Origin of the sequence: Skermanella rosea, assembly GCF_016806835.2 — a bacterium.
In the GTDB taxonomy this organism is placed as follows: domain Bacteria; phylum Pseudomonadota; class Alphaproteobacteria; order Azospirillales; family Azospirillaceae; genus Skermanella; species Skermanella rosea.
Genome location: NZ_CP086112.1, coordinates 478,473 through 592,661 on the forward strand (window position 1 = coordinate 478,473; position 114,189 = coordinate 592,661).

General features: G+C 69.4%; 97 protein-coding genes and 3 pseudogenes (2 of these 100 running past the window's edge). 46 read left to right on the forward strand and 54 right to left on the reverse strand.

What is annotated here, in order from left to right; translation table 11 throughout:
* The 9 genes in view from JL101_RS36645 to JL101_RS30775 are tightly spaced (at most 43 nt apart) and all read right to left on the reverse strand, a layout consistent with a single transcriptional unit that may run on beyond the window.
* Nucleotides 1-306: the beginning of a type II secretion system F family protein gene (locus tag JL101_RS36645; protein WP_267133572.1), read on the reverse strand. 672 nt of this gene lie to the left of the window's left edge; the window shows 306 of its 978 coding nt (coding positions 1-306); its start codon is at nt 304-306; the stop codon falls past the left edge of the window.
* Nucleotides 303-1,289 (reverse strand): type II secretion system F family protein, encoded by a 987-nt coding sequence (locus tag JL101_RS30740; protein WP_203102100.1) that lies wholly within the window; start codon nt 1,287-1,289, stop codon nt 303-305. The genes JL101_RS36645 and JL101_RS30740 overlap by 4 nt, the downstream gene beginning before the upstream one ends.
* Nucleotides 1,290-1,302: 13 nt before the next feature.
* On the reverse strand, nt 1,303-2,697 hold the full coding sequence (locus tag JL101_RS30745; protein WP_203102102.1) for a CpaF family protein: 1,395 nt from the start codon (nt 2,695-2,697) through the stop codon (nt 1,303-1,305).
* On the reverse strand, nt 2,694-3,932 hold the full coding sequence (locus JL101_RS30750; RefSeq protein ID WP_203102104.1) for an AAA family ATPase: 1,239 nt from the start codon (nt 3,930-3,932) through the stop codon (nt 2,694-2,696). Before JL101_RS30750 ends, JL101_RS30745 begins: the two co-directional genes overlap by 4 nt.
* Nucleotides 3,933-3,937: 5 nt before the next feature.
* Nucleotides 3,938-4,594 carry a CpaD family pilus assembly lipoprotein gene (locus JL101_RS30755; RefSeq protein ID WP_203102106.1) on the reverse strand — a complete coding sequence of 219 codons (657 nt, stop codon included), beginning with the start codon at nt 4,592-4,594 and terminating at the stop codon, nt 3,938-3,940.
* A gap of 43 nt (nt 4,595-4,637) precedes the next feature.
* On the reverse strand, nt 4,638-6,092 hold the full coding sequence (locus tag JL101_RS30760) for a type II and III secretion system protein family protein (RefSeq protein ID WP_203102108.1): 1,455 nt from the start codon (nt 6,090-6,092) through the stop codon (nt 4,638-4,640).
* Between the two features lie 38 nt (nt 6,093-6,130).
* Entirely contained in the window at nt 6,131-7,000 is an 870-nt protein-coding gene (gene cpaB, locus JL101_RS30765; RefSeq protein WP_228435560.1) for a Flp pilus assembly protein CpaB, read from the reverse strand.
* A gap of 13 nt (nt 7,001-7,013) precedes the next feature.
* Nucleotides 7,014-7,550, reverse strand: a complete 537-nt coding sequence (locus tag JL101_RS30770) for a prepilin peptidase (RefSeq protein ID WP_203102110.1) — start codon at nt 7,548-7,550, stop codon at nt 7,014-7,016.
* 40 nt (nt 7,551-7,590) lie between these two features.
* Complete coding sequence (locus tag JL101_RS30775) at nt 7,591-7,815, reverse strand: Flp family type IVb pilin (RefSeq protein WP_203102112.1); 225 nt, start codon at nt 7,813-7,815, stop codon at nt 7,591-7,593.
* Nucleotides 7,816-8,366: 551 nt separating this feature from the next.
* Here JL101_RS30775 and JL101_RS30780 point away from each other — a divergent pair.
* From JL101_RS30780 to JL101_RS30805, 6 genes are all read left to right on the forward strand, one after another.
* Entirely contained in the window at nt 8,367-9,080 is a 714-nt protein-coding gene (locus JL101_RS30780) for a J domain-containing protein (RefSeq protein WP_203102114.1), read from the forward strand.
* Nucleotides 9,081-9,186: 106 nt separating this feature from the next.
* Nucleotides 9,187-9,663 carry a hypothetical protein gene (locus tag JL101_RS30785; protein WP_203102116.1) on the forward strand — a complete coding sequence of 159 codons (477 nt, stop codon included), beginning with the start codon at nt 9,187-9,189 and terminating at the stop codon, nt 9,661-9,663.
* 164 nt (nt 9,664-9,827) lie between these two features.
* Nucleotides 9,828-10,607: a (Fe-S)-binding protein gene (locus JL101_RS30790; RefSeq protein ID WP_203102118.1), complete on the forward strand. Its 780-nt coding sequence runs from the start codon at nt 9,828-9,830 to the stop codon at nt 10,605-10,607.
* On the forward strand, nt 10,597-12,054 hold the full coding sequence (locus JL101_RS30795) for a LutB/LldF family L-lactate oxidation iron-sulfur protein (protein WP_203102120.1): 1,458 nt from the start codon (nt 10,597-10,599) through the stop codon (nt 12,052-12,054). The genes JL101_RS30790 and JL101_RS30795 overlap by 11 nt, the downstream gene beginning before the upstream one ends.
* On the forward strand, nt 12,047-12,736 hold the full coding sequence (locus JL101_RS30800) for a LutC/YkgG family protein (RefSeq protein ID WP_203102123.1): 690 nt from the start codon (nt 12,047-12,049) through the stop codon (nt 12,734-12,736). Before JL101_RS30795 ends, JL101_RS30800 begins: the two co-directional genes overlap by 8 nt.
* A gap of 96 nt (nt 12,737-12,832) precedes the next feature.
* On the forward strand, nt 12,833-13,612 hold the full coding sequence (locus tag JL101_RS30805; RefSeq protein WP_203102125.1) for an FCD domain-containing protein: 780 nt from the start codon (nt 12,833-12,835) through the stop codon (nt 13,610-13,612).
* A gap of 132 nt (nt 13,613-13,744) precedes the next feature.
* On the opposite strand, the gene JL101_RS30810 is transcribed toward JL101_RS30805, so the two are convergent.
* Together JL101_RS30810 and JL101_RS30815 are read right to left on the reverse strand one after the other, a co-directional pair.
* The gene (locus tag JL101_RS30810) at nt 13,745-14,638 is read right to left on the reverse strand and encodes an NAD(P)H-hydrate dehydratase (RefSeq protein WP_228435590.1); all 894 of its coding nucleotides are present in this window, start codon (nt 14,636-14,638) and stop codon (nt 13,745-13,747) included.
* Nucleotides 14,639-14,654: 16 nt separating this feature from the next.
* A complete protein-coding gene (locus tag JL101_RS30815) occupies nt 14,655-15,419 on the reverse strand; it encodes a histidine phosphatase family protein (RefSeq protein ID WP_203102129.1) in 765 nt (254 codons plus the stop codon).
* A 157-nt stretch (nt 15,420-15,576) separates the two neighbouring features.
* On the opposite strand from JL101_RS30815, the gene JL101_RS30820 reads away from it, so the two are divergent.
* On the forward strand, nt 15,577-16,026 hold the full coding sequence (locus JL101_RS30820) for a hemerythrin domain-containing protein (protein WP_203102139.1): 450 nt from the start codon (nt 15,577-15,579) through the stop codon (nt 16,024-16,026).
* A gap of 18 nt (nt 16,027-16,044) precedes the next feature.
* On the opposite strand, the gene JL101_RS30825 is transcribed toward JL101_RS30820, so the two are convergent.
* Nucleotides 16,045-16,419, reverse strand: a complete 375-nt coding sequence (locus tag JL101_RS30825; protein WP_203102141.1) for a response regulator — start codon at nt 16,417-16,419, stop codon at nt 16,045-16,047.
* The gene (locus JL101_RS30830; RefSeq protein WP_203102144.1) at nt 16,413-17,642 is read right to left on the reverse strand and encodes a GAF domain-containing protein; all 1,230 of its coding nucleotides are present in this window, start codon (nt 17,640-17,642) and stop codon (nt 16,413-16,415) included. Before JL101_RS30830 ends, JL101_RS30825 begins: the two co-directional genes overlap by 7 nt.
* 757 nt (nt 17,643-18,399) lie before the next feature.
* Between JL101_RS30830 and JL101_RS30835 the strand changes: the two genes are divergently transcribed.
* The 3 genes from JL101_RS30835 to JL101_RS30845 are packed head-to-tail and all read left to right on the forward strand — an operon-like array spanning nt 18,400 to nt 20,928.
* Complete coding sequence (locus tag JL101_RS30835; RefSeq protein ID WP_203102149.1) at nt 18,400-19,980, forward strand: PAS domain-containing sensor histidine kinase; 1,581 nt, start codon at nt 18,400-18,402, stop codon at nt 19,978-19,980.
* On the forward strand, nt 19,973-20,395 hold the full coding sequence (locus JL101_RS30840) for a septal ring lytic transglycosylase RlpA family protein (protein WP_203102151.1): 423 nt from the start codon (nt 19,973-19,975) through the stop codon (nt 20,393-20,395). Before JL101_RS30835 ends, JL101_RS30840 begins: the two co-directional genes overlap by 8 nt.
* A 26-nt stretch (nt 20,396-20,421) precedes the next feature.
* On the forward strand, nt 20,422-20,928 hold the full coding sequence (locus JL101_RS30845) for a hypothetical protein (RefSeq protein ID WP_203102152.1): 507 nt from the start codon (nt 20,422-20,424) through the stop codon (nt 20,926-20,928).
* A gap of 9 nt (nt 20,929-20,937) precedes the next feature.
* Here the strand turns inward: JL101_RS30845 and pncB are convergent, their stop codons facing one another.
* Nucleotides 20,938-22,266, reverse strand: a complete 1,329-nt coding sequence (gene pncB, locus JL101_RS30850) for a nicotinate phosphoribosyltransferase (RefSeq protein ID WP_203102153.1) — start codon at nt 22,264-22,266, stop codon at nt 20,938-20,940.
* Nucleotides 22,263-23,591: an MFS transporter gene (locus JL101_RS30855; RefSeq protein ID WP_203102154.1), complete on the reverse strand. Its 1,329-nt coding sequence runs from the start codon at nt 23,589-23,591 to the stop codon at nt 22,263-22,265. The genes pncB and JL101_RS30855 overlap by 4 nt, the downstream gene beginning before the upstream one ends.
* A 214-nt stretch (nt 23,592-23,805) precedes the next feature.
* On the opposite strand from JL101_RS30855, the gene JL101_RS30860 reads away from it, so the two are divergent.
* Entirely contained in the window at nt 23,806-24,855 is a 1,050-nt protein-coding gene (locus JL101_RS30860; RefSeq protein ID WP_203102155.1) for a DUF808 domain-containing protein, read from the forward strand.
* 4 nt (nt 24,856-24,859) lie between these two features.
* Here the strand turns inward: JL101_RS30860 and JL101_RS30865 are convergent, their stop codons facing one another.
* On the reverse strand, nt 24,860-25,825 hold the full coding sequence (locus tag JL101_RS30865; protein WP_203102156.1) for a TIGR03885 family FMN-dependent LLM class oxidoreductase: 966 nt from the start codon (nt 25,823-25,825) through the stop codon (nt 24,860-24,862).
* A gap of 155 nt (nt 25,826-25,980) precedes the next feature.
* Complete coding sequence (gene lldP, locus JL101_RS30870; RefSeq protein WP_203102157.1) at nt 25,981-27,681, reverse strand: L-lactate permease; 1,701 nt, start codon at nt 27,679-27,681, stop codon at nt 25,981-25,983.
* A 227-nt stretch (nt 27,682-27,908) separates the two neighbouring features.
* Between lldP and JL101_RS30875 the strand changes: the two genes are divergently transcribed.
* From JL101_RS30875 to JL101_RS30900, 6 genes are all read left to right on the forward strand, one after another.
* On the forward strand, nt 27,909-28,493 hold the full coding sequence (locus JL101_RS30875) for an FCD domain-containing protein (RefSeq protein ID WP_203102159.1): 585 nt from the start codon (nt 27,909-27,911) through the stop codon (nt 28,491-28,493).
* A 255-nt stretch (nt 28,494-28,748) separates the two neighbouring features.
* Entirely contained in the window at nt 28,749-31,658 is a 2,910-nt protein-coding gene (locus tag JL101_RS30880) for an FAD-binding and (Fe-S)-binding domain-containing protein (RefSeq protein WP_203102160.1), read from the forward strand.
* Nucleotides 31,659-31,711: 53 nt separating this feature from the next.
* Nucleotides 31,712-32,065 carry a DUF1428 domain-containing protein gene (locus JL101_RS30885; RefSeq protein WP_203102161.1) on the forward strand — a complete coding sequence of 118 codons (354 nt, stop codon included), beginning with the start codon at nt 31,712-31,714 and terminating at the stop codon, nt 32,063-32,065.
* Nucleotides 32,066-32,184: 119 nt separating this feature from the next.
* Nucleotides 32,185-33,078, forward strand: coding sequence for a YihY/virulence factor BrkB family protein (locus JL101_RS30890; RefSeq protein ID WP_203102162.1), 894 nt, complete (start codon nt 32,185-32,187; stop codon nt 33,076-33,078).
* Between the two features lie 127 nt (nt 33,079-33,205).
* The gene (locus JL101_RS30895) at nt 33,206-34,519 is read left to right on the forward strand and encodes an ATP-binding protein (protein WP_203102163.1); all 1,314 of its coding nucleotides are present in this window, start codon (nt 33,206-33,208) and stop codon (nt 34,517-34,519) included.
* A gap of 433 nt (nt 34,520-34,952) precedes the next feature.
* The gene (locus JL101_RS30900) at nt 34,953-35,135 is read left to right on the forward strand and encodes a hypothetical protein (RefSeq protein WP_203102164.1); all 183 of its coding nucleotides are present in this window, start codon (nt 34,953-34,955) and stop codon (nt 35,133-35,135) included.
* A 273-nt stretch (nt 35,136-35,408) separates the two neighbouring features.
* Here the strand turns inward: JL101_RS30900 and JL101_RS30905 are convergent, their stop codons facing one another.
* Entirely contained in the window at nt 35,409-35,858 is a 450-nt protein-coding gene (locus tag JL101_RS30905) for a hypothetical protein (RefSeq protein ID WP_203102165.1), read from the reverse strand.
* A 372-nt stretch (nt 35,859-36,230) separates the two neighbouring features.
* On the reverse strand, nt 36,231-37,229 hold the full coding sequence (locus JL101_RS30910) for an IS481 family transposase (RefSeq protein WP_203102166.1): 999 nt from the start codon (nt 37,227-37,229) through the stop codon (nt 36,231-36,233).
* A 347-nt stretch (nt 37,230-37,576) separates the two neighbouring features.
* Here JL101_RS30910 and JL101_RS30915 point away from each other — a divergent pair.
* A pseudogene (locus tag JL101_RS30915) lies at nt 37,577-38,539 on the forward strand (IS701 family transposase); the annotation flags it as partial.
* A gap of 26 nt (nt 38,540-38,565) precedes the next feature.
* Here the strand turns inward: JL101_RS30915 and JL101_RS30920 are convergent.
* Complete coding sequence (locus JL101_RS30920; protein ID WP_228435389.1) at nt 38,566-40,695, reverse strand: recombinase family protein; 2,130 nt, start codon at nt 40,693-40,695, stop codon at nt 38,566-38,568.
* A gap of 232 nt (nt 40,696-40,927) precedes the next feature.
* On the opposite strand from JL101_RS30920, the pseudogene JL101_RS30925 reads away from it, so the two are divergent.
* Nucleotides 40,928-41,269 (forward strand): annotated as a pseudogene (locus JL101_RS30925) (IS701 family transposase); the annotation flags it as partial.
* A gap of 33 nt (nt 41,270-41,302) precedes the next feature.
* On the opposite strand, the gene JL101_RS30930 reads toward JL101_RS30925, so the two are convergent.
* The 4 genes from JL101_RS30930 to JL101_RS30945 all read right to left on the reverse strand — a co-directional run bounded on the left by JL101_RS30930 (nt 41,303) and on the right by JL101_RS30945 (nt 44,468).
* Nucleotides 41,303-42,727 carry an ISNCY family transposase gene (locus tag JL101_RS30930; protein ID WP_203104400.1) on the reverse strand — a complete coding sequence of 475 codons (1,425 nt, stop codon included), beginning with the start codon at nt 42,725-42,727 and terminating at the stop codon, nt 41,303-41,305.
* Between the two features lie 358 nt (nt 42,728-43,085).
* The gene (locus JL101_RS30935) at nt 43,086-43,379 is read right to left on the reverse strand and encodes a type II toxin-antitoxin system RelE/ParE family toxin (RefSeq protein ID WP_203104403.1); all 294 of its coding nucleotides are present in this window, start codon (nt 43,377-43,379) and stop codon (nt 43,086-43,088) included.
* Entirely contained in the window at nt 43,360-43,665 is a 306-nt protein-coding gene (locus tag JL101_RS30940) for a type II toxin-antitoxin system ParD family antitoxin (protein ID WP_407697457.1), read from the reverse strand. The genes JL101_RS30935 and JL101_RS30940 overlap by 20 nt, the downstream gene beginning before the upstream one ends.
* Before the next feature lie 131 nt (nt 43,666-43,796).
* Nucleotides 43,797-44,468 carry a haloacid dehalogenase type II gene (locus JL101_RS30945; protein ID WP_203104410.1) on the reverse strand — a complete coding sequence of 224 codons (672 nt, stop codon included), beginning with the start codon at nt 44,466-44,468 and terminating at the stop codon, nt 43,797-43,799.
* Nucleotides 44,469-44,920: 452 nt separating this feature from the next.
* Between JL101_RS30945 and JL101_RS30950 the strand changes: the two genes are divergently transcribed.
* From JL101_RS30950 to JL101_RS30980, 7 genes are all read left to right on the forward strand, one after another.
* Nucleotides 44,921-45,475, forward strand: coding sequence for a cysteine hydrolase family protein (locus tag JL101_RS30950; protein ID WP_203104413.1), 555 nt, complete (start codon nt 44,921-44,923; stop codon nt 45,473-45,475).
* A gap of 194 nt (nt 45,476-45,669) precedes the next feature.
* Nucleotides 45,670-46,722 (forward strand): sugar ABC transporter substrate-binding protein, encoded by a 1,053-nt coding sequence (locus tag JL101_RS30955; RefSeq protein ID WP_203104416.1) that lies wholly within the window; start codon nt 45,670-45,672, stop codon nt 46,720-46,722.
* 100 nt (nt 46,723-46,822) lie between these two features.
* Nucleotides 46,823-48,337, forward strand: a complete 1,515-nt coding sequence (locus JL101_RS30960; RefSeq protein ID WP_203104419.1) for a sugar ABC transporter ATP-binding protein — start codon at nt 46,823-46,825, stop codon at nt 48,335-48,337.
* An 82-nt stretch (nt 48,338-48,419) separates the two neighbouring features.
* Nucleotides 48,420-49,406: an ABC transporter permease gene (locus tag JL101_RS30965; protein WP_228435591.1), complete on the forward strand. Its 987-nt coding sequence runs from the start codon at nt 48,420-48,422 to the stop codon at nt 49,404-49,406.
* Between the two features lie 107 nt (nt 49,407-49,513).
* On the forward strand, nt 49,514-50,098 hold the full coding sequence (locus tag JL101_RS30970) for a hypothetical protein (protein ID WP_201082952.1): 585 nt from the start codon (nt 49,514-49,516) through the stop codon (nt 50,096-50,098).
* A 117-nt stretch (nt 50,099-50,215) separates the two neighbouring features.
* Nucleotides 50,216-51,487 carry a CynX/NimT family MFS transporter gene (locus JL101_RS30975; protein ID WP_203104424.1) on the forward strand — a complete coding sequence of 424 codons (1,272 nt, stop codon included), beginning with the start codon at nt 50,216-50,218 and terminating at the stop codon, nt 51,485-51,487.
* A 10-nt stretch (nt 51,488-51,497) separates the two neighbouring features.
* Nucleotides 51,498-52,640, forward strand: coding sequence for an MFS transporter (locus tag JL101_RS30980; RefSeq protein WP_203104427.1), 1,143 nt, complete (start codon nt 51,498-51,500; stop codon nt 52,638-52,640).
* Here JL101_RS30980 and JL101_RS30985 read toward each other — a convergent pair.
* The 6 genes and pseudogenes from JL101_RS30985 to JL101_RS31010 form a co-directional block, all read right to left on the reverse strand.
* Entirely contained in the window at nt 52,637-53,212 is a 576-nt protein-coding gene (locus JL101_RS30985; protein WP_203104430.1) for a hemerythrin domain-containing protein, read from the reverse strand. The genes JL101_RS30980 and JL101_RS30985 overlap by 4 nt on opposite strands.
* Before the next feature lie 173 nt (nt 53,213-53,385).
* Nucleotides 53,386-55,224 carry a DEAD/DEAH box helicase family protein gene (locus tag JL101_RS30990; RefSeq protein WP_203104433.1) on the reverse strand — a complete coding sequence of 613 codons (1,839 nt, stop codon included), beginning with the start codon at nt 55,222-55,224 and terminating at the stop codon, nt 53,386-53,388.
* A 375-nt stretch (nt 55,225-55,599) separates the two neighbouring features.
* Complete coding sequence (locus tag JL101_RS30995; RefSeq protein WP_203104435.1) at nt 55,600-56,550, reverse strand: sensor histidine kinase; 951 nt, start codon at nt 56,548-56,550, stop codon at nt 55,600-55,602.
* Nucleotides 56,550-58,784, reverse strand: coding sequence for an HWE histidine kinase domain-containing protein (locus tag JL101_RS31000; RefSeq protein WP_228435561.1), 2,235 nt, complete (start codon nt 58,782-58,784; stop codon nt 56,550-56,552). The genes JL101_RS30995 and JL101_RS31000 overlap by 1 nt, the downstream gene beginning before the upstream one ends.
* A gap of 84 nt (nt 58,785-58,868) precedes the next feature.
* Nucleotides 58,869-59,982, reverse strand: a pseudogene (locus JL101_RS37025) (ISAs1 family transposase).
* Between the two features lie 385 nt (nt 59,983-60,367).
* Nucleotides 60,368-61,312, reverse strand: coding sequence for an AEC family transporter (locus JL101_RS31010; protein ID WP_203101780.1), 945 nt, complete (start codon nt 61,310-61,312; stop codon nt 60,368-60,370).
* Between the two features lie 124 nt (nt 61,313-61,436).
* On the opposite strand from JL101_RS31010, the gene JL101_RS31015 reads away from it, so the two are divergent.
* Nucleotides 61,437-63,386 (forward strand): alpha/beta hydrolase family protein, encoded by a 1,950-nt coding sequence (locus tag JL101_RS31015; RefSeq protein ID WP_203101781.1) that lies wholly within the window; start codon nt 61,437-61,439, stop codon nt 63,384-63,386.
* Nucleotides 63,387-63,493: 107 nt separating this feature from the next.
* Here JL101_RS31015 and oxlT (JL101_RS31020) read toward each other — a convergent pair whose 3' ends face one another.
* Nucleotides 63,494-64,810 (reverse strand): oxalate/formate MFS antiporter, encoded by a 1,317-nt coding sequence (gene oxlT / locus JL101_RS31020; RefSeq protein WP_203101782.1) that lies wholly within the window; start codon nt 64,808-64,810, stop codon nt 63,494-63,496.
* 408 nt (nt 64,811-65,218) lie between these two features.
* Here oxlT (JL101_RS31020) and JL101_RS31025 point away from each other — a divergent pair, with 408 nt between their 5' ends.
* On the forward strand, nt 65,219-65,932 hold the full coding sequence (locus tag JL101_RS31025) for a CBS domain-containing protein (RefSeq protein WP_203101783.1): 714 nt from the start codon (nt 65,219-65,221) through the stop codon (nt 65,930-65,932).
* A gap of 85 nt (nt 65,933-66,017) precedes the next feature.
* Here the strand turns inward: JL101_RS31025 and JL101_RS31030 are convergent, their stop codons facing one another.
* A complete protein-coding gene (locus JL101_RS31030) occupies nt 66,018-66,224 on the reverse strand; it encodes a DUF6494 family protein (RefSeq protein WP_203101784.1) in 207 nt (68 codons plus the stop codon).
* 118 nt (nt 66,225-66,342) lie between these two features.
* Between JL101_RS31030 and JL101_RS31035 the strand changes: the two genes are divergently transcribed.
* Both JL101_RS31035 and JL101_RS31040 read left to right on the forward strand, forming a co-directional pair.
* The gene (locus tag JL101_RS31035) at nt 66,343-67,149 is read left to right on the forward strand and encodes an NUDIX hydrolase (protein WP_203101785.1); all 807 of its coding nucleotides are present in this window, start codon (nt 66,343-66,345) and stop codon (nt 67,147-67,149) included.
* A gap of 159 nt (nt 67,150-67,308) precedes the next feature.
* The gene (locus tag JL101_RS31040) at nt 67,309-67,476 is read left to right on the forward strand and encodes a hypothetical protein (protein WP_203101786.1); all 168 of its coding nucleotides are present in this window, start codon (nt 67,309-67,311) and stop codon (nt 67,474-67,476) included.
* A gap of 4 nt (nt 67,477-67,480) precedes the next feature.
* Here the strand turns inward: JL101_RS31040 and JL101_RS31045 are convergent, their stop codons facing one another.
* The gene (locus tag JL101_RS31045; protein ID WP_203101788.1) at nt 67,481-67,672 is read right to left on the reverse strand and encodes a hypothetical protein; all 192 of its coding nucleotides are present in this window, start codon (nt 67,670-67,672) and stop codon (nt 67,481-67,483) included.
* Nucleotides 67,673-68,207: 535 nt separating this feature from the next.
* On the opposite strand from JL101_RS31045, the gene oxlT (JL101_RS31050) reads away from it, so the two are divergent.
* Nucleotides 68,208-69,539: an oxalate/formate MFS antiporter gene (oxlT, locus tag JL101_RS31050; protein ID WP_203101790.1), complete on the forward strand. Its 1,332-nt coding sequence runs from the start codon at nt 68,208-68,210 to the stop codon at nt 69,537-69,539.
* A gap of 118 nt (nt 69,540-69,657) precedes the next feature.
* Here the strand turns inward: oxlT (JL101_RS31050) and JL101_RS31055 are convergent, their stop codons facing one another.
* The 4 genes from JL101_RS31055 to JL101_RS31070 form a co-directional block, all read right to left on the reverse strand.
* Nucleotides 69,658-70,074, reverse strand: coding sequence for a hypothetical protein (locus JL101_RS31055; RefSeq protein ID WP_203101792.1), 417 nt, complete (start codon nt 70,072-70,074; stop codon nt 69,658-69,660).
* 209 nt (nt 70,075-70,283) lie between these two features.
* Entirely contained in the window at nt 70,284-72,545 is a 2,262-nt protein-coding gene (locus JL101_RS31060) for a xanthine dehydrogenase family protein molybdopterin-binding subunit (RefSeq protein ID WP_203101794.1), read from the reverse strand.
* A complete protein-coding gene (locus JL101_RS31065; RefSeq protein ID WP_203101795.1) occupies nt 72,542-73,039 on the reverse strand; it encodes a (2Fe-2S)-binding protein in 498 nt (165 codons plus the stop codon). Before JL101_RS31065 ends, JL101_RS31060 begins: the two co-directional genes overlap by 4 nt.
* Nucleotides 73,040-73,049: 10 nt before the next feature.
* Nucleotides 73,050-74,333, reverse strand: coding sequence for a c-type cytochrome (locus JL101_RS31070; protein WP_203101796.1), 1,284 nt, complete (start codon nt 74,331-74,333; stop codon nt 73,050-73,052).
* A 191-nt stretch (nt 74,334-74,524) separates the two neighbouring features.
* Between JL101_RS31070 and JL101_RS31075 the strand changes: the two genes are divergently transcribed.
* Complete coding sequence (locus JL101_RS31075; RefSeq protein ID WP_228435562.1) at nt 74,525-77,623, forward strand: hybrid sensor histidine kinase/response regulator; 3,099 nt, start codon at nt 74,525-74,527, stop codon at nt 77,621-77,623.
* A gap of 52 nt (nt 77,624-77,675) precedes the next feature.
* Here JL101_RS31075 and JL101_RS31080 read toward each other — a convergent pair whose 3' ends face one another.
* From JL101_RS31080 to JL101_RS31100, 5 genes are all read right to left on the reverse strand, one after another.
* On the reverse strand, nt 77,676-79,280 hold the full coding sequence (locus JL101_RS31080) for an ATP-binding protein (protein ID WP_323374747.1): 1,605 nt from the start codon (nt 79,278-79,280) through the stop codon (nt 77,676-77,678).
* Between the two features lie 59 nt (nt 79,281-79,339).
* Complete coding sequence (locus JL101_RS31085) at nt 79,340-80,833, reverse strand: ATPase domain-containing protein (RefSeq protein ID WP_203101797.1); 1,494 nt, start codon at nt 80,831-80,833, stop codon at nt 79,340-79,342.
* 505 nt (nt 80,834-81,338) lie between these two features.
* Nucleotides 81,339-82,349: an SDR family oxidoreductase gene (locus tag JL101_RS31090; RefSeq protein WP_203101799.1), complete on the reverse strand. Its 1,011-nt coding sequence runs from the start codon at nt 82,347-82,349 to the stop codon at nt 81,339-81,341.
* 85 nt (nt 82,350-82,434) lie between these two features.
* On the reverse strand, nt 82,435-84,945 hold the full coding sequence (locus JL101_RS31095) for an HWE histidine kinase domain-containing protein (protein WP_203101801.1): 2,511 nt from the start codon (nt 84,943-84,945) through the stop codon (nt 82,435-82,437).
* Between the two features lie 181 nt (nt 84,946-85,126).
* The gene (locus JL101_RS31100; RefSeq protein ID WP_203101803.1) at nt 85,127-87,127 is read right to left on the reverse strand and encodes a PhoX family protein; all 2,001 of its coding nucleotides are present in this window, start codon (nt 87,125-87,127) and stop codon (nt 85,127-85,129) included.
* A 198-nt stretch (nt 87,128-87,325) separates the two neighbouring features.
* On the opposite strand from JL101_RS31100, the gene JL101_RS31105 reads away from it, so the two are divergent.
* Nucleotides 87,326-88,378, forward strand: a complete 1,053-nt coding sequence (locus JL101_RS31105) for a cobalamin B12-binding domain-containing protein (RefSeq protein ID WP_203101805.1) — start codon at nt 87,326-87,328, stop codon at nt 88,376-88,378.
* A gap of 13 nt (nt 88,379-88,391) precedes the next feature.
* Here JL101_RS31105 and JL101_RS31110 read toward each other — a convergent pair whose 3' ends face one another.
* A complete protein-coding gene (locus tag JL101_RS31110) occupies nt 88,392-89,057 on the reverse strand; it encodes an SCO family protein (protein WP_203101807.1) in 666 nt (221 codons plus the stop codon).
* A 15-nt stretch (nt 89,058-89,072) separates the two neighbouring features.
* The gene (mtoX, locus tag JL101_RS31115; protein ID WP_203101809.1) at nt 89,073-90,389 is read right to left on the reverse strand and encodes a methanethiol oxidase; all 1,317 of its coding nucleotides are present in this window, start codon (nt 90,387-90,389) and stop codon (nt 89,073-89,075) included.
* Nucleotides 90,390-90,961: 572 nt separating this feature from the next.
* Here mtoX and JL101_RS31120 point away from each other — a divergent pair.
* Nucleotides 90,962-91,552, forward strand: a complete 591-nt coding sequence (locus JL101_RS31120; protein ID WP_203101811.1) for an NUDIX hydrolase — start codon at nt 90,962-90,964, stop codon at nt 91,550-91,552.
* A gap of 13 nt (nt 91,553-91,565) precedes the next feature.
* Here JL101_RS31120 and JL101_RS31125 read toward each other — a convergent pair whose 3' ends face one another.
* Complete coding sequence (locus tag JL101_RS31125) at nt 91,566-92,147, reverse strand: GNAT family N-acetyltransferase (protein WP_407697458.1); 582 nt, start codon at nt 92,145-92,147, stop codon at nt 91,566-91,568.
* Nucleotides 92,116-92,748: a tyrosine-type recombinase/integrase gene (locus JL101_RS31130; RefSeq protein ID WP_203101822.1), complete on the reverse strand. Its 633-nt coding sequence runs from the start codon at nt 92,746-92,748 to the stop codon at nt 92,116-92,118. Before JL101_RS31130 ends, JL101_RS31125 begins: the two co-directional genes overlap by 32 nt.
* A gap of 274 nt (nt 92,749-93,022) precedes the next feature.
* Between JL101_RS31130 and JL101_RS31135 the strand changes: the two genes are divergently transcribed.
* Nucleotides 93,023-95,407, forward strand: a complete 2,385-nt coding sequence (locus JL101_RS31135; protein ID WP_228435564.1) for a methyl-accepting chemotaxis protein — start codon at nt 93,023-93,025, stop codon at nt 95,405-95,407.
* Here the strand turns inward: JL101_RS31135 and JL101_RS31140 are convergent.
* Together JL101_RS31140 and JL101_RS31145 are read right to left on the reverse strand one after the other, a co-directional pair.
* Nucleotides 95,376-97,079, reverse strand: a complete 1,704-nt coding sequence (locus tag JL101_RS31140; protein ID WP_203101889.1) for a cation:proton antiporter — start codon at nt 97,077-97,079, stop codon at nt 95,376-95,378. The genes JL101_RS31135 and JL101_RS31140 overlap by 32 nt on opposite strands.
* A gap of 87 nt (nt 97,080-97,166) precedes the next feature.
* On the reverse strand, nt 97,167-97,343 hold the full coding sequence (locus JL101_RS31145; protein ID WP_323374748.1) for a helix-turn-helix domain-containing protein: 177 nt from the start codon (nt 97,341-97,343) through the stop codon (nt 97,167-97,169).
* 169 nt (nt 97,344-97,512) lie between these two features.
* Between JL101_RS31145 and JL101_RS31150 the strand changes: the two genes are divergently transcribed.
* The 3 genes from JL101_RS31150 (at nt 97,513) to JL101_RS31160 (ending at nt 100,211) form a co-directional block, all read left to right on the forward strand.
* Nucleotides 97,513-98,403, forward strand: coding sequence for a universal stress protein (locus JL101_RS31150; protein ID WP_203101828.1), 891 nt, complete (start codon nt 97,513-97,515; stop codon nt 98,401-98,403).
* Between the two features lie 49 nt (nt 98,404-98,452).
* Nucleotides 98,453-99,277, forward strand: coding sequence for a universal stress protein (locus JL101_RS31155; RefSeq protein WP_203101830.1), 825 nt, complete (start codon nt 98,453-98,455; stop codon nt 99,275-99,277).
* A 64-nt stretch (nt 99,278-99,341) separates the two neighbouring features.
* On the forward strand, nt 99,342-100,211 hold the full coding sequence (locus JL101_RS31160) for a formate/nitrite transporter family protein (protein ID WP_203101832.1): 870 nt from the start codon (nt 99,342-99,344) through the stop codon (nt 100,209-100,211).
* Nucleotides 100,212-100,236: 25 nt separating this feature from the next.
* On the opposite strand, the gene JL101_RS31165 is transcribed toward JL101_RS31160, so the two are convergent.
* Complete coding sequence (locus tag JL101_RS31165) at nt 100,237-100,983, reverse strand: DUF2270 domain-containing protein (protein WP_407697452.1); 747 nt, start codon at nt 100,981-100,983, stop codon at nt 100,237-100,239.
* A gap of 140 nt (nt 100,984-101,123) precedes the next feature.
* Here JL101_RS31165 and vapB point away from each other — a divergent pair, with 140 nt between their 5' ends.
* Both vapB and vapC read left to right on the forward strand, forming a co-directional pair.
* Nucleotides 101,124-101,348 (forward strand): type II toxin-antitoxin system VapB family antitoxin, encoded by a 225-nt coding sequence (gene vapB, locus JL101_RS31170; RefSeq protein WP_211111273.1) that lies wholly within the window; start codon nt 101,124-101,126, stop codon nt 101,346-101,348.
* Nucleotides 101,348-101,752 (forward strand): type II toxin-antitoxin system tRNA(fMet)-specific endonuclease VapC, encoded by a 405-nt coding sequence (vapC, locus tag JL101_RS31175; protein WP_203101834.1) that lies wholly within the window; start codon nt 101,348-101,350, stop codon nt 101,750-101,752. Before vapB ends, vapC begins: the two co-directional genes overlap by 1 nt.
* Before the next feature lie 61 nt (nt 101,753-101,813).
* Here the strand turns inward: vapC and JL101_RS31180 are convergent, their stop codons facing one another.
* The 5 genes from JL101_RS31180 to JL101_RS31200 are packed head-to-tail and all read right to left on the reverse strand — an operon-like array spanning nt 101,814 to nt 107,258.
* A complete protein-coding gene (locus tag JL101_RS31180; RefSeq protein WP_201082897.1) occupies nt 101,814-102,662 on the reverse strand; it encodes a sugar phosphate isomerase/epimerase family protein in 849 nt (282 codons plus the stop codon).
* A gap of 35 nt (nt 102,663-102,697) precedes the next feature.
* Nucleotides 102,698-103,723, reverse strand: coding sequence for an ABC transporter permease (locus tag JL101_RS31185; RefSeq protein WP_203101835.1), 1,026 nt, complete (start codon nt 103,721-103,723; stop codon nt 102,698-102,700).
* A complete protein-coding gene (locus tag JL101_RS31190; protein ID WP_203101836.1) occupies nt 103,720-104,745 on the reverse strand; it encodes an ABC transporter permease in 1,026 nt (341 codons plus the stop codon). Before JL101_RS31190 ends, JL101_RS31185 begins: the two co-directional genes overlap by 4 nt.
* Nucleotides 104,738-106,219: a sugar ABC transporter ATP-binding protein gene (locus JL101_RS31195; RefSeq protein WP_203101837.1), complete on the reverse strand. Its 1,482-nt coding sequence runs from the start codon at nt 106,217-106,219 to the stop codon at nt 104,738-104,740. Before JL101_RS31195 ends, JL101_RS31190 begins: the two co-directional genes overlap by 8 nt.
* 16 nt (nt 106,220-106,235) lie before the next feature.
* A complete protein-coding gene (locus tag JL101_RS31200; protein ID WP_203101838.1) occupies nt 106,236-107,258 on the reverse strand; it encodes an autoinducer 2 ABC transporter substrate-binding protein in 1,023 nt (340 codons plus the stop codon).
* A 539-nt stretch (nt 107,259-107,797) separates the two neighbouring features.
* Between JL101_RS31200 and JL101_RS31205 the strand changes: the two genes are divergently transcribed.
* The 6 genes from JL101_RS31205 to JL101_RS31230 all read left to right on the forward strand — a co-directional run.
* Nucleotides 107,798-108,595 (forward strand): carbonic anhydrase, encoded by a 798-nt coding sequence (locus tag JL101_RS31205; protein WP_203101839.1) that lies wholly within the window; start codon nt 107,798-107,800, stop codon nt 108,593-108,595.
* A gap of 27 nt (nt 108,596-108,622) precedes the next feature.
* Nucleotides 108,623-110,659 (forward strand): methyl-accepting chemotaxis protein, encoded by a 2,037-nt coding sequence (locus JL101_RS37120; RefSeq protein ID WP_228435565.1) that lies wholly within the window; start codon nt 108,623-108,625, stop codon nt 110,657-110,659.
* Between the two features lie 206 nt (nt 110,660-110,865).
* Complete coding sequence (locus tag JL101_RS31215) at nt 110,866-111,042, forward strand: hypothetical protein (RefSeq protein ID WP_203101840.1); 177 nt, start codon at nt 110,866-110,868, stop codon at nt 111,040-111,042.
* A gap of 270 nt (nt 111,043-111,312) precedes the next feature.
* On the forward strand, nt 111,313-112,365 hold the full coding sequence (locus JL101_RS31220) for a LacI family DNA-binding transcriptional regulator (protein WP_203101841.1): 1,053 nt from the start codon (nt 111,313-111,315) through the stop codon (nt 112,363-112,365).
* Nucleotides 112,358-113,845 (forward strand): xylulokinase, encoded by a 1,488-nt coding sequence (gene xylB, locus JL101_RS31225; RefSeq protein ID WP_203101842.1) that lies wholly within the window; start codon nt 112,358-112,360, stop codon nt 113,843-113,845. The genes JL101_RS31220 and xylB overlap by 8 nt, the downstream gene beginning before the upstream one ends.
* A protein-coding gene (locus JL101_RS31230; RefSeq protein WP_203101844.1) for an FGGY-family carbohydrate kinase crosses the window boundary here: on the forward strand, nt 113,842-114,189 show its beginning. It continues 1,122 nt past the right edge of the window; 348 of the gene's 1,470 nt are visible here — the first part of the coding sequence; it begins with the start codon at nt 113,842-113,844; the stop codon falls past the right edge of the window. The genes xylB and JL101_RS31230 overlap by 4 nt, the downstream gene beginning before the upstream one ends.

Below are 114,189 nucleotides of genomic sequence, written 5' to 3' on the forward strand. Positions count from 1 at the left end.
CGCCGCCAGGTGGCCGCGGATCAGCGCCATCTCGGCCTGCCCGACCAGCGGGCCCTTGGCCAGTGCGGCGCCGATCCGGTGGAGCAGTCCGGGCTGTCCGGCCGCCGGGGCGCCGGAGGCGGCCAGGGCCGACTGGCGCACCCGGTCCAGCCTGTCGTTGAGGCGTTTCCTCGCGAACCCGACCTGGAGGGCCGCGGCGGCGACCACCATCACCAGGAATGCTGATCCCAGCAGCACGATGTCGAGCGGCTGCAGGGCCAGCGGCCCCAGCGTCAGCGCCGCGGGGGAGTCGGTGACGGCGTTCACGACAGGGCCCTCCGGATCAGCATCTTCATGGTGACCAGGCCCAGGGTCAGGCTGGTGGCGGCGGCGGCCAGCAGCAGCTTGCCCTGGGGGTCGGTGAACAGGCGCGTCAGGTAATCGGGATTGATGACGTAGAGGCCGGCGCCCGAGACGAAGGGCAGGGCCGCCAGCACGTAGGTGGAGGTCCGGGCTTCCGCCGACAGCGCGTGGGCGCGCTGCCGGACGGCGCGGCGCTTGCGGATAACGTCGGCGAGGTTGTCCAGGGTCTCGGTCAGGTTGCCGCCGGTCTCGCGCTGGAGCACGACGGTGACCACGAAGAACCGGTATTCCGGCAGCCCGGTGCGGGCCGCCAGCGCCCACAGCGCGGTTTCCAGGTCGACGCCGACCGCCAGCTCGTCCACCACCCGCCTGAACTCCGGCCCGACCGGGGCCGGCAGTTCGGCGCTGACGATGCGGATGCCCTCGGTCACCGGGACGCCGGCCCGGACCGCGCGAACGATCAGCCCGATCGCGTCGGGAAACTGGTCGAGCAGGCGGTCGTTCGCCGCGCGCCGGGCGCGGATGAAGACGAGGCGCGCGCCGATGACGCCGCCGCCGGCCGCGGTGCCCAGCACGGCCGCGGCCGGAAGCCCGCCGAAGGGTCCCGCCGCCCAGGCGCCGAACGCGGCGGCCGCGATGCCGGCCCCCGCGGCGCGCACCAGCAGCGGCCCACGGGCGCCCGGCATCCGGGGGTCGTAGCCGAAGGTGCGGAACAGGGCCTGGCGGACCTGCGGCAGCCGGCCGTCCTGCTGGCCCAAGGTGATGCGGACCGGCTGGCCGGCGGCGGGACGGGCCGGCAGGCCGCGGCTCCCCGCGTCGTGCAGGTCGGCGATCCGGCGGTTCAGCCGCCGCCGGCGGGTCTGCGCCGCGACGAGCAGCGGCACCGTCGCGAGCAGGGCGGCGACGGTCCCCAGCAGAAGGTAATCGAGCAGTTCGAGATTGCCCATCGCGGTCGCCCCCTTACCCGCGGTCCTGGTCGATGGCGGCCATGTACGCGGTATCCAGTCCAAAGTATTCCAGACGATCCATGAAGGACGGCCTAACGCCGGCCGACCGGAAGGTTCCGCGGATGGTGCCGTCGCGGTTGTCGCCCTGGAATTCGAAGGTGAAGAGGTCCTGGGTCACCATGACGTCGCCCTCCAGTCCCGACAGCTCCGACACCTGGGTCACCCGGCGGACGCCGTCGCGCATGCGCTGGACCTGCACGATCAGGTGGACCGCGCTGGCGATCTGGTGGCGGACCGCGCGCGGCGGCAGGTTGACGCTGCCCATCATCACCATGTTCTCGATGCGGGCGAGCGCGTCGCGGGTGTTGTTGGCGTGGACGGTGGACATGGAGCCGTCATGGCCGGTGTTCATGGCCTGGAGCATGTCGAACGCCTCGGCGCCGCGGACCTCGCCGATGATGATGCGGTCCGGCCGCATCCGCAGCGCGTTCCGCACCAGGTCGCGCTGGGTGATCTGGCCGTGGCCCTCCAGGTTGGGCGGCCGGGTCTCCAGCCGGACCACGTGGGGCTGCTGGAGCTGGAGCTCGGCGGCGTCCTCGATCGTCACGACCCGCTCGCCGACGTCGATCATGCGCGACATGGCGTTGAGCAGCGTCGTCTTGCCCGAGCCGGTGCCGCCGGAGATGATCACGTTCAGCCGGGCGCGCGCGCAGATCTCCAGCACCCGGGCCATCGGCTCCGACAGGCTGCGGTATCCGACCAGCGTCGCGAAATCGATGCGCCGGCGGGCGAACTTGCGGATCGAGATGCAGGTGCCGTCCAGCGCCAGCGGCGGCACCACGATGTTGACCCGGCTGCCGTCGGGCAGGCGGGCGTCGACCATGGGGCTGGACTCGTCGATCCGGCGGCCGATGCCGCCGGCGATCCGCTGGGCGATGTTGAGCACGTGCTGCTGGTCGCGGAACCGCACGTTGGACAGCACCAGCTTGCCCTGCTGCTCGACGAACACCCGGTTCGGCCCGTTCACCATGATGTCGGTGATCCGGTCGTCCTCCAGCAGCGGCTCCAGCGGGCCGAAGCCCAGCATGTCGTGGACCAGCTCGGTGGCGAGCTGGACCTGTTCCCGGCTGTTGAGCTGGAAGCGATTCTCGGTCGCGATCTCGTCGATCAGGGATTCCAGCAGCGGGCGGAGGGCCGCCGGCTCCAGCCGCGACACGGCGGCCGGATCGATCCGGTTCATCGCCTCGGTCCGGATGCCGTCGAGCGAGCGGGCGCGCGGCGACGCCGGGTCCGGCGCGACCGGCCCCTCGACCGGCGCCAATGCTGGGACCGGGACGGAGGCCGGCGCCGGCACCGGCTGGGGAGCCGCGGAAAGCGCCCCCGGCTTGCGGCCGAACAGGGCGTTCATCGCGCGGCCTTCCCGGAGCGGAACAGCCGGGCCAGCAGGCCCGCGCCGCCGTTCGCGGACTGGCCGGACACCGCCCCGGCCAGCCGGGAGATGTCGGACTTGAACGGCGCGCAGCGGCGGATCGCCGGCTCGCCCAGGGTCGCCGCCTCGACCAGCGGCTTGGGCCGGCATTCGATCGCGCAGTCGGCGGTCGAGCCCAGCGCGCGGCCGAAGTCGGCCGGCGACAGCGCGCCGGGCGCGCCGCGGCGGTTGTGCACGGTCAGGGTCTGGCGGGCGGCGCCCGACGCCTCGAAGGCGCCGCGCAGCCGGAGCGCGTCGCGGGCGCCCGCCAGGTTGCCGTCGGCGACGATGATCCGCAGGGCCGCGTGGTCGAGCACGGCGCGGGCCGTCTCCGACAATCCGTGCGGCACGTCGACCACCACGTAGTGGTACTGCCCCCTCAGGCAGTCCAGCAGGTCCAGGACGGCACGCGGGTTCTGGGCGACCGGCGGCACGATCGGCTCCTCGGTCGCCAGCACGTCCAGCCGGTCGGAGGCCGGCTGCATGGCGCGCTCCAGGAACAGGCCGTCGACCCGTTCCGGCGCCTCGATCGCCTCGCGCAGGCCGCGGCCCGGCTTCAGGTTCAGGTGCAGGGCGACCGTGCCGGTGTGGAGGTCGAGATCGACCAGCGCGATCCGGCGGCGGTCGATGTCGGCCAGGTAGGCCGCCAGGTTGACCGCGACCGTGGTGGTCCCGGCGCCGCCGCGGGCCCCCGTCACCGCGACCAGCTTGCCCTGTCTCCCGGTGTCCTCGCCGCGCCCGGCGGTCCCGGCCGCGCGGCCCAGCAGGGCCTCGACCTGGTCGGCGGGAAGCGGCTTGAACAGGTATTCGGCGACTCCCAGGCCGCGCAGGTTGCGGTAGAGCGCCACGTCGTTGCGGTCGCCGACCGCGACGACCGTGACGCTGGGCTCGCACACCTGGGACAGCGCCTCCATGGCGCCGATCGGCAGCTCGATCCCGCTGAGATCGACGATCAGCAGGTCGGGCGAGCGCTGGCGGGCCAGGTCGCGGGCCGCGGTGCGGACGTCGCCGCGCCGGACCTCGAACTCGCTGACCAGGAGCTGGCCCGCCGCCTGCCGCAGCGCCGTCTCCGTCGCGGCGTCGGTGACGTAGGCCACGACCCTGCCGCCGCGCTCGGCGGCGGCGGAAGAGGCGGCGGGCAGGGACGACTGGATCGGTTGGGCCAGGGCGGTCATGGCGATCACTGCTTCGAAAGGGTTGCGCCGCGCCCACCGGTCGCGGTGGTCGAGGTGAAGGGCTTGACCTTGTCGGCCTGGTACCGGGCGACGGCGCCCGCCTCGCGGGCGGCGTCCGCCGGGCCGAGGGTGCGGCCGATCACCAGGTCGCGCGGGTCCTCCACCATGAGCTGGAGATTGCGGTTGGTGACGCAGCCGAGCGGCAGCAGCGGCCCGTTCTCCACGTAGTTCTTCTGGATGTCGGGCCATCCGGCGCAGGTCGGCGGCGTCACCTCGAACCGCTGGAGCAGGATGCGGACGCTGCCGGAGGCCGGGGCCGAAGACGCGGGATCGTCGCCGAAGCTGACATGGCCCGGGGGCACGCCGGCGTCGGCGAGCAGCCGGACCAGCTCCGCCCGGGCCGCCGGGGGCGCCCCGGCGACGCGGGCCCGGGTCGTGGCCGGCGAGCCGAAGTCGGCCAGGGTCCGGAGGGCGGCGGCTCGGTCGGCGCCGTTGATCCGGCCCTGGGCGTCGACCGGCAGGAGGAAGTTCCCGTCGATCGCGTCGACCACGCCGACATTGCCGATCCGGGCCTGTTCGAGGGGTTCGTCCGGGGTGGCGGCGCAGGCCGAGGCCAGCAGCAGGCCGGCGAGGACGGTGGCGAAGCGGGGAATGGGATGCATGGGATGTCTCCTGTGACGCGCCGGGCCGCTGGGATGGGATCGATCAGTCGAGGATGAAGCCGACATCGCCGCGCAGCCGCACGCCGCCGGGGCCGAAGAGCAGGTTGCCGCCGTCGGACCGGCCGGGCTTGTTGATCCTGCCGGCGAAGATCCGCTCCACGTCGGAGGCCGGGACGTAGTTGTCGGTCGGCGCCTGGATCGCTCCCGGCTGGGACACCGGGGTGACCATGTAGGGGGTCACGACGATCACCAGCTCGGTCTCGTTCCGCTGGAAGCGGGTCGAGCTGAACAGGCCGCCCAGCACCGGCACGTCGCCCAGGCCGGGCACCCGCTGGGCCACGGTGCGGCTGTTGTTCTGGAGCAGCCCGGCGACGGCGAAGCTCTGGCCGCTGCCCAGCTCGACCGTCGTCTCGGCGCGGCGCACGTTCAGCGCCGGGATCTTCAGGTCCTCGATGACGACGGCGCCCTCCTCGGTCAGCTCGCTGACCTCCGGCCGGACCTTCATGCTGATCCGCTCGCCCGACAGCACGGTCGGGGTGAAGTCGAGGCTGACGCCGAACTGCTTGAACTCGATGGTGATCTGGCCGTCGCGCTGGTTGACCGGGATCGGGAACTCGCCGCCGGCCAGGAAGCTCGCCGTCTCGCCCGACAGGGCCGTCAGGTTCGGCTCGGCCAGGATGGAGACCAGGCCGTCCTCCGCCAGGGCGTCGATCACCGTGTTGACGTCCACCCGGCCGTTGCTCGACCGGTAGCCGACCGGCAGGGTGGCGGCGCCGGTGACGGACCGCAGGATGGTGCCGCCGGCCGTCAGGGCGTCGCGGCCGGTGGCGATTCCGAAGGTGAAGGCGCCGACGTTGAACAGGCTCTCCCAGTTGAAGCCCAGCTCCTTGGTGACCGACCGCGAGACCTCGGCGATCCGGACCCGCAGGTTCACCTGGGAGCCGGCGGTGACCCGCAGCCGGTTGACCACCTGCTGGTCCTTGCCGAGATACTGGCGGACCAGGTCTGCGGCCTGGGACGCCGCCGCCGGGCTGGGCGCCGTGCCGGACAGGATGATGCCGCCGGGGGTCGATTCCAGGTCCGCCTGCACGTCCGGCACCTGGGTCGCAAGTCGGCGCTTCAGGTCGCCCAGCGGCTGGGTGACCGCGACCGTGTAGGAGACCAGCGGCTTGCCGTCGTCGCCCAGCGCGAAGATGCTGGTCCGGCCGGCCGCCTTGCCGAAGACGAAGAAGGAGGCCCCGTTGGGCGGCGCCTGGACGTCGGCGATCTCCGGGTTGGCGACGAAGATGGTGGAGGCCGGGCGGGCCAGGGTGACCGTCTTGCCGGCGTTGACCTCGATCGTCACTTCCGTGTCGGCCCGGGCGGGGCCGGGGATCGTCAGGCAGGAAACGGCGAGCAGGGAAGCGAGCGGCAAGGAAACCGGCAGTGGAGAAACGGTGGTGACGGCGATGCCGGCCAGCGCGACCCGGCCCAGTCGGCGGGCGATGGTCTGGAACATGACCTGTGGCTCCTTTCGGGCGGCGTTGGGGGCGGGGTTCATTGGCCGTTGCGGGACGAGCCGCGCAGGATCTGGACGCCGGCCGGGGCGGACGCGGCGGGCGCCGCGGCGGGGGCCGGGGGTTTCTGCAAGGCGAGCGCCGGGGAAACGTCGGCCGCCCAGGTCGGAGTGACCTTGCCGGCGTCGGCCGTCCCGGGCTCGCCCTCGGTGGCGACGCTGCGCAGCGCCAGGGCCAGCCGGCCGAGCCCGGAAGCCACCGCGATCATCTCCGCCTGGCGGGAGGTCGCCTCCAGCGTCACGGTGCGCGGCACCCGCAGCTCGGAGGCGGCGGAAGCGTCGCTGGACGCCTCGTTCAGGTGCTGGTCGATCGCCAGGACCCGCAGGTCGCTCAGCACGGTCTCGCCGACCGCCTTGCGGGTTGGCTTGGTGTCCTCCTGCTCGAAGGTCTGGGTCAGGATCAGGTCCACCCGGTCGCCCGGCCAGATCAGCCCACTGGCGGCGCTGACCGCGTCGACCGCGACCGCCACGGCGCGGTTGCCGGGCGTCATCACGGCGGCCAGGAAGCCGCGGTCGCCGGGGCTGACCAGCTGGCCGCGGACCAGCGGCTCGTCGGCCACCAGGTTGCGCCGGGCGACCGAGCCGAAGACGGTCTCGGCGGAGGTCTCCATCCGGTTGATGTAGCCGGCCGGGACGTCGCCGGAGGTCCAGTCCTGCCAGCGCACGTCGTCAGCCCGCAGCATGGAGCCCGCGGCGACCGGGCGGGCGGCGACCAGGATGGCGCGCCCCAGCACCGGGGCGGGGGCCGCGACGGCGGTGCCGGCATCCTTGGGCAGGGACCGCATCACGACCAGTCCGACGATGCCGACGGACAGGCTGACGAGAACGACGAGCAGAATTCGCATGAGCATGACGGCACCCTGTTCAGAGGAGGCCGCCGAGCGTCATCAGGGCGCCGGCGGCGATGGCTACGCCGTAGGGAATGGATTGCTTCCGGGCGATCCGCCGGTGTTCGGCCGCCAGCACCAGGCCGAAGCGGTGGCGCGCCGCCCGCCGGCCGGGGCCGGAAGGGGCGGGGACCGCATGGGGCAGGCCGGACAGCAGCAGGTGGCCGACCAGGTAGGCCAGGGCCAGGATGCCGCCGGCCAGGGCGGTGGCGGTCAGGAAGTCCGCCAGCCGGTCGAAACCGAGGAAGAAGGTGCTGGAGCCGATCAGCTTCGCGTCGCCGCCGCCGAGAAGGCCGGCCGCGCACAGCATGACCAGGGCCGTGAACACTCCGAAAGAGACGGCGGCGTCGATGAGGGCCGAGGCGCCGCCGTCAGTCAGCGTCAGTCGGAGGAGCGCGAGGAACAGAAGCGCTACGGAACAGGTGTTCGGGATCGTCCTCGCCGCGATGTCGTGCGCCGCGGCAAGAGCGTAGATCAGGCAGGCCGCCAGGAGGATCGGTTCGACGGTGGTCATGGCGTTTCCTCCGGCGGCGGGCTGATGGCGGGCTGGCGGATTACTTCGTCGCGACGCCGCCGATCGTCGTCGAAAGATCGGTGAACATCTTGTCGAGGCTGGTGCCGAGGGCTCCGACGCCGCCCATGATGACGACGGCGATCAGGCAGGCGATCAGGCCGTATTCCAGGGCGGTGACGCCACGGCGGCTGGACAGGGCCGGCGCGATGCGGCTGACGACGGGCAGGTTGGAGACGAAAGCGAGAGCGAGTTTGACGTTGTCCATGGTACTGGCTCCTGTGGCAAAGCAAGGTTCGATGGGGAGGGGGAGGCGACAGTCCGAGGGGTTCCTCGCCGCGAACCGGGAGAGCCGGTTGCCGGCGGAAACTTCCTTTGATTGAAACTGTCTAAATAATAGAAGGTTTGAAATGCGGGCTTGATTTTTAAAAATCGGTAGTCTAGTTGAAGATTTGGCTGCTTTAGTCTTTTTGTTGGTCGTCTATCTATGATCTCGTTTGCGGTTCGTTTGTGGTCCGGGTCGCTCCGTGCTTGATGAACTCAATGTGCTTAAAGTTCGAAGCAATCTCAAACTATCGATAGGCATAGTTTTCCTACTACGAACGATTTAGCATCTTGTTAACCAACGTGGTAACCGACTGAAAACGAAAGGATTTTAGATAAAATGCTGGATTGTTCCGCGATTTTGGGGTGCCGAAGGTTTAACAAAATCTTAAGTATTATACATTTGGATGAGCATCCATCTCCTTCGCATATGCGGAAACGCTGCCCTTCCGCCGCTCTGCCGCACCCTCCCTGCGCCTGCCGGGAGTCCCGCGCGTGACGCGGGCCTCCCGGCGGCGGCGCTGGTCCGGACGCGTCCGCGGCGGCGCCCTCGGCGAGTTCGGGACGCTGCTGCGCCTTGTCTTCGGATCGGCGGCGGCGACCGTCGCGGCGTATCTCGACAGGCGGGATCCGGGGACGGGGGCAGGCGCCCTCGCCGCCCGGTGCCGCCGCGAGCTGGCGGGGAAGAAGGCCGAGTGCGCCCGCCTGGCCGACGAGATCCGGCGCTACGACAAGGCGCGCGACATCCTGACGGGGCAGGTGGCGGCGGAGACCGATCCGGACCGGCTAGCCGCTCTGCGCCAGTCGCTCGATGCGCTGGAGGACCGTCTGACCGGCTGGCTGGACGAGCACGACGCCCTGCTGGAAACGATCGCCAGGCTGGAAGCCGACCTGGCGTTCTACGACGCCGCCGGCGCCGCCCGGGAGGAGGCCGACCAGGATGAAGTCGGCCAGGATGAAGTCGGCCAGGATGAAGTCGGGGGGACGGGACCCAACCCGGCGGACCCGCCGCCGGCCCACGACGCGGCGACCGCGCGCCACCTCGCGGCCCTCGGCCTGGCCGCCATGCCGGCGACCCTGGACGACCTGAAGTCCGCCTACCGCGCCCGGCTGAAGGCGGTCCACCCCGATGTCAGCGGGCGACCGTCCTCCGACGACGCGGCGCGGGCGACCGTCGCCTTCGCCGAACTGCGGCGGCGGTTCGGGTAGGGCGGGGCGCTTCACCCGGCCTTAACCACTCGGCGGCTATACCGCGCAGCGATCCCGCACCGCTGCCGCGAACCGTCGGCAGGGTCATTCCTGAGGGTTGGGCATTATGATCCTTTTCCGTTTGGTATTGGCCGCCCTGATGCTGGTGGCCACGGCGCTTGTCTCCCCCTCCATCGGCAATTCGGCCCAGCAGGCGGACGGCAAGAATGCGCCGCCCGCCTGCGGCGCCGTCTCGTTCCGCCCCCTGCCGCCCGGCATGGCCGACGGGGAACAGCAGTCCGGCCTGTACCGCTCGCGCTTCGGCTCGGTCGTCGTGATGGCCAAGGTCCAGGGCGGCCAGCCGACCGACTATTACATGCAGCTGAACGGCAAGACGCCCGAGCCCTTCACCGCCGCCGTCCCGAAGTCGGCCGACGGCTGCCTGAAGTCCAAGAGCGTCAAGCTGCCGGTCGCCAAGGCCGAGGGCGCCTGCGTCGGCTCCCGGTTCCGCGTCGTCCTGGACCGCAGCACCCAGCAGCCGCTCGCCATGCTGTTCGCCCTCCAGGGCGGCGACTGGAAGCTGTGCAGCGCCGCCAAGGCATAAAAACCTTCGCTCCTTCCTGCGGCCCTTCCGTCCCGCCCGGGCGGAAGGGCTTTTTCGCTCCTCTCCTGGTCAAGACAGATTGGCTCATTGACACCAATGGTCAAATAACTTACCCATCATTCCAAAGAAGGTAAATTGATGATGGGGGAACGCACTTGAGCGCCATGTCCACACCGTCGGCCGCCGTTCCCCCGGAACGGCCGGAAACGGTCTATTTCTTCGGCACCTGCCTGGTCGATCTGTTCTATCCGCAGGCCGGGCTCGCCGGCATGGAGCTGCTCAAGCGCCAGGGCCTCCGGGTGGTGTTTCCCCAGGACCAGACCTGCTGCGGCCAGCCGGCCCGCAACTGCGGCTTCTTCGAGGAGGCGCGCGCCGTCGCCCGCGCCCAGTTCGACGCCTTCCCCGAACCCTGGCCAATCGTCGTCCCGTCGGGGAGCTGCGCCGGGATGATGCGCGTCCACTATCCCCAGCTGTTCGCCGACCAGCCCGACCGGGAGCGGGCCGAGGCGTTCGCCGCGCGGATCTACGAGCTGAGCTGGTTCCTCGTCCATGTGCTGGACTGCAAGCTGGCGGACCACGGCGAGCCGGTGACGGTGACCTGGCACGCCTCCTGCCACTCCATGCGCGAGATGGGCGTGACCGACGAGCCGAAGCGGCTGCTCCGCTCGCTGGAGAACGTGACCCTGGTCGAGAACCCGCGCGAACGGGAATGCTGCGGCTTCGGCGGCACCTTCTCGGTCCGCCAGCCGGAGGTTTCCGCCGCCATGGTCGCGGACAAGATCGACGCCCTGCGCTCCACCGGCGCCACCGAGATGGTCACCGGCGACTGCGGCTGCCTGATGAACATCACGGGCGCCTTGGACAGGATGGGCGGCAAGGCCGGCCCTCCGCTGCGCGGCCGGCATCTCGCCGAATTCCTGCTGGAGCGCAGCGATGACCGCTGACGTTCAGACCGGCGCCGGGGCGCCGAAGGCCGGCAGCTTCGCGGAGCGCGCGCACCTGGCCCTGGACGACAAGCCGCTGCGGGCCAATTTCCGCCGCGCCATGGACGGCCTGATGGCCAAGCGGGCGGCGCAGTTCCCCGACGCCGCCGACCTGGCCGCGCTGCGCGCACGGGGTGCCGCGATCAAGGAGCGGGCGCTGGCCCGGCTGCCCGACCTGCTGGAGCAGCTGGAGGCGCGCTGCACCGGGAACGGCATCAAGGTCCACTGGGCCGAGACCACCGACGAGGCCAACCGCATCGTTCTCGGCATCTTCCGGGAGCACGGCGTGAAGACCGTGGTCAAGGGCAAGTCGATGGTGTCGGAGGAGATGCACCTGAACGCCTTCCTGGGCGAGCACGGCATCCAGGCGATCGAGTCCGACCTGGGCGAATACATCATCCAGCTCGCCGGCGAGATGCCCAGCCACATCGTCATGCCTTGCATCCACAAGAACAAGGGCCAGATCGGCGCCCTGTTCGCGGAGCATATCGAGGGCCAGCGTTATACCGAGGACGTGGACGAGCTGACCGCCGCGGCCCGGCGCGTGCTGCGCGACCGCTTCGCGGAGGCGGACGCCGGCATCTCCGGCGTCAATTTCGCGGTCGCGGAGACCGGCACCCTGGTGCTGGTCGAGAACGAGGGGAACGGCCGCCTCTCGACGACCCTGCCGCCGCTCCACGTCGCGGTGATGGGAATCGAGAAGCTGGTCGAGACCCTGGACGACATCCCGCCGCTGCTGGCGCTGCTGCCGCGCTCGGCGACCGGCCAGCCGATCACCACCTATGTCAACATGATCACCTCGCCCCGCCGGGAGGGCGAGAAGGACGGCCCGCGCGAGGTCCATCTCGTGCTGCTCGACAACGGCCGGACCCGCGTCTACGCCGACCCGGAGCTGCGCGAGACGCTGCGCTGCATCCGCTGCGGCGCCTGCATGAACCACTGTCCGGTCTATGCCCGCGTCGGCGGGCACACCTACGACGCGGTGTATCCCGGCCCCATCGGCAAGATCCTGACGCCGCAGATCGCCGGGCTCGACGCGGCGGGCGACCTGCCCCACGCGTCCAGCCTGTGCAACGCCTGCGTCGAGGTCTGCCCGGTCAAGATCCCGATCGCCGATATCCTGGTCCGGCTGCGCCGGGAGGCCGTGAGGCCATCCGCTTCCAACGCGGTGAAGGGCGCCGGCGGCGGCTGGACCCTATCGGAAAGCTCCGCCTGGGCCGGTTGGAAATGGCTCCACGCCAATCCCGTCCTGTACCGCCTGGGCTCCCGCGCCCTGGCCCTGGCCGGCAACCTGATCCCGGCGGGCCTGCCGCCGCTGAAGGCCTGGACCAGCGTCCGCTCCAAGCCGAAATTCGCGCCCAGGACCCTTCACCAACTCGCCCGCGACAAGGGTTTCGACGATGCATGACTCCTCCGGCGCCCGCGCCCGCATCCTGTCCCGCCTGCGCGCCGCCCCGCCGGCCCCGGCGCCCGCGCTGCCGGACTGGCGGGCTCCCCGGTTCGACGCGCCGGCCCGGCTCGACCGGTTCCGCACCATGCTCGAAGCCATGAAGGCGGAGGTCCACGAGGTCGACGCGGCGGACTGGCCGCGCCGCCTGCGCACCCTGCTGGACAACCGCGGCGTCCGGGCCGTGGTCCATGGCGACGGCTCCGACGCGGCGCGGCAGCTGGCCGAAGCCTGGAGCGCCGATCCCCAGGCGCCGCGGCTGGTCGCCTATGATCGGGCGATCGAGCAGTGGAAAGGCGAGCTGGTCCACGGGGTGGATGCCGGCGTCACCGCCGCGGTCGGCGGCATCGCCGAGACCGGCACGCTGATCCTGTGGCCGACCGCTGCGGAGCCCCGCCTGATGTCGCTGCTGCCGCCGATCCACGTGGCGCTGGTGGAGGAGGACACCATCCGCGACAGCTTCGCCGAGGTGATCCTGGAGCAGGGCTGGGCCGGGCGGATGCCGACCAACGTCGTCCTGGTCTCCGGCCCGTCGAAGACCGCCGACATCGAGCAGACGCTGGCCTTCGGCGTCCACGGCCCGAAGGAGCTGATCGTCCTGGTGCTCAAGCGGTCCGGAGGGGTCCGGCCGATCCCTGGATAAAAGCTTTCACCAAGATGCTTGCCGTTGCAAAGGCGCTTTGCCAGATTGAGGGGGAGGCCATTTTCGCTTCCGTAACCTCAGGGCCAGAGCATCGCCATGACCGAGCCGATCCGCCCCGCCAAGCTCGCGGACGCCATCGCCGACCGCCTGGAAAGGCTGATCCTCGAAGGATCGCTGCGGCCCGGCGAGCGCCTTCTGCCGGAACGGGAGCTGGCCCAGCGGTTCGACGTCTCCCGCCCGAGCCTCCGCGAGGCGCTGGACAAGCTGGAGCGGCGCGGCCTCCTGGTCAGCGAGCGCGGCGGCGCCACGCGGGTGGCGCCGTTGCTCGACGAGAGCTTCACGGCCCCGCTCGCCGATGTGGTCAACAGCAATCCCGAAGCGACCTACGATTACCTCGAGTTCCGCGGCATCGCCGAAAGCTCGGCGGCCTATCTGGCGGCCCTGCGCGGCACCAGCGTGGACCGGGAGCTGATCCAGGAATGCTTCGCCGCCATGGAGGCCGCCCACCAGAAGGAAGACCCGACCGACGAGGCGAACGCCGACGCCGACTTCCACCTGGCGATCTACGAGGCGTCCCATAACCTCTTCATGCTGCATGTCATGCGCTCGCTGTCGGAGATGCTGCGCAACGACGTGTTCTACAACCGCGCCACCCTCTATCTGAGGCGCAACGTGCGGGAACTGCTGCTGGCCCAGCACCGGGCGATCCACGACGGCATTATCGCCGGCGATCCCGAGACCGCCCGGCAGGCCGCGCGCGACCACATGGCCTTCACCTCCGGCGCCCTGAAGGAGATCGCCAAGGCCGACGCCCGCCTGGAAGTCAGCCTCAACCGCATCGCCCGCGCAGACGTCCTGGCCGGGCCGCCGCGCTGAGCATCGCTGGCTAAAACCCATATAGGTCGGCTAGAGCGAAGCGGCAGCCGATATCACAGCGTCGGCTTTGCCGGATGCCGCTTCGCTCTACCCGACCTACGTTTTCTGCAACTTAACCGAGCAGCCAACCCCTCACCGCGGCGGCGCCAGCTCCGCCATGATGCCGGGGATCTCGGCCAGCAGCTCGCGGGCGAGGAAGCCCATCGGGCCGCGGCTCCGCGCCAGGCGGTTGCCGGCCTGGCCGTGCAGGTAGACGGCCCAGATCGTCGCCTGCGCCGGTTCGGCGCCCCGTGCCACCAGGCCGGCCACGACCCCGGCCAGCGTGTCGCCCGATCCGGACGTGGCCAGCCCGACATTGCCGCTCTCGTAGAACCAGGCGTTGCCGTCCGGGTCCACGATGTGCGTGCAGCCGCCCTTCAGCGCCACCACCATCTTGAACTCGGTGGCGACCCGGCGGGCGGTGGCGAGCGGGTCGGCCTCCACGGCGTCGCGGTCGATCTCCAGCAGGCTCGCCATCTCGCCCGCGTGGGGCGTGATGATGGTCCGTCCCTCGCGCCGGCACAGCGGCTCGCGCAGGGTGTCCAGGCAGACCAGCGCCTCGGCGTCGATCACCAGCGCGGGGCCTTCCAGGCTGTTCACCATCCCGGTTGTCAGGGCGGCGACCGCCTCCTTGTCCATCATGCCGGGGCCGAGCAGCACCGCGTCGTTCCGCTTGCTCCGCTCGCACAGCAGGTCGGCCGATTCGGGGGAGATTCCGCCGGAAGGCGTCTCGGGCAGGCCCAGCACCAGCGCCTCGGGGACGGCCAGCCCCAGGTGAAGGGCCACGCTGGAGCAGGTGGCGATCTGGAGCTTGCCGGCGCCGGCCCGCAGCGCGGCGGTGCCCGCCAGCAGGGCGGCGCCGGGCACCTCGACGCTGCCGGCCACGACCAGCACGCTTCCCCTGGCCTTCTTGTCGACGGAACCGGACGGCTCCGGCAGCCGCATGCCGCGCAGCAGTTCCGGCGTGATCTTGGTCGCTTCGGTCATCATCGCTCCGTCGGGGTCAGCGGGAGGCCACGTTCTCGTCGGGGTCGGCGGTGACCGGCGCGCCGGCCTCGCGCAGCGGCGCCACGAAGTTGTACCGCCGCAGCTCCATGCCGCCGATCTTCCCGATATCGGGGTTGTAGGCGTATTCGGTGACCGAGCAGTTGGCCACGTCGGCCTCCCGGTCGATCGCCAGGATCTGTTCCTCGGTCATGTTTTCCAGCAGGTAGCGCAGGCACAGCACGACGACCTGGTGGCTGACGATCATCACCCGGCGACCGCAATGGTGGAGGCTGACCGTGTCGAGCGCGCTGCGCAGGCGCAGGATGACGTCGCACCAGCTCTCCCCTGCGGGCGGCCGGTGATAGAACTTGCCCAGCAGGCGGCGGAACTCCGCCTGGTCGGGGAACTCCTCCTGGATGCCGCGCCGGGTCAGCCGGTCGAGCACGCCGAACTCCTTCTCGCGCAGCCGTTCGTCGATCACGAAATCGGCGACGTCGATGTCCAGCCTGCCGAACTCCCGCACGATCTCGGCGGTGCGGCGGGCCCGGACATAGGGCGACGTCAGCACCACGTCGGGGCGCTCCTCCGCCGGCATCCGGGCGAACCACTCGCCGAGCGCCTGGGCCTGTTCCTCGCCCCGGGCGCTCAACGGCACGTCGACGTCGCGTTCCGCGATGTCGATCCGGCCGAGCCCGGCGGCGTCGGCGGCCTCGCGGGCCACGTTGCCGGAGCTTTCGCCATGGCGGACGATCCGGAGATTACTGGGCCAACGTTGCTGCATGGTATCGACCGCTCCCCACGTTGCTTGCCCCGCTTCAACCCGCGGGACCCGTGATCGTTTCAGGCATCCGGCACCGCGCGGCGGGCCGGCCAGGAACCCTGCGGCGGCAAACGCGGTTTCCCCAGCGGAACGTCAACCCGGAGAGGAGCCCCCCGCCATGATCCTGGACACGATGCTGACAGACCATCAGGCCGGCCGCGATTTCTTCGCGCTGGCCGGCAACTCCGTGTTCGAGGGCTACGCCGAGCGGTCCGGCCTGTTCTCCCGGTTCGCCGATCTGTGGACGGCCCACGCCGACATGATGGATGAGGCGGTCTTCCCCGTCCTGGCGGAGGACGCGCACCGGTCGGAAGCCCTGGCGCGGCTCCGGGACGGCCAGCGCCGGCTGCGCGGGGCGATCGCCGACCTCGCCCGGCGGGCGGCCGACGAGACGGTCGCCAACGACCACTGGTTCGCCGATTTCCACCGATTGAAGCAGGAGTACGAGCAGCAGACCGAACTGGAGCAGACCCTGGTCGTCCGCATGATCCAGGAGGACCTGTCGCCCGACCAGATCGCCCGCATGACCCATGCCGGCGACCGCATCCGGACCGGGCGCGGCATTTGACGCCGGGCGGCCGACCGCTCAGCCGTCCCGGAGGGACTCGATCGCGCCGATCAGGTGGTGGGGCAGGATCGGCTTCATCAGGACGCCGTCGGGGCCCACGGCGCTGATCCGCAGGCGGGTCGCCACCTCGTTCGATCCGGTCAGGAAGATCACCTTGCAGGGGTGCTCCCTGCGGATTCGCTCGGCGGCCTCGATCCCGTCCATTCCGGTGCCGAGGCGCACGTCCATCAGGACGACGGCGGGGCGCTGCCGCAGGGCCATGTCGACCGCGGCCGGGCCGCTCCGCGCGACGCACAGGTTGCAGAATCCCGCATCCTCCAGGGTCATCCGGATGCCGAGGCGGACGAGGTTATCGTCGTCCACGATCAGGATGGGGTCGTCGCTTTTCAGCATGACAGCCCCTCCGGACAGGGAAAACTCACCGAGACGATGGTGCCGTGGTCCTGCTCGACCGCGATCTCGCCCCCCAGCTGGTCGACCAGCTCCGCGATGATCTGCTGTCCGATCTTGGCCGGGGGCGCTCCGGGGAGCATGGCCGGGGGCAGGCCGACGCCGTCGTCGGCGACGACCAGCCGGGCCGTGCCGTTACCCCTGCCGGTCAGCGAGACGTCGACGTGGCCCCTGCGGCCGGCCGGGAACGCGTGCCGGAAGGCGTTGGTGACCAGTTCGTTGACCAGCAGTCCCAGGGAGATCGCGAAATCGATCGTGATGGCGCTGTTCCGCGGCTCGACCTTGACGCTCATCGTCACGTCGGGCCGGCCCACGGCATAGGGGGCGGCCAGCGACTGGCACAGGTCGCGCAGGAACTCGCCCTGGTCGATGGTCTCCAGGTCTTCCGACTGCATGAGCTTCTGGTGGACCAGGCCCAGGCAATAGACCCGGTGGCGCAGGTCGCCCAGGCTTTCGGAAATGGCGGGGGTCTGGCGCCCCTGGAGCGCCAGCAGGGTGTCGACGACCTGCAGGTTGTTCTTGACCCGGTGATAGACCTCCCGCAACAGGGTCTCCTTCTCGTTCAGCAGCCGCTGCAGCCGTTGCTCCGCCTGCTGCTGCTCGTCGATCTTCTGCCGCAGGGCCAGGGTGGCCGACCGGGCCTCGATCTCGGTCATGACCAGGTCGGCGAAATCCTTCAGGATCTCCCGCTGCGCGTCGCTGAACTCGGGATGCGGCGCGCGGTCGATCACGCACAGGGTGCCGAGCACGTAGCCCTCGGGCGTGACCAGCGGAGCGCCCGCGTAGAACCTGATGCTGGGATGCTCGACCACCAGCGGATTGGCGGCGAAGCGGTCGTCCGCCGCGGCGTCCGGAACGACAAGCGGTTCCTTGGCGAGGATCGCGTGCGAGCAGAAGGCCATTTCCCGCCGGGTCCACTGGGCGTCGAAACCGTGGCGGGATTTGAACCACTGCCGGGTCTCGTCGATCAGGGAAATCAGGGAGACCGGCATGCCCAGCACGGTCGCGGCCAGCCGGGTGATGCGGTCGAAGGCCTGTTCCGGCACCGTGTCGAGCAGATCGTAGCGTTTCAGCGCGACGAGCCGCTGCTGTTCGTCCTGCGGTATCGGAACCGTGCCAACGCTCCCCTCCGAGGCTTTCAGGGACCCAGACCCTCGTTCGCCCATCTGCCCTTCCGTGCCCTATGGTTGCATCCGTCCGGAATACCATCCGGTACTGCCTTGGCGAGCGGCAGATGCTTGTCGGCTGGCCGCGCCGAACGCGGCGTGTGATCCCCGGACCGGAAATCTCCGGATCGTCCTCCGGCACCAATGGGAAAGCCCACCAGACCTATACGTATTACTAAATCACGGCGACTTCATCGTAATCTCAGCGGTACATCTCTCTCCAGTACAGGGCAAATCCTGAATGGATTCCGGAAAGTTCTATCCCTCTGCCGAAAGAGTCCGAAGAAATTAAAAATGCATGCTTGGAAACAAGTGTACTGCCGATCTAAAACCTTTGGAGCGAAGATAAGTTCAACCAGAAACTTTCAATCTCGCGGAGGAGAAAAGAGACGCTTTTGCCGTGCCGGACCCGGCTTGGAATGGTTACAAGGGAAACTTACTGACCTTGTTTCCGGGTTTGAAACCGGCGACTGAGCGTCGAGGACGGACTATGCGCCACATGATACCTGAACCCTCCGTCGACGACCTTCTCGACGACCCGATCCTGCATATCCTGCTGGCCCGGGATGGTCTGGCGGTCGAAGACGTCAGAAACTTCCTTGAAGAAATGAGACGGAAGCTCGGACTCCGCCGCTCCGGCGAGGAAATCTCCTCCGATTCCCGGAACAGCGCGCACGCGCCGCCTTCCGGAAGATCCTGATCATCATCATACAAGGCAAACCTAGTTGACCTCCCGCGCTGAAACAGGTGCAGGCACGTGCCGGGCCCGGACGCTCCCGGCATCGTGGCCGCGCTCGCCCCGGACCTCGCCGGGAATGTGGTTCTCCGTCCGGTGGGGGCGTTGCCGATGACGGTCCGGCCAGGAGGGAGCTTCCCGATCCTCGCCCTGGGTACGGTCAGGTATCCCCTGCTGGTGGTCGACCGCGACGGCCGGGTGGAGGCGGCGAGCCGCGCCGCGGGCGATCTGCTCGATGTGCCGGCGGAGGCCGTTCAGGGGCTGTACCTCCGCGAGATCGACGGACCGGCCGCGCTCCTGCACGACGCCGTGGCGTCCGCGACCGGGTCGGGGCGGCCGGCCGAGCTGGAGATCCGGGCACGGGGCCGGCGTTTCGACATCGTGGTAGAACCCTTGCGCGCGGACGCCGGCGCCGTTTCCGGGGCCGTGATCCACGCCAGCGAGACTCCCGGCGTTTCCCCGGACGGCGACATGCTGTCCCTGGTGCTCGACCAGCTGCCCTGCGCCGTCTACTGGAAGGACAGCCGTTCCAGGTATCTCGGCGGCAACCGGCTGTTCGCCGAAGTCGTCGGCCTCGGTTCGTCACGCGCCGTTCCCGGCATCACCGACGACGACATCATGGCGTCCGTGGACGCGGAGACCGTCCGCCGGGAAGACGAGCAGGTGATGCGGACCGGCGAGAGCCTCGTCAGCATCGAGCAGGAGCTCGCGCTGGCCGTGGGCGGCAGGAGCATCGAGAAGCTCAAGGTGCCGCTCCGCGGCGCGGACGGCGGGATCATCGGCATCCTGTGCATCGCCCAGGACGTCACCCAGCGGAAAAGGGCCGAGGAGAAGCTGATCACCGACAAGCTCGCCGCCGAGCAGGCGAGCCGGGCGAAGACGAGCTTCCTCGCCGCCGCGAGCCATGACCTGCGCCAGCCGATCCAGGCGCTCGCCCTGTTCGCCAAGCTGCTGGAAAAACGGGTCAGCGAACCGGCATCCAGGAATCTCGTCGGGCTGATCCAGCAATCGGCGAGGTCGCTCTCCGACCTTCTGGAGGCGGTCATCCACCTGTCGAAGCTGGAGGCGGGGGAGGTCGAACCCAACATCGGCCCGACCCTGGTGGGCGAGCTGATCGGCCGGCTGGTCGGGGAGTTCAGCCACCAGGCGGTCGGGAAGGGCCTGGATTTCCGCGCCGTCAACACGGACATGGAGGTGCAGAGCGATCCGCTTCTGCTGGAAAGGATCCTCCGCAACCTGATCTCCAACGCCATCCGCTACACGGAACGCGGGCGCGTCCTGGTCGGGTGCCGGCGCCGGGGCGACAGGGTCAGCATCGAGGTCTGGGACACCGGAATCGGCATCCCCAAGGACCAGTTCGGCGAGATCTTCCGCGAGTTCCACCGCAGCCGGAACAAGAATCACAAGGCGGTGGACGGCTTCGGCATCGGCCTGGCGGTCGTGGACCGGCTGACCAACCTGCTGGGGCACAGCATCGAGGTCTCGTCGATCCCGGGAAAGGGGTCGGTCTTCCGGATCCAGGCCGAAGCGGCACCGTCGTGCCTTTTTCATAAAAGCCCTGTTGAGGTCTTGCCAATTCAGGGGAAACACACCGATGCGTAAGCTCATGCTGCCCATCGCGGCGATCCTGCTCGGGACCCAGCCGCTCGCCGCCCAGGAGCCCTCCAAGGTCGTCCGGCAGGAGGGACAGGCGTCATACTTCCAGGCCGGCGAAGGCGGGAACACGCTGACCAGGAGCGGCGAACCCGTGAACCCGCAGGGCTACACCGCGGCGTCGCGGGACCTGCCGCTCGGCACCGTCGTGACGGTGACCAACCGGGAGAACGGCAAGTCGGTCGATGTCCGGATCAACGACCGGGGGCCGACCCGTCCGGACCGCATCATCGACGTGTCCGAGCAAGCCGCCCGCGACCTGGGCATGGAGGAGGCGGGCGTGGCTCCCGTCACCGTCGAGGCGGACCCGGGCAGGCAGGACGACCCGGAAATCCGCAGCCAGCTCCAATCGGCGGTCCGGTAGGCCGGCGGCGGAACTCGGCCGGGCACATGGGCCTCTTCGCCATCCTGCGCCAGGTCGCGTTGGCCGCGGGCGTCGCGGCGGCGGCGGTGCCGTCGTCCGCCGCGGCCCGGCAGGACCACCGCTACGCCGCATACCGGGAGCCTGAGTCCGGCACCGTCCTGACCTATCCCGCGTCCGTCTTCACGAGGGCGGATGACGGGACCGGCCGGTTCGCGAAGTTCGTTTCCGCCGACCGCCGGTCCACCTTCTACGTCGTCGGCCGGGAGAACGATCCGGGGCAAGGCATCGCCGAGCTGTCCGCGGCGGCGGAGGCGGCGCTCGCGGAAGAGAAGGCCCTGATCACCTATCGGCGCCGCAAGGAGGACTGGTTCGTCCTGTCCGGCTTCATCGGCGACAACATCTTCTATCGCAAGACCGTGCTGGCCCGCCGGGGGCGGACGGTGGGCACCTTCCAGATCAATTTTCCAAGCGACCAGAAGCCCTTCTATTACGGGATCGTAGAACGCATGTCGTGGTCGTTCGAGCCGCGGTGACGCCGCCGGTCAGACGACCAGCGGCGCGTTCTCCACGCCGGCGGTGCCGAACACGGCGCGGTAGCGGGCGATCTCCTCCGTCGGCCCCGACGCCTTCAGGTAGTTGTCGCTCAGCTTGACGGCCGGCCGGCCGTTGGCAGCGGTGATCTTGCAGACCAGGGAGATCGGGTCCAGGTCGTCCCGTCCCGACGGGTGGCAGCCTCGGAAGTCGTTGGTCAGCAGGGTGCCCCAGCCGTAGCCGTCGCGGACCTTGCCCCGGAACCGCTCGTGCAACGCCAGGATCTGGCCGACGTCGAGCCCGTCCGAGAACAGGATGCGCTTGTCGCAGGGATCGCAGCCATGGTCCGTCCACCAGGCGATCGCCTCCTCGGCGGCGACGAAGGGATCCTTGCTGTCGATCCGGATGCCGGTCCATTTCTTGGCCCAGTCCGGCGCGTCCCGCAGGAACTGCGTGGAGCCGTAGGTGTCCGGCAGCATCACCAGCAGCGCCCCGGCATAGGTCTGCTGCCAGCGCTCCAGCACCGTGTACTGCGACTGCTTCAGCTCGGCGTCGTCCCGGGCCAGGGTGGCCAGCACCATCGGCAGTTCGTGGGCGTTGGTGCCGATCGCCTCGAAGCCGTGCTTGTGGGCGAAGAAGGCGTTCGACGTGCCGGTGAAGGCGGCACCCAGCTCCTCCGCCGCTGCCAGGATCGCCCATTCCTGCCAGAGATGGCTGTGGCGCCGCCGGGTCCCGAAATCGGAGATCCTCAGCCCGTCCGCGCCGCGCAGCCGTTCCAGCTTGGCCCACAGCTTCGTCTTGGCATGGGCGTAGAGCTTGTCCAGCTCGTACTTGCTCAGCCGGTTCAGCCCCGTTCGGGCGCCGCGGTCCCGCGACCGGCGCCCGCGGTTGCGCAGCTCGTTGACGATCGTCAGGGCGTAGATCTCCCACAGGGTCACGTCCACCCACGGGCCGGAGAAGGTCAGCTCGTACTGGCCGTCCTTCGTCTCGAACTGGTATTCCGGCAGCCGGTAGCCGCGCAGGAACTCGATGAAGTCGGGTTCGAACAGGTCGCGCCGGCCGTACAGCTTGTTGCCGGCCAGCCAGACCGTCTCGCTTTCGGTGAAGCGTAGCGACCGGGCATGGTCCAGCTGGTCGCGCAGTTCGGCCTCGTCGATGATGTCGGCCAGCCGGACGTCGCGCGACCGGTTGATCAGGGAGAAGGTCACCGGGATCCGCGGGTACCATTTCCAGACGAACTGGAGCATCAGCAGCTTGTAGACGTCAGTGTCCAGCAGCGACCGGATGACGGGGTCGATGTTGAAGCTCTGATTGTATGCCCTCGCGGCGAAATCGATCATGTCGATGCTCCCGGTTCCAGCGGCCGTCCCCTCGTTTCCAGGTCGATCCGGCCGACCGCCACCGCCGCCACCAGCAGCAGCACCGCGAACAGCCCGATCGCCGCCTCGAAGCCGGCGCCGACGACCAAGGCGACCGCGGAGGGGGCCAGCAGGCCGCCGAACCGGGCCATGGCGCCGGCCATGCCCATGCCGGTCGCCCGCAGTTCGGTCGGATAGAGCTCCGGCGTGTAGGCGTAGAGGGCACCCCAGGTGCCCAGCAGCGCGAAGCTCATGGCGAGCAGCGCCGCCGCGATCAGCAGCGGATGGCCGGCGACGATGAAGGTCAGGCAGCCGGCGGCGCTGGCCACCAGGAACAGGATCAGCGTGAGCCGGCGGCCGATCGTCTCCAGCCCGACCGCCGCCAGGGCGTATCCCGGCACCTGGGCCAGGGCCAGCAGCACCAGGAAGCCGTAGCCGCGCACGAAGCCGTAGCCCTCCGTCACCAGCCGGCTCGGCAGCCAGACGAAGACCCCGTAATAGGCGGCCGAGACGAACAGCCACGTCGCCAGGATCAGCAGGCTGCGCCGCCGCAACGCCCCCGAGAACAGCTCCGACATGCGGGAATGCCGCCGTTCCACCGCGGTCAGGCCGCCCCGGACCGGCTCCGCGCCGTTGGCGCGCGCGATCCGGTCCAGCACGGCGCGGGCCGGCTCCGGCCCATCCCGCCGCAGCAGGTAATGCGGGGATTCCGGCAGCCACAGCCTGAGCCAGAAACCGATCGCGGCGGGCAGGGCGGTCAGGACGAACAGCCAGCGCCACGCGTCCGGCCCGGCCCACAGGCTGGCGCCCCAGGCCGCCAGGGCCACCAGGATGGTGCCGATCGCCCAGAAGCCCTCGAGTGCGACCAGCCAGCGGCCGCGCCGCTCGGGCGGCAGGAACTCCGCCATCATGGCGTAGTCGACCGGCAGCGTGCCGCCGACGCCGATCCCGGTCAGCAGGCGCAGGACCAGCAGCATCTCGAAGCTGGTGGAGAAGGCGGATGCCAGCCCGAACACCGCGTCGATCAGGACCGTGACGATCAGCACGTTCCGCCGCCCGATCCGGTCGGCCAGCCGGCCGAACCCCCAGGCCCCGATCAGCATGCCCAGGAACAGGGCCGTCCCGGCCTGCACCGCTTCCGGAATGGAAAGCCCGAAGCCCGCCGCGAGGGACGGGGCGGCGAAACCGATCGCCAGGACCTGCATGGCGTCCGCCGCCCAGACCAGGCCGAAGATCGCCAGCAGGCGGTGGTGGAAAGGCCCGGTGCCTATCCGGCTCAACGCTTCATCGACCGTAACGGCGGTCATCGCACTCCTTTCGCGGATTCCCGTTTGGCAACAGGGATGGAGCATCCATGTTCCTGATCCAAAAGGCGATGTTTATCCTGTATATGATCGGCGATGCGTGAGCATCGGGCCCGTCCGCGGCCCCGGTCCGAAACCGATCGGCTCGAACCGTGTTGGATGCGGGAGCCAGATACTCTGCTGGCGGCTTCGTCGCGGATTTACGGGAGTTTCAAGGTTGAGCACAGGATTGATCGCACTCATCGACGACGTCGTCGGGCTGGCGAAGGTCGCCGCCGCGTCGTTGGACGATGCCGCCGCGCAGGCCACGCGGGCGGGTGCCAAGGCCGCCGGCGTGGTGGTGGACGATGCTGCGGTCACGCCCCGCTACGTGGTCGGACTGGCCGCGGAGCGGGAACTGCCGATCGTCGGCCGAATCGCGATGGGCTCCTTGAAGAACAAGCTGCTCTACCTGCTGCCGGCGGCGCTGTTCCTCAGCCTGGTGGCGCCGTGGGCGATCACCCCGCTGCTGATGCTGGGGGGAGCCTTCCTGTGCTACGAGGGCGCCGAGAAGCTTTACGAGGCCCTGTGGCCCCATGGCTCGGGTCACGGCCACGGCCACGGCGGGGACGGCGTGGTGCCGGCCGGAACCCCGGCCGAGGTGGAAGAGCAGAGGGTCCGCGGCGCCATCCAGACCGACCTGATCCTGTCGGCGGAGATCATGGCGATCACCCTGTCCACGGTCGCGGCGGCCACCTCCTCGTTCTGGACCCAGGCTCTCGTCCTGGCGATCGTCGGCACCGGCATCACCCTGGTCGTCTACGGGGCCGTGGCGCTGATCGTCAAGGCGGACGACGCCGGCGTGTCCCTGGCCCACAACGACAGCCCCGTCTCCAGCATCCTGGGGCTGCGCGGCGGCAGCAACCCGCCGGGCGGCGCCGACCGCGCGCTCCGTCCCGTGACCAAGGCGATCGGGCGCGGCCTCGTCATCGGCATGCCGTATTTCCTCAAGGCGCTCAGCATCATCGGGACCGCGGCCATGCTCTGGGTCGGCGGCGGCATCATCATCCACGGGCTGGAGGAGTTCGGGTTCACGGCGATCGGGCACGCGGTCCACGATTTCGCGGCGGCGGTCGGCCATGCGGTTCCCGCGATCTCCGCGGTGCTCGAATGGCTCGTGGCCGCCGCCGCGGCGGGCCTGCTCGGGGTCGCCGTGGGCGCGGTGCTGATCCCCCTGGTCCACAACGTCGCCATGCCGGTGGTCGCCAAGCTGAGGGGGCGAAGCTGAGGGGCTAGCCGAACTGGGGCAGGACCCGCTCGCCGAAGGCGTCGATGAAGGCTTCCTGGTCCGTCCCGACATTGTGCAGGTCGATGCCGGCGAAGCCGATCTCGGCGTATTCGGCGAGCCACCCGGCCAGCCGGCCCAGGTCGGAGGAGACGTGGATGGCGTCCCGGCAATCCTCCGGCCGGACGAAGCGGGCGGCGGCCTCGAACTCCTCCGGTGTCCTCAGGTCCCAATTGACGCTGCCGCCCAGGATGTTGAAGCGCCACTGCTCGTGGGCCTGGCGCAGGGCCTCCTCCTCGCTCCGCGCCCAGCAGAGATCCATCTTGAAATAGATCGGCTTGCCGTCGCCGCCGCCGCGCCGGAACGCCTCGACCACCTTGCGCACGGAATCGGGTCCGTGCCCCACGGTCAGCAGGCCGTCGGCCCAGCCGCCCAGCCATTCGGCCGTGGCCTCGCTGACCGCGGCGCCGACCAGCCTGGTCTGCTGCCGGGGGAGGGAGTAGAGCTTCGCCTCCGAGACCGTGATCCGCCCGCGGCGCGTCACCTCCTCGCCGCGCAGCAGCGCCCGCATCACCTCGGCGCCTTCCCTCAGCCGCTCGTTGCGCTCGGGCTTCTCGGGCCACTCCCCGCCGGTGATGTGCTCGTTCACCAACTCGCCGCTGCCGACCGCGATCCAGGGCAGGCGGTCGGGGAACATCTCCCCCAGCGTCGCGACGGCCTGGGCCAGCACGGCGGGATGGTAGCGCCAGCCGCCGGGCACGGTGATCAGCCCGAAGGGCAGGGACGTCGCCTGCATCGCGGCGCCCAGCCAGGACCAGACGAACCCGGAATGCCCCTGCGAGGGTGCCCAGGGGTGATAGTGGTCCGATGAGAAGACGCCGCCGAAGCCGGCGGCCTCGGCCCGGCGGACGAGATCCACCAGGCGGCTCGGGGGGAACTGCTCGTGGGAGGCGTGGTAGGTCAGCAAGGGCATGGTTCGACTTCTTCCGGCCATTCGATCCGTCGGGTTGACCGGATCCGCCCCTGCCCAACACTCCCCACGCCCCGATGTCACCGAACCGGGCGGAACGGCGGGCGGGGAGGCCGCGCGCCGTCAGGCGCGGCCTCCCCGCCTCCGATGCCGTGCCGTCAGGGGATCATCCAGGTGAAGACATAGGCCTGGAGGACGGTGATCACGCCGATGATCGCGACGAAGAACAGGCTGTGCTTGAGCGTGAAGCGGAACAGGTCCGATTCCCGGCCGACCAGCCCGACCGCGGCGCACGCCACGGCGATCGACTGCGGCGAGATCATCTTGCCGGTGACGCCGCCGGTGGTGTTGGCGGTGACCATCAGGATCTCGGACAGCCCGAGCTGCTGGGCCGTGGTCGCCTGGAGCGCCCCGAACAGGGCGTTGGACGAGGTGTCCGACCCGGTCAGGAACACGCCCAGCCAGCCCAGCACCGGCGAGAAGAACGGGAAGGCCTTGCCGGTTCCGGCCAGCAGCAGGGCCAGCGTCGAGGACAGGCCCGAGTAATTGGCGATGAAGGCGAACGCCAGCACCATGCCGATCGAGTAGATCGGGCGGCGCAGCTCCATCAGCGTCTCGCCGAAGGTGGCGACGGCCGCCGCCGGCCGCATGCGCAGGAACACGATGGAGATCAGCGCGGTCAGCAGGATCGCGGTGCCGGTCGCGGAGACCAGGTCCAGCTTGTAGACGGCGTCGTAGGGCTTGGGCGAGGTGACGATCGGGGCGACCTTGGTGACCAGCTTGTCCAGCCCCTCGATCGGGAAATAGAACACGGTGGAGGCGAAGGCGCCGGCCTTGGCGAAGGCCGCCTTGAACGGGGCCAGGCTCCAGATCGTCACGATCACGGTCAGCACGAGGAAGGGCGACCACGCCTTGATCACCTGCCCGGTGGTGTAGGTGGCGCCGGCGCCATAGCCGGCGTAGTCCGCGGTGGGCGTGACCGCGGCCCCGACCGCCCGCGGCACGGGGGCGCCGGCTTCCCGGTCGGAGAAGCGGAAGATGCGCTTCGGCTTCCACACCTTCAGGAACAGGGTCAGGCTGACCAGGCTGATCAGGGCGGAGGTGATGTCCGGCAGCTCCGGCCCGATGAAGTTGGAGGTGAAATAGACGCCGAAGGCGAAGGTCGAGCCGGCGACCAGCACGGCCGGCCACGTCTCGCGCACGCCGCGGACGCCGTCCATGATGAAGACGATCCAGAACGGGACGAAGACGGCGAGCAGCGGCAGCTGGCGGCCGGCCATCTGGCCGATCTTGAAGGCTTCCAGCCCCGTCACCTGGCCGGCGACGATCATCGGGATGCCCATGGCGCCGAAGGCGACGGGGGCGGTGTTGGCGATCAGGCACAGGCCGGCGGCGTAGAGCGGGTTGAAGCCCAGACCGACCAGCAGCGCCGCGGTGATCGCGACCGGTGCTCCGAAGCCCGCGGCCCCTTCCAGGAAGGCGCCGAAGGAGAAGCCGACCAGCAGCATCTGGAGGCGCTGGTCCTCGGTGATCGACACGACCGACGCGCGGATGATGTCGAACTGCCCGGTCTTCACCGTCACCTTGTACAGGAAGACGGCGGTCAGGATGATCCAGGCGATCGGCCACAGGCCGTAGACGAAGCCGTACCCGGCGCTGGCCAGCGCCTGGCCCACCGGCATGCGGTAGAACAGGATCGCGACGGCCAGGGCGATGGCGACGGTGATGGTGGCCGCGACATGGCCCTTCATCCGCAGGACGGCCAGCGCCACGAAAAAGAACACGATCGGAAGCGCCGCGACCAGCGCGGAAACCCACAGGTTGCCTGCGGGATCATAGATTTGCATCCAGGGCTGCATATTGTTTCCACTCTAGAATGCCGCACCCGGGCCTGTCGGGGCGCGTCGCGGCGGATTGCGGTTTATTTTCTGCCAGCCTGATCTTGTTTGGTAAAATTAATATACCGGCTGTCAGTATGGTGGATAAATCAGATGCCGGCCGCTTGTACATGGAAAAATGCGTTGCCGAGGTGTCGCGGATGTCGCAGGCGTTGAAGTGCCGCAGGGCTGTTCGGTATCATTGGCCCATGACCGACACATCCGACGCGACCGATCCGGGGGATGCCGTAGGCGAGGCCGATCCGCTGACCCGCCTGCTCCAGTGCCATCCGGAGACCGCCTTCGACTATCTGGAGTTCCGCCGGATGATGGCGGGGCCGTCGGCCGCCTTCGCGGCGGAGCGGGCCACGCCGGAGGATATCGAGCGGCTGCGGGCCTGCCTGACCGCCATGGAGGAGGCCCATGGCCTGGATGATCCCTCGCGCGAGGCGGCGGCCGACGCGGAGTTCCACCTCGCCATCTACGAGGCCGCGCACAATCAGGTGATGATCGGGATCATGCGGCAGTTCATCCGCATGATGAGCGAGAACGTGTTCTACGACCGCACCAGCCTGTATTTGCGCCGCGGCGTCCGGGACAGCTTCCTGCGCCAGCACCAGGCGATCTTCCACGCCATCGCCGCCGGCAACCCGGAGGCGGCGCGCGCCACCGCCGACGCCCATATCGCCTCGACCACCGAGGCCCTGCGCGAAGCCCAGCGGGCGGACGCGCGGCTAGAGGTCGCACTTCGCCGCCAGCAGGGCGTCAACCTCGTGACGAGCAAAGGAAAATAGCCGTCTCCGGACGATGCCCGGGTTTTGGCAAAAACATTTTACCGCTTTACGGCATCGGTAAGTTCGAGTATCCGTGATCGGAGCGGCCCGGAGGAGACGGCCGCATGACGGAGGAACGCCGGAAACCGCCGGGCCGCGCGCATGTCTGCCGGGCCGGGCGCCGCCGCCCCGCCATGCCGTCCGCCTCCCGAAGGCTCCCCCTGTTTCTCGACAGCCGACCGGCGCCATCCCGCCGGCGACAGGAAGGCGTGCGGAATGCCAGACGGAACCTCCCTCTCCGGACCCTCGCGGGCGGCCGACGCCGCCGATGCTTTCGGCCCCGCGATCGCCGAATTTACCGCCCTGCTCGGCCCGGAGCGGGTGATCCGCGACCCGCTGCGGCTGCTGGCCTACGGCACCGACGCCAGCTTCTACCGGCTGGTCCCCCGGGTGGTGGTCAAGGTGGAGAGCGAGGAGGAGGTGGCCGCCATCCTCGCCGCCTGCCGCCGCGACCGGCTGCCGGTCACCTTCCGCGCGGCCGGCACCAGCCTGTCCGGGCAGGCGGTGACCGATGGGGTCCTGGTCGTCCTGGGCGACCGCTGGAACCGGATCGTGGTGGAGCAGGGCGGCAGGCTGGTCCGCCTCCAGCCGGGCGTGCTCGGGGCGGACGCCAACCGGCGCCTCGCGGCCCATGCCCGCAAGATCGGCCCGGACCCGGCCTCCATCGACAGCGCCAAGATCGGCGGCATCGCCGCCAACAACTCGTCGGGCATGTGCTGCGGCACCTCGGACAACAGCTACAAGACGCTGGTCGCCATGCGGCTGCTGCTGGCCGACGGCACCCTGGTCGATACGGGAGACGCCGCCAGCCTGGCCCGGTTCCGGCAGAGCCACGGCGGGTTGCTGGACCGGCTGGCCGGGCTGGGCGCCGCGACCCGGGCCGATGCGGACCTCGCGGCCCGCATCCGCGCCAAGTTCGCGATCAAGAACACCACCGGCTACAGCATCAACGCCCTGGTCGATTTCGAGGACCCGGTCGAGATCCTCCAGCACCTGATGATCGGGTCGGAAGGCACGCTGGGCTTCATCGCCGAGGTGACCTACCGCACCGTACCCGACCATGCCCACAAGGCGAGCGCGCTGCTGCTGTTCCCCGACATCGGCGAGGCCTGCCGCGCCGTGGCGCTGCTGAAGCCGGCCCCCGTTTCCGCCGTCGAGCTGATGGACCGGGCGGCGCTCCGCTCGGTCGAGGACAAGCCCGGCATGCCGGCGGAGATCCGCGGGCTGGCCGACGGCGTCACCGCCCTGCTGGTGGAGACCCGCGCCGAGGACGCCGCCGGCCTGGACGCCAACATCCGCGACATCGCCTCCGTCCTGGCCGGCGTCGCGACCCTGGGGCCGGCCGCCTTCACCTCGGCGGCGGACGAGTACGGCAAGCTGTGGAAGATCCGCAAGGGCCTGTTCCCCGCCGTCGGCGCCGTGCGCCGGGCCGGCACCACGGTGATCATCGAGGACGTGGCCTTTCCCATCAAGGACCTGGCCGCCGCCACCCTGGACCTCCAGGCGCTGTTCGCCAAGCACGACTACCACGAGGCGATCATCTTCGGCCACGCCCTGGATGGCAACCTGCACTTCGTCTTCACCCAGGACTTCGCGATCGATTCCGAGGTCGAGCGCTACGCCGCCTTCATGGACGACGTCTGCAAGCTGGTCGTCGGGACCTATGACGGCTCGCTCAAGGCGGAGCACGGCACCGGCCGCAACATGGCGCCCTTCGTCGAGATGGAGTGGGGCCGCGACGCCTATCTGCTGATGCGCGAGATCAAGGCCCTGCTGGACCCGCTCGGCATCCTGAACCCCGGCGTCATCCTGAACGACGATCCGAAGGCGCACCTGCGCGACCTGAAGCCGATGCCCAAGGCGGACCCGCTGGTCGATACCTGCATCGAGTGCGGGTTCTGCGAGCGCATGTGCCCCTCGGCCGGGCTGACCCTGACGCCGCGCCAGCGCATCGTCGGCTGGCGCGAGATTTCCAGCCTCGCCGATACCGGGTCGGACCCGGCGCGCGAGGCCGACCTGCGCAGCCTCTACGACTACCAGGGGTTGGACACCTGCGCCGCCTGCGGCCTGTGCGCCACCGCCTGCCCGGTCGGGATCGAGACCGGCCTGCTGACCAAGGCGCTGCGCGGCCGCGCCCAGTCGCCGCTGCGCCGCCGGATCGGCAGCCTCGCCGCCCGGCATTTCGGCGGCGCCCTGGCCGCGGCCCGCCTGGGGCTGGGCGCCGCGGCCCTGTCGCGCCGGGTGCTCGGGCGGAACGCGACCGTCTCCCTGGCCGGATCGGCGCGGCGGCTGTCCGGAGGACGCATCCCGAAGGTCGGACCGTCGCTGCCCGGCCCCGGGGCCATCCCGTCCGCCGGGGGCGATCCGGCCGGCACGCCGGTCGTCTATGTCCCGAGCTGCGCCACCCGGACCTTCGGCGCCTCGCCCGACGCGCCGGAGCGGGACGGCCTGCCCGAACGGTTCACGGCCCTGCTCGGCAAGGCCGGCTTCCGGGTCGTCTTCCCCGAGGGCCTCGGCGGCCTGTGCTGCGGCCAGGCGTTCGAGAGCAAGGGGCTCGCGGAGACGGCGGACGCCATGACCGAGACGATGGCCGCCGCCCTCGCCAAGGCCAGCGACGGCGGCCGCCTGCCCATCGTGATGGACGCCTCCGCCTGCACCCTCCGGCTGAAGCGCACCCTGGCCGGCCGGCTGACCGTGCTGGACAGCATCGAGTTCCTGCACGACCACGTGATGCCCCGCCTTGAGGTCGTCGCGAAGGAGGCGGCCCCCGTGCTGGTCCATGTCAACTGCTCGGCCCAGCGGCTGGGCCTCGGCGACAGGATCACGGCGCTGGCCGGGGCCTGCGCGGAGACGGTCGTCGTCCCCGAGGGGGTCGGCTGCTGCGGCTTCGCCGGCGACAAGGGTTTCGGCACCCCGGAACTCAACGACCACGCGCTCCGCCGCCTGCCGGAGTCGGTCCCCTGGGACTGCGAGGGCGGCTATTCCTCCAACCGGACCTGCGAGATCGGCCTGTCGGAACATGCCGGCGTGCCCTACCGCTCGATCGTCTATCTGGTGGACAGGGTCACCCGGCGGCGCTGCCCCTCTCTCCCCGATTTCTCCACGCCGGCGGACGGGCGGGTGTAGGATTTCCGCCCGGCCGATCGTCCTGTGGCCGTGTCAAACGAGAGGAGGCATTCATGCCCTATGTCGACGGATTCGTGCTCGCGGTTCCCAGGCAGAACATCGAGGCTTACCAGGCCATGGCCCGCCACGCCGGCAAGATCTGGAAGGAGCACGGCGCGCTGTCGTTCGTCGAATGCATCGGCGACGACACGCCTTATGGCGAGCTGACGTCGTTCCCGCGCGCCGTGCAGGCGACGGACGACGAGGTGGTCGTGTTTTCCTGGATCACCTACGAGTCCCGCGAACAGCGCGACGCGGTCAATGCCAAGGTAATGGCCGACCCGCGCCTGAAGGACAGCATGGAGAACATGCCGTTCGACGGGAAACGCATGATCTACGGCGGGTTCAAGAGCTTCCTGGAGCTGTGATCCCGAACCCGTAGCCGACGGGCTCGACCCGGCTGCGGCCGAAGACCGTGCCGGGCCCCTTTCCCTATCATGCCCCGCGAAGTGTTCTGGGGATCGTGATGAATGAGGAGGGGCCGGGCATGGGTTTCATCAGGCTGGTTTGGAAGATACTTTACGATGCGGCCATGGGCTGGATCGACGACGAGGCCATGACGCGGGGAGCGGCTATCGCCTTCTACACCATCTTCGCGCTCGCCCCGTTCGTGATCCTGGTCACCGCCGTCGCCGGGCTGGTCATCGGCCGGGAAGCCGCGCAGGGCGCGCTGATGGACGAGATCGGCCGGCTGATCGGGGAGGACGCCGTCACGACGCTGCAAGGGCTGGCCGCCCGGGCCGACGATGCCCAGGCCGGGACCCTGGCCGGCATCATCGGCATCGCGACGATCCTGGTGGGCGCGACCACCGTCTTCGCCGAGCTTCAGACCTCGCTCAACCGCATCTGGAAAGCCGAGCCGCCCGGGAACTCCACCATCACCTGGCTGGTCAAGGTGCGGCTGAAGGGACTTGCCCTGATCGGCATGATCGGCTTCCTGCTGATCGTGTCGCTGATCGTCAGCGCGGTCCTGGCGGCCTTCGGCCGGTGGTACGAGAGCCTGATGCCGGATGCCTTCGCGCTGGTCTGGACCGCCAACCTGATCAGTTCCCTGATCGTCTTCACGGTCCTGTTCGCGCTGGTCTACCGGGCGCTCCCGGACACCAGGATACCCTGGAAGGATCTCTGGCTGGGAGCCGCCGTCACGGCCGTCCTGTTCACCATCGGCAAGTCCCTGATCGCCTTGTATCTCGGCACCAGCGGCGTCACCTCGGCCTACGGTGCCGCCGGGTCCTTCGTGGTGATCCTGCTCTGGGTCTATTACTCCGCCACCATCTTCCTGTTCGGGGCGGAAATCACGCGGTCCTACTCCGAACATGTCGGGAGCCGCAGCCCCGCCCGCAGGAAGCTTCAGGGCGGCGAAGCGGCGCCCGGTCGGTGACGGATCGTGAAATTCAGCAGGGCTACTAGTAGATTTTTCTACTATCTACTAGCAGATTTTTCCGCTATCTCCCTCTGGAGAACGGCCCGGCCAACCATGGGCGTCGGGATCATTCCAGGAGGCGGCGATGGTGCGACGGAACGGGGGTAGGGCCGGGGTCATCGATCGCCACCTTGCCCCGCAGGTGATCGCCGCCTTGGACACCAGCCGCATCGTCAACGTCGTCGGTCCCCGGCAAGCGGGCAAGAGCACCCTCATCCGGGAACTCGTGCCCATCGCCGACTATGTCACCCTGGACGACGACCTCGCCCGCGAGTCGATCCGGGCGGATCCCTACGGACTGCTGAGAAGCCTCGCGGACCGGCACAAGGGAACAGGGCTGCCGATCGCCCTGGACGAGGTCCAGCGCGTGCCGGAGATGACGCTGGCGCTGAAGCGCATCGTGGACGACGACAATGTCAGGGGCCAGTTCATCCTGACCGGGTCGGCCGACGTCTTCGGGCTGCGGGAGGCCGGGGACTCACTGGCCGGAAGGGTCCGAACGCTCACCCTGCGCCCTTTGAGCGCGGCGGAAATCCAGGGTGCCGGGCCATGCCTTCTGCTCGACGCGGTCGAAGCCGGACCCGCCGCCGTCCTGCCGATGCTGCCGCAACCCCTCCCTTTCCAGCGGAGCGACGCGATCGACCTGATGCTGAGAGGCGGCTTCCCCGAGATCCGCACGCTGGACGACCGCAGCCGCCGGAGCCGCTACGACAGCTACATGGACAGCATCATCGTCAGCGACGTTCCCGTGGTCGCCCCCGTACGCAAACCCCAACTGCTGCGCAGCCTCGTCAACCAGCTGGCCGCCCGCACCGCGCAGGAACTCAACATGGCGAAGCTGTGCGAGGCGGTCGGAGCCCGGCGCGAAACCCTCGCCGGCTGGATCGACATCCTGGAACGGGTCGGCCTCGTCAGCCGCCTTCCTTCCTGGTCCCCGTCCGCGACCCGGCGCGACCTGAGCGTCCACTGGCCGAAGCTCCACCTGCTCGACATGGGCTGTGCCTCGGCGATCCGCGGCGAGACGCCGGCCAGCTTCGAATTGGGCGCCGATCCCACCGCCCTGGGCGCCATCCTGGAAAGCTATGTCTATACGGAGCTGGAAAAGACGCGCGAACTGACGCGGAGCGCCTGGAACTTCTTCCATTGGCGCTCGAAGGACCGGGAGATCGACATCATCGCCGAAGGACCGGGCCGCCGCCTCGCCCTTTTCGAGATGAAGGCGTCCGCATCCGTCAGCCCCTCCGACTTCAAGCATATCGACTGGTTCCTGAGCGACGGCCCGGGACAGGGATACGCCGCCGGATCGGTCGGCTTCGTAGTATATCTCGGCGACAAGCTGATGCCGATGGGGGCGGGGAGGGTGTGCCTGCCGCTGTCGATGCTGTGGTCGTTCCGCTGAGCCATCCGGTCCCCTCGGGCGCGGCACTGCGGCAATCGGCGCCCCCCTCCGGAACCACGTAAACCGGAAATACCCTAACCTTCGAGGTATATTCCCGTCCCGATATGTGCCGGCTGTCGGCCGCCCGCCTTTCCGCGGAGCCTCGAAAAAGGGAAGTCGATAAATGAAAGCACGCTTTGCCGCCCTGCTGCTGTCGGCGGTGGCGGTTTCCGGCTGTTCGAGCATCACGGAGGGCACCTCCCAGGTGATCTCCGTCAGCACCAACCCGGCCGGCGCCGACTAGGCCCTTGTCCGGCAGGGCATCGTCATCGGCCGGGTCAACCCCACGCCGGGCCAGGTCAAGATCGACAAGACCAAGCATGACATCAACGTCGAATGCACGAAGGACGGCTTCGAGAAGGCGAGCTACTTCAACAAGTCCGACGTGGCGGGCATGACCGCCGGCAACCTGATCCTCGGCGGCGCCATCGGATGGGCGATCGACAGCGCGACCGGTGCCGACAACAAGTATGACGGCTCCGTCCACCTGGAGTTCAAGCCCGCCGCCGACAAGAGCCTCCAGCCTCCGGCCACCCCTCCGCAGGATGGCAAGGCGCCGGCGGTGCCGACCTCCTGACCGACACGCGCGGCCGCCCGGACGAGGGGCGGCCTCTGAAGTCCAGCCGAAGCGATCATCCGGAGGAAGGAGGGAGATCGAAAGCTGAAATCACTCTGACCCCTTTTTTTTCGCTAATCCAAATCGCGCGGCTCCGATCAGTCGCGCCCCCTGAGCGGCACGTCGATCGGATCGCGCTCTTCCACATCCGGGGGCTTGGGCAGCGCGCGGAGGGCGGCCACCGCATCCTTCGCGTTCCCGCGCGCCGGATAAATGGCATCCGAGCCAACGCATCTAAGCTCCCCGGCTTCTTCCCCGACTCAGTTTCGGATTGATGCGGCGGCGACACTCCCGTGGCTTCCGCGAGTCCTCGCACCATGAGGCCCCTTGGATCCGCTTTACCAGCGAGGCGAGCAGCTTGGTGGGTTGCTGGCCCAGCACCGAGATCAAGCCGGGATGCAGTGCGAAATCGAAGACGATATCCTCGATATGCCCGGCATCGCTTTCGGCAAGGCAGGATGACAGGCGGGCGAAGACGCCCATTTCGACCATCTGTCTCTGAAGTCGGTCCCGCTCGACGGTTGCCGGCAGTTGCGCGGAGATTTCGGCCCAGGCGGCGCTGACGATGGGAATCGAGGGAGCCGTTTCGGCGAGCATCCGATACAGTTCCGATGCCTTCGCATGCCCTTCTTCCCGTGCGAACCGCAATGCTCCTTCCAGGTCGGCATCTTCGGGCAGGGGCAACCCGAACAGCCGGCAGACCGCGAAGTCCCGAGCGGCCCCGCCGGAAAGCTCCGCTTCGGCGACGGAGATGGCCCGGCCCCCGCGCCGCCGAGCGCGACGGCATGCTCAAGGCCGTCGCCGTGCCGCTCGCCCCGGAGCCGGACAGCACCATCGCCCAAGACCGCCCGGTGCTGATCGCGGTCGCGTGGCCGGACCCGCGGCGGACCGACCAGCACCTGTAACATTCATGCCTCTTTGACTGCCCCCGGCGGTGTCCCGGTTCGCCTTGCACATCGCTGGGAAGGCCCTCGCCATCTCGGACAGGCTTTCCCCCGATAAGCCGCACGCCTGCATGAGACTGCATACGGCTTGCCTCTTCGCGACCCTGACGGTCTAGTTGTCCGGATGCGATACGTCCTTGGCGCTGTAGACGGTCAGCTGGGCGGCGATTTTGGTTCTGGTGCGGTCGCATGGGCTGGGTATCTGGTAGGCCGGATTGGCGAGCTCAGGTTTTTCCCCGAGACGGGTCTGGACGACCTGGTCGGGTGACTGGCCGTTGAGGACGCGTTGTCGTCGTGCGTTGTAGGCAAGGTTGTAGCCGTGGAGCAGGCGTTCGAGGGCGTCGTGGGTGCCGATGCACATGACCAGCACCTCCTGCCCGATGCGGCCGTTGAAGCGCTCGACCATGCCGTTGGTCTGGGGCGTGTACGGTTTGGTTTTTCGGTGGTCGATGCCCAGTTTGCGGCAGGCCGCCTCGAAGCCGTCAGCGGTGAAGCAGCTGCCGCGATCGGTCAGCACATGGGTCACCTTGAAGGGGAAGGCGGCGGCCGCTTCTCTCAGAAAGGCCGTGGCGCAGGCTTCGGTCTCCTCGTCCTTGACGGCGAGGTGAACCATGCGCGAGGCGCGGTCGATCGCGACGTAGAGGTAGCGCTTGCGCGGTCCGGAGCCGATCACGTGCAGCTTGGGCAGATGTTTGATGTCCATATGCACGAAGCCGAGGTCGTACTCCTTGAACTGCTTGGTGACTTTCCGGGGGATGGAGGGAACCGGCAGCCGGCCCAGACCTTCGGCTTTGAGGATGCGGTAGATGCTGTCGCGGTTGAGGTGGGGCAGGAAGTGCCGCAGCGTGAAGGTCAGGTCGTCGAGCGCGAAGCCGGTCATGCGGCGCAGATGGCAGACGATAGCGCGCTCTTCGTCGGTGGCCCGCCAGCGCAGGTGCGTGGGCCGCGAGGAACGGTCCCGGCAATCCTCAGCGCCGCGCTTGCGCCACTTGCGGATGGTCTCGGTGCTGACGCCGTAGCGTTTGGCCAGCTCGCCGGAGGGCTCGGTCGAACGAGCGATTTCGGCACGCACGGCCGGTGTGGTTCTGGCATTGGGATGGATCTGAAACATGGGCAGGCCTCCATGGATCGTTCGACATCCGCCGCTTACCGATGATCAGGGTGTTCCGAACGGCGGTGGGCCCTCAAGCCTGGCCCTGCGGGCCCCCGCCGCTAGCGCGGCGGCTGCGGGCTTGACCGCCCACCGCCGTTCGGAAGATCTGGCTCTTCATCGGCTGCGACGGACCGGACTGGCTGGTGCTCCCGGGCGCCCAGCGGGCCGGCGAAGTGCCAGGCATAAGCCTCTATCGCCCAACAGACCGGATCCCAACAACGTTCCGCAACTACACATCTAGTACTACAGCCGGGATTTTTCTTTTGAATAGCTGTTGAGTTTGTCAGGCAGCAAGGATGGCGGTCATGACAAGCGTAGAAGCGGCAAAGGACTGGACACGGGGCTTGGACGAACTGATGGAGCGGATCGCGCCGCGCTTCCATCGGGTTGAGGCACGCCAGCGCGCCCGCAGCTACTTGAACGGTCTGCTGGCGCCACTGGAGCGCAAGAACGGTTGGCACCTTGCCGAGGCGGCGGGCGATGCCTCACCTGACAGCGTGCAGGACTTCGTGTCTCGCATGCGCTGGGATGCCGATGCGGTGCGCGACGATTTGCGCGCCTATGTCGTCGAGCACCTGGGCGATGCAGACGCGGTGATGGCGCTCGACGAGACCGGCTTCATCAAGAAAGGCGAGCACTCCGTTGGTGTCCAGCGCCAATATTCCGGCACCGCCGGGCGCATCGAGAACTGTCAGGTCGGCGTCTTTCTCGGCTATTCCAGCCATCAGGGCCACGCCCTGCTCGACCGTGCGCTGTACCTGCCCAAGACATGGGCCGGCGACGCGGAGCGCCGCCGGATCGCCTGGGTACCAGAAGATGTGTCCTTCGCCACCAAGCCCAAGCTGGGCATTGCGATGCTGGAGCGCGCCCTTGATGCCGGCGTGCCGTGTGCCTGGGTGACCGGCGACTGTGTCTATGGGGGCGACAGCGCTCTGCGCCGCTTTCTGGAACGCCGCCGGGTCGGCTACGTGCTGGCGGTGACCAGCGCTCAGCACCTCGGCCTCGTGCCGGTGCTCGACTGGGTCGAGGATGTTCCGGCCAACGGCTGGCACCGGCTCAGCGCCGGCGCCGGAGCCAAGGGCCCGCGGCTATACGACTGGGCCTTCCTGCCCTTCCGCGGCGCTGTCCCAGAGAACTGGGGAAAGGCGCTGCTGATCCGGCGCAGCCTCGGCGAGAAACAGGAGCTGGCGTTCTATCTCACCTCCGCCCCACCGGGGACGACGCTGGCCGATCTCGTGCGGGTGGCGGGCACGCGCTGGACCATCGAGATCGACCAGACATGATGCCTCCGTAATTACATCGGGCCGTCCTCGACAGGGTCGGGCGAGCCCGGGTTCCACATGCGTGGCGTCGCGTGCAAGGTCCGTAGCCGGGCCAGTTCGGCGTCGTCGGCCTGGATCATCCAGACTGACTTGCCCTCCCCGGTGACCAGCCGGCCGGTGATCACGCCCTTGCGAAGCCATGCGTAGAGCGTCGGCTTCGGGATGTCCAGGTGACGGGCCAGGGCCTCCAGCGTCCAATCGTGCGGGGATGCCGTCATGGTGCGCCGGGCCCGCTCGTTGGGCCACCGCTTCAGCCCCTGCCGGTAGAGCAGGCCCCGGACCGTTGCCGCCGAGAAGGGACCGCGGCGTTTGGGCGGGACCCAGCCCTCCGCGTTGAGCGTGTCGGCGATCGCCGGCGCCGTCCGGCCGTCGGCATGCAGGGCGGCGACCCGCTCCAGCAACGCCGGGTAGGTGCTCAGCTGTTCCAGGCGGGCGACCGGCCGGGCCAGCGTGGTGCGGGTGCTGTGGCCGCCGGCCCACCGGCACTCCAGCGTGACGGTCTCGCTGTGGCCCTCCACGCCGACCACCACCCGGTCGAGGATCTGGCGGACGACGGCCTGCCGGTCCGCCATGGTCGTCGTCGGGGCGTGCCAGAGCGCCGGCAGATCCGCGGCCAGGCGGCGGATCTCCGCCTGCTCTTCGCCGCTGAGGACGGCGGGCTGGTGCGCGAGGAAGCGCTCGTACTCGGCCCGCAGGTCGGCCTCGGCCGCCAGCGCCGCCTCCCAGTGCCGTTCCAGCGTGCGGGCGACCAGACGGTTCTCGGGCTCGACCGCGTCGTATTGCCGGAACGCCCGCTTCACCTCGTAGCGCGCCCGCTCGAGCCGCTGCGCCCAGTGCCGCTGCACCGCGGCGCGTTCGGCGGCGAGGTCCTCGGCGGCGCGCAGGCTGACCTCGAGGGCGGCCGGCTCCAGCGCCTGCAGCACCAGGGCCGTGACCGCCTCGTCCACGGTCGCCGCGACCAGGGATTGGCACAGCGGCGCGGCGTAGCTGGATGCCGCCCGGTTGCAGACGTAGCGCGCGGCGTGGCCGTTGCTCCTGTACTGGGTGGTCATCCGCTGGCCGCAGCGGCCGCAGACCACCAGTCCCGACAGCAGCGCGGTCCCGCCGCGGCTCACCCCCGTGGCCTGCGCCATGTTGGCCTCGAGTTGGCGAAGGTTGGCCTCATAGTGCTCCCAAGTGATGTAGGCGGGGAAGCGGTCCTTGAGCAGCACCGCCCAGTCGCCCGGGGCGGCGACCCGGCGGCCGGTCCCGGGCCGCCCGGCCTTCTGGCGGCGCGGATCGGTCGGCCGTCGGCCGTAGGAATAGGCCCCGGCGTAGATCGGGTTGTGGAAGAGGTTGCTCAGCGTGGCCCGGTTCGGGCGGTGCCAGGCGAGCGGCTCGCCGGGCCGTCCCCCGGTCCGGTACGGCAGCTCGATCCCGTGCTCGACCAAGTGGCGCAGGACGCCGCTCAGCGTCCGATGGCGGTCGAACAGGTCGAAGAGCAGGGCGACGACGGCGCGCGCCTGCTCGTCGGGATCCTGAATGACGGTCCCGTCGGGCTGCCGGACATAGCCGCGCGGCAGGCAGAGCTGGAGAGCGCCCCGGTCGGCCTTGGCCTGCTTGCCATGCAGCATGCGCGTCTTCAGGATGTGCAACTCGGCCTCGCTCATGGTGCCCTTGAGGCCCAGCAGGAGGCGGTCGTTGAAATTCTTCGCGTCGTAGATGCCTTCGGCGTCGCCGAGCAACGTCCCGAAGATCGCGCAGATCTCGAGCAACTGGTGCCAGTCGCGGCAGGACCGCGCCAACCGCGACATCTCGATGCCCAGCACGATGCCGACGTGGCCCAGGCCGACCTCGGCCACGAGGTGCTGGAACCCGGGCCGGCCCTCGGCCGAGCTTGCGGATCGGCCGAGGTCATCGTCGATAACGAGGATCTGGCGACGCTGCCATCCCAGGGTCACGGCGCGCTCGACCAGGGCGTATTGCAGGCGAGTGGATTCCTGGTGGCGCTCAACCTGCTGGAGGGTCGATTGGCGGACATAGACGACGGCCGACCGGGTCAAGTGGTCCGCCGTCAGCTTGCCGCCGTCGCGTCCGGCGACCACAGCCGTGATTGTGCTCATGAGGCGCCTCCGTCGACGGTTCGGGCACCGCCAGGGTGCGGCAGGCCATGCCGGCGAGGAGACGGATCAGGTGGGACTTCCGATCCGCCGGAACAGTCTGCCAGATCTCCGGGCTCGCCGGCCTCCGATCGCTCATGGCGACCTGCCAACCATCGTGCCAGCGACAGCAACGCGTCGCAGCCCACTCTGGGCGCCGGGTTCGGAGCAGTCAAACTTACAGAGGTGTTAGGAGTGGCGGGTTGAGGAGTGCTTCGAGGCGGCTAAGGGTGAGGTCGGGCTGGATCAGTACGAGGTGCGCTCCTGGACCGGGTGGCATCGACACATCACCTTGGCGATGCTCGCCCTGGCCTATCTGACCGTCTTGCGCAAGGCGGCTATCGGGGGGAGAAGACCCGCCCAATCTGGCCGCCGATCTGCTGCCCTTGACCGTGCCGGAGATCCGCCACCTGCTGTACCACCTCGCCATCCAGAAACCCGTCGATCCCAGCGCCGTTATCGCCTGGTCGTGCTGGCGAAGGCGGCACCAGCAACGGGCCCGGCGCAGCCACTGGAAGCGGCGTGCTCAAACCAATAAATCCCGGCTGTAGTACTAGTTTCCGGTGCAAAATCATTTTAGGGGCATTGTAGCGGCCTGGGCGGCGACGCGCCCGGCCAGGGTGCGGGCGATGCGCTCCAGGTTGGCGGCGAGGATGCCCCAGCCGACCCAGCGCCCGAGGCCGGCCTCGCCGTGGTCGGGGCAGCGGTCGAGGCCGTAGGCGCGCTGGAGCACGCTGATCCGCCCCTCGATCCCGGCGCGGAAGCGGAAGCCCTTGCGGAACCAGCGCAGGCGCTCCTCGGCGCGGCGCTCCGGCGGCACTTGGCCGGTCGCCGGAATCACCACGCGCCGGACGCCCGCCTGCTTGGCCTGGACCTCGTTGTCCCGCGAGAAGACCCCGCGGTCGGCGGCCACCAGCCGGGGCGGCCGGCCGAAGCGCCGCCGGTGCGCCTCCAGGCTCGGCATCAGGAACGGAGCGTCCTGGCCCGGCCCGTCGAGCACGCGCCAGCCGCTGACGATGCCGCCCTCGACCTCCTCGAGCCACACCTTGCGCCCGAATTCCACGGGCTTGCCGGCCTTGTGGCGGACGATGACCTGGGTATGGGGCTCGAACAGGCTGAGGATCTTGTCGCCCGCCGGCACCGCCTCGCCGTGCAGGACGCGGCGTTCGGTTTGGTCCAGCACCCGGTCCAGGCGCGGCACCATCGCCTCGAGGCGCTGGGCCAGCTTGCGGGCCGCGGGCTCGGTCCGGGTGCGCAGGGCGGCGGCGACCCGGGCGGCCTGGCGGCGGCTCTTCCGGGCCACCTCGATCAGCCGGGCATAGGCCGCCCGCATCGCCTGGGCCGCCGCGTCGCCCGTGCGCCGGCCCAGGCGGTGCAGCCGCTGGACGAGGCGGCGCGCGCTTCGGGCATGCGCCTGGAAGGCCCGCTTGCCGAGGTCGGCGGCCGAGCCCAGCACCGCCTTGGCGCGACGCACCAGCCGGCCCAGCACGCGCACGCCGTCGTCCAGCAGGGCGCTGTCGCTGGGGTGGTGGATCGTGGTCTCGACCACCGTGCTGTCGAGCCGCAGCCGGGAGCCGCGCGTCACCTTGAGGTCGCGGGCCAGCGCCACGACCCGGTCGTTGAGCGCGGCGAGCGTCGCCGGCGCGATCACCGCAGCCCAGCGCAGCAGCGTCGTGTCGGTCGGCACCGCCTCCCGGTAGACCCGGCAGAATTGGCGCAGCACCAGGCTGCCGTCGACAAACCGCACGACCTCCTCGTAGCTCCAGCCGTACAGCCGCTTGACCACGAGCAGGCGGACGATGACCTCGACCGGCGTGCTCGGCCGCCCCGCGGTCAGGCTGCGGCGCGAGCGCCGCGCCAAGTCGGCCTTGACGCCCCGCAGGACGGTTTCGTCCTCGAGCAGGCGGTCCAGTTCGCGCAGCACCGGGTCGAACCCGAAGTCAAGGTCCGGCGCCAGGGCGAACAGGTCGATGGGCGGATAGCGGTCCACGATCATGGCTGCCAACCCTCCGAAGGGCGCCCCCTCCAACCATGTCGGACCGTGGGCAACGGCCGTCCATCCCGGCCCACGGCGCCGGGACACGGCATTCCGCAGCGTTTGGCTCAAATCTTTTTGCACCGGAAACTAGTACTAGAGCGGCACCCATTCAGGTTGGGTCCAGCCGGGACAGTCGGGCCGCTGCGTTGGGCCACGGCCCAACCTACGATCGACGGCCAGCATCACCTCCGCCCTGCATCAAACCGTAGGTTGGGCCGCGGCCCAATGCAGCGCGGCGACTGGAACGGCAGGCTGCATGGTCCGCGTCAGCCCGGTGGTAAACCGCTCTGGGGAAGAAACGGCGGCCATTATCCTGCTATGGTCGGAGATGCCGCTCCCAATCCTGCCGCCCGTGCAGGACGCGGACAATCAGCAAAATATCGTCCCGGACAAGATAGACGACGACATGGGCTTGGTGGAAATATAGACGAACAGGCGGATCGAACTCCGACCGTTCCCGCGCGGCGAAAGGATGCTCGCACAGGAAGGAAAAGCATTCGATCAGTCCGGCATGGTACCTCTCAGCCTGCTCGGTTCCGAACCGGCGCATACCATACACGTAAATGCCGATGATATCCTCATCAGCCTTTTCAGTCGTCTTGAAGTTCATTCTTGCCGGGGGCTTCCGCACGGCGGCGAGCCTCGTGCAGGATCTCGCCCATGCTCCTGCCGCTGGTGCCGCTGGCAATACCTTCGTCGATCAATCCCTGCAATTCGGCGAGCCTGCCGACACGTTCCTGGTCCTTCCGGATCAGGTCGCGGACATAGTCGCTGGCATTGCTGTACCGGCCGGATCTTGCCTGAGCCTCGACCCAGTCCTTCATCGGGTCAGGCAGGGATACGTTCATGGTCGCCATCGGCTCCTCCTCGCGTTCGAGTATGGCAGATTTTGGCAGTCTTTGCCAAACCCTCCGCCATGGTCGAAACCCGGGTATAGGGATCGCGAGGATACCCGCAACGACTCCTCCCTCCTGACCTGAACACACCGCCCGGCGGCGTCCCGGTTCACCCTCCGCCTCGCCGCCGGTCACATCGCCGCGAAGGCCCGCGCCACCTCGGACAGGCTTTCCCCCGACACGTCGGGCGCCTGCATGACGGCGGGGAAGGGGCGGCCCCGGGCGACATAGCCGGCGGACAGCCCGGCGGTCCTGGCGCCGTGGATGTCCCAGGGATGGCACGCGATCAGCGCCAGCGCGCCGGGCTCCACCCCGGCCTGTCGCGCCGCGTGCTCGTAAACCTCCCGCCTTGGCTTGGACAGGCCGACATCCTCCACCGACAGGACCAGTTCCACATGCCGGATCAGGCCGGCCGCTTCCAGCAACGACCGAGTGGACGCCGCCGCGCCGTTGCTCAGCGCCACGATGCGGATACCGGCATCGCCCAGGGTCCGGAAAGCTTCCCCCGCGTCCGCATGGGGCGAAAGCCGCTTCATGCCGTCCAGCACGTCCGACCGCTGCGCCGCCGTGGCGCTCCGGCCGTGTTCCGCCAGCACCTGCTCCAGGGCCGCGTCCAGGACGCTCCGGAACGGCTGGAAGCTTCCCGTCGCGGCCAGGGCGAAGGCGTCGCGCAGGCCCTCGGCGAACCACAGTTCCAGCGCACCGGGCGGCAGTCCCAGGCCGGCAAGGGGACCTCGCAGCGGTTCGAGCGAGAAGACGGTGCCGATGATGTCGAAGGCGACGACGGCCGGACGGGAAGTCATGACTGCACCGGAGTGGTTCGGGGAATGCCCTGTCAACCGCCGGGGTATCGCCCGGTTCCCGGTCGCGCCGGGCCGGGATTGCGCGCCCGTCCCGTGTAAAAGGATTGTGTTCCTACGACGTAAGCGCTACCATGCCCGGGCCACCACCCGGAAAAGGTCCCGTCATGCCGCTCCCCACCTTTCCGACCGCAATCATGACAAATGCTGACATAAGGGGGGAGGGGGATGTCATCATCCTGTCTCGGCGGGAGCCGGGGCAGAGCGGGGCACGGGCCGCAAAATCCGCCCCTCGGCCGTCGCCCGTCATCACGGATGTATACGGATGCTGACATGAGCCGGGGGGTGAACCGGGCGGCGATCCTCTACATCTACATCCTCCAGCGGAGGACCGGCGCCCGGTACCCCTCCGGCCCCGCAAACCCCATGAATCCCGCGAACAAGGAAACGGCACCATGACCACCAAGCGCGCGCTGCTCGTCATCGACATCCAGAACGACTATTTCCCCGGCGGCAAATGGGAGCTGACCGGGATGGACAAGGCCGCCGCCAACGCCGCCCGGCTGATCGAGGCGGCCCGCGTCGCCGGCGAGCCGGTCGTGCATGTCCGGCACGAGTTCCAGTCTGCCGACGCGCCGTTCTTCGCGCCCGGCTCGGACGGTGCCCGCATCAACCCCGCCGTGGCGCCGGCCGACGGCGAGACCGTCGTGCTGAAGCACTATCCCAACGCCTTCCGCGAGACCGGGCTGAAGGACATCCTCGACCGCGACGGCATCACCGACCTGGTGATCTGCGGCGCCATGAGCCACATGTGCGTGGACGCCGCCACCCGGGCCGCCAAGGACCTGGGCTATGCCTGCACCGTGGTCCACGACGCCTGCGCGTCGCGCGACCTGGAATTCGACGGGGTCCGAGTCCCGGCCGCCCAGGCCCACGCCGCCTTCATGAGCGCGCTGGGATTCGCCTACGCGACCCTCGCCACGACCGACGAATTCATCGCCGGGGCGTGACCGGCGGGAGTCCTCCCGAAGAAATCGTTGCGGCCCGACGGGGCTATGTCACACTCGTCATGCGTCGGACGGGCCATCAAGGTTCCGCCGCCGCACCGGGTTCGGCGCCCCGGCCTGCATGGGTTCGGGACAGGCGGCTCGGCAAGGATAACGTAACGGGTCCAACGATCCGAACCGGTTCGGGAGGAACAACGATGTCCAGCACCAAGGGACCGCGGCAGCCGTCGCGGCGTGACTTCATCCGTGCCGCCGGCGCTTCCGCCGGGGCGGGCGCCGCCCTGGCCGGCGGCTTCGGCTTCGATCTCGGCTTCAGCCCCGCCTTCGCGGCCGAGATGGCCAAGGAGACCGCGCGGTCGGAAAAGCCGCTCCGGGCCGCCTTCTCCAACGCCGGGCTCCAGGCGACCTGGTGCGCCCAGGGCAAGCGCGCCGCCGAATGGTGGGGCAAGCTTCTCAACGTCGAGATCACCTGGTTCGACGGCGAGCTGAGCGCCACCAAGCAGCGCGCCGCGATCGACAACATGGCGTCCCAGAAGTGGGACTTCGTCGCGATCCAGGCGTTCGGCATCGGCACCCTGACCGCGCCGGTCAACAAGATGATCGATGCCGGTATCCCGGTGCTGGACATGGACACGCTGATCGCCCCGCTGGAGCAGATCAAGGTCCACAGCTTCCTCGCCCCCGACAACGAATTCATGGGCGCCTCGGTCACCCAGGCCCTGCTGGACGAGATCGGCGGCGCCGGGACGATCATCATGACCCAGGGCGCGCTGGGCCATACCGGCGCCCAGGGACGGGCCAGGGGCTTCGAGTCGGTGGTCAAGAAGTTCCCGAAGGTCGAGGTGCTGGACACCACGCCGGCCGACTGGGACGTGACCAAGGCGGTGCGGATCTGGGAAACCCACCTGACCAAGTATCCCAGGATCGACGCGGCGTTCTTCCATAACGACGACATGGCGCTCGCCGCCTGGAACGTCATGAAGGCCCGGGGCCGCACCGACATCAAGATCGGCGGGGTGGACGCCATGCCGCCGGCGATCCAGGCGGTCAGCGAGGGCCGCATGCACGCGACGGTGCGCAACCCGTCGTGCCGCATCCACGGCGGCGCGGTGCTGGCGGGCGTCGCGGCGGTTGTCAACGGCGAGAAGAGCGGGGAGGGCATTCCCAAGCACATCATCACCGACGGCCCCGTGGTGACCAAGGCGAACGCGCCCGGCATGCAGTGGATGCAGGACCATTACCTGATCTGAGGGGCGGAGGGTGCGCGTCCCGCGCACCTCGGGCGGCGGGGACGCCGCCCCTCCTCCCGGGCCGCCGACGCGTCTTGGCAAACCTCCTTGGAGCACCAGCATGGAAACCGACCCGGCGGCGGCAGCGCCGCCGCTCCTGGAGCTGACCGGCATTTCCAAGTCGTTTGGCGGCGTCGCGGCGCTGCGCGAGGTCGACTTCACCCTGCGCGCGGGCGAGATCCACGGTCTCGTCGGCGAGAACGGGGCCGGCAAGAGCACCTTGATGAAGATCATCGCGGGCGTGCATGCGGACTATGGCGGCACCTTCCGGATCGACGGGCGGGAGCGCCGGTTCCGCTCCGCCCGCGACGCGCTGAAGGCCGGCATCGGCATGGTCCACCAGGAACTCAGCATCGTGCCCGACCTGTCGGTCGCGGAGAACGTGTTCCTGGGCAGCCAGCCGGTCCGCCGCTTCGGCGTGGTCGACTGGCGGCGGATGAACCTCCTGGCGGCGGAGCACCTGCGCAGCCTGGGCATCGACGTCGATCCCCGGACGCCCATCGGCGCGCTGCCGATCGGGCTCCAGCAGCTGATCGAGATCAGCCGCGTGCTGTTCTCGGGCGCCCGGATCATCATCCTGGACGAGCCGACCTCCGCCCTCTCCCCGCCGGAGATCGAGCGGCTGTTCGGCCTGCTGCGCGGGCTGCGGGCGTCCGGGAAGAGCATGATCTTCATCTCCCACTTCCTGGACGACATCCTGGACGTGTCGGACACGGTGACGATCTTCCGCAACGGCCGGAAGATCGTCACCGCGCCGGCCGCCGGGGCCTCCAAGGGCTGGGTGATCGAGAACATGATCGGCGCCGGCCACGAGGACCTGGAGGAGAGCTACACCTCGGAGCTGATGCTCGACAGCAAGCCCGACGCCGAGGTGGTGCTGACGGCGTCGGGCCTGGGCCACGGCCGGGCGTTCCGCGACGTGACGCTCGACGTGCGGGCGGGGGAGGTGCTGGGCATCTACGGCTTCATGGGCTCCGGCCAGCTGGAGCTGGCCCGGGCGCTGTTCGGCAAGCTGCGGCCGGACACGGGCACGCTGACCATCGGCGGGCGGCGGGTCGTGCTGAACGGCACGGCGGCGGCGAAGCGGGCAGGAGTCGCCTTCGTGCCGGAAAGCCGGCGGTCCATGCTGTTCGCCCATGAACCCGTGTACCGGAACATGTCGATCTCCATCCTGGAGCGGCTGCATCCGGTGTTTCTGCGGCCGGCGGCCGAGCGGGAGATCGCCGGGCGGCACGTCGCCAGCCTGGGCATCCGGCCGCCGCGCGTGGACCAGCCGCTCGGCACCCTGTCCGGCGGCAACCAGCAGAAGGTCGGGCTGGCCAAGTGGCTGACATACCTGCCCAAGGTGCTGGTGCTGAGCGAGCCGACCCGCGGCATGGACGTGGGCGCCAAGGAGGACGTGGTCAGGATCGTGCGGTCGCTCCGCGAGCAGGGCGTCGGCATCGTCGTGGTGTCGAGCGAGCCGGAGACCGTGCTGTCCCTGGCCGACCGCATCCTGGTGATGAAGAAGGGCGAGGTCGCCCGCGAGTTCGCCGGCGAGACGGTGAGCAAGGACAGATTGCTGGACGCCGCCTGAACAGAGTCATTTTCAAGGAACCGACATGAGCGCACGCGTGACCGAAACCGACCGGGCCGGCAGCGGGAACCGATCCCCAGTGATGAGCTGGCTGCGCGGGCGGCTGAGCAACATAGCGCCCTTCATCACCCTGCTGTTCCTGGTCGCCTTCTTCTCCATCGCCAGCCCGTCCTTCGCGACGCTGGACAATGTCGGCAACATCCTCAACCAGATCTCCATCACGGCGATCATGGCGGTGGGCCTGACCTACGTCATCCTGTGCGCCGAGATCGACCTGAGCGTCGCCAGCGTCGCCAACGCCACCGGCATCGTGCTGGCCTATTTCACGCTCCAGGACAGTTACGCCAACATCGCCCACGTGCCGATGCCGGGCTGGGTCGCCATCCTGTTCGCGTTCGGCGCCTGTTTCGCGCTGGGGGCGGTCAACGCCTTCGGCGTGACCCGGATCGGCATCCCGTCCTTCATCATGACGCTCGCCATGCTCCAGATCGGGGCGGGAATCTGCGCCATGCTGGTGCGCGGCCAGATCGCCTACAACGTCCCGCCGCTGGTCCAGACCCTGGGGCAGCAGGCGCTGGGGCCGGTGCCCTATGTGGTGATCGTCGCGGCGGCGTTCCTGCTGGTCGGGCACCTGGTGCTGACATACACGCGGTTCGGCCGGTACGTCTACATGGTCGGCGGCAACCGGGAAGCGGCGGAATATTCCGGCGTCAACGTCAAGCTGGTGATCGCCTCGGTCATGATCATCTCCGCCGTCTGCTCCGGCGTGGCGGGCATGGTCGGCGTGGCCTATTTCGGCAGCGCCCAGCAGAACGAGTTCGACAGCTACCTGCTCGATTCGATCTCCGCCGTGGTGGTCGGCGGCACCAGCCTGTTCGGCGGGCGGGGCGGCATCGGCAACACGATCGTGGGATTGCTGGTGCTGGGCGTGCTCAACAACGGGCTGGACCACATCAACATCGACAGCTTCCTGAAGATCCTGATCCGCGGGCTGATCCTGCTGGCGGCCCTGGTCATCAACATCTACGCCCAGCGCCTGCGCACCGCCCAGGCGGCGACTACCCATTAGGTATAACCCGGTATGGCCGGCTTCGGGTTCAGGGATCGTTAACCAACGGATGCGCAAACTTATTGCGCGACTGACCCTGCAAATACCATAGTATCGGTGATACCAGCATGTTCGACGTTGAATTCCTTTCCCCGGCCGATCGGGAGTTCGAGGCACTGCCGGAAAGCACCCGCAACGAGATCCTCGCGGCGGTGCGGAAGCTCGCGGCGGGCGGTGCGACGACGACTACGGATGCTGGCTTCGCGGTTGCCCGGGCGGCAGGGCAGGTGGCGGTCTGCCAGACCGACACGTATCTTGAAGGTATACAGGTCTTGCTGTTGGTTGATGAGAAACTCTGGGACGAAGGGGCCAAGGCGGCTCCGGACGCGGAGCAGGCGGCGGTGAACCGCGTCGTCTGGCCGTCCGGCCCCGCCTCGTTCCGCGACGCCCGCCTGAACTGCGCCGAGATCTCGGGGCTGGAGGAGGCCATCGCCCGCGAACTGCTCGACATGGGCATGGCGGAGGTGGCGGCGCTCGCGATCGGCTTCGGCTCCTGGGTCGCGGTCTGCGACCTCGACGCCCAGGGAACCGCCTCGGTGCTGCGCCTGCTGCCGCTGGCCGACTACACCGCCCTGGTCGACGACGAGGAGGCGGACCTGTTCATGGGCCTGCCGACCACCGTCCTGGACGGGATCTCCGCCACCCGGCACTGACAAGTCCGCCGGAGGATCGCCCGGGGACTGACCAGTCTGCGGAAATAGCATGGCGGTTTGACCCTCCCGGGATGTTACCCACGTCGGGAATTCTCCGTAACCGTGGGTCGCCTCCCGATGAACAGAGTGGCCGCGCAGGGCCGGAAGCCGACGCTGGCCGATGATCTCCTGATCGACGCCGAGGATACTTCCGCCTCCGAAACGAAATTGCCCCGCCGCATCCTGCTGCTGGGGGCGGCGCTGGTGCTGGTGGCGCTGAACCTGCGCCCGGCGCTGTCCAGCCTCGGGCCGATCCTGCCGGAGGTGATCCGAGACACCGGTGTCTCGGCGTTCGGCGCCAGCATCCTGACGACCGCGCCGGTCCTCTGCCTGGGGCTGGCCGGCTTCCTGGCGCCGCGCACGGCGCGGCGGCTGGGCACGGAGCGCGCGATCGCGCTGTTCCTGCTGGTCCTGGCGGCGGGAACCGCGCTGCGCGGCCTCGCCGGCTTCCCGGGATTGCTGGCCGGATCGATCGTCGCCGGCCTCGGCATCGGGGTTATCGGCGTGCTGCTGCCGGGCTTGGTCAAGCGCGACTTCCCGGCCCATGCCAGCCTGATGACCGGCGTCTACACCATGGCGCTGTGCGCCGGCGCCGCCGGCGCCGCCGGGTTGACGGTCCCGCTCCAGGCGGCGTTCGACGGAAGCTGGGCCGCGGCCCTGGCCGCCTGGGGCCTGCCGGCGCTGGTCGCGGCGCTGGTCTGGTTCCCGCTGGCGGACCGGAGCGGGCGCGGCTCGGCCCGGCCGCCGACGCTGCCGGTGTTCGGGCTTTGGCGCGACCCGCTGGCTTGGCAGGTCACCTTCTACATGGGCCTGCAATCGGCGGTCGCCTACATGGTGTTCGGCTGGCTGGCGCCGATCCTGCGGGACCGCGGCCTGGACCCGGTCATGGCCGGGCTGGTGGTCTCCTGCTCGATCATGGTCCAGATCCCGGCGGCGCTGGCCGCCCCGCTGCTGGCGACCCGCCGCCCGTCGCAGAGCCTGGCGGCGGTCATCCTGATGGGCTCCACCCTGGCGGGGATCCTGGGCTTCTTCCATGCGCCGCTCGGCTCGGTCTGGCTATGGGCCGTGCTGCTGGGGATCGGGCAGGGCGGCAACTTCGCGCTGGCCCTGACCATCATCGTGCTGCGCTCGAAGGACAGCCACGTGGCGGCATATCTTTCTGGCATGGCGCAGAGCGTAGGATACACCCTGGCCGCCTGCGGGCCGCTGGGGGTCGGGCTGCTGCACGACTGGACCGGCGGCTGGCACGCGGTCGGCCTGCTGTTCGTCGGCGTCTGCCTGGTCGCGGCCCTGTTCGGCATCGCCGCCGGGCGCGACCGACACGTCCTGCCGTCCCGGCAAACCCCTTGAAGCATCGATCATGCCGTTCATCCTGATCCTGGGCCTGGCCGGCTTCGCCAGCGCCCTGTCCCTGCGGGCCACCGACCCGCTGCTGCCGGTGCTGGCGGACGACCTGGGCGTGACCCTGCGGGAGGCGGCGCTGCTCGCCTCCGCCTACACGCTGCCCTACGCGATCATGCAGCTCGTGCTCGGCCCGGTCGGCGACGCGATCGGCAAGATCCGGCTGATCCGCATCTCGCTGGCGGTCCTGACGGTCGGGCTTGCGCTGTCGGCGCTGGCGCCCGGCTATGGCAGCGTGCTGGCGGCGCGGGCGCTGGCCGGCGGCTTCGCGGGCGGCGTGATCCCGGCCTCCATGGCGCTGATCGGCGACCGGGTCGCCTATGCGGAACGCCAGTTCTCGATCAGCCGCTTCCTGGTCGCGGTGATCTTCGGCCAGCTCTCCGGCTCCGCCATCTCGGGCGCCCTGGCCGAGGTGGCGGGCTGGCGCGCGGTGTTCGCCCTGTCGGCCGTCGTGGCCGGGCTGGCCCTGGCGGCCTCACTGCTGTTCCTCCACGGCGAGCGGACCCGGGGCGAGCTGTCGCTCGGCGGCTCGATCGCGCGCTATCGGACGGTGCTGGCGAACCCGGCCTCGCTGTTCGTCTTCGCCACGGTGGCGGGGGAGGGGATCCTGATCTTCGGCGTTTTCCCCTTCGTCGCCCCCATGCTGGTGCCCCATGGCGGCACCGGCTCGCTGGAGGCGGGGATCGCCATCTCCGGCTTCGCGGTCGGCGGCATCCTCTACAGCCTGGTGGTGCGCCGGCTGGTCGCCGGCCTGGGCCAGTGGGGCATGATGCGGATCGGCGGCGCGGTGGCGGGCCTCGCCTACATGCTGGTCGCCACGCCGCTGCCCTGGACCGCAGTCGCCGGCCTGTTCGTGGTGGCGGGGTTCGGCTTCTACATGCTGCACAACACCATGCAGACCCAGGCGACCGAACTGGCTCCCGGCGCCCGCGGCTCCGCGCTGGCGCTGTTCGCCTCGTCCTTCTTCCTGGGCCAGGGGCTCGGGCCGATCCTCGGCGGCCCGATCTCCCACGCCTACGGCTTCGGCACCCTGTTCGTCCTGTCCGGACTGCTGATCGTCGGCCTCGGCACGGGAGCGGCTTGGCTGATCAAGTCGCGCTAAAGGAGCAGGGCCTTCTCGCGGTGAACCTCGCCGGACATCCTGGCCGTTTCCCGCTGGTCCATGACTTGGCGCAGCTTCGGGAAATCGACCTCCTCCTCCTGGTCGACATGGTGTTCGATCAGCCGCCTCAGTTCCCCGGCACGGGTCCGCCAGCGCGGATCGTCCTTGGGGATCTGCTCCAGGGCGTAGAGGTGCATCTTCATCTCGGCATGCTCGCTGTAGAGCTGCCTCGTATGCTCGACGGCCTGGGCGCGGTCGTGGAGCAGCGGGTAGACCACGTCCTCCTCCGCCATGGCGTGGGCGGCCAGGCGGTGCTTCAGGCGGAGCAGCAGTTGCGTCCGGTCGAAGACGGCATCGTCGGGGCTATGCTCCATCCGGTCCAGCAGCGACAGGATGACCCGGTGGTCGCGCGCCAGCGCATCGAAGGCGTCCCGGCCGGCGGAAGCCCGGGCCGTTCCCGCCGCCTGCGCCACGACCGGGGGCAGCAGCCGGCTGGCGATCAGGGCCGCCGCGGCGCCGCCGGCGAAGGCCAGGATGCCGCGCATCGAAATCCAGTCCGCATCTCTCCGCATCACGTGTTCTCCCCGTCTGTTCCGAAGTCTCGAGAACCGCAACAGGGATCGAGCGGGACCGTTCGGAACGATTTAGTTTCCATAAGATAGATTATGAGTTTAATACGGCGATGCCGCGGCACCGATCCGACCCGCGCAGTTCCCCCCTTCCCCGTCGGATTTCCCCGCCGGGGTTACGCCACGACGTCGCGAGAGCCAGCCGGAGCCGAACCGCCCCATCGGCCGATCGTGTGAAAGCGGGCGGGTTGAAGAAACTCTGGCGTCGTGGCGGGCCAAGGCGCCAATTTCGCCATGTCCGGGGCGACCGCGTGCAGGGCGGCCTGCACTTCGGGGTCCGCACTCGCGGTCGCGAGGGCATCCGGATCGGTCCAGCGGAGTTGGCCTGCCTCGAAGCGGGCATAGATGCGCCCCGTGCCGCGGTCGGCGAAGTTCACCCGGGAAAATTTCCGTATGCAGCGGGCTAGATATCCCGCGTTGTTCTCCGCGGCCATCGTCGCCTGGTCCGGATAGACCTCCTCCCGCCGGCGGGCATCGACGTTGATCTTCCGGTATCGCTCCAGGTTGAGTATGCAGCGGACGTCCAGGATGTTCATCTCGCCGCTCCAGCCGAACGCGGCCGTGAGAGGCACCTCTCCGCGCGGGACGCTGTTGTCAAGGAACTCGAAGTGGACGGACATGTTCAGGTCCAGCGCGCGGCCGAACAGGATGTTCTGCATCCCCGTATAGGCCTCCACGTTGTGCGCGAGCAGATCGTCCACCGACTTGTACCGGCCGACTTCCAGGCCGCGCTGCCAAGCGCGCTCGACCGTCTCCTCGGGGGGAGTCACCATGAACAGATAGCACAGCAGGTTGCCGAAGCGGGACGGCAGGTGCTTGCTTTCGTCCGAATGGAGCGCAAAGCTGTCGAAGCGGAAGCGGTCGATCAGGAGGTGCGAGGTCTGCCGCTTGTCGCCCTTGCGTACGAGATGGGCATCGAGCTTCCGATCGATCAGCGTGACTTCCTGGCTGGTTAGCATCCCCGCATACTTGTACAAGGCACCCAGTGAATCGAAATCGAGCAGGGCCTTCCGCCAGGTATCGGGGCTTATCAGCGCGAAGTCGTTCCACTGGATTCCCATCTTCGCGGCCAGCTTCCTTTGCAGGGGCCGCATCGTGCTCTTCCCCGAGGCGGAAGCGCCTTTGGTCAGCATGGTGACCGGCCGATCCTGGGCGGGGATCTGCCGGAATCCTTTCCGTTGCGCGACGTCGCGGATTTTCGGCTCGAGGAACTGACCAATGACCCTGCCGCCATAGTCGTTGCAGGCGAGGCCCAGGGCGAGGGACGGAAGAAACGTGTGCTCTCCCAGGATCCGGCCGTGCTTCAGGCGGGTAGCCGAAGCGACCCTCACGAGCGACCGGAAGGCAGCCTTGTCCAGCGCCGCCTCGCTCGCGTGCGCCCGCATGCTCCACGTGCGGACGACCCGCTCGTCGCGGTCCCATTCGCTTTCCACCGCGGGTGCCGCCGCGACGCCGGGCGACCTGCGGAACCAGGTCCAGAGACCGCGCGGAGCCGCGTCCCGCTCCCTGCCGGGATCGGTCGAGGAACGGCGGAACGAACCCGACAGTTCGCTTCCGATGAAGGTCTCAAGCTCGGATCTCGCCTGACGGTACAGGTCGTCGAGCTGGGATCGGTGCGGTTCGACGACCAGCGTCATGAGCGTCTGCGTCATGCGCCGCAGGTTCATGCCCAGGCTGCTGACGCTGGCGTCTTCGGGATCGGGGATCTCGTAGTCCGCCGTGACCCGTACCAGCACCTCGTGCAGGGCCAGCCGTTCCGGCCGGAAGATCGCCAGATCCTCCAGCGACAGTCCGGTGACGTCCCGGAGTTCCATGGCTTGCGCGATGTTGTTGAAGGAGTTCTCCGGCCGGAAAATGGTCGAGAGTGCCAGCAGTTCGCGCGTGAACCCCGACTGGATGCCTGGATTCCAGGGGCCTTCGGGGCGATCGTCACGACCCCTGTCATTTCTTTGCATGGTTGGGCATACCCATTCTGCAGGGGACTCCGCTCCCGACCTGCCGCCGTTCGGGAAGCCGGGGAGCGGGCAGCCGCTTCCGGTTCGGGCGGACGAGGCGATGCGGCATGATGCGGGACGCCAGCCAGGGCGACCGCCGCGCCTCGGAGACCCCCGATACCTCCGACGGTGGCAGCCGGCGCTCACCTGCCGGCGCCGCACTCTCGAAACGGGCCGTTGGCTTCGGAATGATACCGCCTTTGCTCCGGAGTGTATATTGTATATCGACAGCCCCGGTGTTCACCTGCGCAACCGGTGGTGCCGGGTTTTCGTCACGGCCACGATCGGGTCGGGGGAGAGCCGTCGGAAGAGCGGCCCCTGCCCGTCCCGCGACCCTCACGCGGGGAAGACGATTCGGGTCAGGCTGGCGCCCGGTTCCGGCAGGACCAGCTCCCCGTCGAGCTGGGAGACCAGGCCCTCGATGATCTGGAGGCCGAGGCTCGGGACGACCTCCCGCGGCATCCCCGGACCGTCGTCGGCCACGGTGAGCGAGGCGCGATGCGGGTCGAGGCGCTTCAGGTCCACCTCGATCACTCCGTGGTCGCGCCCCTTGAAGGCGTGCTTGACCGAATTGGTCATCAGCTCGGTCAGGATCAGGGACAGCGCCGTGAGCCCGCGGAGGTCCATGCGGACATCGTCGGCCTGCACGCGGCAGGCGACGTTCGAGGCGCCGGTGGCTTTCAGAAGGTCGTCGCAGAGGCCGCCGAGATAGTCGCCGAGCGGCTGGTCCAGGGCGGCCGGTTCGTGCAGCCGGCGGTGCAGCCTGGACATCATCTCCAGCCGGTGCATGGCGTCGTCGAACGCGTTCTCGGCCGACGCCGGATCGGCGGCGACGGCCGCTTTCTGAAGCATGAGCAGCGAACTGACGAAGGAGAGATTGTTGGCGACGCGGTGCTGCAACTCGGCGAATAGGGTGGTCTGCCGACGGGCGAGTTCCGCGGAGACCTCCTGCGCCGCCTTGAGACGTTCGCCCGCGCGCCTCATGGCGTGGATGATGGCTATGTCGACGCCGACGATGAAGACGTAGAAAGCCAGGGCGAGCGCCGTGTCCGCCGTGAGCCCGAAGGAGTCGAACGGCGGTATGAACCAGTACCAGGCGGCCAGGCCGCTCAGGACGGCGCACAGCGTACCCGCGCGCGTGCCGGCGACGAAGCAGGTCAGGATGACCGCGGGGAAGAAGGTGATGTAGGGGAATCCGGGCGGCAGCACGGAATGGAGCAGGAACCGCGCGAGGAGACCGACGAGGAACGCCGCCGCCGCGAAGCCGTAGCCCGGCAGGGGCGCCATCAGGACACCCGCCCGGACAGAAGGCGGTCGACCGCGGCGATCAGCTGGTTGCCGTTGACGGGCTTGGTCAGGACCGGCGCATTCCTGTGGTGCTCGGCGATCCCGCCGCCGTTCTGGTAGCCGGTGCAGAACACGAACGGCACGCCCCGATCAAGCAGGATGTCCGCCAGGGGGAGCACCGTTTCCCCGAACAGGTTGACGTCGAGCACCGCCGCCTCCGGGTCTTCGGTTCGGGCAAGCGCGAGCGCGTCCCCGACCCGGCCGACCGGCCCCAGGACGCGGAACCCCGCGTCGTTCAGGAGCTTCTTCAGGGCAAGGGCGGTCAGCGCCTCGTCCTCGACCACCAGGACCCGCCGTTCCCGGTGGTGCGGCAGGGTGGCGGCGTCGCTTTCGCGGGGTTCGGATCTTTCGGAAACGTTCCGAAGGTGCCAGACGTCGGACGGCAATACCAGCCGGCATCTCAGCCCCCGTACCTGCCAGTCCATCTCCAACCGTCCCATCAGCTGCCCCTCGATCGTCTGGCGCATCAGCGTGATGCCGAAGCCACCGGTCCCGGGCGGCATGGCTGCGGGTGGGCCGCCTTGTTCCTCCCAGTCCAGGCAGAGGCCGCCCTCCTCCGGATCGGGTCGCCATTCGACGCGCAGCCGGCCCCCCGGCCTGGACAGCGCGCCGTAGCGGGCGGCGTTGGCCGCCAGCTCGTGAAGGACCAGGGTCACCGCCTGTGCCGCCTCGGCCCGGATCGACGCTCCCGGCCCGGCCGCGTCAAGGATATTGTCCGGCCCGCGGAGGGCGTCCACCTCGCCTTCCACCAGGCTGCGGATGTCCACGCCCGACCATCCGGACGCCGCGAGGAGGACATGGGCCCGCGCCATCGCCGCAACCCGGCCCTGGACGGCTTCGGCGTAGACGGCCGGATCCTCGGCGCGGGAGAGCTGCACGATGGCCTGTACCACGGCAAGCGCGTTCTTGGCCCGGTGATCCACCTCCCGCATCAGCAGCCGAAGCCGCGTCTCCGTGGCCCGCCGGTCGGTCAGGTCGGCCGCCATGGTGACGACCAGGCGCCGCCCCCGGGTGTCATGGCCGATCGGCGCGGACCGGAACGCCCAGACCAGCGTGCGCCCGTCGGCGGCCCGGATCTCGTAGTCGCCCTCGTCCAGTGGACCGTCGAGTTCGTAGAGCCGGTCGATGTCCATGCGCACCGTGTCCATCCGCTGGCCATAGGCGCGCGAGGTCCAGTCCGCCACGGTCCCGATCTCGTGGGCGGCGTACCCGGTCAGGTCGAGCCAGGCATGGCTGACCAGGGAGATTTCGCCGTCTTCGGCGTGCACCATGACGGGAAACGGCGCCTCTTGGACCACGCGGCGCAGGCGCTTCTCGCTTGTCCGTGCCAGGGCTTCGGACCGGTCCAGCCGGGCGGCGTGCAGGATCACGGCCGCCGCGAGGACCAGGGCGGTGAGCGCTGCCACCAGCACCATCCGGAATTCCGACCCGTAGATGCCGGAGTTCACGCCCCGGTCGAGGAGCCAGGCCGCCCCGAACGGTCCGGCGACGGCGATGGGAAGGAGAGTCCGGGCCGTGGCGGCACCCGGCCCCGGTCCGGTCAGCCAAGCGATCGACCTGGAGTTCGGCGCCAGGGCGAAGGTGCCGGCCGTCAGCGCCAGCAGGGCCAGGGCGGTCGGCAGGGCCATGGCGGTGGCGAAGCCGGTCCCCCGGAGAACATCCGCGCCGATCATGTAGCCCGCCCCGGCCAAGGCGGGCGGAAGGGCGCCCAGCGCCGCGAGCCACGGCGCCGGAAAGCCCCTTCCCCACCCTCTTCCGGAAACCGCGATCCCGAGGGCGGTCGGCAACAGGCTGAGCGCGGTAGCCCAGGCCATGCGGCCCGGGGTCGGGTGGCCCGCGGTGACGGCGACATCGTCGAAGATCCGAATACTGTCCAGGGGGAGCGGAATACCCGCCGCATAGGCCAGCAGCGTCCATGCCGCGACGGCCGCGACCGCTCCGGCGGACAGCGTCGCGACGATGCCCGCGAGGCGTCCGGGCAAGCTCCGCGCGCCGAGGCCGAGCGCCGCGAGGCACAGGCACACGGCGGTCAGGGGAAGCATCTGCAGGCTTTCCGGTACCGGCCCGGCGGTGATCCACCCTGCGATCCGGCCGGCGATGGAGCCCCCGGCGATCAGGGCCGCCAGGGCGGCGCACAGGCGCGCGACGATCCTGGCCCTGGCCGTCACGTCCATGGCCAGGCTTTCGGCCCGCCGGTGCGCCGCGCGGCCGGAGCGCGGCGGGCACTCCCATCCGGACCCAGGGCTGTTCAGTTCTCGCTATGAGAGGCGATATGCGAGCGCATTGTCGAAGTTGAGCGCGTTGACGTAGAGTTCGCGGGCGATGTTCTGGACGCCGTTGGCCCGCAGGATGTTGATCGCGAAGCTGCGGAACCGGGCGACGTGGGTGGGCTTGACGCGGGTTCGGCTGGCGTCCTCGCCGAACGTGACGTCGCGGACCCAATGGCTCCGGTTTTCAATCGCCCAGTGCCCCCGGACCGCCCGTCCGAACGCCTCGGCGCCGAGCGCGACCTGGCAGGCGTAGAACGAGACGTCCTCGGTGGCGTGCCACAGGCCTGACCTGGTGTCCTTGTGCCAGGTCAGGCGGGCGACGCGGGCGGCGCAGACGATTAGGCCGTCCCATTCGGCGTCGAGTTTGCCCCGGACATCGAAGGTCTCGACCGTGCGGGTCTCGTGGCGGCCGTGGCCCTTGGGATCAACGCTCCTGTGGCTTTCGGCCGGGGGCTGGGTGGCGGCGATGGCCTCGAGCGTGGCCAGCAGGGTCGGCTGGTTGGCCTTGACCTGGGCGAGCAACGCGTTGCCGGTGTCGCGGGCCGCCTCAAAGGTTTTTTTGACAGTGCAGCGCGTCGGCGGTGAACAGCACGCCGCTCAGGCCGAGCTCCGCGATCAGGCGCTGGGCCGCCGGGATCTCGTTGCTCTTGTCGTCGATCTCGCTGTGCGCCAGCAGGATCGCCGCCTCCGAGGCGAACGCGCTGAGCGCCTGGGCCGCCTTGCGGTCGTTGAGGTGGTCGAAGCTGCCCTTGAGCGTCTTGCCGTCGAGCGCGATCGCCGGCATCCCGCCCTCGGGGCGCGCCAGCAGGCTGGCGGCGTGCCGGCGGAACGCCCGCTCCAGGGCGTCGGCGTCGAGGTCCTGGAGCACGGTGCGCAGGGTGTTGACCGATGGCGCCCGCCTCAGGGCGACGCCGAACAGCTCGTTGAGCAACTCCCGGCGCTGCTCCAGGAAGACGATGATGCGGCGGTACGAGGTCGCGCCGGACAGCAGCGCCAGCACGGTGAACAGCAGCAGCGGCGCCAGCGGGTAGCGCTTGCCCGCCGCGCGCCGCGGATCGGGAACCTCGCCCAGGGCCGCGAGAAGCCGGCCGAACGGTACCATGGCAACCCCCAAGTCCAGGAATTGCCGAGCAAGGATTCACACATTCGCGCGAGATGGTAGACTCTTTCTACGCTGCTTCACACCCCGCCAGGACTCGCTGCGCGCGAGTCAGGCGCGCAACGGGGAGAACTGAACAGCCCTGCATCCGGACCGAAGGCGTGCATAAGGTTCGACGTCCCATGAAACATCAGCTGATTTTATGTAATAGCTGCTCTATCGGGAGCATGGTTTTAACGAATTTATTCATTTTCTTCTTCTGCAACAGGATTTCTCAACAATGTCAGCGACCTGCATCTTGTTCACTCGCAAATCCGGAGTAGGTTTTGATTATGGATCTGAGCGGCGCAAGATCAAAATATTAGTTATCTCATGATTTGCCCTGCCGTCAGACCGGATGAAGCAGCGCCAGGACCACGGTGATGCTGACCACGGACAGCAGGGTCGTCAGCATGACGGCATTGACGGCGCCGGCGACATAGCAGCCGAACTGGTGGGCTTGCAGGTACACGTTGGCTCCGGCAGGCAAGGCGGCGGTGACGGTCGCCACGGCGACGGCCTCGGGCGACAGGCCCGCGACCTTGGCCGCCAGCAGCCAGACGACCAGGGGATGCAGCACCAGCTTGAGGACGGCCACGGTGAGGGCCTCCACCAGTTCGCCGCCGATGCGGAGCGCGCTCTGGGCCTGCGCGGCGCCCAGCGCGATCAGGGCGGTCGGCGACGCCGCGGCGGCGAGCATCGCGGTCATCCTGTCCAGCGGCTCCCAGATGCCCAGGCCGGTGAAGCTCCAGGCGAGGCCGCTCACCAGGCCGATGATGATCGGGTTGGACAGGGTCTCCTTCACCGCGGGCAGGACGATCGACATCAACCCCCCGGAATGTCCCCGCCCGACGGCGATCAGGACCGTGGTCACCGGAAGCAGGATGAGCGAGTGGAAGGCGATGATCTTGGTCTGGAGGACGACGCCCTCGGGACCGAAGGCGGTCTGGATCAACGGAAGGCCGAGCAGCACGGCGTTGGAATACATCGCCGCCATGCCGAACACGCCGAGCTGGTCGAGCCGCAGCCGGAACAGCGTCCGGCCGCAGGCGAGCGCCAGGGCCAGGATGACCAGGCAGCCGCCGAAATAGGCCAGCGCTATGGCGGGTTCCATGTTCCGGGCCGTCCCTTCCGCCGCCGTGGAGCGGAACAGCAGCACGGGGATCATCAGCCAGGTCGCCGCGTTGGCGACGCCGCGCACCGCCGCCGGCGGCAGGATCGACGTCCGCCCGGCGACGTAGCCGACCAGGATCAGGCCGAACACCGGCAGAATGATGTTGATGAAGATCATCATGGGGATGTCGGTTTCCTGGATTGGGCCGTCGGACCCGCGTCCCGGCACGGCGCGGGGGTATGGCGCGGGCCGGTCGAGGCGGGTTAGACAGGGACTCCGCACCCCACAAGCGAGGAACACAGAGATGCGCACTGCCCCTTACGGAGCCTGGAAGTCGCCCATCACGACGGACCTGATCGTCGGCGAGGCGGTGGGGCTAAGCGAGCTTTGCGTGGATGGCGGCGATATCTACTGGATCGAGGGGCGGCCCTCGGAGAAGGGCCGGAGCGTCATTGTGAAGGGGAGCGCCGACGGTGTCATCCGCGATCTGCTGCCGCCGCCGTTCTCCTCCCGCAGCCGCGTCCACGAGTATGGCGGCGCCAGCTACGTGGCGGCCGGCGGCACGGTCTGGTTCGTGAACTTCGCCGACCAGCGGATCTGGCGGCTGGACGAGGGGGCGGAACCGGTTCCCGTCACCGTCGGGGACGCCGGCTGGCGCTTCGCCGACCTGGTGCTCGACGCGCCGCGCGGCCGGCTGATCGCGGTCGGCGAACTGCACGGGGAGTCCGGGAACGGCGAACCGCTCAATGTCCTGGTGTCGGTCCCGGCCAGGCCGCCCGCGCTGGCGGCGCCGGAGAAGATCGCGGCCGGGGCCGACTTCTACGGGGCGCCCCGCCTCTCCCCGGATGGCGGCCGGCTGGCCTGGATCGAGTGGAACCACCCCAACATGCCCTGGGACGGGACCAGGCTGATGGTGGCGGGGGTGCGGGACGACGGCACCCTGGCCGATCCCCTGGAGGTGGACGGCGGGGACGACGTCGCCGTCGTGCAGCCGTCCTGGTCGCCGTCCGGCGCGCTGCACTACGTCTCGGACCGGAGCGGCTGGTGGAACCTGGTCCGCTGGGGCGGTACGGGAACCGGCGCCGATGCCGGGGTCCCGCTTCTCCCCATGGCGGCGGAGTTCGCCCGCCCCTACTGGAACTTCGGCCAGGCGACCTACGGCTTCGCCGGCGACCTGATCGCCGCAGCCTTCACCCGCGACGGATTCTGGTCCCTGCTGACCGGCATCGGCGACGGGCTGACTCCCCGGGCCGCGGACATCCCCTACGACCAGATCGGCGCGGTCAGGCCGATGGTCGGCGGCGGCATCGCGCTGCTGGCGGGAAGCGGCAGGGAGCCGGGCTCGGTCGTCCTGCTGACCTCCGACGCCGTCCGGGTCCTGCGCCGCTCGGCGCCGGTCGACCTGCCGGAGGGGACGATTTCGGTCGCCCGATCGATCGAATTCCGGAGCGCCGGCGGGCGGACCGCCTATGCCTTCCATTATCCCCCGACCAGCGCCGACCACCGGGCGCCCGACGGCACCCGGCCCCCGCTGCTGGTCAAGAGCCACGGCGGGCCGACCTCGGCGGCGTCGCCGCAGCTGAGCCTGCCCATCCAGTACTGGACCAGCCGCGGCTTCGCGGTCGTCGACGTGAACTATGCGGGATCGAGCGGCTTCGGGACCCCGTACCGTCGGGCGCTCGACGGCGCCTGGGGCGTGGCCGACGTGGAGGACTGCGTTGCGGCCGCGACATACCTGGTCGGCCAGGGACTCGCCGACCCCGACCGGATCGCGATCACCGGGGGCAGCGCCGGCGGATACACCACCCTGTGCGCCCTGACCTTCACCGACCGGTTCCGGGCGGGGGGAAGCCATTACGGCATCTCGGACCTGGAGGCGCTCTATCACGACACCCACAAGTTCGAGTCCCGCTACCTGGACCGGCTGATCGGGCCGCTGGAGACGTCGGGCGATATCGTCGAGGCGCGGTCGCCGATCCATCATCTCGACCGGATCGACTGCCCGGTCATCCTGTTCCAGGGTCTGGACGACAAGGTCGTTCCGCCCAACCAGGCCGCCATGATGGCCGACGCGCTCCGCGCCAAGGGCCTGCCGGTCGCCCTCCTGACCTTCGAGGGCGAGGGCCACGGGTTCCGGCAGGCGGCGACCATACGGCGGACCCTGGAGGCCGAACTGTGGTTCTACGGCCGGATCTTCGGCTTCGAGCCGGCCGACGCGATCGACCCCGTCGAGATCGACAACTGGCCCGGCTGACCGGCGGAGAGCTCGAAAAAAGGGAGGACCGGCCCGCCGCGGGCCGGTCCTCCCAGGTTGCCCACACGGGTGGGTATTCCTTGATCTACTCGGGATCTACTCGGGATCTACTCGGCGAGCGAGGCTGCCGGGCGGCTGGCCGGCGCGGTACCGCCGACGGAGTTCTCCTGCATGATCCGAGCCCTCATCGGCTTTAGGACGAACAGGGCCAGCACGGCGGCGAGCGCGTTGACGCCGGAGGCCAGCACGAAGACCATGTCCCAGCTTCCTGTCGCGGTGGCGATTACGCTGCTGATCGGGACCAGGAGGGCCGCGGTGCCCTTCGCGGTGTAGAGCAGGCCGGCGTTGGATGCCGCGTATCTGGAGCCGAAGGTGTCGCCGCAGGTCGCCGGGAACAGGCTGAAGATCTCGCCCCAGGCGAAGAACACCAAGCCGGTCAGGAACACGAACGCCATCGGGTGATGGCCCCACTTGGCGAGCGCCAGGATACCGACCGCCTCCAGGGCGAAGGCGATGAACATGGTGTTCTCGCGGCCGATATGGTCCGAGACCCAGCCGAAGAAGGGACGCGTGACACCGTTCAGCACCCGGTCGATCGCCAGGGCGAAGGTCAGCGCCGGCAGGGTCAGGCCGACCAGCGTGATCGGGGTTTCGGCCAGGCCGTAGTCCTTGGCGATCGGGCCGATCTGGGCGGTCGCCATCAGGCCGCCGGCCGCCACCACGGTGAACATCAGGTACATGATCCAGAACACGGGGGTCTTCGCCATCTCGACCGGCGTATAGTCGCGTCGGCTCTGCCCCACCTTCCCCGGGCGGGCGCTCGGCAGTTCCGCGGCCCGGGGGGCGCGCAGCAGGAAGGCCAGGAGGAAGACGGAGCCGCCCTGGATCAGGCCGAACACCATGAAGGTGTGCTCGTACCCGGACGACGCGATCATGTTGGCGATCGGGATGATGGTCAGGGCCGACCCCGCGCCGAAGCCCGCCGCCGTGACGCCGGCGGCGAAGCCGCGGCGGTCCGGGAACCACTTCAGGGCATTGCCGACGCAGGTGCCGTAGACGGCGCCCGCGCCGATTCCGCCGACGGCCGCGGCGAAATAGAGCATCGCAAGCGAGTCCGCGACGGAATTCAGCATCCAGGCGATGCCGCACAGCAGGCCGCCGGCGATCGTGACGATCCTGGGGCCGTAGCGGTCGACGAACCAGCCCTCGATCGGCACCAGCCAGGTTTCGGTCACGATGAAGATGGAGAAGGCGACCTGGATTCCCGTCAGTCCCCAGCCATGCTTGGCATCCATGGGACTGACGAACAGTGTCCAGCCATATTGAAGATTGGCGACCATGGCCATGCAGATGACGCCGACGATCAGTTGCAGCCAGCGGCCGCCGGGCGGACCGCTGGTATTCGCTACCTGATTATTGAGCATTTTCACTCCCTCGTCCTGTACCGACGATTGTCTGTTCTCTTGCCTGATCTCTGGTCGTCCGCGCCGCGGCACGGACATTCAGGTCTTCATGGTGCGGTAGTTGGCATACGGTATTCTGAACTCGGAATACGAAATACCTTTCGGCCCGGCCGCGCAAGGGCGCCGACCGCGAAAAACAGACTTTTCGTTCCGCTTTGCGAGAAACCTCTCCGCGATGCGGGAGAAAAGCTGGTGGCCTGCCCGGAAGCGATCTGGCCGCCCGCTTCCTGATGCCCCCTTACTGTCACCGCTCAACTCTGGTAGTTGGTATAACGTATGCCAGATTGCCGCCGTCATGGGCTTCAAGGCCCGGGCGATTTGCATCGAACCCAGGAAGCATCGAACTCAAGAAAACGAACGGAGGAAACGATGAAGGCCGGCGACATCATGACCCGCAGCGTCATTACGATCGATGCGGACAGTACCGTCGCGGAAGCGGCGAAGCGGATGCTTGAGCACCGGATCAGCGGCATGCCCGTCGTCGACGGCCAGGGCCGCGTCATCGGCGTCATCAGCGAGGGCGACCTGTTGCGGCGGGCCGAAACCGGGACCGAGACCCAGGGCAAGGGCCGCGGCTCGTGGTGGCTCGGTCTCGTCGCGAGCGCCTCGTCGCAGGCGGACGCGTTCACCAAACAGCACGGCCGGGCCGTCCGCGACGTGATGAGCGCCAACGTGATCAGCGTCGACGAGGACGCCGCCCTCAACGAGGTGGTCGAACTGATGGAAAGCCGGCGGATCAAGCGGGTCCCGGTCACCCGCGACCGTCAGGTGGTCGGCATCATCAGCCGGGCGAACCTGATGCGCATCCTGACGACCCTGGAACCCGGAACGGCCGCCCCGTCGGCGGACGACAAGACGATCCGCGAGCGGGTGCTGAAGGCCTACGCCGAGCAGCCCTGGGCGCCGGACTTCGGCGAGAACGTCGTGGTGAAGGACGGCGTCGTCCACCTCTGGGGCGCCGTGCGGACCGAATCCCAGCGGCAGGCGCTCGTGGTCGGCGCGCGGACTGTCCCGGGCGTCCGGGACGTCGTGGACCATATCGACGTGGTCGATCCGGTCGCGGAAGGCTTCGTGGGCTGGTAATCAGCACCGCCCGCCAGGGCGGCGGGTCCCGGATCGTGCGCAGGCGCGGCCCGGGAACCGCCGCGCGGGGCAGTCTCGAACGGCGTCAGCCGAGCTCGATCTCGCCGTCGATCTCGTGGCGCAGGTCGACGCCGTCGATGGTGAGCACGACCTTGGCCGACAGGGTCTCGCCGCCCTTGATCCGACCCGACCTGATCGCCCGATCCACCGCGGCCTCGATCTCGCGCTGGGAGGTCACCCCGACGACCTTGAGAAACTTGCGGACTTCCATGTTGAAGGTGTCCGGATCCATCCTGTCTTCTCCCTGTCCGCCGTCGCACCGAACGGCGCTTGGTTGCTGCTTCGATAATCAACCTTGCACAAAGTCCGTGCACCGTACTACCCTCTCATTCTGGCATGTGGTGTACGGTATGCAAAGAATACGCAAGGCACCCGACAAGGCCCCGGAGACGCGCTCCGCCCCGCGCCCGGCGGCGACCCTGATCCTGCTGCGCGATGCGCCCGGCGGGCTAGAGACCCTGATGATCGAACGCCACGCCGGACTCGGTTTCGCCCCGGGCGCGCTGGTGTTTCCGGGGGGATGCCTCGCCGCGGAGGATCACGAGACTTCCGGAAGTTCCGGCGGCGGCGTGCATCCGGCCCGGCTGGCGGCGATCCGGGAAACCTTCGAGGAATGCGGCATCCTGCTGGCCCGGCAGCGGCATGACGGCCTCCTGCCCGATCCTGCCCGCTGTGCCGACCTGGTGGCGCGCTACCGCGCCCGGCTCCTGTCCGGCGACATCACCTTCGGCGCCCTGCTCGAGGCGGAGGGGCTGGTTCCCGCGGACGACCGCCTCGTCCCCTTCGGCCACTGGGTGACGCCGTCCGTGCGCCCCAGGCGCTTCGACACGGTCTTCTTCATCGCGGCTGTCGCCCCCGGCCAGCAGGCCGAACCCGACGGCTCGGAAATCGTGAGTTGCCGGTGGGATCGTCCGGCGAAAATCCTCGGTGAGGCGGATGCCGGCGCGGCGCGCCTGATCTTCGCCACCCGGATGAACCTGATGCGCCTTGCCGCCAGCCGCACCGTCGCGGAGGCGGTTGAGGCGGCGATGCGGCAGCCGTTGGTCAGGATCGTGCCGGAATGGATCGAAACGCCCGACGGCGCGGAACTCCGCATACCGGAAGGGGCCGGATATGGCCCCTGCGTCGTGCCGGCCGTCCCGGCGGACCTAGCTTAGGAAGGGGGCTTAGGAGGGGAAATGGCCGGCGCGGATGCCGCGCCTCAGAACCCCGTTCCGCCAATCGGGAAAGGGGCCGGGTAAGGAACGGAGCCGGTTGCGTTTGCCGACAGGTCCGTTGAAGATGAAACCGATAATAAGAGAGAAGTGGGAGGACGCGTGCAGATCAGGAAATTACGGGACGCCCCGGCGGACGGCACGCACCGGAAGGTGCTGGTCACCACCCTCTGGTTCGGTGTGCTGAGCGGGCTGTGCCACGGGGCCGTCCTGCTGCTGGCCGGATCACCCGGACCCGACCTGACGCGCATGGTCTGGACCAGCTTCTGACGGATCACTCGATCCAGAACGGCCGTTCGTGGCCTTCGCCGTGCTGGGACAGCCGGTCGGATGTCCAGAAGATGCCGTCTCCCTCGTCCTCGCCGGCGGACGCGGAGAACGGCCAGGCGGAACCGGAGGTCAGGGCGTGCGTGACGAGGCCGGCGAAAGCCATGAGGGTGAGGAGGAAGTCGGAGTTCTTCAGCATGTTCCAGGTTCCCTTGGTCTGAGGCGGTGCGCCTGTGTCGTTTGCTGCATAGCAACATAAAGGCGGAGCCGAGGGACATCAAGCGGTCTGGAATACAGAATACCAGAGGTCAGCCTTGCATCCACGGCAGGGCTGGCCTTGGCGCGTCCGCAAGTAAAACCCGGATGGCACCTCCCTCCGGCGTGGTATTCGGCCGCCCCATTCCAGTCCCGAACGCCCCTCCGGCCGCCCGGCCGGCGCCTGCCGGAGTCGCGGCCTAGTCGTTGGGCATACTCCTCGCCGCCGGGAATTGGTTTCTGTTTCAATCGATTGTCCGGCGCCGCTTTGGAATTCTCGTTCCGCATCGTGGAAAAATTATAAAACCATTTGCATCGTTGTTGGTGTTTGGCATTCAATATACCAGACACCAGAGGGCGTCACGTTGTCGCAGCCGGGAACCGGGAGGTTCGGAGGCTGCCGATACGGGATCCAGACCCTCCGGAAGGACAAAAAACACCGGACCAATAGTCGTCCATCCACACGGAGGAAATGTCCGATGCATACATCGGTTGATCAACAGGGAAGGACTCGGGCTCCTGATTCCGCCCGCACGCGATGGATACAGCTCGCCGTCGGCGTGATCTGTATGGTGGCGACGGCTAACATCCAATACGCCTGGACGCTGTTCGTGCCGGAAATCCAGGCGACCTATGGATGGGCTCGCGCCTCGATCCAGGCCGCCTTCACGATCTTCGTCGTCGTCCAGACCTGGCTGACCCCCATCGAGGGTTATTTCATCGACAAATACGGCCCGCGCGTGATGGTCGCCGTCGGCGGCGTGCTGGTCGGCCTCTCCTGGATCATCAACTCCTATGCCACCACGCTGACCGGCTTCTATGTCGGCGCCGCGGTCGGCGGCATGGGCGTCGGCTGCGTCTATTCGACCTGCATCAACAACGCGCTGAAGTGGTTCCCGGATCGCCGCGGCCTCGCGGTCGGCCTGACCGCCGGCGGCTACGGTGCCGGCTCGGCCCTGACCATCCTGCCGATCGCCGCCGTGATCGCGTCGAGCGGCTACCAGAGCGCGTTCTTCTACTTCGGCGCCATCCAGGGCATCGTCATCTTCGCCGTGGCCTGGTTCCTGCGGTCGCCGCAGAAGGGCGAGGTCAAGTACTCCACGAAGTTGTCCCAGTCCCGCCGCGACTACACGCTGGGCGAAGCCCTGCGCACCCCGGTGTTCTGGACGATGCTGGTCATGTTCACCCTGACGGTCACCGGCGGCCTGATGGCGGTCGCGCAGCTCGGCCTGATCGCCCACGACCTCGGCGTCAAGGAATTCCCGGTCAACCTCTACTTCTTCACCATGGCCGCCCTGCCCTTCGCGCTGATGCTCGACCGGGTCATGAACGGCCTGTCGCGTCCCCTCTTCGGCTGGATCTCGGACCATATCGGCCGTGAGAAGACCATGTTCATCGCCTTCACCATGGAAGGCATCGGCATCATCGCGCTGGGCTATTTCGGCCACAACCCCTACGCCTTCCTGATCCTCAGCGGCGTCGTGTTCCTGGCCTGGGGCGAAGTCTACAGCCTCTTCAGCGCCACCGCCGGCGACGCCTTCGGCACCAAGCATGTCGGCAAGATCTACGGCCTCCTGTACTGCGCCAAGGGCATCGCGGCCCTGATGGTCCCGCTCGGCAACATCCTGATGGAAGCCACCGGCACCTGGTCCACCGTGCTCTACACCGTAGCGATCATGGACCTCATGTCCGCCACCTGCGCCATCGTGATCCTGCGACCGATGCTGGCCCGCCACCACGCCCGGAACGAGCAGGAATACCGCCTCGCCAACGTCGGCCAGGCCCAGCCAGTCGGCTCGGCCACCACCTGATCCCCCCTCGAACCCAGACCTAACCGTTCGGGATCGAAACTTGCGCCGCTGCCGAAAGGCAGCGGCGCTTTTCTATGTCCGGGCGGCAGGCCGGCCGGCGGCCGGTCCGCCGGAATCCTCAGTCGGAGTCGCGGCGGGCCTGGCCGACCTTGACCGCCTGCGAAACGCGCCCGATCTCGCGCGGGTCGGTGCTGACCGTCGGATTGGGATTCTCGACCATGGTCATCGACCGGTTCGCGGTCCTGCCCGAGTTGGGATGATGGCGAACGCGGTTCCGGCGTTTCAGCTCCAGGGCGCGTTGCGCGTAGTCGGCCTGGGTGCCGCCCGATCCCGCCTTCCGGATCCGCCCGAGCTCGCGGTTGAGGCGTTTCACCGCGCCGGCGAAGATCGCCGCCTTCGCTTCCGTGCCGGTATTGTCGCGGGCGGCGGAGGCGCCTCGGGGCTCGGCCTTGCCGCGCATCTCCCGGCGCTGTTGGCGGGAGCGATCCCTCGACTTCTGGCGATATTCGCGCAGCAGCTTCAAATTGCCTGCCAATGTATCCTCGGAAAGGCCGCATATCGCGGGATAGTGTGTCTGGCTTACGACTTCGAATTCACTTGCGGTCAGCAACCGCTTCTCCGTCGAAATGGGCACACTCATCGAACTGCTCCTTCCTGTGTGAAACCCGATAACTCTCGTCATCGGACTCCCTAGTTGGAGTTGTTTCGGAGATTTCCAGCCTTGAAACGCCCGTGCGCCGGGCCTTACACCCCGATCGCCGCCTTGATGCGGTCGCGGGTCAGCGGCAGGTCGCGCAGGCGGACACCGGCGGCGTCGGCCACCGCGTTGGCGATGGCGGCCGCCGCCGGTCCCTGGGCGGCCTCGCCGGTGCCCAGGTAGGGCATCCCGGGGCGGTCGATCACGTGGACCTCGACGCTGTCGGGCACCTGGTCGAAGCGCAGCACCCGATAGCTGCTCCAGTCCCGGCTGGTGATCCGGGTCCGGTCGAAGGTCGCGCGCTCCAGCAGCGTCCAGCTGGCGGACTGGATGATGCCGCCCTCGGTCTGGTTGCGGATGCCGTCGGGGTTGACCGCCTGCCCGCTGTCGATCGCGGAGACGGCGCGCACCATCCGGACGGCGCCGGTCTCCCGCTCGACCGTGACCTCCACGGCGACCGCGCAGTAGGCCGCCAGGTTCTTGTAGCGGGCGAAGCCGAAGCCCCGGCCCCGGCCGGCGGGGAGATCGCCGGCGGCGGGCCAGCCGAAGCGCTCGGCGGCCAGGGTCACCACGTCGCGCGCCCGCGGGTCCTCCAGGTGGCGCAGCCGGAACTCCACCGGGTCGGCCCCAGCCTCGCGCGCCAGCTCGTCCATGAAGCTTTCCAGCGCGAACACGTTCATGTAGCCGCCCAGCGCCCGCAGGGCGGAGACGCGCAAGGGCATCTCCGGGATGAAATGATGGGTCACCCGGGCATTCGGCAGCGCGTAGAGCGGGATCGCGTTGCGGTCGCCGCCGCCGGCCGGCTGGGGAATCGGCTTGGGCGGATCGGGCTGGAAGGGCCGGGCCAGGTGCCAGGCCGGCATCAGGGCCCCCGCCCCGCCCGGCCGGGTCGAGTGGGCGTTGCTCCAGACCTCGTAGCTCCAGTCGACGATCCGGCCCTCGGCATCGAGCGCACCCGCCGCGCGCGACAGCATGGCCGGGCCGAACGGTTCCCAGGAATGCTCGTCCTCGCGCATCCACTGGACGCGCACCGGCCGGCCGGGGAACGCCCGGGCGAGCAGGGCGGCGTCGGCGCCGGCGTCGTCGGCCCCGTTGTGGCCGTAGCAGCCGGCCCCCTCGGTATGGATGCAGCGGACCCGGTCCTCCGGCAGCCCCAGCATCTCGACCAGGGCGGCCCGCAGCGGGTACATGCCCTGGGCGTGGGACCAGACCGTCATCATGCCGTCCTGGAACAGCCCGACCGCGCAGGACGGGCCGATGGAGGCGTGGACATGGTATTCGCGCCGGTACTCGGCCTCCAGCCGCCGCACGGCGCCGGAGGCCGCCGCCAGGCCGTCCTGCCGGTCGTGGATCACCGTGTCCTCGGACGGAAGGGCCAGCAGGGTATCGAAGATGTCTGCCTGGTCGGGCAGCGCCGTCGCGTCGTCCCAGACCGCCGCGCGGGCGAGCGCGCGGGAGGCGGTCACCGCCTGCCACTCCCGTTCCGCGACCACGGCCAGGTAGCTGCCGTCCCGGTGTACGCCGACGACCCCGGGCATCCCTTCGACCGCCGCGGCATCGACCTCGCGCAGGCGGGCGCCGTAGCCCGGCGGGCGGACGACGCGGGCATGGACCATGCCGGGCAGGCGGAGATCGTGGACATAGGCCGGGCCGCCGGTCACCTTCGCCGGGATGTCGACCCGCGGGACGTCGCGGCCGATCACCGTGTAGTCCTCCGCGGGCTTCAAGGCGGCGCCCGCCTCCGCCCGGATCCCGTCGAGCCCGTCTCCGCCGACCAGGTCGCCATAGCCGGCGGTCCTGCCGTCGGGGGCCGTGACGGAGCCACCTTCCAGGCGCAACCCATCGGCCGGGACGTCCAGCCGCTCCGCCGCCAGGTCCAGCAGGATCGCCCGGACCTGGGCCGCCGCGTGCAGGATCGCGGTGCCGCTTTCCTGCATGGACTGGCTCCCGGCGGTGAAGCTCTCGTTAGGCGTCCGGCCGGTGTCCGCCGTGACCAGGGCAATGGCGGCGGGATCGACGCCCAGCTCCTCCGCCGCGACCTGGGTCAGCGCCGTCCTGATCCCCTGCCCCAGCTCGGCCTTGCCGGTGAACACGGTGATGGCACCGTCGGCGTCGATCCGGATCCAGGACTCCAGGGACGGGTCGGCCCCAAGCGCCTTGGGCAGCCCGACGCCGCCCCCGCCGTCCGCTTCCTGCGGCGCCTGGGCCGCCAAGCGGCCGGGCATCAGGGTGAATCCGACCAGCAGCGCGCCGCCGCCGAGGAAGGCGCGGCGCGACAGCGCCCGGGGGAAGCCGGCCAACTCTTTCATCGCGCGTCCTCCTGCCCGGTTCCGGCGGCATCGGCCGTCTGCATCGCCTGGGCGGCCCGGCGCACCGCCTTGAAGATCCGCATATGGGTGCCGCAGCGGCACAGGTTGGGATGCAGCGCGTCGCGGATCTCGGCGTCGGACGGCGCGGCCGTCCGCTCCAGGAGCGCCTGGGCGCTGATCATGAATCCGGGAATGCAGTAGCCGCACTGGGCCGCCTGTTCCTCGATGAAGGCGCGCTGGACCGGCCCCGGGTCGTCGGCGGTGCCCAGGCCCTCGACCGTCCGGATACGCCGCCCTTCCAGCGCCGCCACCGGGGTCACGCAGGAGACCACCGGCGCGCCGTCCACCAGCACCATGCAGGAGCCGCACTGCCCCAGCCCGCAGCCGAATTTCGCCGCGTTGAGCCCGAGGTCGTCGCGCAGCACGTAGAGCAGCGGCGTCGCCGGGTCGGCATCGACGCTGTGGTCCCGGCCGTTCACGGACAGGGTGATCATGGGGTTCCTCCTATTCCGCGGATCGGCCCGAGCGGGCCTCGGCGACCTTGGCCTCCAGACCGTCCCAGGCCGGCCCGCCGGAGAACCGCGTCCGCAGCCAAGCCGTCAGCTCGGCCACCTGCGCGTCGGTCAGCGCGTTGGCGAAGCCTGGCATCAGGGGCTGGGCCGCGGCGTCCGGCGTCTCGACGCCGTGCAGGATCGCCCGGATGGCGTTGCTGGGATTTGGCTGCGCCAGCGATGTGGCCCGGTCCAGGGCGACCGGCGCCTGGAACTGGAGCGGCCCGCCGGGTTCGTGGCAGGTGGCGCAGGCCCCGGCATAGATCGTCGCCGCCCGGCTGTGTTCCTGCCCCCGTTCCTCCTGGCCGACGCTGGCGACCGGCTCCGGGGGAGGCCCGTCCGGGGCGCCCATCCGGTCGGCGACATAGGTGGCGATCGCCCGGACATCCGCATCCGGCACGTCGGAGAGGTTGCGCACCACGGGCGCCATGGGTCCCGAGGCCACGGCATGATCCTCGCTGATGCCCGTGCGCAGGTAATCGAACAGGGCATCCCGGGTCCAAGGGACCGGCGCGGTCGAGTCCCGGTTCAGCGCCGGGGCATGCCAGCCTTCGGAGAAGCCGCCGGCGAACTCCCGGTCGGTCTCGCGGGCGCCCAGCGCGTTGCGCGGCGTGTGGCAGGCGCCGCAATGGGACAGCCCCTCGGCCAGATAGGCGCCGCGGTTCCACTCGTCCGACCGCTCCGGGTCGGGGCGGTACTCCCCGGTCTCCAGGAACAGGAGCTTCCACCCCGCCAGCAGGGGCCGGAAGGTCAGCGGCCAGGGCAGCCGGTTCGGCGGCGCCTCGGCCCGGACGGGCTCGCGGGTCATCAGGTAGGCGTAGAGCGCCCGGTTGTCCCGCGCGGTGACCTTGGTGAAATGATCGTAGGGGAAGCCCGGATACAGGTGCTCGCCGGAGCGGCCGACGCCCTCGGCCATCGCCCGCTGGAAGGCCTGCTCGGACCAGGATCCGATGCCGGTCTCCGGATCGGGCGTGATGTTGGTGCCATGGATCGTGCCGAACGGCGTCTCCAGCGGGTAGCCGCCGGCGAAAGGCTTGCCGCCCGGCGCGGTGTGGCATTGCAGGCAATTGCCCAGGGCCGCCAGCTTCGCCCCCTGGGCGATGTCGGCCGGCTCGAAGGCGGCGCGCCCGGGCGGGTCCACCGGGTCGATCTCCGATCGCCAGGCGAGCACGGCGAAACCGATCCCGCCCGCCGCGACCGCCAGCAGAACCCCGCCCGCGACATGGGATACCCGCATCGGCCGGCCTCCTTCCGCTGATCCCCGATCCGGAACCCGGCGCGGGTCCCACTCTCGCAGGTTTCAACTCCCGGAAGGGCCGATCGGTTCCGCGGGAAAGGCCGCTGACCGGGCCGATCGCCGAAATGCTTAAGTCACGATTTATTAACCAATCAAATCCAAGGTCGACTCTTCCGGAACCAGTTCACGCCATGCCCGTCACGTCCTCGCTTCGCCGCCTGCCCGCCATGCCCCTCCGCCGACACCTGCTGGCACTGGTACTCGTCACCCTTCTGCCCATGCTAATCCTCGGGGGAACGCTGACCGCTTGGCTGGCGACCGAGCGGAGGGCCAGCGTCGAACAGGGGCTGCGGGAGACCGCCCAGGCCCTGGCCATGACGGTCGATCGGGAGGTGACCGCCAACATCGAGGCGCTGCGGGGGCTTGCCGTCTCGGAATCGCTGGTCGAGGACGACCTGAAGGAGTTCCACGAGCGCGCCCTGCTGGCGCGCCACCTGCACTCGAACTGGCAGAACGTCGTCCTGCTGGACCCGGACGGCATCCCGCTGGTCCATACCGGACTGCCGTTCGGCGCGCCGCTGCCGCGGAGTTCCAACCCGGAGCTGCTGCGCTTCGCGACGCAGGCGCAGCGGCCGGTGGTGTCGGACCTGTTCACCGGCAGCCTGTCGGGCGAGGCCGGCGTCGGCCATGTCGTGCCGGTGATGCGCGACGGGGCCGTGCGGTACCTGCTGACCGCCTTCGTGCGCCCGCAGGCCTGGGCGTCCCTGCTCGCCGAATTCAGTCCGCAGGACGGCATGGTCGTGGCCGCCTTCGACCGCCGGGGCCGGTTCGTCGCGCGGAACCGGGACTCCGCGGCCTTCGTCGGCCGGATGATGCCGGACTGGCTGTCGGACGCCCGCAGCCGCTCGCCCAACGGGATGGCGCACGGCACGTCGCTGGAAGGAACGGACCTGGTCAGCGCCTACCGGTCGTCCCCCCTGACCGGCTGGACCCTGTTCGTCGGCGCGCCGACGGCCGATATCGACCGGCCGCTGGTCGGGACCCTGTGGATCGCCGGCGGGCTGGCGGCACTCCTTCTCGTCACCTCGCTGGTCCTGGGCCGCGCGCTGTGCCAGCGGATCCTGGGTCCGATCGAGGCCCTCGCCGAAGCGGGCCGGGCGCTCGCGAACCTGCACCGGGCCGGCGGCTCCGGCGTTTCGCCGCGGCGGTCGGCGCCGATCGCGGAGGTCGAGCGCCTGTGGCGGGCCCTCGCCGACGCCAATTCCAACATCCTCAGCGCCGGGCGGGCGACGGAGCAGGCCGAGGCCCAGTACCGCTCGATCGTGGACAGCGCCGTCGACGCGATCGTGGTGATCGACGACCAGGGGACGGTACGGTCCTTCAACCGGGCGGCGGAGCGGATCTTCGGCCATGCCGCCGGGGATGTCATCGGCGGCAACATCAAGATGCTGATGCCGGAAGCCGAGGCGAGCCGCCACGACGGCTATCTCGCCCAGTTCCGGCGGACCGGCGAACGCCGGATCATCGGCAGCGACCGCGCGGTCGAGGGGCGGCGCAAGGACGGTTCGGTGTTTCCGCTGGAATTGTCGATCGCGGAGTGGCAGGCCGACGGCCGCCGCTTCTTCACCGGGATCATACGGGACATCACGGAGCGCCGGGAGGCCGAGCGGGAGCGCGAGGAGATGATCGGCCGGCTGGAGACCAAGCGGCTCCACCTGCGCGCGATCATCGACACGATGCCGGTAGGATTGCTGATGGCCGACGCGCCGTCCGGCAGGATCGTCCTGGGCAATCCCGAGGTCGAGCGCATCCTGGGCCACCCCGTGCTGCCGACGCCCGACGTCGCGGCCTATTCCGCCTGGGGCGCCTGCGATCCCGACGGCGCGCCGCTGGCCCCCGAGGCCCACCCGCTGGCCCGCGCCCTGGGCGGCGAGGAGGTCCAGGCGGAGGAGATCCGCTACCGCCGCGGCGACGGATCGACCACCTGGATCAGCATCAGCGCCGCGCCGATCCGGGCGGCCGGCGGGCGGATCACCGGCGCACTGGTCGCCTTCAAGGACATCGGCGCCTCCAAGGCGTGGGAAGGCCGGCTGGCGCTGGCGAAGGAGCAGGTCGAGCGGGCCAACCTGGCGAAATCCAAGTTCCTGGCCGCCGCCAGCCACGACCTGCGCCAGCCGATGCAATCGCTGTTCTTCGTCTCCACCGCGCTGGAGCGCCATGTCGCGACCGATGCCGGGCACGCCCTGCTGGAACGGCTCGGCCAGGGACTGGGAGCCCTGAAGGACCTGCTGGACAGCCTGCTCGACGTGTCCAAGCTGGATGCCGGCGCGATCGTGCCGGAGGTGGCCGACGTGCCGATCGGCCCGCTGATCGACGAAACCGCCGCCTGCTTCGCCCCCGCAGCCGCGGCCAAGGGGCTACGCCTGTCGCGGGACGCGGCCTGCGACGTCGCGGTGCGCAGCGACCGCACCCTGCTCGGCCGGATCATCCGCAACCTGATGGAGAACGCGATCCGCTACACCGAGGCGGGCGAGGTCAGGATCCGGTGCCGCCCGGCGGCGGACGGAGTCCGCGTCGAGATCGCGGACACCGGCATCGGCATCCCGCCCGAACACCTGGACCGGATCTGGGAGGAGTTCCACCAGATCGGCAACCAGGAGCGCGACCGCAGCCAGGGGCTCGGTCTCGGCCTCGCCATCGTCCAGCGCCTGTCGCGGCTGCTCGGCCACCCGGTGGAGGTCCACTCCGTGCCCGGCACCGGGTCCGTCTTCTCGATCCTGCTGCCGGCCGCGTCCCGGCCCCTCGGCGCGGAGATCCGCCGGGCGGGACCGGCAGCCGACGAGGCCGGAGCCCCCTCCGGCCGGGGCCGCGTGGCGCTCGCCATCGACGACGACGCCATCGTTCTGATGGGCATCCGGTCGATGCTGGAGGACTGGGGCTACGAGGTGCTGGCGGCATCGTCCGGCGACGAGGCGATCGCGGCCCTGGAACGGAGCGGCCTGACGCCGGACATCGTCGTCACGGACTACCGGCTGCGCAACGGCCAGGTCGGGACCGACTGCCTGCTGCGGATCCAGGAGTTCCTGGGCCGCAAGGTGCCGGGCGTGGTCCTGACCGGGGAAACCGGCCAGGACATCGTCTCCGCGATCGTCGCCATGGGTTTCGGCGCCGCCCACAAGCCGATCACCGGCGCCGAGATGCAGGCCGCCATCGAGCGCCAGATGGCGCGGCACGCGGACGGGGCCGCGGGCGCCGTGCCCGAGGAAAGCCGGGTCGCGGAGATGGCCTGACGCCGGAGAAGGCCCGGCGCGGTCCGGCGGCATCCGGCCGCCGCCCCCCGGATCAGTCGCCGCCCTCCAGCATGGCGCGCACCTTCGCGAGCAGCGACTTGACGGCGAAGGGCTTGCTGAGCAGCTGGGTGCGGGGTCCCAGCGGCTCGTCGCCCAGCGCCGCGTTGTGGGCGTAGCCGGTCAGGAACAGGACCGCGAGCCCGGGCCTGATGCGTCTCGCGATCTCGGCGAGCTGACGGCCGTTCAGGCCCGGCAGGCCGACGTCGGTCGCCAGCAGGTCGATCTTGGCGTCGGACTCCAGTACGCGGATCGCGGCCTGGGGCTCGGGCACCTCGATCACCCGGTAACCGCGGTCCTCCAGCGACTGGACCAGGAGCATCCGGACCAGCGCCTCGTCCTCGACCACCAGGATCGTCTCGCCCTCCTCGGCGCCGTCGGGCTCCGGCAGGGCCGGCACCGACTCCTCTGGTGTGGGGCCGTGGTGGCGCGGCAGGTAGAGCTTGACCGTCGTTCCCCTCCCCTCCTCCGAATAGATCGCGGCGTGGCCGCCGGACTGGCGCGCGAAGCCGTAGAGCTGGCTGAGGCCCAGGCCGGTCCCCTGCCCGATCGGCTTGGTGGTGAAGAACGGCTCGAACGCCCGCGCCCGCACCTCGGCCGACATGCCGGTGCCCGTGTCGGTCACGCACAGCACGACATACTGCCCCGGCTGAAGCCCCAGCTCCGCGGCGACATAGGCGTCGTCCAGGTGGCTGTTGGCGGTCTCGATGGTCAGGCGCCCGCCCTCCGGCATGGCATCGCGGGCGTTGATCGCGAGGTTGAGCAGCGCGTTTTCGACCTGATTGGCGTCGGCCCAGGTCCGCCAGAGGCCGCCCGCCAGGACCGCCTCGACCTGGATCGTTTCGCCGACCGACCGCTGGAGCAGTTCCTGCATGCCGCCGACCAGCGCGTTGAGGTTGAGGCTGCCCGGCTGGAGCGGCTGGCGGCGCGCGAAGGCGAGCAGCCGCCGGGTCAGGGTCGCCGCGCGCTCGCCGGCCTGGTTCGCGGCCCGGACGTACCGCAGCAGGCGTTCCTGTCCCGCGAGCCCGTCCTTGAGCATGTCCAGGTTGCCCAGGATCGCCTGGAGCAGATTGTTGAAATCGTGGGCCACGCCGCCGGTGAGCTGGCCGACCGCCTCCATCTTCTGGGCCTGGCGGAGCGCCTCCTCGACCCGCTCGCGCTGGGCCGTCTCGGTCTCCAGGTCGCGGGACTGCTCCGCCACCCGGCGCTCGAGCTGCCCTGCGGCCTGCTCGATCTGCCGGAGATGGGAGCGGGTGCGGTACTGTCGGCGCCGGGCGCGCTCCGCCGCGCGGGCGGCGCTCTTCAGCGTGTCGGCATGGAGCGGACGGTCCAGGAGCGTGACGTTGCCGAGCTGGCTGAAGACGTCCCAGCGCGCCCGGCGGCCCTTGGAGTCCCCCCGGGAGGTCAGCAGGATCACCGGGATGTCCGACCAGGGCGGCTGCGCGTCGAGGCACTCCAGCAGGTCGCCGTAGCCCGGGAGGAGCGCCTCCTCCGTCACCAGCAGCGCCGTCGCGTCCCCGGCCAAGCCGCGGCACATCTCGGACAGGTCGGCGCAGACACGCGAGGGGATGCCGGCCTCTTCCATGACCAGCCGGATCACCTCGGCGTCCCTGCCCTTCGGGGCCAGGACCAGAATCGGAGCCGGTGGGAGGGAATCGTTCAGCCGCCCTCTCCTTCGCCGCCGGGCAGGGGCGTCAGGGCGCCCTCCAGGCTCGGGATGCCGGTCAGGACTCCGCGGAAGTTCAGAAGCTTCGGCCCCACCCGCATGCCGTTGGGGAAAAGCTGGAATTCACGGATGGCCAGCTCGTGGATGCCGGAGCGCTTCTTGACCACCGAGATCGCCTTGCGGACCTCGCCGCCCGCCTCGAAGAACCGCAGGAGCACGACGGTGTCGCTGATGAAGGACAGGTCCACCGGGTTCTCGACGTTGCCGACGATGCCCTGCTGGGCCAGGATCAGGATGGTCACGACTCCCTTGTTGTTCAGGTAGTTCAGCAGTTCGTGCAGCTGGAGGATCAGCGCGGTCTCCTCCGGCATGGTGTTGATATAGGAATTGAGGCTGTCGATCACGACGACGCGCGCGTCGAAGTCCTCGACCTGCCGGCGGACCTGCCAGACGAACTCGCCGGGCGACAGGCGCGACGGGCTGGCCCGGTGCCAGCCGAGCCGCCCCGACCCGACCGGCCCGGCGATGTCGATGCCGAGCGCGGCGCTGCGGTCCGACAGGGTGCCGAACGTCTCGTCGAAGGAGAAGTAGGAGGCGTGCTCGCCGGCCCGGACGGCCGACATCGCGTATTGCAGCGCCAGCGACGATTTGCCGACGCCCGACGGGCCGACCAGCATGGTGGTGGTGCCGCGGGTCAGCCCTCCGCCGAGCAGGTCGTCCAGTTCCTTGAGGCCGCTGGACATGTCGGCGGTACCGAACTCGGCGCGGTGTTCCTCGGAGATCAGGCTGGGGAACACCAGCACGTCGCCCGACGTGATCGCGAAATCGTGCCAGCCGCTCTGGTAGTCGGCGCCGCGCATCTTGGCGACCCGCAGCCGGCGGCGCGACGCGCCGTAGTTCCGCTCGATCATCTCCAGGGAGATGACGCCGTGCATCAGGCTGTGCAGTTCCTTGCTGCCGAGATGGCTGGTCAGGTCGTCCAGCACCAGCGTCGTGCAGCGGCGGCCCTGGAGCGCCTGCTTCAGCGCCAGGATCTGCCGGCGGTAGCGGAGCTGGTCCTGCGCGATCAGCCGAAGCTCGGACAGGCTGTCGATCACCACGCGGTCGGGCTTGTCGACGGCGATGCGGTCGGTGATCAGCCGCATCGTCTCGCCCAGCTCGACCTCCGCCGGGTAGAGCACGGACTGCTGACGGTCCAGTTCCGCTTCGATCGGGATCAGGTCGAACAGGTCGATGCCGTCCAGCGACCAGCCGTGGCTGGCGGCGGAGGCGACCAGTTCCTCGGTGGATTCCGACAGGGTGATGTATAGCCCCCGCTCGCCCATCCGGCGCCCTTCCAGCAGGAACTGGAGGGCGATGGTGGTCTTGCCGGCACCGGGAGCCCCTTCGAGCAGGTGCAGCCTGTGGTACGGCAGGCCGCCCCGCAGGACCAGGTCCAGTTCAGGGATACCGGTCTGCAGCTTCTTCGTCGGTACCGGCTCGGGCACGCATGACTCCCTGTTCGATTGAATGGCCGGGAGGCGCTTCCGCCGCGCAGAACTCCGCATGACCGGTGAAACGGATTGGAACGTCAATCGGTTCACCGCGTCCGGCCGAATTCGGGAAGGCGCCTCCCGCGGCCCTGCGGCTGTCCGGCACGGTGATTGCTGGCTCAATCAGAGAGGGCTCTTCTGGTGGAGCGTTCCTTCGTTCATCGTCATGACCGGGCTTGACCCGGTCATCGCTTGCAGACGCCATCAGCGCCGCCGTGCAGGGAGATGCCCGGATCAAGTCCGGGTATGACGAAAAGGGGGCGCTTCCGCCCACAGCTCAGTCTTTTGCGCAGTGTTCAACAACCGTCCCGGACAGCCGTGATCCTGGGACCGCGAACCCACGGAATGACTCATCTTGAAAAGCAGGTTTTACGATGAGTTGGCGAGCGCGCCCCGGCGCCAGGCCCCGGGGGGCCTTAGCCGGGGGCGAACCGTACCGGTCGGCGCGGGGAAAGGATGTTCAGCGGCGCGGCCCGGTCAGCGCGGCGTGGACCAGGAAGCCCAGCCCGCCGACCAGCGCCACGCCCGCGGCGAAGCTCGCGGCGCGCGCGGCGCCGCCGCTGGAGGTCAGGCGCAGATGGTGGCGCGGCAGGCCGAAGCGGCCGCGCATCCGGTGCAGGCCGGGCACCGTCTCGAACAGGTTGTCGGGGCGGCCCTGCCTTTCCGGCTCGGCCGTCAGCTGCCCCTCCACCGCGTTGTCCGCGAGGTAGCGGTCTGCAAAGCCGGGCAGCGCGTAGTTGCCCAGGATCGCCTGCATGGCGGAGGCGCCCAGCCAGACCTCCCGCCGGGGCCGCTCCGCCACCCGGACGACGGCGCGGCCGATGTCCTCCGGCTGGAAGATCTTGCCCATGGGGCGGGCGCGCCGGGGCATGTGGCTGCGCGCCCAGTCGAACTGCGGCGTGTTCACGGCCGGAAGCTGGACCATCGAGATCCTGACACCGCTGCCGTCGTGGATCAGCTCCGATCGGAGCCCGTCGATGAAGCCGCGGATCGCCGCCTTGGCGCCGCAGTACGCCGCCTGGAGCGGGATCGAGCGGTAGGCCAGGGCCGAGCCGATCTGGATCACCGTCCCGCGGTCCCGCCCGGACATGTGGCGCAACGCCGCCTGGATGCCGAAGGCCGACCCGAGATAGGTCACCTCGGTCACCCGGCGCAGCTCCTCGGGCTCGAGGTCGCGGACCCGCCCGAACACGGTGACCATCGCGTTGTTGACCCACACGTCGATCGGCCCCAGCTCGCGCTCGATCCGGTCGGCGGCGTCGTGGACCGCCGCTTCGTCCGCGACGTCCAGGGGCAGGACCAGCGCTTCCCCGCCCAGCCGCTCGACCTCCCGGGCGACTTCGTCGAGCGCTTCCTTCGACCGGGCGATCAGGCCGATCGAGGCGCCCCATTCGGCGGCGAAGGCGAGGGCGATGGCACGGCCGATGCCGGCGGACGCGCCGGTCACGCAGACGACGGGAGCGGTTTCCATGATGGGCCTCTTTCGGCGGCAGGATGAACGATATCCAGCCAACCCCCTGCGGGATGCCGAGTTCCATGGGGCCGCCGGGACCGCGTCAGCCCACCTCCGTGTCCACGCCGGCGGTCAGCAGCGATGCGACGGCATCCCTCAGGAGGGTGGGGCTGACCGGCTTGGTCAGGACCGCCGCCTTGTCGAAGCGGCCGTCCGGTTCGTTGAGCGAGCCGTATCCCGTGCAGAACAGGAACGGCACCCCCATGTCGTCCAGCACGGAGGCGACCGGGTACGAGGGCTGGCCGAACAGGTTGACGTCCAGGACGGCCGCGTCCGGCCGGGAGGTGCGCGCCAGCTCGATCGCCTCCTGCAGGCGCCCGACCGGGCCGAGCACGCGGTATCCCGCCGTCTCCAGTTCCCGCGCCATCGCCGTGGCGGTCAGCGCCTCGTCCTCCACGATCATCACCGCGGCGTTCCTGATGGGCTTCCGGGGCTGGTCCTCGGCCGGCCGGGGCGCCGCCGGGAGGGCCGGGGCTCGCACCCCGCTCGTCCGGAAGCAGTCCGGCGGAAGCGTCATCCGCAGGCACAGCCCGGTCCGGCGCCAGTCGCGGGACAGGTCGCCCCGGAGCTGCCCCTTGATCGTCCGGTCGATCACGAAGGTCCCGAAGCTGGATCGCGTCGGCGGGGACACCGGCGGCCCGCCCTCCTCCCGCCAGTCGACGACGAGCTTCCCGTCCCCGGGGTCGACCGACCAGGAGACGGCGACCCGCCCCGCGGGAACGGAGAGCGCGCCGTGCTTGGCGGCGTTGGTCGCCAGTTCGTGCAGCACGATCGAGATCGCCTGCGCGGCCTCCGCCACGACCGAGACCGGGGTTCCCGACAGGCCGACGCGGCCGTTGCCGGCAAGCGCCTCCAGTTCCGCCTGGAGCATGACTTCCAGGTCGGCACCCGACCAGCGGGTCGTGGCAAGGAGGGTGTGGACGCGGGCCATCGCCGCGACGCGGCCCTGGACGGCCTCGATGAAAGCGGCCGGGTCGTCGGACCGGCTCAACTGCATGATCGACTGCACGACGGCGAGGGCGTTCTTGGCGCGGTGGTCCACCTCCCGCATCAGCAGGTGCAGGCTCGCCTCGGCCTCCTTGCGCTCGGTCAGGTCGGCGGCCATGGTGACCACGAGCCGCCGGTCCCGGCTGTCGCGCCCGATCTTGGCGGAACGGAACGACCAGACGCGCGTCCGGCCGTCCGCCGTCCGGACCTGGAACTCCCCTTCGTCGATCGGACGGTCCAGCGCGACCACCCGGGCGGTGCCGAGGGTCCCGTCCCGCCCTTCGGCGACGAAGGCGCGCCTCTCCCAGCCCTCCAGGGTGGCGATCTCGTCGCGCCGGTAGCCGGTCGCCTCGATCAGCGTCCGGCTGACATGCACGATCTCCCCGCCTTCGGCATGCACGATGATGGGGAAGGGAGCCCCTTCCACGACGCGCCGCAACCGGGCCTCGCTCTCCGTCAATGCTGCCTCGCGCTTCCCGATCAGATCAGCCGCGCCGCGCAGGGCGTCACCCATCGCCTCGATCTCCACGACGCCTCGGCCCGGAACGGCGACCGGCCGGCCGGCACCGAGCGCCTCGGCGGAACCGGCGAGATCGGCGATCTGGTGCGCCAGCCGGCGACCCACGAGCAGGGCGACGCTGAGCCCGATCAGGAAAAGGAGTGCGCCGCCGCCCGCGAAAAGCGCCAGGGTCCGCCGCCACGGCGCCGCCACCAGGGACTCGGGAACGCTGACCCCGACCAGCCAGCCGGCAACCTCGGAACGCTGGTAGGCTTGCAACGACGGGACGCCGTCCAGACTCTCCGCGGACTGGATGCTTTGCGGCAGGTCCCTCATCCTGGCCCACAGGTCGTCCCGGAGCCGGGTGCCGACGAACTCCCGGGGCCGGTGCGAGCGGCCGATCAGGATGCCGTCGCGATCGACCATGCCCGCCACCCAGCCCTCGGGGAGGCGCTCGGGGGAAATGATAGCCTGGAGCCGGTCCAGCCCGATGGTCAGGCTGAGGAGGTAGCGGGGCTCGCCGCCACGGGGGACCGGGACGACCACGATCAGCAGCGGCGTCCTGGCGACGGCCCCCGTCAGCAGGCCGGAGACCTGCGGCTCGCCGGTCTCGATCGCCCGCCGGTCCACTTCGAAGCTGTCGTTGCGCGGCAGGGGCGTGCCCCACGGCACGCGCGTGTTGACGAGTTGCTGGCTCGTCAGGTCGCGGACCAGGATGTTGGTGCCGAGCAGGTCGCGCACCTGGACGGCGCGCCGGTAGAAAGCCTCGAAGTTGCCGTCGATCAGCGTGCCGGCCGTCGCCAGGACCTCCGCCCCGGCGACGATCCGGGAGACCTCGCGGTCGATGTCCTCCGCGAGCAGCCTCGCCCTGTCCTGGACCTGCCGGGTGATCAGGCCGGCCTGATCCTTCGCGTCTTGATAAAGCAGCAGCATGCAGAACAGCGCGAGCGGCAGGACGCAGGCGGTCACCAGCAGCACCAGCCATGTCCGCACGCGGAAGGACGGCGAAGGGCGGGGGGAGCGCGATCCGGGCGACCGGGCGGTGTTCCCGTCCGGAGTATCAGACATCAGCTCTCGAATTCCACATCAGGTCTCACCGCCGATCCACTTGACCAAGCCTTGTTCGAGGTCAGGCTCGGAAAGGGCACTATACTCGGGGTAGCAACTATAGCTTCCCGCGCAAAGGGGTAAATAGTTGGTGCGCGACAATGGGCCCGCCGCCGGAATATTCCGGCGGCGGGCCCACGATTCAGCTTCCGACCGGGCCGCCGTCCTGCTTGGTGACGACCACCACCGACGGGCGCGGCGGCATGCCGGGCTGGAAGTCGGGCCAGCGGGTCAGCGGGTTCTCCAGGGTCGAGTCCTCGCCCTCGGCCGGGTGCTGCACGGCCAGGAACAGCGTCTTCCCGTCGGGGGTGAATTCCGGCCCGCACATCTCCGCCCCGGCCGGGCAGCCGAAGAAGAACTTCACCAGCGCCCGCCCCGGCCCTTCCAGGTCGCAGGCGTACATGCCGTCCGGGATGCCGTTCTTCGCCTGTGCCTCGCCCTGGTCGGTCGAGATCCACAGCCGTCCCTGCGGATCGAAGGCGCAGTTGTCCGGCGAGGACAGCCACACGTCCGTTGCCGGGTGGTAGGCCGCCTTGTCCTTTTCCGAGGCGGGATTGCCGGCCAGCAGCACGTGGTCCCACCGGAAGGTCCCGGCCGCGTGGTCGGCCTCCCGGCCGGTGCCGCCGGGCGGGATCAGCTCGACGATCTGGCCGTGGCGGTTCTCGGGACGCGGGTTGACCGCGTCGACCTGGCCTGCCTTGCGCCGCGTGTTGTTGGTGCACATGACGTAGACGCGGCCGTTGACCGGGTTCGGCTCCACGTCCTCCGGCCGGTCCATCGGCGTGGCGCCGACCAGGTCGGCGGCGCGCCGGGTCTCGATCAGCACCTCGGCCTGGCTCTCGAAGCCGTTGGCCGCGGTCAGCGGTCCCTGCCCGTGGACCAGCGGCAGCCACTCCAGGGTGCCGTCGTCGCCGAACTTGGCGACCGACAGGGTTCCCTCGTCCAGCAGGTCGCGGTTGGCGGCCCGGTCGTCGGGATCGTAGGTGCCCTTCGTGACGAAGCGGTAGAGATAGTCGAACCGCTCGTCGTCGCCCGAATACAGCACGACGCGGCCGTCCTTGTTGAGGATGCTGGTCGCGCCTTCGTGCTTGAACCGGCCGAGCGCCGTCCGCTTCACCGGCACCGACGCGGCGTCGTAGGGGTCGTACTCGGTCATCCAGCCGAACCGGTTGGACTCGTTGGGCTCCTTGCCCAGGTCGAAGCGGTCGACGGTCTCGTGCCACCAGTATCGCGACTCCGCCGAGATCCCGTAGCGCTTGTAGTGCTTGGCCTGCGGCGACGAGTCCGGATCGCCGCCGCCGAAGTAGCCGTTGAAGTTCTCCTCCGAGATCAGGATGGTGCCCCACGGCGTCTTGCCGCCGGCGCAGTTGTTGAGCACGCCGTACACCGTGGTGCCGGCCGGGTCGGCGCCGGTCCGCATGCGCGCGTGCCCGGCGGCCGGGCCGGAGATGCGGCAGGCCGTGTTCATGGTGATCCGGCGGGCATAGGGGCTGCCGTCGACCACGGCCCAGCGCCCGTTCTCCTTCCTGACCTCAATCACGGTGTGGCCGTGCGCGGCCATCTCGACCTTGGTTTCCTCCGGGGTGGTGCCCCGCTCCTTGCGCTTCCCGTCCGCGCCGGCCTGGAGCCAATCGGCGAACATCAGCTCGGGTGCGGTGTATTCGTGGTTGATGCCGAGAAGCCCATGCTCGGAACTGCCGGAGCCATGGGGAAGCGGCAGGTAGCCGATATAGTCGCAGTTGTAGCCGAACTGCTTCTCCTGCGCGGCGCCGGTCAGGTTCTTCGGGTCGAACGCCGGCGCGTCGGGCATCACCTTGTCGCCCCAGCGGATCAGCAGGTCGACGTCGTAGCCGGGAGCCACCTGGTGGGTGTCCAGGATGACATGCCTGGGCTGCGTGAAGGTGAGCGTGGACGCCCCTTGCGCCGCCGCGTCGGACGGCCGAAGCACGGCGCCGGCGGCTCCCGTCGCGAAGGCGGCGCCCAGCGCGGTCGTGGTGCCGAGCAGGCCTTTCAGCAGGTCGCGCCTGCCGGCCCGTATCCCGGAGATTTCCAGGAACGGGGTATTGGTCGAATCATTGCTGCCGATGTCATCGGCGTCCTCGACGACGATGGGTCCGAAACGCTCGTCCAGGCTCTTCGCCATGGTCTCCCTTTCTCTTTTTCTGACCCGGCCATTCTTGCGGGCCGGCACGGACAGGCTAGCCCCAGCCGTGTCCCCTGTCATCCGTTCAGGCGGATCAAGCACTTAAGGACAGCGGGTTCCGCCCGGGCGAACCGTCCCCATATGTACGGTACGGTACGCGCGGGGCGGCCCCCAAAGGCGTGCCGTCCGGGAGAGAGCATGGGACTGATCTTCGATGCCGGTTCGGATCCGCAGCGTCGCGCCTTCGCGGAGCGAGCCGTCCTGCGTTACTGGCTCCGGCATCCCGAGATGGCGCAGCGGTACGGCGACACGGGCCGCCGGCGCTGCGTCGAGGACATGCAGTACACGCTGCTTTACCTGGAGGCCGCCACCACCACCGGCAGCCTGGAACTGTTCCGCAATTACACGGAATGGCTCCGGTCGATCTTCATCTGTCACCACCTCGACGTCGCCGACCTGGCCGGAACGCTGGAAACGCTCCTGGAAATCTTCACCGAGCGCGGCGACGCCCTGCCGGCCGAGTACCTGGCCGACAGCCTGCGGCTGATGGACAGCATGGAGGACGTCCCCGCGAGCCGGCTCGCGGAGAACAATCCGCACCGGACCCTGGCGCAGGCGTATCTGACGCTGCTGCTCGACCAGGACCGGCAGGGCGCCACGGACCTGATCATCAACGCCGCCGACACCGGCATCCCGCTGACCGAACTTTACCTGCACGTCCTCCAGCCCTGCCTCCACGAGGTGGGCCGGCTCTGGATGACCGGCCGGCTCACCATCCCGCAGGAGCATTTCGTCACGACGACCACCCAGTCGATCCTGGCCCAGCTTCAGCCCTATGCCGCCTGCCGCTCGGGCAACGGGCGGCGCCTCCTCGCCGTCTGCATCGACGGGGAACTGCACGAGATCGGCCTGCACATGGTCGGCGACGTCTTCACCCTGAACGGCTGGGAAACCACCTACCTGGGCGCCAGCGTTCCCGTGGGCGACATCGTCAAGGCCGTGGAGACGCAGAAGCCGGAGCTCCTGGCCCTGTCCGTCACCATCGCTCCGAACCTGCCGAAGGCCGCCGCCCTGATCGAGGCCCTGAGGGCCGATCCGGAGTGCGACGGCACCCGGATCATCGTCGGGGGCTATCCTTTCAACCGCTGCCCCGACCTGTGGAGGCGGATCGGCGCCGACGCCCATGGCCGCGACGCCGCCGCGGCGGTCGCCTGGGCCGACAGGCAATTCGCGCTTCCCGGTCCGGCATAGGCCGTCCCGCGCATCAGTGGCGCGCCGCGTCCTCCAGCATCAGGGTGCGGATGTCGGCCAGGACCAGCCGCGGATCCAGGAAATCCAGGCTGTAGATGTTGCGGATCCGGCGTTCGCCGTCGATCAGGTAGACCCGCAGCTGGTGGGCCAGCGGCCCGCCGGGATCGTCCGGGTCGGCCTTGCGCAGCACCCGCTGGTCGTAGGCGGCCAGGACCTCCTCCAGCTCCGGCCGGCCGCGGGCGGTCAGGAACTGCCAGTCGGCGCCCCCGGGGGCACGCAGCGCCCGGGCCTGCGCCGCCATGACCTCCGGCGTGTCGTAGCCGGGATCGAAGCTCATGGTGACCAGCCGCACCCCGGCGGCCAGGCCGGCGTCCGCGGCCGTCGCCTCGTGCAGGTCGCGCATCATCAGGGTGCCGAGCGGGCAGACGTCGCCGCACCGGGTATAGATGAAGCCGAGGACGGTCACCCTGCCCGCCATCAGGTCGTGCAGGCCGCGCACCGCCCCGGTCTCGTCCAGGGCCGTCCCGTCCGCGGCCGGGGCGAGCGGCGGCAGGCGGTAGGTGCCCGGCTCCGGCGGATCGTAGTCGAACCCGCCGGGATGGTGCCCGGGATCGGCGAAGGCCGGCGCCATATGGAGGCAGGCCGCCGCGGCGAGCGTTGCTAGGACAAGGGCGCGCACGGCGCTCCCTCCCGCTCAGTTCGCGTAGAGGCTGGCGGCGCCCAGCCGCATGATGTGCGGCCGGCCCAGCTTCTCGGCGTTGAAGTCGATGGTGAAGCGGTGGTGGAGCCGCTTGCCGTCCCAGTCGTAGCCCTTGATGAACTGGTCGTTGTCGGCGCCCTTCTTGTCCCAGTTGGCGAGCAGCGAGGTGGTGAAATAGACCCGCCGGCCGTCCCAGGACTGGGAGACCATGTTGACCTGTTTGCCGATCGTTTCTTCGTAGATCTGCTTCGGCGCGTGGGGATCGCCGACGTCGAAAACCCGGACCTTGCCGTCCATGAAGGTGTCCACGAACAGGGTTCTGTCGTCGGCGCTGAGGCTGATGTCCACCGGCAGCGGGATGTCGGACGGATTGCCGACGTCGGCCACCGCCTTGGCCTTCCACTCGCCGTCGGTGTCCAGGTGGATCAGCCAGATCTTGGAGGTCAGCGCCGTGGTGGTGAAGGCGTAGTCGTGGGTCGGCCCCCAGGCCCAGCGGATCTCCAGCGGCGCGCCGGGCACGTGGAAAACCTTGCGCGGCTTGCGCTCGTGGAAGTCCCACAGCACCACGGTCTGGCCGAACTGCTTCATGGCCTCCGGGTCCTTCAGCATCTCGCCGAAGTCCCTCATGTAGTTGGATTTGCCGGTGAAGGACGAGGTCAGCAACGCGTTCTTGCGCGGCAGGACGCGCTGGTCGTAGCCGTAGCCGTCCGCGACGCTCTCGATCTCGGCTCCGCGGGGGTCCTCGGCGGTCGGCATCCAATGGGCGGCCAAGAACCGGCCGTCGTTGGTGTATTCGACCAGGGCGGTGCGCCCTCCCCCGTCCTTGGCGTTGGACAGCCCCGACATCAGCATGCGCCCGGGCAGGGCATAAGCGCCGTGCGGCCCGACCACGCCGCCGCTGGCTTCGACGAAATCCTCGATCGTCCGCTCCAGCTTCGGGCGGGCCGGATCGGTGTGGATGTCGAAGACGAAGATCCGGCTGGTATCCAGCCCGCTGGTCCAGAAATAGCGCCGGTCGTCGGTGAAGCCGCCATGGTGCGCCTCGTTGCGGCTGCCGACCGAGGCGCTGGCGATCACCTTGCCATAGGTCGCCGAGCCCGGCCGGACATCGACGGTCACCAGCTTGTCCGACCCGTCGCCCATCCCCTCGACGCCCAGGGTCCAGACATAGACGTAATCCTCCTGCCCTGTGATCTTGGGCATGAAGGGCGACATGCAGGTCTCGTCCGCCACGGCCGGCGCCGCGGCCGTAGCGAGCAGCAACCCTGCCGCCCCGATGAACCGACGCAGCAATCCCCCGACCGTTTCCATCGCTCACCTCGCGCGTCCGGTATCCGACGCCACTTTATTTACCATAATTCCGCAATCCGGAGAGAGGCGCATTGGGGCATCCTGGAATCATCCATGGATGCACGCAAATAAAAGCCGATGAAGTCGAGCGGCCGGCGAAGATGCAATCCGCAGCCCCGCAGGTCGGGATTTTAACAACGACGACACGCCCCTCCTTTACGGCGAACGCCGACACTCCGCATCAACGTGTGGGCCGCGCTGTCGGCGTCGGCCTTCGGCCGAGGCCGACCTACGATGGTACATCATGATCGGCCGCCGCCCCTTACCGCAGCCAGACCTCCTGCCTTTCGGGCAGGGGGTCTGGCCGTGGGCGCTGATAGTGTACAGGCACAGGCTGCATCGGCGCACCGGCGGTCCGACAGCCCTTCCATGAATTATCAATGCCCGATCGCGGCAGGGACGCCCGTTGCCGGGCGCTCTCCGCACGGAACCGGACCTGCCCGTACTCCCGCCACGCCTCTACCGTCCGCCTTGCAAGGGACGGCGGCCGATCAATATGCGGACGCTGCTGTTTCGCTGCGGAAGACGATACCATGAACATCGCCACGGTGCTGGCTCGCGCCGCTCTGGCTTCGATGCTGTCGCTGGCACCTGCCCAGGCGGCGGTCCCGGATGATCCGCGCCCGCCCGACGCCCTCACGCTGTTCGGAGCCCGGCTGACCGACAACTCCTTCGAGGAACTGCTGACCGCGGAGGACCTGACCTGGCGCGACTCCTACCTGGTGGGAGTCGCTGCGTCGCGCCGGGTGTGGGAGTTCGGCCGCCATGCCGAGATCGACCTGGAAGGCCAGGTGGTCCGCCATTTCGGCAACGAGCGCCACTGGGAATTCAACGCCCTGCCGGTCGCCCGCTGGCTTCGGTTCCCCTGGAGCGAGTCGGTCCACACGGGAGTCGCCTACGGCTTGGGCCTGTCCTACGCGACGCGGAAACCGGCCGAGGAGGTGGCGATGAACGGCTCCACCGAGCACTGGCTGGTCTACTGGGTGATCGAGGCCGAGGTCGGGCCGCCCGCCCGGCCGTGGAGCGCGGTGGCCCGCCTGCACCACCGCTCCCCGGCGTTCGGCCTGATGGGCGACGCGGGCGGAGCCAACTCCCTCACGGCGGGGGTCCGCTGGAGGTATTGAGGAAGGCGGCGCCTCAGACCCGCTTGTAGAAGAAGGTCGTCGGGCAGGGCCGCCCGTCGGGATAGAGCGCATAATCCGGCACGCTGCCGGCGGCGGTCCAGCCCAGGCGGGCATAGAGCCGCGCCGCCGCGCTGTCGCTGACGGTGTCGAGCACCAGCAGGGTGCGGCCGGCCCGGCGGGCGGCGTTCTCCGCCTCGGCCATCAGGGCGGCGGCGACCCCCCTGCCCCGCGCGCCGCTATGGACCAGCAGCTTGGCGATGTCGGCCCTGTGCGGCTGGTTGTCCTGGGGCGCCGGGACCATCTGGACGGTGCCGACGATCCGCCGCGATCCCGCCCCGGCGCCCGTCCTGTCGTCGGTTTCGGCGACCACGAGCGCGCGGTCGCCGCGGGCCACTCCGGCGGCGACGCCGTTCCAGAAGGCTTCGGCCTTTTCCCGCGGCAGCGGCGCCATGAAGCTGACCGAGGCGCCGCCATGGACGCAGTCCAGCAGGACGTCGCACAGGTCCGGGACGGCGGCCCGGGCCGCGTCGGCGTCCAGGGTCCGGACCACTGTCCCGGAGAGGTCACAGGAGCTTGATGACCCGTCGCTTGGCATCATCGCTGCCGTCCACATAGCTCTGGGTGGAGGCCAGGCTGGTGTGGCCGGCCAGTTGCTGGACATCGCGCAGGGAACCTCCGGCCCGGGTGATCAGGCGGGCGGCCGACGTGATGAAGGTGCGGCGGCCGGAATGGCTGGAGAAGCCGGTCAGCCCAAGCTCACCATACATCTGGCGGAACATCAGCACGATCGAATTCGGTGCCATGCAGACCGGGCGGGTGTCGTCCGGGTCCTCCGGGTTGCTGCGCATCGCCCGCTCCGACAGGATCAGCGGATCGGGCGGGCCGCCGGGAACCATGCCGAACAGCGTGGCCACATGGGCGCGCAGGTCGCGGTGCATCGGGATGACCCGGCCGGCACCCTTCCGGCAGATCCCGTCCTCCAGCACGATCTCGTCGCCGATATCGCCGGCGGCGGTCATGACGTGGGCGCGGCGGAGCCTGGCGATCTCCATCGCGCGCAGGCCGGCGCGGACGCTCAGCAGCACCGCGACGCGGTCGCGATGGGGATAGCGCCTGCGCTCGCCGCACCAGCGCAGGCAGTCCCGGACCTGGGCGTCGGTCAGCAACTCCGCACGTCTGCCGGGGATTTCGGACATCAGGAAAATGTGCCTATTCGGACCATGGGCTGGATACTTTTGGTGCTGTGTTTCGGGGTGTGTGACGTTATTGCTGTTCTTGTTGCTTAGCATATTTCTCGACAACTCATCGTGAAAACAAAAAAATACGTTGAGTGGTCGGGAAACGATACATGCATTGTTAAGAAATGTTGTCATAATTTCAGCGAATCTCAACCCCGGGGAGTGACGCGGATTGCCCCTGCAAGCTAATGTGACAGGCCGGGAAGTCGATTTTCCGGACGGACAGCTCCTGGTGTCCCGCACCGATCTTGCCGGCACGATCACCTTCGTGAATCGTGCCTTTTCGGAGATAAGCGGCTTCTCCGAGGAGGAGTTGCTGGGAGCACCCCACAACATCATCCGGCATCCCGACATGCCCGCCGACGCCTTCGCCGATCTTTGGCGGACCATCAAGGCCGGGCGGTCCTGGGAAGGGATGGTCAAGAACCGGACCCGATCCGGCGACCATTACTGGGTGCGGGCCAACGTCACGCCCGTGGTCGAGGGAGGCGCGGTCACGGGTTACGTGTCGATCCGGTCGAAGCCGACCCGGGAAGAGGTCGGGCAAGCCGAGGCGGGTTACGCGGCCCTGCGCGAGGGCCGCGCCGGCGCCATGGCGCTGGAAGAGGGCGAGATCGTCGGGACCGGCATGGCGGCCCGCGCCGCCGCCGCTTGGCATGGCCTGCGCGTACGCCTGGTAGCGTCCTTCGCGCTGATCATCGCCATGATGATCGCGGTCGGCTGGCTGGGCCTGGGCGGCATGGAAGGATCGAACGGCAGGCTCCAGACCGTCTATGCCGACCGGGTCGTGCCGCTCCGCGACCTCAAGCGGATCTCCGACGCCTACGCGGTCTCGGTGGTCGATGCCTCCCACAAGGTGAACAACGGGAACTTCGGATGGGACGAGGGGGCCGCCTCCGTCGCGGCCGCCCGGAGCGAGATCCGGAGCCTTTGGAAGACCTACCTCGACACGCTGCTGACCGCCGAGGAAGCGGCCCTCGTCGAGCAGGCGCGGCGGCTGATGACGGCCGCCGACACGGCGGTCGAGGAATTGGCCCGCCTGCTGGCCGCGCGCGACTCGGCCGGGCTGGACGGGTTCGTCAGGTCGCGCCTGTACCAGACCATCGATCCCGTGACCGAGAAGCTGGCCGAACTGATCAACCTCCAGCTCCGCGTGTCCGAGGCGGAAACCCGGAGCGCGCAGGAGAGCTTCCGGATCCGGTTCCAGGCGGTGATCGGGCTGGTCGCCCTGTGCATCGCGATCACCGCCCTCTTCGCCTACGGCCTGGTGCGCGCGATCCAACGCCCGGTCGGCCGGCTGGAGGTCCATTTCCAGGCGATCGCGGCGGGCGACGCCCACCACCGCATCGACCTGCCCCGCACGCGCGAGTTCCGGCGGGTCACCGCCCAGCTCCGGACCATGTGGGCTCACCTGCTCTACGGCGTCCAGGCGCGGGCGGAGCTGGACCGCAAGGCGGAGGCCGATCGGGTCGCCGCCCTCCTGGCCATGGCCGACACGGTCGAGCGGGAGGCCGGCCACGCGGTCGAGCAGGTCGCGATGCGCACCGGCTCCATGGCGGCCGATGCGGACGGCATGGCCGCCTCGGCCGAGCGGGTCAGCCTCAACGCGGGGAGCGTGTCGTCCGCCGCCGACGCGGCCCTGGCGAACGCCCAGACCGTGGCCGCCGCCACCGAACAGCTCTCGGCCTCGATCCAGGAGATCACGACCCAGGTCGCGGCCGCCGGCACCGTGACCCGCCGCGCCGTCGAGGATGGGCGCCACACCCGGGAGACGATCCGCTCCCTGTCCGACGCGGTGGCCTCGATCAGCGACGTGGTCAACCTGATCCAGGACATCGCAGGGCAGACCAACCTGCTGGCCCTCAACGCCACCATCGAGGCCGCCCGCGCCGGGGAGGCGGGCAAGGGATTCGCCGTGGTGGCGAGCGAGGTCAAGAATCTGGCCAACCAGACCGCCCGCTCCACCGAGGAGATCACCCGCCAGATCGCCGAGATCCAGTCGGTGACCGGGACGGCCGTCGACGCGGTGGAACGGATCGGCGCCACCATCGCGGAGATCGACCAGATCTCCGGGGGGATCGCCGCTGCGATGGAGGAGCAGTCCGCCGCCACGCGGGAGATCAGCCGGAGCGTCGCCGAAACCTCGGTCGCGGCCCAGGAGGTCTCGGCCCGCATCGCCGACGTCTCGCACGAGGCGTCCGAGACCGGGCGGCAGGCGGTGCAGGTCAAGGCCGGCATGGGCGAGGTCGCCCATGCCACCGCCGACCTGCGGGCGGCGCTGGTCCGCGTGGTCCGCACCTCGACCGTCGTGACCGACCGCCGGCGCCTGCCGCGCTTCCGGGTGGACGAGCCCTGCACGGTGACCCTTGAAGGCTCGGAGCGGCAGGCCCGCATCCTCGACCTGTCCGCCGCCGGCGCCCTGCTTTCGACCGCCGGCGCTGCCGCGGTCGGGACCATCGGCCGCCTGGACCTGCGCGACGGCACCGGCATCGGCATCACGGTCCGGGATACCGACGCCGACGGGATCCATGTCGAATTCGTCGAGGGCTCCGGGAACGGCGACTTCGCGAACTCGGTGGAGCGGATCACCCGCGGGCGACCGATGGTGGCGGCATAGCGCGTCCGGCCGGGGCGGAGGCGCCGCCGGTTCGTTCCGGCGGAGCGTCGGCGATCCGCTCGACCGCCCGGGCCGCGGCATCCTCGAAGGGGCTGATGACCAGGTCGGTGCCCGCGAGCAGGAGATGCTCCCTGTCGGCGCCGTCGGCACCGGTCAGCGCCACCCGCCCCGCGAAACCCGCCCTCCGCAGCGACTGCAGCAGGGAGAGCCGGAAGTCGTGATGGCTGATCGTCTGCGGATGCGCGGGGATCGCCACCACCACCCATGCGCTGCGCCTCAGCGGCAGATGCTCCAGGAATTCCGGGTCGCCCACATCGCCGTAGATTCCCGGCAGGCCGCGCCTGCGCCATCGGGCCATGGCATCGGGGTCGAAGTCGACGCCGAGCACGGACATGCCCCTCCCGGTCAGTCCCTTCGCGATCTCCCGTCCGTAACGGCCCAGGCCGAACAGGACGACGTCGTAGGCGCCGCCCGGGTCGGCGGCGTCGGCCGCCTCCTCCCGATGCGGCACCGCGCGCTCGAACGGGCCGAGCAGCTTCTCGACCAGCCCGTAGAGCGGCTGCGAATAGACGATCATGTAAGTGGACAGCGTGATCGTCACGAGGCCGACCAGGGTGACCAGCCCCATCGCCTCGGGCCTGACATGCCCCAGCGACACCCCCATCGCCATGAAGATCAGCGAAAACTCGCTGATCTGCGCCACCGTCAGCCCGGCCATGAACCCGGTCCGCTTGCGATAGCCCATGTAGCCCATGATGGCGAGCACGATCAGCGGATTGCCGATCAGCACGAAGAGCGCCAGGATGAGCGATGCGCCGAGCTGGTCGCCGAGTACGCCCAGCTCCAGCCGGGCACCAAGGCCGATGAAGAAGAACAGCAGCAGGAAATCGCGCAGGCTGGCCAGGCGCGAGGCGACCGCCTCCCGGAAGCTGGTGGAAGCGATGGAGACACCGCCGAGCAGGCCCCCCAGCTCCTTGCCGAAGCCCAGCCAGTCGCTGACCGCGGCCAGCAGCACGGCCCATGCGATGGAGAAGGTCACCAGCAGTTCCGGCAGGGTGACTATCCGTGCCAGCAGCCGCTCGGCCCCGAAGCGGATGAACAGGCCGACCGCTCCCAGCAGCAGCGCGCCGCTGCCGACCGCCCCCACGATGCCGAGGCCCGACCGGCTGCCCCCCCCCGCCCCGACGCCGTAGGCGGACAGGACCACCATCGCCAGCACCACCGCGATGTCCTGGACGATCAGGAAACCCAGCGCGATGCGCCCGTGCAGGGAATCGATCTCGCGCTTGTCCGACAGCAGCTTGACGATGATGATCGTGCTGGAGAATGTCAGGGCCACGGCGACATAGGCGCTGGTGACCGCGTCGAACCCCAGCACCAGGCAGATCAGGAAGCCGAAGACGGAGGTGAAGGCGACTTGGCCCAGGCCGGTCGCCAGCGCCACGGCGCCCAGCGTGCGCACGAGCTGCACGTCGAGCTTGAGGCCGACGAGGAACAGCAGGACCGCGATGCCGATCTCGGCCAGCAGCTCGATATGCTCGATCGATTGGACCAGCCCCGACGCGTCGGGTCCGGCGATGATGCCGACCGCGATGAAGCTGACGATCAAGGGCTGGCGCAGCAGCAGCCCAGCCAGCCCGACCACCGAGGCGAGCGCCAGGAGCGCCGCCATCTCGTAGAAGATCGATTGGTGCAGGAACTCCACACGTCCCCCTTTCGCGAGGCTTTTCGCAAGGCACGCCGCGGCCGCCGGCAAAGCCTACGGGCCGTCGCCTTCCGGCCGATTGGCACGGGCGTTGAGGAAGCTCTCCAGGTCCCGCGCGACGATGCGCCATTCCCGCCCGAACTTGATGGCGCGCAGGGACCTGTCGTGGATCCACTCGCGCACGGTGTCATCGGAAATCTTCAGAAGGTCGGCAACCTCCTGCACGGTCATAAGGGGTCTCGTCAGCATGGCTTCGGGCGGGTTCAGGGTGGTTCATGCCGGCTGATGGTGACAGAGCCGGTTTGTGATGCCTTGATCCATGTCAAGGCCGCCAAATCTGGAAGCTGATGTCTTGAGGGCATGATGCCCCGCTCGATACCGTCAGCCGGAGCCGCCTTTCATGAGGGTCTTTCTCGTCGCCTCCGACCTTTCGCCCCGAAGCGATCGCGCCGTCGCACAGGCCGCATATCTGGCGGCCCGTATGGATGCCCGCTTGGTCTTGCTGAACGTGGTCGACGATGAGCTTCCCGCCCCGATCTTCCAAGAGGAACGGAGCTTGGCGCTCCGCGCGCTGGAGGGCACCGCGGCGCGGCTGGACGTCCTTCCCCGCGACCGCATCGTCGTGCGTGTCTCCGGGGGCCTGGACTTCCGGGAGATCCTGGCCGTTGCGCGCGAGGAGCAGGCCGACCTGATCGTGCTGGGCGCGCACCGCCGCGCCATCCTGCAAGACGTCCTCGTAGGCACGACGGTGGAGCGCGTGGTCCGCAACGCGACCACGCCGATACTCGTGGTCAAGCGTTCCCTGCCGGGAGACTACCCGTGCACCCTCGCGGCGCTGGATCTGACCGCGGAGGCGGCGAGCATCCTGGAGCAGGCGCACGGGCTGGCCGGCGGCCAGACCCTGTACGCGATGCATGTCGCCGACGACTCCGTCGGGCTTCGGCAGTTGGGAGACGCCGCGGCAGCCGAGCGGCATCGTGCCGAATTGGCGCGGAAGTGCGAAGCCCTCCTGCGCGGGATCGCCCGACGGGCGGGGCTCGCCCCGAACGGCTTCCTTCCGGTCGTCGAGCGGGGATCGCCTGCCCAGGCGATCCTCGACGCGGCCGGGGCCTTCGGGGCCGAACTCGGCGTGGTCGGCACGCGCACGCGGACGAGAGGGCCGATGGAGCGTCTGCTGCTCGGCAGCGTGGCCGAACGCCTCCTGCTCGACATGCCCTGCGACGTGCTCACGGTTCCCCTGGAGGGACCGACGCCGCTGGAGGGTGCCGGTGCGGTCCCCATGCCGGGCTGAGCCGCGCGCGGCCGGAAAGAATCGAAACGAACCAGGGAAGGAAGACAAGATGTTCCGGAACATTCTCGTGCATGTGAAGCCGCTGGAGACGTCGTCCCCGCACGAGGCGACCGCCGTGGCCCTGGCCAAGGCCCATGGCGCCCGCCTGACCGGCATCTCGACGCTGCGGGACGTATCGATGCTTAAGCTCCTGTTCCCCGGCGAGGGCGGCGCTTCCGCCGCCCGGATCGAGCGGTCCTACGCGCTCGCCGCCGAGGCGGAGCGGCGGTTCCGCGCCCTGGCGGAGGCCGCCGAAGTGCCCTGCGACTGGCAGGTGGCGGAAGGCGACGCGGCGGAGGTGCTGAGCGTGGCGGCCCGGTACCACGACCTCACCATCGTCGAGCAGACGGACTTGGTCTCCGACGAGGTGGGGTTCGACGTGCCCGAGACCTGCGTCCTGTCGAGCGGCCGTCCCGTCCTGATCGTCCCCAATGCCGGCCGGTTCGACCAGATCGGCCGGTCGATCGTCGTCGCCTGGAACGGAAGCCGGCAGGCCGCCGCGGCCCTGCACGGCGCCCTGCCCTTCATCGACCGCGCGGAGCGGGTGCTCGTTCTCCAGGGCCGGGGACGCGCGTCCTGCCCCTCCGTCACGCGGTGGCCCGCGCTGGACCTGAAGCGGGCGATCTCGTCGCACGGGGCTCCCGTCTCCATCGAGCCGATCGGGGCCGAGGATACCGATGCGGGAAGCGCCATCCTGGCCGCGGCGGCCCGCGAGGGGGCCGACCTGATCGTCATGGGTGCCTATGGGCGGTCCTGGTTGAGCGAATGGATCCTGGGCGGCGCCACGCGGCACATCCTGGGCCACATGGCCGTGCCCGTGCTGATGGCCCATTGACCCGGCGCTCCGCCGGCCGAAGCGCCGCCGCGGCCCAGAGAAGCGATGATCCGGAGAGTCTTCCATGGAGTTCGGGCAACGGGACGGGCGCGTCGCGCCACGTCAGATCGACGCCCTCTTGCCGAAGGAGATGGCGAAACGGGCCGAGCGGGTCGGCGCCGAGAAAGCGGGGCAGGACTCGCTCAGCCTCCTCGTGCTGGGTATCCTGGCCGGCGCCTTCGTCGCCTTCGGGGCCACGTTCGCCGCCGCGGTGACCGCGGGCGCCGGGACCACCTCCACCCCCGGGCTCGTGAAGCTGGCCGGCGGAATGACGTTCTCGCTGGCCTATGTCCTCGCCATCGTCGGCGGAGCGGAGCTGTTCACCACGAACAACCTGATGGTCATGGCCTGGGCGCACGGACGCCTGACGACCGCCCGACTGCTGCGGGCCTGGAGCATCGTCTTCGTCGGAAATCTCGTCGGCACGGTCTCGACCGCGACGCTCCTGATCCTGGCCGGCCAGCATGCCCGGATGGAGGGCAGCGTCGGTGCCGGGCTGCTGGGCACGGCCGCCCAGATCGACGGCCTGGGCCTGTTCGACGGGTTCGTGCTGGGCGTCCTGGGCAACACCCTGCTTTGCCTGGGCGTCTGGCTTACCTACAGCGCCCGCACCACGGCGGATCGCATCATGGCGCTGGTGCTGCCGGTCGCCGCGTTCTACGTGCTCGAATTCGAGCACGCGATCGCCGTCATGTTCTATCTGCCGTGCGCGGTGCTGATCGACGTCATGGCGCAGCCGGATTTCTGGACCCTGATCGACCGCCAGCCCGCCGACGTCACGGTGTCGAGCTTCCTGCGCGTCCTGGTCTCGGTGACCGCCGGAAACGTGGTCGGCGGCGGAATGCTCGTGGCGCTGGTCTACTGGTTCGTCTACCTGCGTCCCGGCCGGCTCTGACTCGGCGCCCGCCGGGTCCGCCCGGTCAGTCGGTGCCGCGGGCGAGCTGGAGGATGCGGTCGACCGGCGGGCGGGGCGGGTGGACGCGGTCGGCACCGCGCCGGCTCCGCGAGGTGTGGATGGCGATCGCGATCCAGCCGGCATGGAAGAGGAGGCCGGCGAGCAGGACGACCTGACCGGGCAGCGGGCCGATGGTGGCGCGGACGAACAGCTCGTCCAGGCGGCTGATCGGCATGGGATGGATCAGCAGCTTGCCGACATAGGCCACGACCTGGATCATGAAGATCCAGCCGTAGTTGCGGCGCAGGCGCCGCCCGGCCGCCTCCAGGAAGGTGATGTGCAGGTTGGGGTGCCGGTAGTCCTGGTACAGGATCTCGTTCCAGCCATTGTCGGTCCGCACCCCCTGCCCGCGCAGGATCGGGCCGAAGAAGTTGACCTCCAGCACATGGGCGCGGATCCGCCAGAAATCGAAGAAGCGGTAGCGCCGCGCCTCGATATAGAGGAACACCGCCACCAGCAGCCCCACCAGGACCAGCGGCAACGGTGTCGCCGACGCGCTGCTGTAGGTCAGGGTCAGCGCGATCCCGGTGGTCACCACCGCCCAGTTGGTGGTGGCGTCCAGCCGCGTCCGCCAGACCGTGCTGCGGTAAAGCTCCCCCCGGTACAGATGCGCCAGCGCCCCGATCTCAGCCGCGCTGAAGGGGGCTGGCCTGGGCGGCGGCTCCGGCGGCGGCTCGGCCAGAGGCTTGGTCTGCATCCCAACGTCGGCCACGGTTCCCTCCCTGTTTTGCCGATCAGTTTATACCGATCTGTCCATGCGAAACAGGATGGAGGCGGGAACGATCCTCTATTCCATTGTCCCGGAGACGTCCGGGATATACAGTTGTGATATATTTCAGTAGGAGGCATTCCATGGCTATCCGCACGAGCCTCTTCCTCTCCAATCGGAGCCAAGCCGTAAGGCTTCCAAAAGATGTTGCGTTTCCGCCGAATGTCCGGGAAGTCGTTATTCTCCGTGAAGGGTCCCGGCGGGTGATCGTGCCGGCAGACAGTCTTTGGGACGATTTCTTCAACTCTCCCGGTGTCGATTTTCCGGACCGGGATCAGCCCGCCACGCAAGAGCGTGAAGCTTTCTGATGCTGCGCTTCATGCTCGACACCAATGTTTGCATCCGCGTCCTTCGCGATCGGCCCCCGAGCGCAAGGATCCGGTTCAACGCGGAATCGGCTAGCCTCTGCATTTCCACGGTGACGCTGGCCGAATTGCTGCACGGTGCCGCGAAATCCGGACGTCCCATCGAGAAACGACATGAGGTGGAGCGCTTGGTTGCCCGCCTGGAGGTACTGCCCTTCGATGACGAGGCGGCGGCTCATTACGGCGAGATCCGCGCCGACCTCGAACGTAGCGGCACCATCATCGGTCCCTATGACCTGATGATCGCGGGTCACGCCCGAAGCCGCGGATTGGTCGTCGTTACCGGCAACCTTGGTGAATTCTCAAGGGTGGACGGGCTTCGCTGCGAAGACTGGCTTGAAGCCTGATCCGGACGGGTCATACCGAAACCGTAGCGATTGTTTCGGTATGACCCGTCCTGAGAACCAGCTAGATCAGCCCGTACTGCCGGGCCTTGTTGCGGAGGAACGGCAGGCCGTCGGCCAGTACCTCCTCGCGGTCGCGGGCGACGGGGCGCCAGACCGACAGGGCGGTGGCGATCTGCGGCGGCAGCTCGATGAAGCTCTCCATCGCCATGCCGCCCTTGAAGCCGATCGCGGCGAGCGCGCCGAACACCTCGTCCCAGGCGACCGTGCCGGTGCCGGGCACGCCGCGGTCGCTCTCGGACAGGTGGATGTATTTCAGGTGCTCGCGGGCGCGCAGGATGCCGTTGGCGACGCCCTTCTCCTCGATGTTCATGTGGTAGGTGTCGAGGTGGACGAACACGTTGGGGGCGCCGATCCGCTCCAGCAGGGAAACGGTCTGGTCCGCCGTGTTGAGCATGTGGTTCTCGTAGCGGTTGACCGCCTCCAGGCCCAGCTCCAGGCCCAGCTTGCGGGCGTGGGCCGCCGCCTTCTCCATCACGGACGCGACCGCGTCCAGCTCGGCCTGGGTCGGCGGTTTGCCGGTGCGCTCGCCGATCGAGCCGTAGATGACGCCGCTCAGCGCCTTGGCGCCCGTGGCGGCGGTCTTGTCCAGCGCCATGGTCAGGAATTCCAGCGCCTTGCCGGGATTGTTGGTCGGCCGGCTGTCGTCGGGCAGGCCCAGCGAGCAGACCGCCGTCAGCTCGTGCTGGTCCAGCAGCTTGCGGGTGTGCTCGGCATCGACGGCGGGCGGGTCGAGCAGCGCGATCTCGACGAAGGCCAGGCCGTAGCGCTTGGCCTCCGGGATCGCCAGTTCGGCGGCCTTGCGGGTCCAGTCGAGGGACCAGAGGCTGGTGTGAACGCCGAATCCTTGCATGTCGGTCTCCTTGGGAACGTATCGGGTGGGAAGGGTCAGGTCCGCCGGGCCGAGCGGCCGGCCCACAGGTAGCGGATCACCATGACCAGGATCAGGAAGACGCCCCACAGGGCGGTCGCCAGGTGCTGGTTGGCGCCCAGCAGGTTCAGGCCGGACGCGATCACCTGGAGGATCAGCAGCGCCAGCGCCACCGGCAGGGCCCGCCCGAAGCCGCCGAACGGATCGACCCGGCCCAGGAAGCAGGCCAGCACCGTGATCAGCAGGTAGGCCTCGCCGTGGCCGACGCGGACCGAGTTGAAGCGGGCCAGCATCAGCACGCCGGCGATGCCGCACATCACGCCGGACAGGGTATAGACCAGCATCAGCGTGCGGCGGGTGTCGATGCCGGAATGGCGCGTCGCCTCGATGTTCGATCCGGCCATGTAGATGGTCAGGCCCAGCCGGGTGCGGCTCAGCAGCAGGTGCCACAGGGCGACGCAGCCGATCAGCAGCCACAAGGGCACGGGGATGCCCAGGAACCAGCCGTGCCCGATCTCCCGGACGAATTCCGGGAAACCGGAGATGTCGCCGCCGCGGGTCAGGAACTCGCCCAGGCCGCGCAGGAAGATCATCATGCTGAGCGACACCAGGATCGGGTGCGCGCCGGTATAGGCGATGATCGCGCCCATGACCCAGCCGACCAGCGCCCCGACCGCGACCGCGGCGAGGGCTCCCATCAGGAAGGCCGCCATGCCGGCCTCGGCCCCGCCGTTCGCCTGGAGCACCCAGGCCAGCACCAGGCCGGAGATGTTGGCCGTGAAGGTGATCGCCAGGTTCAGCCCGCCGGACAGGATCGGGATCAGCATCGCCAGGGTCAGCAGCCCCAGCTCGGGCAACTGGAAGGCGATCGACGCGAAGGTCGGCACCGTCAGGAACCGGTCGGTCGCCAGGCTGAATCCCAGGACCACGAGGGCCAGGAACAGCAGCAGCCCGCCGACCTCCCCGGTCGAGCCCAGCGCCGCGAGGCGGCTGCCCAGGGACGCGGCGCGGGGCGCCGGGTCGGTCACGCTGGTTCGGCTCATGGCACGGCCCTTTCCGGACGGGTGCGGAAGCTTCCGAGCAGGGCCGTCATGCCGCTGCCCGACAGGGTGATCGCGGCCAGGATCACGGCGCCGACGATCATCTTGAAGGCATAGGGCGAGACGCCCAGCAGGTTCAGCCCGTTCTGGGTGATGGCGACCAGCGCGACGCCCAGGACAGCGCCCAGCAGCGTGCCGCGCCCGCCGCCGAGCCGCGCTCCCCCCAGCACCACGGCGGCCAGCACGTCCAGCTCGCGGCCGTAGAGGGCGTTGGGCACGACCTCCTGTGCGTAGTGGGCCTGCATCAGCCCGGCGATGCCGGCGGTCACGCCCAGCCAGCCATAGGCCAGGTAATGCATGCCGGCGATGTTGATGCCGACCCGCTTCGCGCCTTCCGGATTGTCGCCCATGGCATAAAGCTGGCGGCCCGGCGTGGTCCGGCGGATCAGGAACCAGGTGGCGGCGACCACCACGATCATGACGGCGACCGGCAGCGTCAGCTCGGCGAAGCCGATGGCGGTGTCGAACTCGACCAGGATGATCCGGTCCAGCCACCAGTCCGGCAGGTCGTAGATCGAGACGCCCTGGGTGAAGAACATCAGCGCGCCGAAGAACAGGTTGAACGTCGCGATGGTCACGACGATCGAGATGATCCGGAACCGCCAGATCAGGGTCGCGTTCAGCGCGCCCAGCGCGAAGCCGTAGAACGAGGCGACCAGGAACCCGACGGCCCAGTTGCCGCCGCCGAACTGCTCCACCGTGATGGCGGTCAGGTACTGGACCACGGAAGCCGCGACCGCGAACGAGATATCGATGCCGCCCGCGATCAGCACCACCAGCAGGCCGGCCGCGAAGATCACGTTGACGGCACTGATGTTGAGCAGGTCGAACAGGTTGACCAGCGTGAAGAAGCTGTCGGTGGTGAGCGCCAGGAACAGGCACATCGCGGCGATCACGGCCATCAGCCAGCGTTCGGTCGTGCCGATATGGGGCGTGCCGATCCGGGGCAGGGAGAGGTTACGCATGGACGTGGCTCTCGATCCGGTCGATCGGGACCGCTCCCGGCAGGTATTCGTCGATCAGGCGCCCGTCGCGCATGTGCAGGATGCGGTCGCAGTTGAAATAGACCTCGGGGATCTCGTCGGAGATCAGGATGATGGCCATGCCCTCCTCGGCGAGCTTGTGGACGATCGAGAAGATCCCGGCGCGGGCGCCGACATCGACGCCGACCGTCGGCGAGTCCAGGATCAGCACCTTGGGCTCGGTCGCCAGCCATTTGGCGAGAACGATGCGCTGCTGGTTGCCGCCGGACAGGGTGGAGACGGCGTCCTCCGGCCGGCCGATCTTGACCGCCAGCCGCCGGACCCATTCGGACACCAGGGCCGACTTCTTCCGCTCCGACAGCAGGCCGCCGGCGCCCAGCAGCCGGTCGAGCACCGGCAGCGCCGTGTTGTCGGCGATCGACTGCGGCTGGACGAGGCCGAGCGACAGCCGGTCCTCCGACACATAGGCGATGCCGGCCGCGATGGCGTCGCGGTTGGAGCGCAGGCGGAGCGGCTTGCCGTCCAGCCGGATCTCCCCGGCGTCGGGCCGGGTCATGCCGAACAGCGACAGGGCCAGCTCGGTCCGGCCGGCGCCCAGCCGCCCGGTGATGCCGACGACCTCGCCCCGGCGGACCGTGAGGGAGACGTCCTCGTACTCGCCGCGCCGGGTCAGCCCCGCCACCTCCAGCACGGCCGGCGCCGCGGAACGGTCCGCGGCCCGCACCGCCTGGTCGAAGGTCTGGCCGGTCATCAGTTCGGTCAGGCGGGTCTGGGTCATGCCCTCGGTCGGGAAGGTGCCGACGTTGCGGCCGTCGCGCAGCACGGTGACCCGGCTGCAGACGTCGAGCACCTCCGCCAGCCGGTGGCTGACGAACACGACGGCGATGCCGTCGGCCGACAGCCGGCGGACGATCGCCAGCAGGGCGTCGGTCTCCGCCTGGCTGAGGGAGGCGGTCGGCTCGTCCATGAAGACCAGCCGGGCGTCCGCGATCAGCGCGCGGCAGATCGCGACCACCTGCCGCTGGGCGATCGACAGCTCGCGCAAGGGACGGTCCAGGTCGAGCGAGACGCCCAGCCGGGCCAGGATGCCGGCCGCGGCCTCGCGCATCGCCGCGTAGTTCACCAGCCGCGGCCCGCCGCCAAGGTTGCGTTCGAAGGCGATGTTCTCCGCCACCGACATCTCGGGGAACAGGGCCAAGTCCTGCCAGATCACCTGGATGCCGAGCGCCCGCGCCTGCCCCGGCGTCAGCCCGTCCATCGGCTTGCCATCGAACAGCAGGGTGGCGCCCGGCTCGGGGCGGTAGACCCCGCTGACGATCTTGATCAGCGTGCTCTTGCCGCACCCGTTCTCCCCGGCGAGGCACAGGACCTCGCCGGCCGCCACGTCGAAGGAGACGTCCTGCAGCGCCTTCACGCCGCCGAACACCTTCGACACCTTCTCAAGTCGAAGAAGCATTGCCAATCCAGAGGGTTCAGAGGCCGAGTTCGGCCAGCTCGTCGACCGTGTCCTTGTTCAGCTCGACGAGTTGGTCGACGATGATGTTGCGCTCGGCGAAGTCGGGATTGACCTTGCCCAGCCCGGGGATCTCCATCCCGTCCTTGATCTCCTGCCCCTTGGCCAGCATGTCGCCCAGGGTCACGAAGACCTTGCCGGCCTCCATCGGGTTCCACATGAAGCCGCCGGTCAGGACGTCGTCATGGACCAGCCGGCGCCCCTGCCCCGGCGAGAACGGGCCGAGCACGGCGACCTCGCCGCCCTTGCGGCGCTCGTTGACGGCGCGGGCGGCGCCGATCGGGCCCTGGCTGCCGAAGGCGAGGAAGCCCTTCAGGTCGGGATGGGCGCGCATCAGGTCGAGCGCGGTGCGCCGGGATTCGTCCACGTTCTCGGCGACGCCGTAGCGCTCCCCGACCAGTTCCATCTCGGGATGGTTCTGCTTGATGTAGGCGATCGCGGCGTCGGCCCAGGCATTGTGGAGCGGCACGGTCAGCGAGCCGACGAAGACCGCGTACTTGCCTTTCCCGCCCAGCCGGTCGGCCAGCATCTTGCCATAGGCGTCGCCGAAGCCCTCGACCGAGGCCAGCTCGAAGTTCCAGTCGGCGTTCTTCTGCTTGGGCGATTCATGGGTGATCACCTTGATGCCGGCGTCCCGGGCGCGCTGGAGCACCGGTTCCAGCACCTCCGCGTCGTTCGGCACCACGCCGATCACGTCGACGCGCTGGGCGATCAGGTCCTCGACCGCGCGGACCTGCAGCGCCGGGTCGGCGCTGGTCGGGCCGACCATGAAGGCGTCCACTCCCAGTTCCTTGGCGCGCTGCTTGATGCCCGCCTCCATGGCGTTGAACCAGGGAATGCCGCCGATCTTGACGACCACGCCCATGCGGGTCTCCGCGGCGTGGGCCGCCGGGGCGAAGGCCGCCGAGGTCAGGGCCGTGGCGGTCAGGGTGGCCGCGAAGGCGCCGGCGAGCACGAGCCGGCGACCGATCCTGCGGGTCATGTTTCCTCCTCCTGTGGCTTCCGGCCTGATGCCGGATATTCGTTGGCGATCGAAAGCTAAATCCATTTAGCAAAGCGGTCAATGCCGTTCTGAGGGCACCTCCAAAGAGCCTGCCCCCCGGAAAGTCTCCCGGTGTAACGATCCACGGCCGCCTCGTTTCGCAAAATGCATTTAAATCTATCGATCGGGGAAGAATTCAACCCGCGCCAAGCACCGAATTCGTGCACTGCCGAAAAGATTTTCGCAAAATGCCTTACCGGGCGCGTGGTAAACGCGCGTTAATCTCAAAATTCACGTCCACACAGCGGTCCAAGACCGTGCGGGGCATCCTTCCCGGACGGGACAGGATCTTTTCCTCACTTTGGTCATAACGCCAAAGAGCTAACGCGGGTTGGTATCGATCTCGCTTCTCCGCACGGCGTGGGCTTCGCCGCGAAAGACTTCGTCGACGTCGCCCCCCCAACATGCCGGCGGACCGCCGGGCCGAACAGGGCCCGGACGGAGTCCGCCGGGGACGCCCTGACTGCCTGGAGGAGATCATGCCTGAATCCGCCCCTTTGACTCGCCGTACCCTGTTACGGCACCTGACGGCCGGCGGGCTCGCCGCCTGCCCGATCTGCACCGGGATCGCCTGGGCCGGGGAACCGGCCCACGGCAACGCCTCGCCCCACTGGTCCTATGGCGGCGTCGACGGTCCGGAACACTGGGGCGAGTTGACACCCGAGTTCCGCTCCTGCTCGCTGGGCCTCGAACAGACGCCGATCGACATCGACGGGGCGATCCGGGCCGAGGCGGGACAGCTCGACATCAACTTCTCCAAAGTGCCCGTCACCGTCGTCAACAACGGCCACACGGTCCAGGCGAACTGCGGGCCGGGCTGCCACAGCATCATCGGCGGCACCCGCTACGACCTCGCGCAGTTCCATTTCCACCATCCGTCGGAGCATCTGCTCTCGGGCAAGCCGTTCCAGATGGAGTGCCATTTCGTCCACAAGTCGGCGGCCGGGGCCATCGCGGTCGTCGGGGTCTTCATCACTCCGGGCTCGGCCAACCCCGCGCTGAAGCCCCTCTGGGACGTGATGCCGACGAAGGCGGGCGGCGAAGCCTTTTCGGCCGGGGCGATCGACCCCGCCGGCCTGCTGCCGGAGACGCGCTCCTACTTCCGCTATGCCGGGTCGTTGACGACGCCCCCCTGCTCGGAGGGGGTCACCTGGACCGTGTTCGCGACCCCGATCGAGGCATCGACGAGCCAGATCGCCCAGTTCGCGGCGCTGTTCATGAACAACGCGCGGCCGGTGCAGGGGCGCAACCGGCGCTTCCTGCTCGAATCCTTCTGACCCAGCCGTTCCCAAGGAGAGAACACCATGCCTGTCCATGGATCGCGCGTCGGCGCGGCCTTCGCCAACATCAAGGTCGGAACGAAGATCGGTATCGCCTCGGGCGCCGTGCTGGTCATCCTGGGCGCCCTGTCCATCCAGAGCGTCGGCTCGCTCGTCATGGTCGGCGATGCGTTCCACGTTTACGCCGGGAAGGTCGAAATCGTCGATACGGCGCGGACCGTCGAGCGCGACATGAGCGAGGTCCGCCGGTTCGTCCGGGAGTACGCCATCACCGGCCGTGCCGACCAGGCGGAAGCGGCGCGCGCCGCGATGGGGCGGCTGCGGGCCGGCCTCGACCGTGGCCTGACGCTCGTGTCGGAGGCGGACCTCAGGGGCGACCTGACGGAGAGCCTCCGGAGATTCGACGCCTACAGCCGGAGCTTCGACGACATCGTCGCCTGGAAGACCGAGGCGGACAGGCTCGTGCGCGAGGTGCTGGACCCCGACGGGAACACCGCCGTGCGCGACCTGGAGGAAACGCGTCTCCTGGCGGTCAGGGACGGCAACAGCGACGCCGTGACGCTGACCGGCTCCGCGCTCGAAACCCTCCTGAAGGCGAGGTTGGCCGCCAACAAGATGCTGGCGCGCCATGACAAGGCGTCGGCCGAAGCGGCGGCGGAACAGCTCGCCGGGCTGGAGCGGGTGCTCGGCACCCTGTCCTCCGCCTCCGCCGGACGCTCCTACGGGAACATGGTGGCGCGGACCCGCGAGCTGGCGGCGGAATACCGCAGGAGCTTCGACCGCGTGGTCGAGCTGAGCGGTGCGATCGAGCACCGGATCACCGGCCCGATGTTCGAGGCCGGCAATGCGCTGACCGGCACGGCCGCCCATATCCGCGACTCCGCCGCCGAGGAGGAGCACAGGGTCGAATCCGAGACGACCGGCTTCATCTCCTTCACGGAACAGCTGATCGTCGCCCTGTCCTGCGCCGGCTTCCTGCTGGGGGTGGCGCTCGCCTGGGTGAGCGGCCGGGCGATCTCTCGGCCCATCGTGCGGATGACCGAGGTGATGCGGCGCCTCGCCGGCGGGGACCGGGCGGTCGACATTCCCGGCGTCGGGCGGCGCGACGAGATCGGTTCCATGGCCGAGGCGGTCGACGTCTTCAAGCGGAACGCCATCGCCGCCCATCGGCTCGCCGAGGAGCAGAAGGCCGAGCAGGCGATGAAGGAAGCGCGGGCCGCCGAGATCGCGAGGCTGGTCGGCGCGTTCGACAACTCCGTTTCGTCGATCCTGCGCACCGTCTCCTCGGCCGCGACCGAACTCGACAGCACGGCGCAGAGCATGGCCGCGATCGCGGAGGAGACGGACCGTCAGGCGACCGCCTCGGCTGTGGCGGCGGAGCAGACATCCACCAATGTCCAGACCGTCGCCTCGGCGGCGGAGGAAATGAGCGGCTCGCTGCAAGAGATCGCCCGGCAGGTCACCCGCTCCAACGGCATCGCCAACCAGGCGGTCGAGGAGGCGGCGCAGACCGACGCGACGGTGCAGGGCCTGGCCGACGCCGCGCAGAAGATCAACGAGGTGGTCGACCTGATAGCCAACATCGCCAGCCAGACCAACCTCCTGGCGCTGAACGCGACGATCGAGGCCGCCCGCGCCGGCGAGGCCGGCAAGGGCTTCGCCATCGTGGCGAGCGAGGTGAAGAGCCTGGCCAACCAGACGAGCAAGGCGACGGAAGAGATCTCGGCCCAGATCGGCTCGATGCAGGGAGCCACCGGGGCGGTGGTCGCAGCCATCCGGGGAATCGGCGTCACGATCCGCGAGATCAACGACAGCTCGACCACCATAGCGGCGGCGGTCGAGGAGCAGACGGCGGCGACGGCGGAAATCTCGCGCAGCGTCACCCAGGCCGCGGCCGGCACCCGAGAAGTGTCGGAGAACGTGGCCCAGGTCAATCAGGCGTCCCAGCAGACCGGGGCCGCGGCCAGCCAGGTGCTGGGAGCCGCCGGCGAGCTGGCGCACCAGGCCGAGATGCTGCGCGCCGAGGTCGAGCGCTTCCTCGCCGGGATCCAGGCGGCGTGACACGGACGGGGGCGGCCGATGCCGCCCCGGCTTCGCGAAAATGGCTGATCAGTTTGGTTGAAAGGTGAAAAGTAATGTTCAAGATGTTCAAGACCGACCCGGCGCTCGCGAACAAGGTCGCGGCCCTGGATGCCCTGTGATTCAACGTCATGATCGCCGACGGCGACCTCAACATCATCTAATTGAACCCGCCGGTTTCCGCGCTGATGCGCGAAGCCGAGGAGGATCTGAAGAAGGAACTGCCGCGCTACAGCGCCGCCACCCTGATCGGCAGCGACTTCAACGTCTTCCACAAGAATCCCGGCCACCAGCGCGCGATGTTGGCGGCCCTCGACAAGCCGCATAGCGATCTGCCACCGAGGACGCGTTCGACCGCGCCGTGAACGCCGGCCGGAGCACGGAGAAGCTGACCAACGCCGCCCAGCTGGTGACCCGGACGAAGAACGCCGCGAAGATGCTGGTCCGCTGACCCGCCGGTGCCGGGCGGCGTCCCGCCGCCCACGGTGCGCGCGACGCGTACCCTCCAACGTTCACCGCTCTTGACCGCTAAATCCATTTAGCAAACCGGGCCATGATGCTCTATCATGCTCCCGATGAATCACCCGCGGCCGGCAACGGCGCCAAGCGGGAGCACGGGGGAGGAAGCGCGCGGCATGGCGTCGGACCGGGGGCGGAAGTCCACCATCTACGACATCGCGACGTCCACGGGAACGTCGCCGGCGACCGTCAGCATGGTGCTGAACGGCACGTGGCAGCGCTATCGGATCAGCGAGGCGACCGCGGCCCGCGTGCTCGGCGCCGCGCGGGACATCGGCTACACCACCAACATGAAGGCCCGGGGGCTGCGGCTGGCGCGTTCCGGTTTGGCCGGCATGATCATGCCGCATTACCGCAACCGCTTCTTCGCCGGCCTGTCGGAGACGTTCGAGGCCGGCGCCCGCGCGCGCGGGTTCTGCCCGATGGTCGTCAGCACCCAGCGCCAGCCGGAGACCGAGCGCGAGGTGGTCGAACGACTGCTCTCCCACCAGGTCGAGTTCCTGTTCATCGTCGGCGTGGCCCGGCCGGAGCCGCTGAACGACCTGTGCCATGCCGCCGGGATCCCCTGCGTCAACATCGACCTGCCCGGCGCCAACGCGCCGTCGGTGGTCAGTGACAACCGGGGCGGCGCCCGCATGCTGACCGACGTCCTGCTGGACAAGATCGCCGCCGCCGATCGCGGGGCCGGCGGAGTCGCCGGGGAGGAGATCCATTTCCTGGGCGGCGTCGCCGGCGAATACGCGACGGAGGAGCGCGTCGCCGGGTTCCGGGAGGCTCTGGCCGCCCGCGGCCTGCCCTTGCGCGACGACAGGATCCACCCTTGCGGCTACTCGCCGCCGGTCGCCCGCCGAGCCATCGAGGATCTGTGCGCCAGGCTCGGCGGGATGCCGGCCGGGCTGTTCGTCAACTCCATCACCGCTTTCGAGGGGGCGGTTCAGTTCTTCCAGTCGCTGGAGCCGGCCGCCTTCCACGGCCGCTTCATCGGCTGCTTCGACTGGGACCCGTTCGCGGCGTTCCTCCCCTTCCCCGTCACCATGCTGCGCCAGAACGTGGAGGCCATGATCGAGCAGGGTTTCGCCTATATCGAGCAGTACCCCGCCGACGAGTTCCCGATGACCAGGATCCCGCCGCGGTTCGGGCCGGTGGCCGGGGATGCCCGGAATGCCTGATCCGCGCGGCCCGGCCTGGCTGGGAATCGACATCGGCACCTCGGCCGTCAAGGTGGTGCTGGTGGACGGCGCCCAGGCGCCGCTCGCGAAGGCGGCGGTGCCGCTGGCAACGTCCCGGCCCCATCCGCTGTGGTCGGAGCAGCACCCGGACATCTGGTGGCGAGCGACCCTGGATGCCGTGGCGGAGGTCCGCCGGGCGGCCTCGGACGCCTTCGCCGCCGTCGCCGGGATCGGCCTGTCCGGGCAGATGCACGGCGCCGTGCTGCTGGACGGCGACGACCGGCCGCTCCGCCCCGCCATCCTGTGGAACGACGGCCGCGCCGCGGCGGAATGCGCCGAGCTGCAAGCCCTGGTCCCCGGCCTGGGACGGATCGCCGGCATCACCGCCATGCCCGGCCTGACCGCGCCGAAGCTGCTGTGGGTCCGGCGGCACGAGCCGGAGCTGTTCGGCCGCATCCGGCGCGTCATGCTGCCCAAGGACTATGTCCGGCTGAAGCTGACCGGCGAGGCGGTGACCGACCCGTCCGACGCCGCCGGCTCGCTGCTGCTGGACGAGGCGGCGCGGGCATGGTCGCCGGCGCTCCTGGCGGCCTGCGGGCTGGACGCGGACCGGATGCCCCGGCTGGCCGAGGGAACCGAGCCGGCCGGCACGCTCTCCCCGGCGGTCGCGCGGGAGTGGGGATTGGCCGGCCGGGAGATCGCCGTGGCCGGCGGGGCCGGGGACGCGGCGGCGGGTGCCGTCGGCATCGGCGCCATCGCGGACGGCGACGCCTTCGTCTCGCTCGGCACCTCGGCCCAGGTCTTCGTGACGACCGGCACCTACCGGCCGGCGCCGGAGACCCTGATCCACGGCTTCGCCCATACCCTGCCGGGCACCTGGTTCCAGATGGCGGCGCTGCTGAACGGTGCCAGCACGGTGGAATGGGCGGCCCGGCTGGTCGGATTCCCCGACATCGGGGAGCTGCTGGCGCGGACCGAGGCCGGCTTCCGGGGACCCGGGCGGCTGCTGTTCCTGCCCTACCTGGCGGGGGAAAGGACGCCCCACGACGACCCGCACGCGCGCGGCGTGCTGTTCGGGCTGGCCCCCGACACGCAGCCGACCGACGTGATGCAGGCGGTGCTGGAAGGCGTCGCCCTGTCGCTGCGCGAGGCGCGGAACTGCCTGGAGGCGGCGGGAACGCCGGTGGACCGGGCGGCGATCATCGGCGGCGGCGCCCGCAGCGCGTTCTGGACCCGGATCATCGCCTCGGCGCTCGGCATCCCGGTCACCCGCTATGCCGGCAGCGAGGCCGGCCCGGCGTTCGGCGCCGCCCGCCTCGCCAGGATCGCGGCGACGGGTGAGGCTGTCGCCGACGTCTGCGTCAAGCCGCCGGTGCTCGACGTCACCGAGCCGGACCCCGCGCTGCATGCAGCATATGGCGACGGCTTCGTCCGGTTCCGGCGGCTCTACCGGGCCCTGAGGGAGGAATTCAGAGCGTGAAGGACGAGAACGACAAGATCCGCGAGGAAACCAGGGTCGCCGTCTTCGACATCGGCAAGACCAACGTGAAGCTGAACGTCGCGACCCGCGCGGGCGCGATCCTGGAAACGATCTCCACGCCCAACGCGACCCGCGACGGCCCGCCCTACCGCCACCACGATCTGGCCGGGCAGGAGGAATGGCTGCTGGACGGCCTGCGCGGCTTCGCCGCCCGCCACCGGCTCGGCGCCTTCGTCGCCTGCGGCCACGGTTCCGGCGGCGTGCTGGTCGGAGAGGACGGTCCCGCCGCTCCCATGATCGACTACGAGCAGCCGCTGCCCGCCCGGATCGACCGCGCCTATGCC

Coding starts and splice junctions, on each gene's coding strand:
- JL101_RS30800 (WP_203102123.1), top strand. CDS start 12,047: ATGCATGACTCCTCCGGCGCCCGCGCCCGCATCCTGTCCCGCCTGCGC.
- JL101_RS30960 (WP_203104419.1), top strand. CDS start 46,823: ATGGAAACCGACCCGGCGGCGGCAGCGCCGCCGCTCCTGGAGCTGACC.
- JL101_RS30865 (WP_203102156.1), bottom strand. CDS start 25,825: ATGCCCTTGCTGACCTACCACGCCTCCCACGAGCAGTTCCCCCCGAGC.
- JL101_RS30990 (WP_203104433.1), bottom strand. CDS start 55,224: ATGCAAAGAAATGACAGGGGTCGTGACGATCGCCCCGAAGGCCCCTGG.
- lldP (WP_203102157.1), bottom strand. CDS start 27,681: ATGCAGCCCTGGATGCAAATCTATGATCCCGCAGGCAACCTGTGGGTT.
- JL101_RS31200 (WP_203101838.1), bottom strand. CDS start 107,258: ATGACCCGCAGGATCGGTCGCCGGCTCGTGCTCGCCGGCGCCTTCGCG.
- JL101_RS30815 (WP_203102129.1), bottom strand. CDS start 15,419: ATGCAGCAACGTTGGCCCAGTAATCTCCGGATCGTCCGCCATGGCGAA.
- JL101_RS31045 (WP_203101788.1), bottom strand. CDS start 67,672: ATGCTGAAGAACTCCGACTTCCTCCTCACCCTCATGGCTTTCGCCGGC.
- JL101_RS31185 (WP_203101835.1), bottom strand. CDS start 103,723: ATGAGCCGAACCAGCGTGACCGACCCGGCGCCCCGCGCCGCGTCCCTG.
- JL101_RS30945 (WP_203104410.1), bottom strand. CDS start 44,468: ATGACTTCCCGTCCGGCCGTCGTCGCCTTCGACATCATCGGCACCGTC.
- JL101_RS31090 (WP_203101799.1), bottom strand. CDS start 82,349: ATGGAAACCGCTCCCGTCGTCTGCGTGACCGGCGCGTCCGCCGGCATC.
- JL101_RS30855 (WP_203102154.1), bottom strand. CDS start 23,591: ATGACCGCCGTTACGGTCGATGAAGCGTTGAGCCGGATAGGCACCGGG.
- mtoX (WP_203101809.1), bottom strand. CDS start 90,389: ATGGAAACGGTCGGGGGATTGCTGCGTCGGTTCATCGGGGCGGCAGGG.
- JL101_RS30910 (WP_203102166.1), bottom strand. CDS start 37,229: ATGTTTCAGATCCATCCCAATGCCAGAACCACACCGGCCGTGCGTGCC.
- xylB (WP_203101842.1), top strand. CDS start 112,358: ATGCCTGATCCGCGCGGCCCGGCCTGGCTGGGAATCGACATCGGCACC.
- JL101_RS30810 (WP_228435590.1), bottom strand. CDS start 14,638: ATGACCGAAGCGACCAAGATCACGCCGGAACTGCTGCGCGGCATGCGG.
- JL101_RS31075 (WP_228435562.1), top strand. CDS start 74,525: ATGCCCGTCACGTCCTCGCTTCGCCGCCTGCCCGCCATGCCCCTCCGC.
- JL101_RS31195 (WP_203101837.1), bottom strand. CDS start 106,219: ATGCTTCTTCGACTTGAGAAGGTGTCGAAGGTGTTCGGCGGCGTGAAG.
- pncB (WP_203102153.1), bottom strand. CDS start 22,266: ATGATCGATTTCGCCGCGAGGGCATACAATCAGAGCTTCAACATCGAC.
- JL101_RS30825 (WP_203102141.1), bottom strand. CDS start 16,419: ATGCTGAAAAGCGACGACCCCATCCTGATCGTGGACGACGATAACCTC.
- oxlT (WP_203101790.1), top strand. CDS start 68,208: ATGCATACATCGGTTGATCAACAGGGAAGGACTCGGGCTCCTGATTCC.
- cpaB (WP_228435560.1), bottom strand. CDS start 7,000: ATGCTCATGCGAATTCTGCTCGTCGTTCTCGTCAGCCTGTCCGTCGGC.
- JL101_RS31220 (WP_203101841.1), top strand. CDS start 111,313: ATGGCGTCGGACCGGGGGCGGAAGTCCACCATCTACGACATCGCGACG.
- JL101_RS30965 (WP_228435591.1), top strand. CDS start 48,420: ATGAGCTGGCTGCGCGGGCGGCTGAGCAACATAGCGCCCTTCATCACC.
- JL101_RS31025 (WP_203101783.1), top strand. CDS start 65,219: ATGAAGGCCGGCGACATCATGACCCGCAGCGTCATTACGATCGATGCG.
- JL101_RS31190 (WP_203101836.1), bottom strand. CDS start 104,745: ATGCGTAACCTCTCCCTGCCCCGGATCGGCACGCCCCATATCGGCACG.
- JL101_RS31125 (WP_407697458.1), bottom strand. CDS start 92,147: ATGCCAAGCGACGGGTCATCAAGCTCCTGTGACCTCTCCGGGACAGTG.
- JL101_RS31145 (WP_323374748.1), bottom strand. CDS start 97,343: ATGACCGTGCAGGAGGTTGCCGACCTTCTGAAGATTTCCGATGACACC.
- vapB (WP_211111273.1), top strand. CDS start 101,124: ATGGCTATCCGCACGAGCCTCTTCCTCTCCAATCGGAGCCAAGCCGTA.
- JL101_RS31155 (WP_203101830.1), top strand. CDS start 98,453: ATGTTCCGGAACATTCTCGTGCATGTGAAGCCGCTGGAGACGTCGTCC.
- JL101_RS30885 (WP_203102161.1), top strand. CDS start 31,712: ATGCCCTATGTCGACGGATTCGTGCTCGCGGTTCCCAGGCAGAACATC.
- JL101_RS31140 (WP_203101889.1), bottom strand. CDS start 97,079: ATGGCGGCGCTCCTGGCGCTCGCCTCGGTGGTCGGGCTGGCTGGGCTG.
- JL101_RS31205 (WP_203101839.1), top strand. CDS start 107,798: ATGCCTGAATCCGCCCCTTTGACTCGCCGTACCCTGTTACGGCACCTG.
- JL101_RS30770 (WP_203102110.1), bottom strand. CDS start 7,550: ATGACCACCGTCGAACCGATCCTCCTGGCGGCCTGCCTGATCTACGCT.
- JL101_RS30935 (WP_203104403.1), bottom strand. CDS start 43,379: ATGAACTTCAAGACGACTGAAAAGGCTGATGAGGATATCATCGGCATT.
- JL101_RS30840 (WP_203102151.1), top strand. CDS start 19,973: ATGCGTAAGCTCATGCTGCCCATCGCGGCGATCCTGCTCGGGACCCAG.
- JL101_RS31000 (WP_228435561.1), bottom strand. CDS start 58,784: ATGGACGTGACGGCCAGGGCCAGGATCGTCGCGCGCCTGTGCGCCGCC.
- JL101_RS30930 (WP_203104400.1), bottom strand. CDS start 42,727: ATGATCGTGGACCGCTATCCGCCCATCGACCTGTTCGCCCTGGCGCCG.
- JL101_RS30955 (WP_203104416.1), top strand. CDS start 45,670: ATGTCCAGCACCAAGGGACCGCGGCAGCCGTCGCGGCGTGACTTCATC.
- JL101_RS31120 (WP_203101811.1), top strand. CDS start 90,962: ATGAACATCGCCACGGTGCTGGCTCGCGCCGCTCTGGCTTCGATGCTG.
- JL101_RS31100 (WP_203101803.1), bottom strand. CDS start 87,127: ATGGCGAAGAGCCTGGACGAGCGTTTCGGACCCATCGTCGTCGAGGAC.
- JL101_RS31150 (WP_203101828.1), top strand. CDS start 97,513: ATGAGGGTCTTTCTCGTCGCCTCCGACCTTTCGCCCCGAAGCGATCGC.
- JL101_RS31015 (WP_203101781.1), top strand. CDS start 61,437: ATGCGCACTGCCCCTTACGGAGCCTGGAAGTCGCCCATCACGACGGAC.
- JL101_RS31060 (WP_203101794.1), bottom strand. CDS start 72,545: ATGAAAGAGTTGGCCGGCTTCCCCCGGGCGCTGTCGCGCCGCGCCTTC.
- JL101_RS30820 (WP_203102139.1), top strand. CDS start 15,577: ATGATCCTGGACACGATGCTGACAGACCATCAGGCCGGCCGCGATTTC.
- JL101_RS30970 (WP_201082952.1), top strand. CDS start 49,514: ATGTTCGACGTTGAATTCCTTTCCCCGGCCGATCGGGAGTTCGAGGCA.
- JL101_RS30830 (WP_203102144.1), bottom strand. CDS start 17,642: ATGGGCGAACGAGGGTCTGGGTCCCTGAAAGCCTCGGAGGGGAGCGTT.
- JL101_RS30750 (WP_203102104.1), bottom strand. CDS start 3,932: ATGACCGCCCTGGCCCAACCGATCCAGTCGTCCCTGCCCGCCGCCTCT.
- JL101_RS30950 (WP_203104413.1), top strand. CDS start 44,921: ATGACCACCAAGCGCGCGCTGCTCGTCATCGACATCCAGAACGACTAT.
- JL101_RS30980 (WP_203104427.1), top strand. CDS start 51,498: ATGCCGTTCATCCTGATCCTGGGCCTGGCCGGCTTCGCCAGCGCCCTG.
- JL101_RS31105 (WP_203101805.1), top strand. CDS start 87,326: ATGGGACTGATCTTCGATGCCGGTTCGGATCCGCAGCGTCGCGCCTTC.
- JL101_RS31030 (WP_203101784.1), bottom strand. CDS start 66,224: ATGGATCCGGACACCTTCAACATGGAAGTCCGCAAGTTTCTCAAGGTC.
- JL101_RS30875 (WP_203102159.1), top strand. CDS start 27,909: ATGACCGACACATCCGACGCGACCGATCCGGGGGATGCCGTAGGCGAG.
- JL101_RS31215 (WP_203101840.1), top strand. CDS start 110,866: ATGCGCGAAGCCGAGGAGGATCTGAAGAAGGAACTGCCGCGCTACAGC.
- JL101_RS30760 (WP_203102108.1), bottom strand. CDS start 6,092: ATGTTCCAGACCATCGCCCGCCGACTGGGCCGGGTCGCGCTGGCCGGC.
- JL101_RS31070 (WP_203101796.1), bottom strand. CDS start 74,333: ATGCGGGTATCCCATGTCGCGGGCGGGGTTCTGCTGGCGGTCGCGGCG.
- JL101_RS30790 (WP_203102118.1), top strand. CDS start 9,828: ATGTCCACACCGTCGGCCGCCGTTCCCCCGGAACGGCCGGAAACGGTC.
- JL101_RS31095 (WP_203101801.1), bottom strand. CDS start 84,945: ATGTCTGATACTCCGGACGGGAACACCGCCCGGTCGCCCGGATCGCGC.
- JL101_RS30895 (WP_203102163.1), top strand. CDS start 33,206: ATGGTGCGACGGAACGGGGGTAGGGCCGGGGTCATCGATCGCCACCTT.
- vapC (WP_203101834.1), top strand. CDS start 101,348: ATGCTGCGCTTCATGCTCGACACCAATGTTTGCATCCGCGTCCTTCGC.
- JL101_RS31035 (WP_203101785.1), top strand. CDS start 66,343: ATGCAAAGAATACGCAAGGCACCCGACAAGGCCCCGGAGACGCGCTCC.
- JL101_RS30975 (WP_203104424.1), top strand. CDS start 50,216: ATGAACAGAGTGGCCGCGCAGGGCCGGAAGCCGACGCTGGCCGATGAT.
- JL101_RS30795 (WP_203102120.1), top strand. CDS start 10,597: ATGACCGCTGACGTTCAGACCGGCGCCGGGGCGCCGAAGGCCGGCAGC.
- JL101_RS30995 (WP_203104435.1), bottom strand. CDS start 56,550: ATGGCGCCCCTGCCGGGCTACGGCTTCGCGGCGGCGGCGTTCCTCGTC.
- JL101_RS30785 (WP_203102116.1), top strand. CDS start 9,187: ATGATCCTTTTCCGTTTGGTATTGGCCGCCCTGATGCTGGTGGCCACG.
- JL101_RS31130 (WP_203101822.1), bottom strand. CDS start 92,748: ATGTCCGAAATCCCCGGCAGACGTGCGGAGTTGCTGACCGACGCCCAG.
- JL101_RS30845 (WP_203102152.1), top strand. CDS start 20,422: ATGGGCCTCTTCGCCATCCTGCGCCAGGTCGCGTTGGCCGCGGGCGTC.
- JL101_RS31160 (WP_203101832.1), top strand. CDS start 99,342: ATGGAGTTCGGGCAACGGGACGGGCGCGTCGCGCCACGTCAGATCGAC.
- JL101_RS30745 (WP_203102102.1), bottom strand. CDS start 2,697: ATGAACGCCCTGTTCGGCCGCAAGCCGGGGGCGCTTTCCGCGGCTCCC.
- JL101_RS30755 (WP_203102106.1), bottom strand. CDS start 4,594: ATGCATCCCATTCCCCGCTTCGCCACCGTCCTCGCCGGCCTGCTGCTG.
- JL101_RS30775 (WP_203102112.1), bottom strand. CDS start 7,815: ATGGACAACGTCAAACTCGCTCTCGCTTTCGTCTCCAACCTGCCCGTC.
- JL101_RS30920 (WP_228435389.1), bottom strand. CDS start 40,695: ATGAGCACAATCACGGCTGTGGTCGCCGGACGCGACGGCGGCAAGCTG.
- JL101_RS31180 (WP_201082897.1), bottom strand. CDS start 102,662: ATGCAAGGATTCGGCGTTCACACCAGCCTCTGGTCCCTCGACTGGACC.
- JL101_RS30805 (WP_203102125.1), top strand. CDS start 12,833: ATGACCGAGCCGATCCGCCCCGCCAAGCTCGCGGACGCCATCGCCGAC.
- JL101_RS37120 (WP_228435565.1), top strand. CDS start 108,623: ATGCCTGTCCATGGATCGCGCGTCGGCGCGGCCTTCGCCAACATCAAG.
- JL101_RS30890 (WP_203102162.1), top strand. CDS start 32,185: ATGGGTTTCATCAGGCTGGTTTGGAAGATACTTTACGATGCGGCCATG.
- JL101_RS30740 (WP_203102100.1), bottom strand. CDS start 1,289: ATGGGCAATCTCGAACTGCTCGATTACCTTCTGCTGGGGACCGTCGCC.
- JL101_RS30900 (WP_203102164.1), top strand. CDS start 34,953: ATGACCGCCGGCAACCTGATCCTCGGCGGCGCCATCGGATGGGCGATC.
- JL101_RS30880 (WP_203102160.1), top strand. CDS start 28,749: ATGCCAGACGGAACCTCCCTCTCCGGACCCTCGCGGGCGGCCGACGCC.
- JL101_RS31065 (WP_203101795.1), bottom strand. CDS start 73,039: ATGATCACCCTGTCCGTGAACGGCCGGGACCACAGCGTCGATGCCGAC.
- JL101_RS30985 (WP_203104430.1), bottom strand. CDS start 53,212: ATGCGGAGAGATGCGGACTGGATTTCGATGCGCGGCATCCTGGCCTTC.
- JL101_RS31010 (WP_203101780.1), bottom strand. CDS start 61,312: ATGATGATCTTCATCAACATCATTCTGCCGGTGTTCGGCCTGATCCTG.
- oxlT (WP_203101782.1), bottom strand. CDS start 64,810: ATGCTCAATAATCAGGTAGCGAATACCAGCGGTCCGCCCGGCGGCCGC.